Annotated in this window: 104 protein-coding genes, 3 pseudogenes and 4 riboswitches (2 of these 111 cut by a window edge); of the genes and pseudogenes, 29 read left to right on the plus strand and 78 right to left on the minus strand. The window is 38.4% G+C overall.

Features of this window, described 5'->3' with window-relative positions:
• Window positions 1–397: the 3' end of an MFS transporter gene (locus tag JFV29_RS05560; RefSeq protein WP_201181646.1), read on the plus strand. It extends 827 nt beyond the left edge of the window; the window shows 397 of its 1,224 coding nt (coding positions 828–1,224); its start codon lies off the left edge, out of view; it ends in the stop codon at window positions 395–397.
• Window positions 398–528: 131 nt separating this feature from the next.
• Complete coding sequence (locus tag JFV29_RS05565) at window positions 529–1,260, plus strand: ZIP family metal transporter (protein ID WP_201181648.1); 732 nt, start codon at window positions 529–531, stop codon at window positions 1,258–1,260.
• 645 nt (window positions 1,261–1,905) lie between these two features.
• On the opposite strand, the gene JFV29_RS05570 is transcribed toward JFV29_RS05565, so the two are convergent.
• Window positions 1,906–2,148, minus strand: coding sequence for an aspartyl-phosphate phosphatase Spo0E family protein (locus JFV29_RS05570; protein ID WP_201181650.1), 243 nt, complete (start codon window positions 2,146–2,148; stop codon window positions 1,906–1,908).
• Between the two features lie 645 nt (window positions 2,149–2,793).
• A complete protein-coding gene (locus JFV29_RS05575; protein ID WP_201181652.1) occupies window positions 2,794–4,956 on the minus strand; it encodes a PAS domain S-box protein in 2,163 nt (720 codons plus the stop codon).
• A gap of 284 nt (window positions 4,957–5,240) precedes the next feature.
• On the opposite strand from JFV29_RS05575, the gene JFV29_RS05580 reads away from it, so the two are divergent.
• Complete coding sequence (locus JFV29_RS05580) at window positions 5,241–6,266, plus strand: acyltransferase family protein (RefSeq protein WP_201181654.1); 1,026 nt, start codon at window positions 5,241–5,243, stop codon at window positions 6,264–6,266.
• 216 nt (window positions 6,267–6,482) lie between these two features.
• A complete protein-coding gene (locus JFV29_RS05585) occupies window positions 6,483–8,243 on the plus strand; it encodes a B12-binding domain-containing radical SAM protein (protein ID WP_201181656.1) in 1,761 nt (586 codons plus the stop codon).
• A gap of 41 nt (window positions 8,244–8,284) precedes the next feature.
• Here JFV29_RS05585 and JFV29_RS05590 read toward each other — a convergent pair whose 3' ends face one another.
• Entirely contained in the window at window positions 8,285–8,431 is a 147-nt protein-coding gene (locus tag JFV29_RS05590; RefSeq protein WP_169787512.1) for a hypothetical protein, read from the minus strand.
• Window positions 8,431–8,589 (minus strand): hypothetical protein, encoded by a 159-nt coding sequence (locus tag JFV29_RS05595; protein WP_056530653.1) that lies wholly within the window; start codon window positions 8,587–8,589, stop codon window positions 8,431–8,433. Before JFV29_RS05595 ends, JFV29_RS05590 begins: the two co-directional genes overlap by 1 nt.
• Before the next feature lie 122 nt (window positions 8,590–8,711).
• Between JFV29_RS05595 and JFV29_RS05600 the strand changes: the two genes are divergently transcribed.
• Window positions 8,712–9,047, plus strand: coding sequence for a DUF3905 domain-containing protein (locus JFV29_RS05600; protein WP_201181658.1), 336 nt, complete (start codon window positions 8,712–8,714; stop codon window positions 9,045–9,047).
• 88 nt (window positions 9,048–9,135) lie between these two features.
• Here the strand turns inward: JFV29_RS05600 and JFV29_RS05605 are convergent, their stop codons facing one another.
• The 14 genes from JFV29_RS05605 to JFV29_RS05670 all read right to left on the minus strand — a co-directional run bounded on the left by JFV29_RS05605 (window position 9,136) and on the right by JFV29_RS05670 (window position 22,974).
• On the minus strand, window positions 9,136–10,113 hold the full coding sequence (locus JFV29_RS05605; RefSeq protein WP_201181661.1) for a quinone oxidoreductase family protein: 978 nt from the start codon (window positions 10,111–10,113) through the stop codon (window positions 9,136–9,138).
• Window positions 10,114–10,128: 15 nt separating this feature from the next.
• Window positions 10,129–10,908: an enoyl-CoA hydratase/isomerase family protein gene (locus tag JFV29_RS05610; protein ID WP_201181663.1), complete on the minus strand. Its 780-nt coding sequence runs from the start codon at window positions 10,906–10,908 to the stop codon at window positions 10,129–10,131.
• Between the two features lie 16 nt (window positions 10,909–10,924).
• Window positions 10,925–11,704, minus strand: a complete 780-nt coding sequence (locus tag JFV29_RS05615; protein ID WP_201181664.1) for an SDR family NAD(P)-dependent oxidoreductase — start codon at window positions 11,702–11,704, stop codon at window positions 10,925–10,927.
• Window positions 11,705–11,740: 36 nt separating this feature from the next.
• Window positions 11,741–12,499, minus strand: a complete 759-nt coding sequence (locus JFV29_RS05620) for a 2-phosphosulfolactate phosphatase (protein ID WP_207205086.1) — start codon at window positions 12,497–12,499, stop codon at window positions 11,741–11,743.
• Window positions 12,500–12,503: 4 nt separating this feature from the next.
• The gene (locus tag JFV29_RS05625) at window positions 12,504–13,565 is read right to left on the minus strand and encodes a phosphotransferase family protein (protein ID WP_201181665.1); all 1,062 of its coding nucleotides are present in this window, start codon (window positions 13,563–13,565) and stop codon (window positions 12,504–12,506) included.
• Window positions 13,566–13,595: 30 nt separating this feature from the next.
• Window positions 13,596–13,997 (minus strand): acyl-CoA thioesterase, encoded by a 402-nt coding sequence (locus tag JFV29_RS05630; RefSeq protein WP_201181666.1) that lies wholly within the window; start codon window positions 13,995–13,997, stop codon window positions 13,596–13,598.
• A 16-nt stretch (window positions 13,998–14,013) separates the two neighbouring features.
• The gene (locus JFV29_RS05635; RefSeq protein ID WP_116821739.1) at window positions 14,014–14,793 is read right to left on the minus strand and encodes an enoyl-CoA hydratase/isomerase family protein; all 780 of its coding nucleotides are present in this window, start codon (window positions 14,791–14,793) and stop codon (window positions 14,014–14,016) included.
• Entirely contained in the window at window positions 14,790–15,674 is an 885-nt protein-coding gene (locus tag JFV29_RS05640) for a 3-hydroxyacyl-CoA dehydrogenase family protein (RefSeq protein ID WP_201181667.1), read from the minus strand. The genes JFV29_RS05635 and JFV29_RS05640 overlap by 4 nt, the downstream gene beginning before the upstream one ends.
• Before the next feature lie 39 nt (window positions 15,675–15,713).
• Window positions 15,714–16,283, minus strand: coding sequence for a TetR/AcrR family transcriptional regulator (locus JFV29_RS05645; protein WP_201181668.1), 570 nt, complete (start codon window positions 16,281–16,283; stop codon window positions 15,714–15,716).
• Between the two features lie 72 nt (window positions 16,284–16,355).
• Entirely contained in the window at window positions 16,356–17,966 is a 1,611-nt protein-coding gene (locus tag JFV29_RS05650) for a long-chain-fatty-acid--CoA ligase (RefSeq protein WP_274606932.1), read from the minus strand.
• A gap of 37 nt (window positions 17,967–18,003) precedes the next feature.
• Window positions 18,004–18,777 (minus strand): SDR family oxidoreductase, encoded by a 774-nt coding sequence (locus JFV29_RS05655; RefSeq protein ID WP_201181671.1) that lies wholly within the window; start codon window positions 18,775–18,777, stop codon window positions 18,004–18,006.
• Window positions 18,774–20,000 carry an acyl-CoA dehydrogenase gene (locus tag JFV29_RS05660; protein WP_057213375.1) on the minus strand — a complete coding sequence of 409 codons (1,227 nt, stop codon included), beginning with the start codon at window positions 19,998–20,000 and terminating at the stop codon, window positions 18,774–18,776. Before JFV29_RS05660 ends, JFV29_RS05655 begins: the two co-directional genes overlap by 4 nt.
• A gap of 96 nt (window positions 20,001–20,096) precedes the next feature.
• Window positions 20,097–21,350 (minus strand): ATP-binding protein, encoded by a 1,254-nt coding sequence (locus JFV29_RS05665; protein WP_201181673.1) that lies wholly within the window; start codon window positions 21,348–21,350, stop codon window positions 20,097–20,099.
• Between the two features lie 271 nt (window positions 21,351–21,621).
• A complete protein-coding gene (locus JFV29_RS05670; protein WP_201181675.1) occupies window positions 21,622–22,974 on the minus strand; it encodes a TrkH family potassium uptake protein in 1,353 nt (450 codons plus the stop codon).
• 233 nt (window positions 22,975–23,207) lie between these two features.
• Here JFV29_RS05670 and JFV29_RS05675 point away from each other — a divergent pair, with 233 nt between their 5' ends.
• On the plus strand, window positions 23,208–23,399 hold the full coding sequence (locus JFV29_RS05675) for an alpha/beta-type small acid-soluble spore protein (RefSeq protein WP_034314196.1): 192 nt from the start codon (window positions 23,208–23,210) through the stop codon (window positions 23,397–23,399).
• A 41-nt stretch (window positions 23,400–23,440) separates the two neighbouring features.
• Here JFV29_RS05675 and JFV29_RS05680 read toward each other — a convergent pair whose 3' ends face one another.
• From JFV29_RS05680 to JFV29_RS05700, 5 genes are all read right to left on the minus strand, one after another.
• Window positions 23,441–24,799, minus strand: coding sequence for an anti-sigma factor domain-containing protein (locus tag JFV29_RS05680; protein ID WP_201181677.1), 1,359 nt, complete (start codon window positions 24,797–24,799; stop codon window positions 23,441–23,443).
• Complete coding sequence (gene sigI / locus JFV29_RS05685; protein ID WP_201181679.1) at window positions 24,796–25,539, minus strand: RNA polymerase sigma factor SigI; 744 nt, start codon at window positions 25,537–25,539, stop codon at window positions 24,796–24,798. Before sigI ends, JFV29_RS05680 begins: the two co-directional genes overlap by 4 nt.
• A gap of 368 nt (window positions 25,540–25,907) precedes the next feature.
• Window positions 25,908–26,684 (minus strand): TerC family protein, encoded by a 777-nt coding sequence (locus JFV29_RS05690; RefSeq protein ID WP_201181680.1) that lies wholly within the window; start codon window positions 26,682–26,684, stop codon window positions 25,908–25,910.
• Between the two features lie 275 nt (window positions 26,685–26,959).
• Entirely contained in the window at window positions 26,960–28,519 is a 1,560-nt protein-coding gene (locus JFV29_RS05695; protein WP_201181681.1) for an aldehyde dehydrogenase family protein, read from the minus strand.
• 16 nt (window positions 28,520–28,535) lie between these two features.
• Window positions 28,536–29,636 carry an SDR family oxidoreductase gene (locus JFV29_RS05700; RefSeq protein ID WP_201181682.1) on the minus strand — a complete coding sequence of 367 codons (1,101 nt, stop codon included), beginning with the start codon at window positions 29,634–29,636 and terminating at the stop codon, window positions 28,536–28,538.
• A gap of 317 nt (window positions 29,637–29,953) precedes the next feature.
• On the opposite strand from JFV29_RS05700, the gene JFV29_RS05705 reads away from it, so the two are divergent.
• A complete protein-coding gene (locus tag JFV29_RS05705; RefSeq protein WP_313889033.1) occupies window positions 29,954–31,147 on the plus strand; it encodes an FtsW/RodA/SpoVE family cell cycle protein in 1,194 nt (397 codons plus the stop codon).
• A gap of 163 nt (window positions 31,148–31,310) precedes the next feature.
• On the opposite strand, the gene nhaC is transcribed toward JFV29_RS05705, so the two are convergent.
• Together nhaC and JFV29_RS05715 are read right to left on the minus strand one after the other, a co-directional pair.
• A complete protein-coding gene (gene nhaC, locus JFV29_RS05710) occupies window positions 31,311–32,711 on the minus strand; it encodes a Na+/H+ antiporter NhaC (RefSeq protein WP_242486791.1) in 1,401 nt (466 codons plus the stop codon).
• A 536-nt stretch (window positions 32,712–33,247) separates the two neighbouring features.
• Window positions 33,248–34,822, minus strand: a complete 1,575-nt coding sequence (locus tag JFV29_RS05715; RefSeq protein WP_053345100.1) for a peptide chain release factor 3 — start codon at window positions 34,820–34,822, stop codon at window positions 33,248–33,250.
• A gap of 966 nt (window positions 34,823–35,788) precedes the next feature.
• Here JFV29_RS05715 and JFV29_RS05720 point away from each other — a divergent pair.
• Window positions 35,789–35,992 (plus strand): cold-shock protein, encoded by a 204-nt coding sequence (locus JFV29_RS05720; RefSeq protein ID WP_201181683.1) that lies wholly within the window; start codon window positions 35,789–35,791, stop codon window positions 35,990–35,992.
• Window positions 35,993–36,049: 57 nt separating this feature from the next.
• On the opposite strand, the gene JFV29_RS05725 is transcribed toward JFV29_RS05720, so the two are convergent.
• Genes JFV29_RS05725 through JFV29_RS05740 form a run of 4 tightly spaced genes read right to left on the minus strand, consistent with a single transcriptional unit; the run spans window position 36,050 to window position 39,824 of the window.
• A complete protein-coding gene (locus JFV29_RS05725) occupies window positions 36,050–36,586 on the minus strand; it encodes an RNA polymerase sigma factor (protein ID WP_201181684.1) in 537 nt (178 codons plus the stop codon).
• A 19-nt stretch (window positions 36,587–36,605) separates the two neighbouring features.
• Window positions 36,606–38,570 (minus strand): DUF6449 domain-containing protein, encoded by a 1,965-nt coding sequence (locus tag JFV29_RS05730; RefSeq protein WP_201181685.1) that lies wholly within the window; start codon window positions 38,568–38,570, stop codon window positions 36,606–36,608.
• On the minus strand, window positions 38,545–39,444 hold the full coding sequence (locus JFV29_RS05735; RefSeq protein ID WP_053345096.1) for an ABC transporter ATP-binding protein: 900 nt from the start codon (window positions 39,442–39,444) through the stop codon (window positions 38,545–38,547). Before JFV29_RS05735 ends, JFV29_RS05730 begins: the two co-directional genes overlap by 26 nt.
• Window positions 39,441–39,824, minus strand: a complete 384-nt coding sequence (locus JFV29_RS05740; RefSeq protein WP_201181687.1) for a GntR family transcriptional regulator — start codon at window positions 39,822–39,824, stop codon at window positions 39,441–39,443. The genes JFV29_RS05735 and JFV29_RS05740 overlap by 4 nt, the downstream gene beginning before the upstream one ends.
• Before the next feature lie 200 nt (window positions 39,825–40,024).
• On the opposite strand from JFV29_RS05740, the gene JFV29_RS05745 reads away from it, so the two are divergent.
• The gene (locus JFV29_RS05745; protein ID WP_053345094.1) at window positions 40,025–40,441 is read left to right on the plus strand and encodes an organic hydroperoxide resistance protein; all 417 of its coding nucleotides are present in this window, start codon (window positions 40,025–40,027) and stop codon (window positions 40,439–40,441) included.
• 54 nt (window positions 40,442–40,495) lie between these two features.
• Here the strand turns inward: JFV29_RS05745 and JFV29_RS05750 are convergent, their stop codons facing one another.
• On the minus strand, window positions 40,496–41,812 hold the full coding sequence (locus tag JFV29_RS05750) for an MFS transporter (RefSeq protein ID WP_176527449.1): 1,317 nt from the start codon (window positions 41,810–41,812) through the stop codon (window positions 40,496–40,498).
• A gap of 243 nt (window positions 41,813–42,055) precedes the next feature.
• On the opposite strand from JFV29_RS05750, the gene JFV29_RS05755 reads away from it, so the two are divergent.
• Window positions 42,056–42,874, plus strand: coding sequence for a glycerophosphodiester phosphodiesterase family protein (locus tag JFV29_RS05755; RefSeq protein ID WP_201181691.1), 819 nt, complete (start codon window positions 42,056–42,058; stop codon window positions 42,872–42,874).
• Window positions 42,875–43,211: 337 nt separating this feature from the next.
• A pseudogene (locus JFV29_RS05760) lies at window positions 43,212–44,571 on the plus strand (IS1182 family transposase).
• Between the two features lie 137 nt (window positions 44,572–44,708).
• Here JFV29_RS05760 and JFV29_RS05765 read toward each other — a convergent pair.
• On the minus strand, window positions 44,709–45,314 hold the full coding sequence (locus tag JFV29_RS05765; protein WP_242485308.1) for a transporter: 606 nt from the start codon (window positions 45,312–45,314) through the stop codon (window positions 44,709–44,711).
• Between the two features lie 314 nt (window positions 45,315–45,628).
• On the opposite strand from JFV29_RS05765, the gene JFV29_RS05770 reads away from it, so the two are divergent.
• The 3 genes from JFV29_RS05770 to JFV29_RS05780 all read left to right on the plus strand — a co-directional run bounded on the left by JFV29_RS05770 (window position 45,629) and on the right by JFV29_RS05780 (window position 51,521).
• Window positions 45,629–45,916, plus strand: a complete 288-nt coding sequence (locus JFV29_RS05770; RefSeq protein WP_201181692.1) for a hypothetical protein — start codon at window positions 45,629–45,631, stop codon at window positions 45,914–45,916.
• Between the two features lie 28 nt (window positions 45,917–45,944).
• On the plus strand, window positions 45,945–46,730 hold the full coding sequence (yidC, locus tag JFV29_RS05775) for a membrane protein insertase YidC (protein ID WP_056530728.1): 786 nt from the start codon (window positions 45,945–45,947) through the stop codon (window positions 46,728–46,730).
• A 462-nt stretch (window positions 46,731–47,192) separates the two neighbouring features.
• Complete coding sequence (locus JFV29_RS05780; protein WP_201181693.1) at window positions 47,193–51,521, plus strand: S8 family peptidase; 4,329 nt, start codon at window positions 47,193–47,195, stop codon at window positions 51,519–51,521.
• A gap of 206 nt (window positions 51,522–51,727) precedes the next feature.
• Here the strand turns inward: JFV29_RS05780 and cphA are convergent, their stop codons facing one another.
• On the minus strand, window positions 51,728–54,349 hold the full coding sequence (gene cphA, locus JFV29_RS05785; protein WP_201181694.1) for a cyanophycin synthetase: 2,622 nt from the start codon (window positions 54,347–54,349) through the stop codon (window positions 51,728–51,730).
• On the minus strand, window positions 54,346–55,158 hold the full coding sequence (locus tag JFV29_RS05790; RefSeq protein ID WP_053345089.1) for a cyanophycinase: 813 nt from the start codon (window positions 55,156–55,158) through the stop codon (window positions 54,346–54,348). Before JFV29_RS05790 ends, cphA begins: the two co-directional genes overlap by 4 nt.
• A 183-nt stretch (window positions 55,159–55,341) precedes the next feature.
• Between JFV29_RS05790 and JFV29_RS05795 the strand changes: the two genes are divergently transcribed.
• Window positions 55,342–55,764 (plus strand): pyridoxamine 5'-phosphate oxidase family protein, encoded by a 423-nt coding sequence (locus JFV29_RS05795; RefSeq protein WP_201181695.1) that lies wholly within the window; start codon window positions 55,342–55,344, stop codon window positions 55,762–55,764.
• A 192-nt stretch (window positions 55,765–55,956) separates the two neighbouring features.
• Here JFV29_RS05795 and JFV29_RS05800 read toward each other — a convergent pair whose 3' ends face one another.
• The 8 genes from JFV29_RS05800 to JFV29_RS05835 all read right to left on the minus strand — a co-directional run bounded on the left by JFV29_RS05800 (window position 55,957) and on the right by JFV29_RS05835 (window position 63,174).
• On the minus strand, window positions 55,957–57,003 hold the full coding sequence (locus tag JFV29_RS05800) for a M42 family metallopeptidase (protein WP_201181696.1): 1,047 nt from the start codon (window positions 57,001–57,003) through the stop codon (window positions 55,957–55,959).
• Between the two features lie 91 nt (window positions 57,004–57,094).
• Complete coding sequence (locus tag JFV29_RS05805; RefSeq protein ID WP_201181697.1) at window positions 57,095–57,232, minus strand: hypothetical protein; 138 nt, start codon at window positions 57,230–57,232, stop codon at window positions 57,095–57,097.
• A gap of 30 nt (window positions 57,233–57,262) precedes the next feature.
• The gene (locus JFV29_RS05810) at window positions 57,263–57,451 is read right to left on the minus strand and encodes a hypothetical protein (protein WP_201181698.1); all 189 of its coding nucleotides are present in this window, start codon (window positions 57,449–57,451) and stop codon (window positions 57,263–57,265) included.
• 100 nt (window positions 57,452–57,551) lie between these two features.
• Window positions 57,552–59,324: an oligopeptide ABC transporter substrate-binding protein gene (gene opp4A / locus JFV29_RS05815; protein ID WP_201181700.1), complete on the minus strand. Its 1,773-nt coding sequence runs from the start codon at window positions 59,322–59,324 to the stop codon at window positions 57,552–57,554.
• A gap of 18 nt (window positions 59,325–59,342) precedes the next feature.
• The gene (locus JFV29_RS05820; RefSeq protein WP_201183392.1) at window positions 59,343–60,242 is read right to left on the minus strand and encodes an ABC transporter permease; all 900 of its coding nucleotides are present in this window, start codon (window positions 60,240–60,242) and stop codon (window positions 59,343–59,345) included.
• Between the two features lie 21 nt (window positions 60,243–60,263).
• Window positions 60,264–61,229 carry an oligopeptide ABC transporter permease gene (opp4B, locus tag JFV29_RS05825; RefSeq protein ID WP_201181702.1) on the minus strand — a complete coding sequence of 322 codons (966 nt, stop codon included), beginning with the start codon at window positions 61,227–61,229 and terminating at the stop codon, window positions 60,264–60,266.
• Window positions 61,230–61,244: 15 nt separating this feature from the next.
• Window positions 61,245–62,171 (minus strand): ABC transporter ATP-binding protein, encoded by a 927-nt coding sequence (locus JFV29_RS05830; protein WP_056530750.1) that lies wholly within the window; start codon window positions 62,169–62,171, stop codon window positions 61,245–61,247.
• Window positions 62,149–63,174, minus strand: a complete 1,026-nt coding sequence (locus tag JFV29_RS05835; protein WP_056530752.1) for an ABC transporter ATP-binding protein — start codon at window positions 63,172–63,174, stop codon at window positions 62,149–62,151. Before JFV29_RS05835 ends, JFV29_RS05830 begins: the two co-directional genes overlap by 23 nt.
• A gap of 507 nt (window positions 63,175–63,681) precedes the next feature.
• On the opposite strand from JFV29_RS05835, the gene JFV29_RS05840 reads away from it, so the two are divergent.
• Window positions 63,682–64,317, plus strand: a complete 636-nt coding sequence (locus JFV29_RS05840; RefSeq protein WP_053345082.1) for a Bax inhibitor-1/YccA family protein — start codon at window positions 63,682–63,684, stop codon at window positions 64,315–64,317.
• Window positions 64,318–64,345: 28 nt separating this feature from the next.
• On the opposite strand, the gene JFV29_RS05845 is transcribed toward JFV29_RS05840, so the two are convergent.
• The 3 genes from JFV29_RS05845 to JFV29_RS05855 form a co-directional block, all read right to left on the minus strand.
• Window positions 64,346–64,888 (minus strand): acyl-CoA thioesterase, encoded by a 543-nt coding sequence (locus JFV29_RS05845; RefSeq protein ID WP_201181704.1) that lies wholly within the window; start codon window positions 64,886–64,888, stop codon window positions 64,346–64,348.
• A gap of 127 nt (window positions 64,889–65,015) precedes the next feature.
• A complete protein-coding gene (locus tag JFV29_RS05850) occupies window positions 65,016–65,564 on the minus strand; it encodes a M15 family metallopeptidase (protein WP_397444157.1) in 549 nt (182 codons plus the stop codon).
• Between the two features lie 74 nt (window positions 65,565–65,638).
• Window positions 65,639–66,121, minus strand: coding sequence for a DinB family protein (locus JFV29_RS05855; RefSeq protein WP_201181706.1), 483 nt, complete (start codon window positions 66,119–66,121; stop codon window positions 65,639–65,641).
• A 213-nt stretch (window positions 66,122–66,334) separates the two neighbouring features.
• Between JFV29_RS05855 and JFV29_RS05860 the strand changes: the two genes are divergently transcribed.
• Window positions 66,335–68,149 (plus strand): ABC transporter ATP-binding protein, encoded by a 1,815-nt coding sequence (locus JFV29_RS05860; protein ID WP_201181709.1) that lies wholly within the window; start codon window positions 66,335–66,337, stop codon window positions 68,147–68,149.
• 92 nt (window positions 68,150–68,241) lie between these two features.
• Here the strand turns inward: JFV29_RS05860 and JFV29_RS05865 are convergent, their stop codons facing one another.
• The gene (locus JFV29_RS05865) at window positions 68,242–68,934 is read right to left on the minus strand and encodes a DUF459 domain-containing protein (protein ID WP_201181711.1); all 693 of its coding nucleotides are present in this window, start codon (window positions 68,932–68,934) and stop codon (window positions 68,242–68,244) included.
• Window positions 68,935–69,167: 233 nt separating this feature from the next.
• On the opposite strand from JFV29_RS05865, the gene JFV29_RS05870 reads away from it, so the two are divergent.
• On the plus strand, window positions 69,168–69,674 hold the full coding sequence (locus JFV29_RS05870) for a GNAT family N-acetyltransferase (protein WP_201181713.1): 507 nt from the start codon (window positions 69,168–69,170) through the stop codon (window positions 69,672–69,674).
• An 89-nt stretch (window positions 69,675–69,763) separates the two neighbouring features.
• On the opposite strand, the gene JFV29_RS05875 is transcribed toward JFV29_RS05870, so the two are convergent.
• Window positions 69,764–69,955, minus strand: a complete 192-nt coding sequence (locus tag JFV29_RS05875) for an aspartyl-phosphate phosphatase Spo0E family protein (protein WP_057216609.1) — start codon at window positions 69,953–69,955, stop codon at window positions 69,764–69,766.
• A 274-nt stretch (window positions 69,956–70,229) separates the two neighbouring features.
• Entirely contained in the window at window positions 70,230–70,445 is a 216-nt protein-coding gene (locus tag JFV29_RS05880) for a Fur-regulated basic protein FbpA (RefSeq protein ID WP_082527750.1), read from the minus strand.
• A gap of 146 nt (window positions 70,446–70,591) precedes the next feature.
• Window positions 70,592–70,696: riboswitch (SAM riboswitch) on the minus strand.
• Window positions 70,697–70,854: 158 nt separating this feature from the next.
• Window positions 70,855–70,958: riboswitch (TPP riboswitch) on the plus strand.
• Between the two features lie 79 nt (window positions 70,959–71,037).
• A riboswitch (TPP riboswitch) is annotated at window positions 71,038–71,127 on the plus strand.
• A gap of 118 nt (window positions 71,128–71,245) precedes the next feature.
• Here JFV29_RS05880 and tenA point away from each other — a divergent pair.
• From tenA to thiE, 5 genes are read left to right on the plus strand one after another with little or no spacing between them, the layout of a single operon-like run.
• Complete coding sequence (tenA, locus tag JFV29_RS05885) at window positions 71,246–71,935, plus strand: thiaminase II (protein ID WP_201181714.1); 690 nt, start codon at window positions 71,246–71,248, stop codon at window positions 71,933–71,935.
• 15 nt (window positions 71,936–71,950) lie between these two features.
• Window positions 71,951–72,472 carry an energy coupling factor transporter S component ThiW gene (thiW, locus tag JFV29_RS05890; RefSeq protein ID WP_053347998.1) on the plus strand — a complete coding sequence of 174 codons (522 nt, stop codon included), beginning with the start codon at window positions 71,951–71,953 and terminating at the stop codon, window positions 72,470–72,472.
• Window positions 72,441–73,247 carry a bifunctional hydroxymethylpyrimidine kinase/phosphomethylpyrimidine kinase gene (gene thiD / locus JFV29_RS05895; RefSeq protein ID WP_201181716.1) on the plus strand — a complete coding sequence of 269 codons (807 nt, stop codon included), beginning with the start codon at window positions 72,441–72,443 and terminating at the stop codon, window positions 73,245–73,247. Before thiW ends, thiD begins: the two co-directional genes overlap by 32 nt.
• Window positions 73,244–74,059, plus strand: coding sequence for a hydroxyethylthiazole kinase (gene thiM / locus JFV29_RS05900; RefSeq protein WP_201181718.1), 816 nt, complete (start codon window positions 73,244–73,246; stop codon window positions 74,057–74,059). The genes thiD and thiM overlap by 4 nt, the downstream gene beginning before the upstream one ends.
• Window positions 74,040–74,672, plus strand: a complete 633-nt coding sequence (gene thiE / locus JFV29_RS05905) for a thiamine phosphate synthase (protein ID WP_201181721.1) — start codon at window positions 74,040–74,042, stop codon at window positions 74,670–74,672. Before thiM ends, thiE begins: the two co-directional genes overlap by 20 nt.
• Window positions 74,673–74,711: 39 nt before the next feature.
• Here thiE and JFV29_RS05910 read toward each other — a convergent pair whose 3' ends face one another.
• A complete protein-coding gene (locus JFV29_RS05910; RefSeq protein WP_201181724.1) occupies window positions 74,712–75,917 on the minus strand; it encodes an MFS transporter in 1,206 nt (401 codons plus the stop codon).
• 298 nt (window positions 75,918–76,215) lie between these two features.
• Here JFV29_RS05910 and JFV29_RS05915 point away from each other — a divergent pair, with 298 nt between their 5' ends.
• Window positions 76,216–77,703, plus strand: coding sequence for an aldehyde dehydrogenase family protein (locus JFV29_RS05915; RefSeq protein ID WP_057216618.1), 1,488 nt, complete (start codon window positions 76,216–76,218; stop codon window positions 77,701–77,703).
• Between the two features lie 157 nt (window positions 77,704–77,860).
• On the opposite strand, the pseudogene JFV29_RS31575 reads toward JFV29_RS05915, so the two are convergent.
• Window positions 77,861–77,966, minus strand: a pseudogene (locus JFV29_RS31575) (pyridine nucleotide-disulfide oxidoreductase); the annotation flags it as partial.
• Window positions 77,967–78,149: 183 nt separating this feature from the next.
• Here JFV29_RS31575 and JFV29_RS05920 point away from each other — a divergent pair.
• Window positions 78,150–79,382, plus strand: coding sequence for an aminopeptidase (locus JFV29_RS05920; RefSeq protein WP_201181726.1), 1,233 nt, complete (start codon window positions 78,150–78,152; stop codon window positions 79,380–79,382).
• Between the two features lie 295 nt (window positions 79,383–79,677).
• Here the strand turns inward: JFV29_RS05920 and JFV29_RS05925 are convergent, their stop codons facing one another.
• Window positions 79,678–79,926, minus strand: a complete 249-nt coding sequence (locus tag JFV29_RS05925) for a hypothetical protein (RefSeq protein WP_053345068.1) — start codon at window positions 79,924–79,926, stop codon at window positions 79,678–79,680.
• 591 nt (window positions 79,927–80,517) lie between these two features.
• Between JFV29_RS05925 and JFV29_RS05930 the strand changes: the two genes are divergently transcribed.
• Window positions 80,518–80,685, plus strand: a complete 168-nt coding sequence (locus tag JFV29_RS05930; RefSeq protein WP_162878786.1) for a hypothetical protein — start codon at window positions 80,518–80,520, stop codon at window positions 80,683–80,685.
• A 133-nt stretch (window positions 80,686–80,818) separates the two neighbouring features.
• Here the strand turns inward: JFV29_RS05930 and cspC are convergent, their stop codons facing one another.
• A complete protein-coding gene (gene cspC, locus JFV29_RS05935; protein ID WP_010331195.1) occupies window positions 80,819–81,019 on the minus strand; it encodes a cold shock protein CspC in 201 nt (66 codons plus the stop codon).
• Between the two features lie 385 nt (window positions 81,020–81,404).
• Here cspC and JFV29_RS05940 point away from each other — a divergent pair, with 385 nt between their 5' ends.
• Window positions 81,405–81,569 (plus strand): hypothetical protein, encoded by a 165-nt coding sequence (locus tag JFV29_RS05940; protein ID WP_201249868.1) that lies wholly within the window; start codon window positions 81,405–81,407, stop codon window positions 81,567–81,569.
• 68 nt (window positions 81,570–81,637) lie between these two features.
• Here JFV29_RS05940 and JFV29_RS05945 read toward each other — a convergent pair whose 3' ends face one another.
• The 3 genes from JFV29_RS05945 to JFV29_RS05955 all read right to left on the minus strand — a co-directional run bounded on the left by JFV29_RS05945 (window position 81,638) and on the right by JFV29_RS05955 (window position 83,581).
• Window positions 81,638–82,216 (minus strand): YdcF family protein, encoded by a 579-nt coding sequence (locus tag JFV29_RS05945; RefSeq protein ID WP_242485310.1) that lies wholly within the window; start codon window positions 82,214–82,216, stop codon window positions 81,638–81,640.
• A 211-nt stretch (window positions 82,217–82,427) separates the two neighbouring features.
• Window positions 82,428–83,213, minus strand: a complete 786-nt coding sequence (locus tag JFV29_RS05950) for a serine hydrolase (RefSeq protein WP_056530792.1) — start codon at window positions 83,211–83,213, stop codon at window positions 82,428–82,430.
• Window positions 83,214–83,413: 200 nt separating this feature from the next.
• Window positions 83,414–83,581 (minus strand): YezD family protein, encoded by a 168-nt coding sequence (locus JFV29_RS05955; RefSeq protein WP_082612767.1) that lies wholly within the window; start codon window positions 83,579–83,581, stop codon window positions 83,414–83,416.
• A gap of 553 nt (window positions 83,582–84,134) precedes the next feature.
• On the opposite strand from JFV29_RS05955, the gene JFV29_RS05960 reads away from it, so the two are divergent.
• Complete coding sequence (locus JFV29_RS05960) at window positions 84,135–85,523, plus strand: amino acid permease (protein WP_201181730.1); 1,389 nt, start codon at window positions 84,135–84,137, stop codon at window positions 85,521–85,523.
• A 41-nt stretch (window positions 85,524–85,564) separates the two neighbouring features.
• Here the strand turns inward: JFV29_RS05960 and JFV29_RS05965 are convergent, their stop codons facing one another.
• The 24 genes and pseudogenes from JFV29_RS05965 to JFV29_RS06080 form a co-directional block, all read right to left on the minus strand.
• Window positions 85,565–86,536 (minus strand): aldose epimerase family protein, encoded by a 972-nt coding sequence (locus tag JFV29_RS05965; protein ID WP_201181732.1) that lies wholly within the window; start codon window positions 86,534–86,536, stop codon window positions 85,565–85,567.
• A gap of 162 nt (window positions 86,537–86,698) precedes the next feature.
• Complete coding sequence (locus tag JFV29_RS05970; RefSeq protein WP_053345063.1) at window positions 86,699–86,998, minus strand: YxcD family protein; 300 nt, start codon at window positions 86,996–86,998, stop codon at window positions 86,699–86,701.
• Window positions 86,986–87,432: a hypothetical protein gene (locus JFV29_RS05975; RefSeq protein ID WP_201183396.1), complete on the minus strand. Its 447-nt coding sequence runs from the start codon at window positions 87,430–87,432 to the stop codon at window positions 86,986–86,988. Before JFV29_RS05975 ends, JFV29_RS05970 begins: the two co-directional genes overlap by 13 nt.
• A 214-nt stretch (window positions 87,433–87,646) precedes the next feature.
• Window positions 87,647–89,029: a C40 family peptidase gene (locus JFV29_RS05980; protein WP_201181735.1), complete on the minus strand. Its 1,383-nt coding sequence runs from the start codon at window positions 89,027–89,029 to the stop codon at window positions 87,647–87,649.
• 580 nt (window positions 89,030–89,609) lie between these two features.
• A complete protein-coding gene (locus JFV29_RS05985; protein WP_201181743.1) occupies window positions 89,610–92,777 on the minus strand; it encodes a bifunctional cytochrome P450/NADPH--P450 reductase in 3,168 nt (1,055 codons plus the stop codon).
• A gap of 78 nt (window positions 92,778–92,855) precedes the next feature.
• A complete protein-coding gene (locus JFV29_RS05990) occupies window positions 92,856–93,431 on the minus strand; it encodes a TetR/AcrR family transcriptional regulator (protein WP_057216637.1) in 576 nt (191 codons plus the stop codon).
• A gap of 489 nt (window positions 93,432–93,920) precedes the next feature.
• Window positions 93,921–94,574 (minus strand): HAD family hydrolase, encoded by a 654-nt coding sequence (locus JFV29_RS05995; protein WP_201181745.1) that lies wholly within the window; start codon window positions 94,572–94,574, stop codon window positions 93,921–93,923.
• 704 nt (window positions 94,575–95,278) lie between these two features.
• Window positions 95,279–95,761 (minus strand): DUF2306 domain-containing protein, encoded by a 483-nt coding sequence (locus tag JFV29_RS06000; RefSeq protein ID WP_201181747.1) that lies wholly within the window; start codon window positions 95,759–95,761, stop codon window positions 95,279–95,281.
• Window positions 95,762–95,945: 184 nt separating this feature from the next.
• Window positions 95,946–97,304: a magnesium transporter gene (gene mgtE / locus JFV29_RS06005; protein ID WP_056530868.1), complete on the minus strand. Its 1,359-nt coding sequence runs from the start codon at window positions 97,302–97,304 to the stop codon at window positions 95,946–95,948.
• A gap of 285 nt (window positions 97,305–97,589) precedes the next feature.
• Window positions 97,590–97,755: riboswitch (M-box (ykoK) riboswitch) on the minus strand.
• Between the two features lie 137 nt (window positions 97,756–97,892).
• Window positions 97,893–98,957, minus strand: a complete 1,065-nt coding sequence (locus JFV29_RS06010; RefSeq protein WP_057216649.1) for a sulfate/molybdate ABC transporter ATP-binding protein — start codon at window positions 98,955–98,957, stop codon at window positions 97,893–97,895.
• 11 nt (window positions 98,958–98,968) lie between these two features.
• Window positions 98,969–99,835 carry a sulfate ABC transporter permease subunit CysW gene (gene cysW / locus JFV29_RS06015; protein ID WP_446728236.1) on the minus strand — a complete coding sequence of 289 codons (867 nt, stop codon included), beginning with the start codon at window positions 99,833–99,835 and terminating at the stop codon, window positions 98,969–98,971.
• A gap of 29 nt (window positions 99,836–99,864) precedes the next feature.
• On the minus strand, window positions 99,865–100,701 hold the full coding sequence (gene cysT, locus JFV29_RS06020) for a sulfate ABC transporter permease subunit CysT (protein WP_053345054.1): 837 nt from the start codon (window positions 100,699–100,701) through the stop codon (window positions 99,865–99,867).
• Window positions 100,702–100,772: 71 nt separating this feature from the next.
• Window positions 100,773–101,804 carry a sulfate ABC transporter substrate-binding protein gene (locus JFV29_RS06025; RefSeq protein WP_082527752.1) on the minus strand — a complete coding sequence of 344 codons (1,032 nt, stop codon included), beginning with the start codon at window positions 101,802–101,804 and terminating at the stop codon, window positions 100,773–100,775.
• 303 nt (window positions 101,805–102,107) lie between these two features.
• Complete coding sequence (gene nadD, locus JFV29_RS06030) at window positions 102,108–102,761, minus strand: nicotinate (nicotinamide) nucleotide adenylyltransferase (RefSeq protein WP_201181751.1); 654 nt, start codon at window positions 102,759–102,761, stop codon at window positions 102,108–102,110.
• A 17-nt stretch (window positions 102,762–102,778) separates the two neighbouring features.
• Window positions 102,779–103,404: pseudogene (gene kynB, locus JFV29_RS06035) on the minus strand (arylformamidase).
• Between the two features lie 22 nt (window positions 103,405–103,426).
• Window positions 103,427–104,272, minus strand: coding sequence for a tryptophan 2,3-dioxygenase (gene kynA / locus JFV29_RS06040; RefSeq protein WP_201181753.1), 846 nt, complete (start codon window positions 104,270–104,272; stop codon window positions 103,427–103,429).
• Window positions 104,273–104,286: 14 nt separating this feature from the next.
• On the minus strand, window positions 104,287–105,636 hold the full coding sequence (locus JFV29_RS06045) for an amino acid permease (protein ID WP_201181755.1): 1,350 nt from the start codon (window positions 105,634–105,636) through the stop codon (window positions 104,287–104,289).
• Between the two features lie 14 nt (window positions 105,637–105,650).
• Window positions 105,651–106,937 carry a kynureninase gene (gene kynU, locus JFV29_RS06050; protein ID WP_242486793.1) on the minus strand — a complete coding sequence of 429 codons (1,287 nt, stop codon included), beginning with the start codon at window positions 106,935–106,937 and terminating at the stop codon, window positions 105,651–105,653.
• Between the two features lie 32 nt (window positions 106,938–106,969).
• Window positions 106,970–108,484 (minus strand): carboxylesterase/lipase family protein, encoded by a 1,515-nt coding sequence (locus JFV29_RS06055; RefSeq protein ID WP_201181757.1) that lies wholly within the window; start codon window positions 108,482–108,484, stop codon window positions 106,970–106,972.
• 442 nt (window positions 108,485–108,926) lie between these two features.
• On the minus strand, window positions 108,927–109,340 hold the full coding sequence (locus JFV29_RS06060; RefSeq protein ID WP_309558773.1) for a MerR family transcriptional regulator: 414 nt from the start codon (window positions 109,338–109,340) through the stop codon (window positions 108,927–108,929).
• Window positions 109,341–109,424: 84 nt separating this feature from the next.
• Window positions 109,425–111,068, minus strand: coding sequence for a SulP family inorganic anion transporter (locus JFV29_RS06065; protein ID WP_201183403.1), 1,644 nt, complete (start codon window positions 111,066–111,068; stop codon window positions 109,425–109,427).
• A gap of 777 nt (window positions 111,069–111,845) precedes the next feature.
• A complete protein-coding gene (locus JFV29_RS06070) occupies window positions 111,846–112,967 on the minus strand; it encodes an NADH-dependent flavin oxidoreductase (RefSeq protein ID WP_201181759.1) in 1,122 nt (373 codons plus the stop codon).
• 20 nt (window positions 112,968–112,987) lie between these two features.
• Complete coding sequence (locus JFV29_RS06075) at window positions 112,988–113,296, minus strand: heme biosynthesis protein HemY (protein WP_053345048.1); 309 nt, start codon at window positions 113,294–113,296, stop codon at window positions 112,988–112,990.
• A gap of 113 nt (window positions 113,297–113,409) precedes the next feature.
• A complete protein-coding gene (locus tag JFV29_RS06080) occupies window positions 113,410–114,393 on the minus strand; it encodes a Gfo/Idh/MocA family protein (protein ID WP_201181761.1) in 984 nt (327 codons plus the stop codon).
• A 205-nt stretch (window positions 114,394–114,598) separates the two neighbouring features.
• On the opposite strand from JFV29_RS06080, the gene JFV29_RS06085 reads away from it, so the two are divergent.
• On the plus strand, window positions 114,599–115,343 hold the 5' portion of the coding sequence (locus JFV29_RS06085; protein ID WP_201183405.1) for an SDR family oxidoreductase. It continues 41 nt past the right edge of the window; the window shows 745 of its 786 coding nt (coding positions 1–745); its start codon is at window positions 114,599–114,601; its stop codon lies off the right edge, out of view.

Here is a 115,343-nt window from a genome sequence, read left to right on the forward strand (position 1 = left end):
TTTCGGCGGACCTCTTGCGGACCGGTTCGGCCGTAAAAACGTGATTTTGTTTTCTTTCGCTGCCAGTACGCCTATAACCGCTCTGTTGCCATTCGTCCCGCCTACAGCCGCCTTTATCCTATTATTGATCGCGGGATTTATTATTATGAGCAGCTTTTCAGTTACCGTAATCTACGCACAGGAACTAGTTCCAGGCAAAGTAGGAACAATGGCTGGCTTGACCGTCGGCCTAGCATTTGGAATGGGCGCCATAGGATCTGTTTCATTGGGGGCAATTGCAGATGTCATCGGAATCGCATCCATGATTAAACTTGTAGGATTCTTGCCTTTGTTAGGAATCATCAGTTTGTTGCTACCAACTGATCTCACTCTAAAAAAATGGTATGCCGAAGAATAAAACACATAAAGAATTACAGTACTACCAAATGAGTTTTTCCTGGAACCTATTTTTATCATCTCAATACAATATATTGTTTCACTCAGAAAACACACAAAAGTAACGATAAGTACCATACAAAGGAGAAATTTATGAGTGGAGTTTTATTAGGCAGCATCCTATCTGCTATGTCTACAGGGGCCGGTGCGTTACCCATCTTGTTCATTCAAGGTTCAATCACACATCGCTTTAGAGACACGCTTCTGGCATTTACTGCCGGTATTATGATGGCTGCTTCGTTACTGAGCCTGATTCCCGAGTCTTTAGCCACTGGGGGGTATATTCAGCTTGTTATTGGGGTTTTTCTCGGGGTCATGACATTAACAATTATGGAGAAAAACATTCCACATATCGATCTCGGTCATACGAAGAGTGGCATTCAATTCGACGAAAAGGCTTTGCTTATCATTACAGCCATTACACTGCATAATATCCCGGAAGGTCTTTCTGTTGGGGTCAGTTACGCCTCAGATGCAGCTGATACGGGCAATTTAATTGCTTTTGCTATCGGTCTGCAAAATGCTCCGGAAGGTTTGCTTGTCGCCTTGTTTTTAATCAATCAAAAAATCGGAAAGTTTACGGCGTTCATCATAGCCACATTAACCGGTACCATCGAAATAATCACAGGCCTAATAGGTTTTTATTTAACTTCTTACATTGGTTTTTTAGTTCCATACGGCCTCGCTTTCGCCGCTGGTGCTATGCTTTTCATCGTCTATAAAGAATTAATCCCTGAAAGCCATGGGGATGGAAATGAGCGCACATCCACCTATTCCTTCATTGTCGGCCTATTGTTTATGGTTATATTATTGGAAATTTTATAATTCTCGTGCATTCATGGCTGGCCCTTTAAAATGAGTCAGCCTTTAGTTTTTGCATCTCAGACTAATGATATATTTTTAAAGTTGTCATTTAAGCCAGATACACCTATGAAGCTGCCTTCATACAAGTAACCACCTGTGATTTTCTGTATATTTAGAAAGTGGTTTAGTTATTGAACCCCTCAATCATAAAAGAATACTATGTACCTCTGTTGAGTTAACTTACTCCGACATATAAACCTAACACTCTATTTTCCCAACTAATTGAACTTTTCTAGTTTTTTAACCAAATTGAACTTTTCCTGCAACACAAAGAATGTCCTCAGAGTCTTCCTCTGTTCACTCCTCTGCAAGTTGTCCAAACTAAGAGAAAAATAAATATAAACTATCCCCTTATTTTTAATGATCTTTGTATCAAATCTTTTGAAATCATATAGGCAGACAGCACATCACAACGTTCATCAATCTCTTAAAACAAAGCAGCCCGGCTTCTCTCTCCGCATATATATATTTATATTCCATCCTTGTTCTTACGTTTCCATAGTTCATTACTAACAGGATTGAAAAAAATATATACAACATATGAGAGTTTACTCCCTTTTATGTTTTTCCATTTCTAATTTACAAAGTCATTTCATTCAGATCCATTTAATATGTAAAATCATCATTAAAGGGCTTCTGTACAATAACAACCATTTCTTCTCGTTTATTTCTCACTTCAACTGACGAATGATGTTGAAGGATTAAATACTCATTTATCAGTTTATCAAGTTGCTCGCTTTGGCGAAGGGTATACTCATGACTCATCCCATACATTTTTGCCAACTCCATCATTTCCCAACGCTTCATTCGAATTTCAGAACAAATTTCCGTAGTACTCCTAGAATTCATAACAACACTCACTACTCCTGCCCTTTTAAAGTTACATTATAATAATGAAGTATTACAAAATATGCCTTATATGTAAATAGATTCGCAAAAAAAGACAAAACTTCTTAAATTGCGATAAAGCCTGACCCTTCAGCGGACATGATATGACGGGAATTTCTTATCATAATCTACTTGTTTTGATTTAGGATCCTAAGTCTTAAATCGTTTTTACATACTGCTAACTCTGGACCTTGAGCCAATATTATTCATATTTAATTTTCACTGTTTTGTTACTTGCTAAAATACTTCGACAGTTTACCACCTTAGCAAACTAGAACGAAATTATCAATAAGTAATAAGTTAATAGAGTGCATAAAGAGATTCATTCACTTCAAGGAAAATAGAATTTCATTAACAAAATGGCAAGCAATAACCGTTGGATTTTACATTAAACCTGTAAATCTCAATTAGATTCTAAATTTGAATCCTCCGTTAATTTCAATGAAATAAGCGTTGAGGTATGAAATTCAAAAAAGGAATCCATCGAAGAGGGATTCCTTCTTAACATTCAGACTTACTTATGCTTTCTGAAAAAATAACAAAATAGGGGAAGAAAATTCATCTGCTACTCTTCAAATTGCAAGCAACCTATCTTCATCCTCCTGTTTAACTCGCGAATGGTAAATATATATGAAAGCTAGTCCCCTTCTCAACTTTACTCTCCACTTCGATATAGCCCTTATGTTCCTCAATAATTTTATAGCTAACCATAAGCCCCAGCCCTGTCCCTCTATCCTTTGTCGTATAAAAAGGTTCACCCAACTTTTTCAGCATTTCCGTCGAGATTCCCATCCCTTGATCGATAATTGATATACAAACGTACTTCTCGGAAAATCTTCTCGTCTTAATACGAACAGAACCGCCATCCGGCATGACTTCCAATGCATTTTTAATAATATTAATAAATACTTGTTTTAGCTGATTTGCTTCGCAGAAAACAGTAAACTCTTCTTCTTCAAAGTTCGTCTCAAATTGAATATTTTCCAGTAGAGCTTGAGCGGCAAGCAACTCAAGCGTCTCCTCCAGAATTGTATGAACATCTTGTTTGAAAAATTTAAGTGCTTGAGGCTTTGCCAACACCAAAAATTCAGTGATTATGGTTTCAATCCGCTTAATTTCAGAGGTAATAACATGAAAATATGTAGAGAAATCACCCTTGACACCATCCTCAAGTAATTGGATGAATCCTTTTAAAGCCGTCATTGGATTCCTAATTTCATGGGCAATCCCTGCAGCCAGTTCACCAACAACATTTAAGGTATCTGATTTCCGAATTTGCTCCTGCATTTCAAGATTTTTACTCACATCACGAAAAATGGTTAAATGCACGCTCGAATATAAATTTTCTCTAGTTAAAAATTCAATATGCTTAACTCTTCCATTTTCAAACATTATCGGGATGATAGATGAGTAAACCCCATGTTTGTAGACTTTTTCAATATGAGCGTTCAGATCAGCTGCATTCCCAGGTATTTTTTCAATAAACTCCTTAACAGTTAAAGAAAGAAGTTTATCCTTCGAAATCCCCAAAATTCCCTGTCCCGCCTCATTAATGTCTGTAAACCCTTTATCATTCCATAAAATTAAGCCATCTAATGTTCCCTCAAAAATTTTCCTGAATTTCTTTTCACTATCCCGTAATTCTTTCTCAATCAGCCAGCGCTCGCTGACATTCCGAAAGATTGTCACATTATAACCATCACCTTCATGTTTTTTTGCAGTTAATTCAAGTAATTTAATTTGATGATTCGGCATTTTATAAATCAGTTCACCCCTGACCTGGGTGTCTCTTTCAAACGTATCCATCATCTGATTAAAATGTTGATTATTGCTGTAGACATATTTCCAAATATAACTGCCTATCAAGTCTTCTCTGCTAGACTCAAATATTTTACAGGCTGAATGATTTACTCGAAAAATGATACCGTCATCATTCCAAAATATTATCGCATCCATTGACTGGTCAAATAATTCTCCAAAAATCCTTTCGCTCGTCTCTAACTTCTTTTCCATTAAATTCGATTCAGTAAGCTTTCGAAACACCGACATATATAATTCATTTCCGACTGTCGAACTAAGTGAAAAAATAAATGGATGTGGCTCATCATGGACTAATAGCTCTACCTCTCCTCTGAAGTTCGACTCACTGAAGACTCTTCGGATACTTTCTCTCCAATATGACTTATATTTTTGGGAAATGAGATCCTTCATATTTTTTCCGACAATATCCTTTTTCGGAATGCCCAGAACATGGATAAATGCATGATTCACTTCTATGATTATTCCAGAGCTATCAAAAAGCACGATGCTCTCAATGGCTGTATCAAAAATGTCCAAAAACATCTGCCGTGACATTAATGTTTCCCGGGAGGATGAAACATCCAATGTCACATCCTCCAAACGATAAATTTGCTGTCCTTCGGAAGGCGCTCCAATACGCAAAAATTCAATTTGCTTTAGCGCTCCTGTATGAAGCTGAATCATTTTCTTTTCTCTTTCCTCGCCGCTATTACTTTGTGAGCCGAATTCTTCTTGAGTCAAAGTGATGACCTGAAGAAAATCAGTTAATTTCAGTAATTCCAGCTGCTCTCTCGGTGTTTCCAACAGAGTACAAGCTGCCTCATTCACATAAGTGAACCTTAGTTCCTCATCTACCCTAATATAGGGCTCTAACATAGAATTGAAAATTTCGTTATATCTTTCAATCTGTTTATTTAATTTTATAATTTTTTGTTTATATCCCGTTTCATTCTCATAACCTAAATTCATATTTACACCCCTTATTCAAAGACCAATACTTACCCAACTTTATTCGACAACTATCTTAAATCTCCTCGGTATTTTCAAAAATCAGTAAAATCATATCACTATTCAAAATCCAAAATTTTACTTTATTTTAAATTATAGTATGTTGAATCGACTAATACTTAGAGTTAAGCTTAATTTAAGAATGATTAAATAAAATTACTAATATGAGATTTAATTCTATGGATTAAGGGTATATAAATAACAATGCTTTCTAGCTACCTTAAAATTTATTAATGGAGGCAAATATGAAACAACGTGATTTTTTCTTTGATAACGCCAAGTTCATTCTCATGGCCTTTGTCGTCTTTGGACATTTACTAAATACGTATATACACGACAGTGAAACAATTTACGCTCTATATAAAACCATTTATTCCTTTCACATGCCTGCTTTTATCCTTGTTTCAGGGTTCTTTGCAAAAGGTTTTTATCAAAAAGGGTATTTAGCTAAAATTACAAAAAAATTAATTTTACCTTACATTATTTTCCAATTGATATATACCATTTACTATTATTTCTTATATGAACGTACTGCCATCACAGTAGACTTGCTTGATCCTCAATGGTCGCTTTGGTTCTTGATCAGTTTATTCTGTTGGAACATCATGCTACTTGGTTTTTCAAAGCTAAAGCCTTCAGTAGGCATAGGTTTATCTATTTTAATCGCTTTATTAATTGGGTATATTGACAATATCTCCAATTACCTTAGTCTCTCAAGGACATTCGTTTTTTTCCCGATGTTTTTAATCGGTTACCATTTAAGCAAAGATCATTTAAAAAAGTTATTCACACCCAAAGTTCGTTTGGCTTCACTTGGTGTCATGTTAGTGATTTTTATCGGCTTTTATTTAAATACCGATATAAATTATAAATGGCTGCTCGGTTCGAAACCCTATGCCGAGCTTGAAGATGCGACAATCGTGTCCATGTTTAAGCGACTAGGATTTTATGGATTGAGCGTAATTTCAGTGTTTAGCTTTCTATCCTTCATCCCACGCGGACAATATTTCTTTACCAATTGGGGTAAACAAACTTTATATGTGTATCTGCTGCACGGCTTCCTCATTCGTTTCTTCCGTGAAAGCACGATACAGGACTACTTCAGTAATACAGAGAGTTTTATCATGCTTGCCGGCCTCTCATTCTTGATCACTGTGTTATTGTCAAGCCAAATGATTGCTACAATGGCCCAGCCAATCATCGAATTGAAAGCAACCAAAACAAAACGTTTCATGACTAAAACAAAAGAGTATATTAAACAAGCATTTTGAAATAAAACGGATAAAGCAGTTTCTGCTTTATCCGTTTTTTCAAACATAATTCCATACCAACTTACAAGCCAAAAGCAAAGGCAATAGATTCCCCTTCATTAATAATAACGCATTTTTCAAATGGAGCAGGCTATGGTAAAATTACTCGTTAGTGCTTGTTGGCTTAAAAAGACATGTACACGAAAGGAGCCAGGCGTTTCTTTTACGCCCTTTAACATGAATATAATAATCAGTACTCTTAACGCAAAATACATCCATACATCGCTATCCATCCGATATTTAAAAGCTTATGCTCAGCCAGATTATGATGTAAAGCTGGCAGAATATACGATAAAAGACCCGATTATGAACATCGTAGGCGACCTTTATTCCAAAAAACCTGATGTCATCGGGTTCAGTTGCTATATTTGGAACATCGAGGAAACAATGAAAGTCGTGGCAATGCTGAAAAAAATCAATCCTGAATTGGTTATCATTCTCGGCGGACCTGAAGTCACATATGATGTTGGTGAATGGCTTGACCAGATTCCCGGAGCTGATTTTATCGTAATTGGCGAGGGGGAAGTTACTTTTAAAGCTCTTTTATCTGAAATTGAAGGTGCTAACGATTATAAAAAAGTTGGTGGGATTGCCTATCGACAGGATGGAAAAAAAGTTATTCAGCCACAGAATGGCAAGGTGGATTTGAAATCCCTCCCTACCCCTTATCGATTGGAAGAAGACCGCGACGAGCTATCCAAACGTGTCACCTATATCGAAACAAGCCGTGGTTGTCCGTTTAGCTGTCAATTTTGTCTTTCATCGATCGAAGTAGGTGTCCGGTATTTTGATCGGGAAAAGATCAAAGAAGATATTAGGTACCTTATGGAAAATGGTGCAAAAACTATTAAGTTCGTTGACCGTACCTTCAATATCAGCCGGAGCTACGCCATGGATATGTTTCAATTTTTAATTGACGAACATCATCCTGGAGTGGTTTTCCAATTCGAAATCACAGCGGACATCATGCGTCCGGAAGTTATCCAGTTTTTGAATGATCATGCACCAGCAGGGCTATTCCGATTTGAAATCGGCGTACAATCGACGAATGATCATACAAATGATTTGGTCATGAGAAGACAAAATTTCGAAAAACTAACACGGACAGTCACCATGGTCAAAGACGGTCAAAAAATTGATCAGCATCTTGACTTGATTGCTGGTTTGCCTGAGGAAGACTATCTTTCATTCAGGAAGACCTTCAATGATGTTTTCGAACTAAGGCCCGAAGAAATGCAGCTTGGTTTCTTAAAAATGCTGCGTGGTACAGGCCTACGGATACGTGCCAATGATCACGACTATATTTACAGTGATCATGCTCCTTATGAAATTCTTGGGAATAATGTTTTGTCCTTTGACGACATTGTCCGTATTAAACAAGTTGAAGATGTGCTTGAAAAATACTGGAACGATCACAGAATGGATCATACGACAGAGTTTCTGGTTGAATCGGTGTTTAATTCACCATTCGACTTTTTCCAAGAATTTGGTACCTTCTGGGATGAACAAGGCTGGTCACGAATCGGACATCAACTTGAAGACTTGTTCCGTCGATTACAGCAGTTTTTATCTTCCAGAGAATCAGCTGATTTAAAAACCATTATCGGACTCATGAAATTGGATTATTTCATGAATCAAAAATACAAACCACGTAAACCATGGTGGGATGCTTCTCTTGATAAACAAGGGCGCAAAGAGATTTATGAAGAAATTTTAAATAAACCTGAACATCTTGGATCTTCTTTCATTGCCTTGGGACTAAATGAAAAAGAAATTCACAAACACACATTACTTGAAGAACTTCCCTTTGATTTAGAAACATATTTAGCAGATGGAACAATTGTTAAAAAACCATCGATTATGCTTGCTTATTTTGATCCGAGCGGAAAAGGCTCATCCATTTTTTCTCTTTCAAAATCTGATAGCATCATTTTATAAGAATAAAGGACGGATCCCAAAAAGGGTCCGTCCTTTATTCTCTATTTATTTTCACGTTTTTTATTTTCTGTAGACAATATTTCATAGATCTTGGATGCATTCATATCACCACTGAATTCCATTCCGAATTCCGTTCGTACTATTTCTTCTACCCGTTTTTCTTGAGAGTTGCGTTTGTTTTTATCCATTAACTTCTACCTTTTCTGCCTTGCTTTGAATTACGGTTGGCACCTTTCATGGCGTTTTCTTCAACTGCGAATTCATTTGAATATTCCTCTACTGCTTGGTTTTTCTTTGGCGTCGTACTTGCTTTGATTGCTCCATCTACATTGGCTTTCCGTTTCATGTTCATTCCACCTTTTTTAAAAAGTTTTACTTTTTAGAATGGGGTAATTCCGCTAAAAATTATTCAGGGATAATATATGGGTAGTCGAGTAAAATAACCCTAAAACGAAAGGGAGATACTTTATGAAAAGGAAATTGGATAATCCAATAATGGATGATACCCAACCTCACCAAATTAACGCGCCGAGCTTTAAAGGTACCGGGATAAAACCGCAAGCTCCTTTTGTTAATGATTATGGAGTCGTCATTGGGGACAGCAAATATTCATCAGAAAACTCACCACTCGAAAATTGGAGCGAAGATACAGACCCAGAGATCATGGCTGGAGACGAATGGATACACCCAACTAATGATATTGGATGGAACTCAACTGAAAACCGCGAACTGTTAGAGGCAAAAAGAGCCCCACAAGCCCCTTTCATGCATCCTGATAAAGATGTGAGTATTAAAACGGATTAAATGACTCACAAGTCATATAGCCAAAATTCACTAGTAATACCCACATAAAATAAGGGTGTCACCGGTAAGTCCGGTACACCCTCCTTCCTTATTTAACCTGCAAAATCAGCTTTCCTTTTGTTTGGCGGGAGTTCATTTCTTCATGTACATCAGCAGCCTGTTCAAACGGATAAATACCTCCGATAGTCAGCGTTAGCTTACCTGACGCTACGTAAGAAAAGAGCTCTTTGATGCTTGGTAGCAGCAAATCTGGTTTTTTCATAATCTGCGGCAGGAAAAAACCTACCACAGATTGATTACGGCGCATTAAAACCTGTGGGTTCATCGTATATGCCTCACGGCTAGCATTACCAAAAACAACAAGTCGGCCAAATGGAGCCAAGCATTTCAGTGTTTTATTGAATATGTCTCCACCAACCATTTCCAGTGCGACGTCGACACCCTTTCCTCCAGTGGCCTCACGCACTTCCTGCTCCCAACCTTCTTTGGTGTAATTGATGAGAATATCGGCTCCCAGCTTTTTAGCTAGCGCCAGCTTTTCCTCAGTACTTGCGGTGGCAATTATTTTTCCAGCCCCGAAGATTTTGGCAAGCTGGACCGCAATCGTTCCAACGCCTCCTGCAGCTGCATGGACAAGTACCGTTTCACCCTGTTGCAGGCGTCCCATCGTTTTTATAATGTGATAGGCACTTAACCCTTGTAGCGGTAAGGCAACAGCCTCATGGAACTGAATCACATCAGGAAGAGGAATTGCAGAGAATTCATCCGATAAGGCATATTCGGCATATCCTCCCGCTTCAATCAGACTCACGACCCTTGTCCCCGGTTTGATTTTGGTTACTTCTTCACCAACCTCCACCACCACTCCAGCTATTTCCGCACCTGGTATGAAAGGTAGTGGTGTAGGAACCACGTATTGCCCTTCCCTTCTTGCTGTATCGGCATAATTAACGCCGACACAGTCAATTTCAATCAGCACTTCATGTCCAGTTGGCACCGGCTTTTCTTTATCAGTCATTTTCAGTACTTCCGGTCCACCGTATTCTTCAAATTGAATGGCTTTCATCACTGTTCCCCCTTGTTAGTTTCCAGTAAATTCAGGTTTACGCTTTTCTTTGAATGCCGCAACTCCTTCTAGATGATCTTCTGTAGACGCCATCAAGGTTTGGGTAATTCGTTCCTGTTCGAGCATTTCATCTAGTGTGGCCGTAAATGAATGACTAACGAGTTTTTTCATCATTCCAAATGCCTTTGTCGGTCCATTGGCAAGGTTGTCAGCAAGTTTCAACGTTTCTTCTTCTAGTTGATTTAGTGGAAATAAATAATTAATGACACCTAACTGATATAAGCGCTCGGCCGAAATCGGTTCAGCCGAAAAGAACAGCTGCTTTGCAAGATGAGGACCTACTAATTTTGGTAAAAAGTACGAACCTCCTCCGTCTGAAATCAAGCCCACCTGTGAAAAACTCATTGCAAATTGACTATCATCGGAAGCCACAATTAAATCGCATGCGAGTGCCAAATTGAAACCAGCTCCTGCCGCAAATCCATGAACTGCAGCAATAATAGGAACCTCAGAAGAATCCATCGCCAAAATGCAATCATTCATTTTACCAACATGATCATACAATTGTCCTGCCGAGGCTTGACCCATCGACTTAACGTCTCCTCCTGCAGTAAAAGAACGTCCAGCCCCTTTGATGACAACGGCCCTTATATGAGGCTTGTGCTTAACATCGGTAATCGTTTTCGTTAAGTTTGAGATCATATCTGGGCTAAAGGCATTCAAGCTTTCAGGACGATTCAAAGTCACGATTAATACATTATTATTTACTTCTGTTAATAAGTGTTCTTTTAACATTTACCCATCCCCTTTTCTACTTAATCAACCAGCCGCCGTCAACCAAAATATCGGTTCCTGTCATATAGGAAGCTTCCGGCGAAGCAGCAAACGTAATGACATTACTAATTTCCTCCGCTTTACCTACTCTTTCCAGGGCCGTGTTCCGTTGAATGGACTTTACGAATTTTTCATTCTGCAGACCATCCTCTGTTAAGGGTGTTTCAATAAACCCAGGTGAAACGGAATTGACACGTATGCCAACTCCAGCTAATTCCAGTGCTAGAGATTTAGTCAAACTGATTACTCCTGCTTTAGCGGAGCTGTAATGTGGGATAAATGCTCCAGCTTGATGTCCTGAGAGTGAAGCAACATTCACGATTGCCCGGTTTACGGAGTCACCATTCCCATTTCTAGCACCTTCTTCCATCACTTTTCCTAAGTACTTCGAAACAAGAAAGACACTTTTTAAATTGACATCTTGAATCATATCCCAATCATCTGTAGAGGTATCTAGAAGCTTCGAGGATTTCGATCCACCTGCGTTGTTGATTAAAATATGAAGATCCCGATATTGTTCTTTTACATACAGCGCCAACTCTTTTATATCTTCCTCTTCCGTCACATCTGCAGGAAAAATATCGGCCACGGGAATTGTGTGCCGGGCATTGATTTCAGCAGCTACTCCCTTCAGCTTTCCTTTCGTCCGGCCCACTAATAAAACCTTTGCTCCTTCGCCCGATAAGCGCATTGCTGTAGCCTTTCCAATTCCAGATCCTGCACCTGTTACCACCGCTATTGACTGTAAAAACCTCATTCCTTCACCTCTTCAACTGGATTTGATAACATGTTATTACGTTTCCTGCCTTTTCAATTCAGCTTCGATTCTCCCATCTATCAACTCAGGAACAAGATTTATCGAACCTTTTTGAGAAGCCAATTTCAAATCATCGATCAAGTCATGTTTATCAAACAGCTGCCCGACTTGTGATGATTGTAGAATATCAAATGTATTGTCGGTATTCGTCTGATAAAAAGTGCAAGCAGCAATTGCTGCATCATTCAGACTGAACGTTCCTTGTGCTCCAGTAATCAAGCACTCTATCAAATGACCTGCTCCGTAAAAGTCTTCCAAACTAAATTCACCCGAATTCCCCGAACAAACGATAATTATCGTTTCGGTCTGATGATCTTTTTTTATTTTTTCAGCAACAGAGGGATTATTTAACAAGGACGCTATATACACCTTTTTGGCTGCAGCAGAGTTTCTCAGTGCAACCGTCCCATTAGTCGTAGATAATACAAGCGTTTTATTGAGAACTAATTTACTCAAAAGCGTCGGACTCGGATACATGAATCCATCAACCGGCTTAGCCTTAAGTTCTCCTGCCAATAAATAATCCTCATGATCCAATTCCTTGCTTCTCAATAGGGCGTCTACAGGATTAAGGACAGGAATTACTTGTCGGGCTCCATTATGAAGAGATGAAATGATAGTTGTAGTCGCTAATAAAACATCCAGGATGATGGCCACTTTCTCTCCTTCTAAAAGCTTTTCCCTATCTATCTCTTCTTTTTTTAATAGCAAATGTATGTTTTGTATATGTCCCATATTCTCAAGCTTCCTTCGCCGCAACATGAGCTGCATGGATGATTAAGCTTTTGACCATTATTCCAAGTTTAGAAAAGCGGAGATCATTGGTCTGTCCTTTTTTATAACGGTAATAGATTTGCTGAAGGATGACAGCTAACTTAAAGTATCCAAAGGTTAAATAAAAATCGATGTTGGAAACATTCCTGCCACTTCTCACTGCATAGGCTTCAATAAATTCTTGTCGGGTCAGAAAACCATCCAAGGTTGTAACTGACGCTTGTCCCAAACCGAATTTAATCAATTCTGGGTCGCTGCTTTCAGTCCAATAGCTCAAAGCAACTCCTAAATCTGCCAGCGGATCGCCAACGGTGGACATTTCCCAATCAAATAATCCTACCATTTCGCTTAGGTTTTGGTTAAACATTGCATTATTAATCTTGTAGTCATAATGGATAATGGAAGTTTGGCTATACTGAGGTATATTCTTTTGCAAATAATCGATAAGTGGCCCTACTTCTTTGATTTCATCTGTCTTTGCCCGCTCATATCGGGAAATCCAACCGTGTACTTGTCGCTCGATAAACCCTTCAGGCTTGGAGATTTCCGCTAATCCCGTCTTCTCATATGGAATTGAATGGAGGTCAGCAAGCTGATTAACCATGACATAAGAAAGCTGACGACACCTCTCTGAAGTCGGTTCGACTCCTTCGGGAAACTTAGAATCTATTACAACTCCATGTTTTCTTTCCATTAGAAAAAAGGGAGATCCGACGATTGAATCATCATCCGAAAACAGTATAGGTTCAGGAGCTGCTTGAAAATACGGGTTGATTGATGAAAGAATATGGTGTTCCCGTTTCATATCATGTGCCTTTGGAGCAACAGGACCAAGCGGCGGTCTCCTTAATACAGCTTCCCACTCTCCCATCTTCAACTGATATGTCAAATTGGAATACCCTGTAGAAAACTGTTGCAGTTCTAACGGTTCATTTGGTAGGTCCAAAACATTTTTTCTCAGAAAATCTTCTAATGTACTTAAATTCAGTTCCTCACCGGAACGAACAGGAATCGTATCATCAACCAATTTCCTTCACTCCTTTACACTTTAGTGAATCTAGGTATGAACAAGATGTGAGATAAGCGTATCTTTTATCATTACAGGAATAGGTTCACTTTTCTGTTCAGTAAAATTGAAACAAACTAAGACCGCACTCCCCTTTGCAATGGCCTCTCCAGTTTGTGAACAATAGATGTCATGGACCATTTCACAGCTTTTCGTGCCTACCTTTGTCAAATATGTCCGAATAGTTAAAAGCTGGTTAAAGTACCCCTGAGAAATAAAATCGCATTTTGTGGAAGCAAGCAAAAAATTCCACTCTTCGACATTTGTCGCTAATCCCAACGCTTCAAAAAATTTCATGCGGGCTTCTTCGAGGTAAATAAAATAACTTGTGTTATTGATATGGCCCAAGGCATCCGTTTCTGAAAAGCGGACGTTAACTTTTAATTCATGCATTATGTCCCTCCTTGTTTTATCGATGTAAGAAAGCAGGTTTCCGCTTATCTAAGAATGCTGAAACTCCTTCTTTCACATCTTCAGTTTGGAAGATTTCTTCAAAAAGATTTGTTTCAATCTCTAATCCTTGTTCAAGTGTCGATTCGCTTCCTTCATTTATAGCCTTTTTAATTCTCGAAAGCGCCTGAAGTGAATGTCTCGTCATTCGTGAGGCTAAATTTTTTGCCTCTGTTAACCCGCATCCCTGCTCGACGACTTTATTGACGAGCCCTATCTTTTCTGCTTCTTTTGCATTAAGTGAATCACCGGTAAAAATAATTTCCTTTGCTTTTGCATTCCCAACAAGTCTAGACAAACGCTGTGTACCCCCAGCTCCTGGAAATAAGCCTAATTTCACTTCCGGCAGGCCGATTTGCACCTGTGCTTCGGCTACCCGCAAATCGCAGGCCAGAGCTAGTTCGCATCCGCCTCCTAAAGTCATACCGTTTAAGACAGCAATCGTCGGTTTAGGAAAATGATCAATTTTATTTAAGATTGCATGACTTTCCCTTACAGTTTCTTTCATATTCGGATTTCCCATCATTTGTGGAAATTCTTTTATATCCGCACCTGCAGCAAATGCAATATCGCCTGCACCAGTAATGAGTACTGCTACCGTTTCATTATCTTCTTCAAGCTCAGTAAATACTTCCAACAAACCCTTAAATACATTTTTACTGATTACGTTTAATGGAGGATTATCAATGGTTACAATAGCAAGCTTATTTTCCTTTTCCACTCTCACTAAATTTCTCATTTTTTCACTCCTTTGTTTGGATAGTCATACCAGCCCTTACCTGTTTTCCTTCCTAAATGTCCTTGTTTCACCTTTTCTTCAATACAAACATTTGGTTTATCTTCAGGATTTCCAGTTTCGTCATATCGCTGTTGCATGACGAAATAACTTACATCAATACCTGATAAGTCCATCAGTTCAAACGGGCCGATTGGATGGCTTAATGCTTTTCGACAAATTAAATCGATATCCTTGTAATCAACGATTCCTTCTTCATACAGAAATAATGCTTCACGCTGTAATGCACCTAAAATTCGATTGGCAACAAAACCTGATATTTCTTTCCGTAATAAAATGCCTGTCCTGTTCATTTTCTGAGTTACTTCCATTGCAAGCTTTGCTGTTTCTTCAGATGTTTGATCACTCATGACAACTTCAACACAATCCATTACTAAAGGTGGAAAAAAGAAATGCATATTAATAAACTTATCTGGACGATTTGTCACACCCGAAAGGAGACTATTGACGATAGTTGAACTATTAGTCGCAAAAATTGTTTCTGCTGGTGCCAGCACCTCTAGTTTGGCGAAGACTTCCTGTTTCACATCAAGTTTTTCTACAATCGCTTCGATGATAAGATCCGCCCGGCTTGCCGCCTTTTCCAAATTGGTAGTATATTGAAGGCGACTGAAGGCTGCCAGTTTACGATCTTCAGTCAATTTTCCTTTTTGGACCCACTTAGCCAAAATATCTTCCAATTTTTCCTTAGCTGTTATTAAAGCATTTTCTTGAACATCCTGGAGAACTGTCTCGAATCCTCCAAGTGCTGCAAGCATCGCAATCTGATGCCCCATCTGGCCGGCTCCAATTACGGTTATAGAATTAATTTGCTTGTTCGGCATAACGTCATTCTCCCTTCTACTAACTAGTTAGTATGTAATTTATCTTCCTTCTTCAATTCCCTGTAAAATCATTCCCATAAAAATCCTTGCCACTTCCTGATCTGTTTTTTCCCCATCTGGATCAAACCAATGATAGCTCCAATTGGCCACACCCAAAATCGCAAACGAGATGATAGATGTATCGAGATTGGAGCGAAACTCTCCACTCTCGATACCTTTTTTAAGCAACTGCTCAATTCTATTACGGAATTCATCACGCTTAGGAAGGATCTGAGCCAGTTTTTCTTCACTTAGATTTTTCATTTCACGAAAAAAGACCGTAGCGCTTGATTTTTTTGTTTTGATACTCTTTAAAAGCATATAAACCATTTCGAAAAGCTTATCTTTGCAGCTTTTTTCAAGAACCTGAATGATTTTTTCCTGCTCATTTAGGAGCTCATCTATGTAAGCCAGATGAATATCCATAAGCAACTGTTCTTTGCTCGTAAAGTAATAATAAAACGTTCCCTTCGTCACACCAATCGATTCAACAATATCCTGAATAGACGTCTCACTAAAGCCCTTCTTTTCGAATAAACGTATGCTATTTTCTGTCATTTTTTCTTTCATGTAAGCATCCTCGCATTCTGTTTAAAATTTCAGGTGAATTGATATCATACGCTTTCGTATTATCAAGCCATATTATTTTTTAGAAAATTCTTCTCTTAAAGCTCGCCTTAAAATCTTTCCGACGTTTGTTTTCGGAAGCACTTCACGAAATTCTACAAGTTGCGGGACCTTATAGGCCGATAGGTTTGCACGGCAATAATCGATGATATCCTGTTCGCTTGCCTTCTGATTACTTTTAAGAACAAGCACTGCTTTAACGGACTCTCCTCTATAGGTATCCGGAACTCCGATAACAACCGCTTCCTGAACAGCTGGATGTTCATAAAGCACTTCTTCTACATCACGCGGATAAATATTATAGCCACTTGCAATAATCAAATCTTTTTTCCTGTCGACAATATAGAGATACCCGCCTTCATCAACCTTGGCAATATCACCTGTATAAAGCCAGCCATCCTTCAGAGTCACCGCCGTTTCCTCAGGCATATTCCAATAACCTTTCATCACTTGCGGTCCTTTGATAATTAACTCTCCCATTTCACCCGTAGCTACTTCCTTTGTTCCGTCTCCTAGATCCACCACTTTATAATCAGTGGAAGGGAAACCAATCCCGACACTACCGGTCTTTCTTTCAGCAAATATAGGGTTACAATGCGTTGATGGGGAAGCTTCCGAAAGACCATAGCCTTCCATTATTTTCGCCCCTGATTTTCGTTCAAACTCACGAAGCAGTTCCATCGGCATCGGGGCACTCCCGCTGTTACAGACCCGAATCGAACCCATACCGTATTCTTCAGCCTTAGGGTGGTTCGTTAACGCGACGTACATAGTAGGTACACCAGGGAAAATGGTAGGCTGTTCACGCTTAATTGTTTCTAATACTTCCTCTATTTCAAACCGTGGCAGTATAATTGAATCACCCGCAATATACACCGATAAATTCATTGCAGACGTCATTCCAAACACATGAAAAAGTGGTATGACCGTCAGAGTTCGTTCACAACCTATTTTTAGTTCATGCTTGAAGAACTCATAAGATTGAACTACGTTTGCCAGAATATTGCTGTGTGTCAGCATTGCACCCTTCGAACGTCCCGTTGTGCCTCCTGTATACTGAAGTACGGCTATATCATTTCCCGGATCAATTGTTACTGGAGTAATGTTGCCATCGCCTGTTTTTATAAATTGATCAAATGAAATATCAGGTTGGAAATCTGCATCAGATGGTTGTAGGCTGACTACTATAATATTTTTCACATTTACATTCTGCTGCACACTTTTCACTTTTGGATATAGTCCGTCTAACACCACAATTGTTTCGGCACCAGAGTCCTGTAAAATATGCTGCAACTCTCTTTCAACCAACATTGGATTGATTTGTGTAATAATGGCACCTGTAGTCAATGAGCCATAGTAAGCTATGACGTATTGCGGACAGTTAGGGAGCATTATTGCTACACGATCACCCTTTTGGACACTCTTTTGTTGAAGAGCTGAAGCGAAAGCTTGTGATGCAAAGAAAAGCTCCTGATAAGAAATCTTTCGACCATAAAAAGTAATTGCTGTATTGTTTGGATAGGACTGAAATGTGTTTTTAAGGATCTGCTGCATCGGAAACTCAGGAACTTTTATTTCCTTAGGTATTGAATCAGGATACATTGACAGCCACTTTTTTTCATTCATCATTACATACCCTCCAGCCATATTTAATTACTTTTCATTACATTGCATGCGAACCCCCATCAACTATTAAGATATTCCCCGTCACATAATCGGAGGCTTTCGAGGCTAGGAAAATCGCAGCTCCTTTTAAATCATCATCACTCCCTAACCTTTTAAGCGGAGTGGATTCCAAGATAGGATTTTTTCCTTTCTCAAGAACGCCTTTGGTCATTTTTGTCGGAAAGAATCCAGGTGCTATCGCATTTACATTAATATTATGCTGGCCCCATTTAACGGCTAAATCCTTTGTTAAGGTAATTACTGCCCCTTTGCTCGTATTATAGCCGACTGTATCAAGGACCCTTGGGTCCGTCCCGCCAAGTCCCGCGACAGAAGCAATGTTTATGATTTTTCCATACCCCTGATCGATCATGATCCTACCTACAGTCTGACTCATGATGAAGGTTCCAGTCACATTGACATTCATTACCTTCTGCCAGGCTTCAAGGGGCATATCAACGGCAGGAGCTCCCCAGGATGCCCCGCTATTATTTACTAAAATATCTATAGATCCGAATGCTCTGTAAGTTACGTTCACTACTTCCTGTACATCTACCGGGTTGGTAATATCACATTTGATGGAAAGCGCCCTCACTCCCAGCTTCTCGATATGCGATGCAACTTCATCACATGCCTCCTTCTTTCTGGAACAAAGAACCACATTGGCCCCTGCTTCGGCAAAGCCAGTCGCTATTTGTTCTCCAAGCCCTCTTCCTCCACCTGTAATAATCGCTGTCTTTCCGGTTAAATCAAATAGATCAGTCGCTTTCATATTTTCACCTCATGCTTTTGGTGTTTGCGAAGTTCAATTTTAGCGATTTGCGAACGGTGTACCTCATCCGGACCATCGGCAAGCCTCAATGTCCTGGCATTTGCCCAATGAGCCGCAAAAGGGAAATCATCAGATATACCTGCTGCGCCAAACCCTTGGATGGCACGATCCAGCACTTTTAATGCCATGTTAGGTGCAACCACTTTTATCATGGCAATTTCCGCCTTCGCTTCCTTGTTTCCTACAGTATCCATCATATATGCAGCTTTTAAAGTCAAAAGCCTGGCTTGCTCAATTTCAATACGGGAATCTGCCACCCATTCCATAATCACACCTTGTCTCGCCAAAGGTTTTCCAAAAGCGACACGATTTTGAATACGCTTACATAATTCTTCAAGCGCTCTTTCTGCAGCTCCGATAAGCCTCATACAGTGATGTATTCTTCCAGGACCAAGCCTTCCTTGAGCAATAGCAAACCCTTTCCCTTCACCCAAAAGAATATTCTCGCTTGAGACCCTCACGTTTTCAAAAGTTATTTCAGCATGTCCATGAGGTGCATGATCATAACCGAAAACAGGGAGCATTCTCTCAATTTTGACTCCCGGTGTATCCAGCGGTACGAGAATCATAGATTGTTGTTCATGCTTAGAGGCGTCTGGATCGGTCTTACCCATAACAATAGCAATTTTACATCGTGGATCACCAGCTCCAGAAGACCACCATTTCCGACCGTTTATTACATATTCACTCCCGCTTTTTTCAATTCGGCACTCAATATTGGTTGCATCAGAAGATGCCACTTCTGGCTCTGTCATTGAAAAGCATGAGCGGATTTCCCCAGCAAGCAACGGCTTCAACCAGCGCTCTTTATGTTCATCAGTACCATAACGAACCAATACTTCCATATTCCCAGTGTCAGGCGCATTACAGTTAAAAATTTCGGGTCCTATCATCGATCTTCCCATAATTTCACAAAGCGGCGCATATTCAAGATTGGTTAAACCGGCTCCATAATTGCTTTCCGGTAAAAATAAATTCCAGAGTCCTTCTTCCTTTGCTTTTGCAGTTAATTCAGATAAAACCGGCGGTATTTCACTCCAGCGGCTTTTCTGTTTTTCGAGCTGCTTATGATACACCGATTCATTTGGGTATACGTATTTCTCCATAAATTCTGTTAACTTCTTTTCCAGATTTTTTACTTTTTGTGTATGTTCAAAGTTCAAATTAATTCCTCCCTTTCAACTCACTAACCGGTTAGTATGTTAACTTTCTTTTTACAGTATACAACTATTTTCCCTTTTTTTCAATTATTAAATAAATTAATTTCCTGTTAATCCACTTCCTTGCTTCAGAACATCCATATCTCTTGGTTCAACTATCGGAAAGACACAAACGATTTTCGTACCTTTTTTTAGTTCGCTAGTAATGAATACTTTACCACCATGTTTCTCAATGATTTTAAAACATACTGAAAGTCCTAATCCTGTTCCCGTTGATTTCGTAGTGAAGAATGGTTCACCAACTTTTTGAAGAGAGTTTTCTGGAATCCCCTCCCCCTCATCCAAAATGCTTATATAAACTTCATTGTCTTTTTCATATATATTCACAAAAATATTTCCGCCATCTGTCATCGATTCAATGGAGTTTTTTATAAGGTTTATTAGTACTTGTTTGATTTGATTTTCATCACAATATATATAAATCGACTGTTCATTATAATTTTTATGAATTTGAATATTATTAAGTACGGCATTGGTTTCCAACAAAGTAATCACATGATTGCAGGTTTTTTTTATATCTTTCTTAAGAAACTCCTCTTCACTTGGCTTTGAAAGCAGCAATAGTTCATTTAGGACTTGCTCGATCCGATTTATTTCCGAAAAAATAATGTCATAGTACTCCTGTTTATCGGCACCCCCGTCTCTGATCAGTTTTACAAAACCTAAAATCGCTGTCATGGGGTTTCTAACTTCATGAGCAATCCCTGCAGCAAGTTGGGCAGCCGTAGATAATTTACTGGAAGTAATCGCTAAATTTTCATTCAAACTTACAAGCTTTTCCTCTGCATGCTTCCGTTCATTAATTTCTGATAATATTCCTGCCGTTCCGATGAATTTCCCTGCCTCGTCATGAATTAATTTGACAAATGCTTCGACCCAGGTCGTCTCCTTTTTCGAATTATTCAATTTAATATCCACACGAAAATATTTTTTTCCTTGATGAAAGGATTCTGCAAACGTTTTCAAAACTTCTTGATACGATGTATTATCCATACTTTTAGAAAAGTGAAGCCCGAGAGTTTCGTTAACAGTAGTACCACTCATCAATTTCCAGGCAGGATTTAAATATAGCCATTTTCCTTTCTCATCTGTTTGGAATATAACTTCATTGAAGCTATTGACCAATTCTTTCGAGTACTTAGAGAAAATTCGATAACGCCCTTCACTATCCTTCAATAACTCAATCATTTTTCGGTTTTTATCATAGGTAGCGCCTAATAACCAAGCTATAGATACAATTGCGACTATATATATTCCTGCAAAGGTGGAAACTTTATGTACTTCAATATACATCCATCCTATAAATGGCAATATTAATATAAAAAATAGTGCAGGAACAAAAATCCTTCCAACGTATTTCTTTATTTCCTCCACCTCCTTACCAAAATAATTAAAAAAATAATCGATTAAATTCCAGCAAGTTAGGATTTGAATTTAGCATATACCTTACATTAAAATGGTAATTAATTATCTTATAGGTACATTTCAACATAATTACTTCGATTCCTGCAAACAACTCAAAAAACCTTTCCACAATGGAAAGGTCTCTGATATAGCTAAAACATTATCCAATAATGACGCGTTCTTTTGGATAATGGTAATTCTCCGTAACTTCTTTATGACCAATGATATAGAGAAGGGACGTAATCCCGACCCGGCCAATAAACATGATAATCATAATTACAATTTTACCGATATTACTGAGTTCGGGAGTGATACCCATTGAAAGACCCACAGAACCGAAAGCCGAACATACTTCAAAAATGATTTGCATCAAAGTAAAATTCTCAGTAATTGCTAAAATGAATACTGCCATAATGCATAATAGGGATCCCATGATCATAACTGCTGTCGCCTTACGAATATCATCAGGATGAATCTCGCGTTTGAATACTTTAATAGATCGCCTTCCCCTCATAAAATTCCATAAAAAGAGAATCATTATAGCCAGGGTTGTTGTCCGGATACCTCCTCCCACTGAGCTAGGAGATGCTCCAATAAACATCAATATGCTCATCAATAAAAGGGTTGGTTCCGAGAAATCGCTCACATTCATCGTTGTTAGGCCACCACTTCTCGTATTCGAAGACATAAATAGAGAGTAGAAAAATGATTCATGCCAGCTCTTATCTTTTAAAAACCCGTTCATCTCTAGCAGGAAGATAAGGATAGTTCCCCCAATTATAAGACACAAGAAAGTGACTGATGTCAGTTTTGTAAACAAAGAAAAATGAAACTTATAAGTACGTGCACTATTGGATACAAATTCTTTCAACTCAATTAAAACCGGAAATCCAATTGCTCCAAGGGTAAGTAGGATAATCGTGATAAACTGTACAAAATAATCGCCTTTAAATGGAATCATTGAAATACCGGTAATATCAAAACCAGCATTCGTGGTGGCACTTACAGCTAAAAATAAGCCATTTAAAAAGGCTTCTTTCCAGTTTGGATAATAATTCAGAAAGTAAATGCCTAAAACAAGAGCCCCAATCATTTCAATTACGACAAATATCTGAATGATTTGAATCAATAATTTAACAAGCCCCGATAGATTCGATTGGTTTTGATCGGTCATGATCAATTGTCTTTCCTTCAAGCCGATTTTCTTACCCAAAATCAACCAGAAAAAGGTTCCAAGTGTCATAATGCCAATACCACCAAATTGGAGAACAAACATTAGAATGAAATAGCCTACCTCATTAAACACTTCGGGCATACTAACAACTGTTAGACCTGTCACACTAACTGCACTTACGGCTGTGAATAAAGCATCCATGAATCCCCATTTTACGCCTGGCTTAAGAGCAACCGGCAGACTCAACAGTATGGTCGAGATACTGACAGCTAAAAAGTAATAACCGACGATAAGCTGTGCTGGTGTTAATTTTGCTAATAGTTTTTTGATAGCAAACATACAGAGTTTTCCTTTCTTACTCCTTTATAATTATGTGAATCACATAACCATTAAAAATCTAGTTTACCCTTTTTTCATTCTTTTTTCCATTCTCTTTTGAAACTGTCTTACTTGCAACAATAAGGCAGGTTTACCAATAAGTTTGATACTGCTTACATAAGTAAAACTCCTTTTTCTACTTATACTATCATTACAGCGGCAAAAGCCGTTGAAAACGTAAAGGGGAGATTCAAATGGCTAACAGCAGTAACAACCTTCTTGTTCCTGGAATCGAACAAGCACTTGAACAAATTAAATATGAAATAGCATCAGAATTTGGTGTACAATTAGGTTCCGATACATCCGCACGTGCCAATGGTTCAGTTGGTGGAGAAATTACAAAACGTCTTGTTCAGCAAGCTCAATCTCAACTTAAAGGTCAATAAATCCTATTACAATTGAATATCAATGGCTAAGAGTCCAGCTTTTAAGCTGGACTCTTTTTAATATTCCGTTCATTACCGTTTTCTTTATTATTCATTTCCCTCTTATTCCGTTCTGTCTTATTCCGTTCTGTCTTATTGCCCTTTTTAGTTTCGTGCTTTATACGATGGTCTTTACTTTTTTCACTTTCTTTTGCCTTTTCTTTGACTGATGGGTGTCTTTGCTTATCAATTCTCTGTTCAGTCTTTTCATTTGATTTGACCCACTTCCGCTCTTTCAATTGCTTGTCTTTTGAATGGTTGCTATGGTCTCTATTTGATTTTCCGTTCTGTTTTTTGTTTTTTTCTTGAAAGGTATTTTTCTTTTTGTTTTTTTCTTGAAAGGTATTTTTCTCTTTGTTTTTTTCTTGAAAGGTATTTTTCTCTTTGTTTTTTCCGTTATATGGTCTATATTGTCCATTTTTTTCTTTTTTATCTGATGTTTCCTTCTTTTGCTTATATTGTTTTTGCATTTCCCTTTTTTCGGTTAGTTCGTCTTTGATAACTGTTTTTTCCTTTTTCTCACTTGGAATGTTCACTTTTTCCTTTTTCTCACTTGGATTGTTCACTTTTTCATTTTCTTGATTCGACTTGTTTTTATTGCTCTGCGATTCTCTCTTCTCTTCCAAGGTTTCGGTATTACCCTCGACATTTTTATCCGTTGCAGGTTCCCTTGTGTTCACTTTAACTTTCTCTTTATCCTCATTCAACTTCTTTTCAACATATTTTCCGGTAGACATGCCTTGTTTCCTAGCCTGCTTCCGATCAGTTTTCGTTGCTTGAATAACTTTCATCTTTGTTTGTGAAACATTTCCCTGCTCTGAAATTTCTTTAATCTCTTCTTTTAAATTCTTATCCAGTTTTTTATCTTTATCCAATAACGTTGTAGAAACAACTATTTGTTTATTTCCTTTCAAATAACCGAGTTTCTTTGTTGTTTCAACAATTCGGTTTGTGACCGTCTTAATTTCTTTACCTTTCCAGTTCGTCAACTTATTAATAACAAGCTTACCATCTTCGTTTAAGCCGGTAAGTTTGAGAACCTCTAATTGATCATTCAGCTCTAGTTCAATACTTGGATTCACATCAATTGTCATATATGCAGAGACATGCTCAGAAGAATACGATGGCAGAATAGAAAAGAGAATCAGAAGGGCAGCTGTTACACTAAGCATCGCCTTTTTTTTGAAAGATAAATGAAAGCTAGAAAAAGATAAAGTTACTTTTGGTTTAAAAGGTGAAAAAGTGATTTCTTCGCCCACTTCATACGTTCTTTCCTGTCTTTTGGTTTTTAGAAACTCGCCTTCGGGGGTTAATAGGGTTACAAAACGCTTATTTATTGAAAGAATAACTCCTTTTTTCATCCATTAATAACCCCTTTTATATAATCATTCAAATACAAAAAATCCCCGTTTATTATTATTGCAACAGCAATGATGTACTTTCGATTCCGTTCGATTGTTTTTCTGCTTACATCTACCTTTCCCTCAAGCTGTTTTACTGGCAGCCGCTTTTTTGTAAACAGGATTTCTTTCAAGTCGTCATCGTCCATTAACAATTTAGCAATCATTATCGCTCCCTTCCTAGCATCTGCATGTTTTGGAGAGTTTTCAACGAGATCATCAAACGACAGACCAAAATCCTGTAGATGGCTTATATAAAGTTGAATTTCTTCTTTTCTTTTTTCTGATTCCTTTTGTATTTCATATTCCTGTATGGAATTTTCATTATCCAGATATATTTGGCTTTGATCATTTTCTTCGTTTTGAGAAAAATCCAGAATAATTTCTTTGCTTCTTGATTGGCTTCTTAAGTAATCAATAACCCTTCGCTTAACAAGGGTTTCGGCAAATGCCAACAAAGAACGGCCTTTTTCCGGGGAATATTTATCTATCGCCTCATTAAAAGCAATCAATCCAATACTGAATTCATCATCTGATTCGTATATGTAGCGTCTGCATACTGACGAGACGGCTTTGGCTATAAAAGGCTTAAATGATTCTATAATATCGTTACGAAGGCTAATATCGCCTTGTTGAATTTTCAAAACGGTTTCTTCTAAAGAACGCTTTTTTTTGAATGCTGTAAACAACAAACCAAGCATTTGCTCACCTCGCTCCTGTTGAACGGAAAAACGATCAACATATTTATCTTAAGCGGAGGGAGTCTAAAAGACAGTACCAAAAGAACTATTTTTCAATGATATCGAAATCACAAAATATATCCACATGAAAAAATACTTAGTTTTTTCTCGTTTATTACAGTGTAATTACAGTAAAATAACTTTTTTCTAGTTATTTCACAAATCAATGGGGCAATTGTCATTTTTTTTACCCAAATTTAATATTTACTTCTTTTAACATATCGTTCGTAAAAGCGTCTGAATTTTTGTGGGTCACACCCCAAAACCCATATAATGGATTTTGATTTACAAATAAAAAAACCAGGCGCGACTTGCACGCCTGATTTTTTTTATGCTTCTTGTATTTGTTTTTCTTTTTCTTTTTCTTTTTTGCTTGAAATGATCCATGCACTTATGACAATACCGATTAATACAACCCAGAAAATCGATTTCCAAAGTGTTGATTCCGGGAAATGGTGATCGATGACAGCTAACGAAGGGTGTGCAAGTGTGTATACCGCTAACTTTACCCCAACCCAACCTACAATTAAAAATGCTCCAGTTTCAAGTGAAGGACGCTGATGAAGCAATTTCACAAATCCATTAGCTGCAAATCGCATAATAATCAACCCGATCATACCACCGAGGAACATTACAGCGAATTGCCCCCCGTCAATTCCGCCAACTTTCATCCAACCTGTTGCAGGAAGTGTAACGGCCAGCGCAACAGCAGCCAACATGGAATCAATCGCAAATGCAATATCAGCAGCCTCTACCTTTACCACTGTCATCCAGAAGCCAGATTGTTTCTTAGGTTTAGTGACTTCCTTCTCACCTTTCCTAGCGTATTTTTTGTAAATATGCTGAAAAGCAATGAAAAGTAAGTAAATGGCACCGATTGCTTGAACTTGCCACACGTCGACAAGAAAGGAAATAAGGAATAAACTTGCAAAGCGGAAAACAAAAGCTCCCATCAGACCGTAAAACAAGGCTTTTCGTTGTTGTTCTTTTGGTAAATGTTTAACCATGACAGCCATAACGACTGCATTATCTGCAGCGAGTATTCCTTCTAATCCAACCAAGATAAGAAGGACCCAGCCATATTCCAATAATATTGATGCTTCCATGCATTCAACCTCCAATAGTTTGTATTTCCCTCGCTATCGGCATTGGCAAAATAAAAAGACCTCTGCCGTATAGGCAAAGGTCTTGCTGAACATGAAAACATGTCAACAAAGCCGATGAATGTCTCCACTCACGTAATGACGACTTTGTTTTAGGGCGAACCCTAACGCTACTCCCCTTTGTAAAAGGAAAATCAGTTATTAAGTATATTAATAGTATACGTGCTAATGGTGAAAATTACAATCTTTTTTTCTATAAGATAAAAATTCTAGAATTTCTATTTTCGTTTTTCCTTGGATATCTTAATTAATTGTAAATATTCTTTACCAAATTGAATCCAGTTGGTTTTTTCAGAAAAGTAGTGTTGGAACAGTGATAAAAACTTCGTATACTTCCCTTCATATGGATACCATTGAATTTCCGAATTCTTTTTTCCATTGTCTTTCATGATTGCTTTTTCATGACAAAAAATCCGCATTCCTTGTTCGCCATGATAACGGCCGATACCACTTTGCTTTGTACCACCAAAGGGTAAGTAATGATTAGCAACAGTAATCAGCACATCATTGATCGTTACCGCTCCTGTCACTAACTGGGATGCTACCCGATTTGCTTTTACCGTATCCATTGTCCAAACGCTCGAATTAAGTCCGTACTCAGTATCATTTGCTAGCCGGACGACTTCTTCCTCCGTATCGAATGGTACAACTGGCAGAACTGGACCGAACGTTTCTTCTTTCATAATTTTCATTGTATGATTGACATTGGACAATATCGTCGGCGGAATAAAATAGGTCTGACCCGTTTTCCAATCATTCGGTGAGGTTCCAGATTCAAGTATGGCACCCTTATTAAGCGCATCCTCTAGGTGTCCAGCAACAATATCAATCTGAGCCGGGAAGGTCATTGAACCAATATCATCCGTTAATCGTGTCCCCTGTTTTAAAGAATTAGCCTTTTCTTTAAGCAAAGACAGAAACTCCTTATAAACGGGACGTTCCACATATATTCGTTCAACACTCATACACACCTGCCCGCTATTTGTAAAAGCCCCCCAAAGCGCTCCATTAACAGCCCGTTCCAAGTTCGCATCACGCAGGACAATCATCGGATCCTTTCCACCAAGCTCCAAAGTACTTGGAATTAGCTGTTTTGCTGCAACTTCACCAATTATTTTTCCGGTCCTGACAGAACCAGTGAAAAAAATATAGTCCGGTTTCTGCTCAGTTAATGACGCACCTAAATCTTTCCCTCCATGAGCAAACTGAACGGTCCCCTCTGGAAAACCTGCTTCATGGAATAAATTTTCTATGCACATTCCCACTAAAGGTGTCACCTCTGAAGGTTTGGCAATAACGGTATTCCCACCGGCAAGAGCATTCAGGATCGGGACCATTGCTAGTTGAAGCGGATAATTCCAAGGTGAAATGACGAGAACAGTTCCACGGGGCATATAATCAATATAAGATTTTTTCCCAATTAACATTAATGGTGTGGGAACCTTCTGTCTAGAAAGAGCTTTCACTGCATGTTTTTCAATATGCTTAATTGCATCAATAGTTGGCATGATATCCGCGACAAGCGCTTCAATTTTAACTTTGCCTGTATCTTTTGAAATAACCTCAGCTATTTCATCCATTTTGTTAACCATCAGTAAACGAAGGCGCTTTAAATATTGCAGACGTTCTTTGATAGGAAGTTTTGACCAGGTCTGAAACACTTGTCTTGATTTCGTATATAAATGAGGAATAGACTCCAGTGGCGTTTCATCAAGTTCGGCAATCTTCTCACCTGTTGCCGGAGAATACACTTCCCACTTGGTATGTAATTCTTCCATAACTTCTCCCCTTGTTTTACCTTATTTTAATCTGATACTCTTTATCATTTTTATACCTTAAATAAAAATCAACCATAGCCGGAACACCTTTCCTGAAATTAGGGCAAACGATTCCAGAACCAGCTAAGTCTTTTTGGGCTTCCTTGCTATCAAACCGCCCCTTCCAAGTAAAATAATCCAAGGCTTCTTTTTCAACTCCTAAATACGCCCGCACCGGACGAATTGATAAAAACGCCTGACTCAATACCATTGGTACATAACCTTTTGGTTTTTTCTTATATAATTCTCCAACAAATAGTTCATAAACTTCAGTAGCCGTACATGGATTAGGATCGGTTAAATGATACGTTTTTCCAGCACTTTCTTTATATAATGCCAGATATGCAGTAGCCTGTATAATATAATCAATTGGAACCAGGTTCACGACTGTTTCCCTTTCTGAAGAAATATATGGAAATAAAGGGAGAAAGCTTAACCGATCAAGAAAATTAAGGATAAAATAGGGTCCATCAAATTTAATTGTTTGCCCTGTTTGAGAATGCCCCTTTACGATACCAGGTCGAATGATGGTAGTCGGAACCTCTTTTTTAAGCTCCTCGACCAATAATTCGGCGTCAAATTTAGTCCGTTCATAATGGTTCTTAAAGCTTTTTGGAAAGACCAATTCATGCTCGTACAGATTTCCTTCCCGGTTACCCGCAACATAAGCGGTGCTAAAATAGGTATATCGCTTAAGTTTAGTTAACCCTTTAACCCATTCGTTTACATGTTTCGTACCCACGACATTAACTAGCTGAGCAATTTTTTCAGGGACAGCTAAATCGTATATCGCTGCAAGATGAAAAACATGGGTAATTTCTTGTTGAAGATTATGAATTAAATCAAATGGAATATCCAGATTTTCTTTCGTTATATCGCCTATCACCATTTCAAATACTACTTTTGCTCCATCCAGTTCATTTTCTATAGATTGGATTTCTGCTTCTGCTTTTATCTTTTGTTCAGGCAAAACAAGCAGGTAGATTTTATTTAAGGCATCATCACGCCTTAAAAGCTCCATGATCAACTGATTACTGATGAAACCCGGAAATCCTGTGAATAAATAAACATGCTCCATAGATTATTCCCCCTCAGTTTACCTACCTTGATTGTAATTTACTTTACATATTATTACTATTTAAATGGAATATAATAGAAAAAACCCTTCCGTTTTGAAGGAGTATTTGCATTTTCTATCGAAGGTACCTAGTAGGATTCTTCTTTAAAGAGTAATCTAGTAGATTGTCTATAAATTTATCAGATTAGGGGTTTAATAATAAGATTTAGAGGGTAATTTCATATATTGAATAAAAATTATTATCTATATAGGCGATTTTCCGTTACTATATAAGAAGGCGATTTTTTCGCGCATACATATTTGAGGTGAGCGCACAAGTGAAAAGAATAATTAAAGCATACGACTTCCCTATTTTTATCGCTGTCGTATTACTCTGTCTATTTGGTTTAGTCATGATTTATAGTGCGAGCATGATTACTGCAGTTGCTCGATACGGCCAGTCCATGGATTTCTTCTTTGAGAAACAAAAAATGGCCTTTATCATTTCTTTCTTAGCAATGATTGTGACGATGATTCTTCCTTATAAGATGTACAAAAACAAAAACTTTTTAATGTTAATGATGTTTGGAATGGCAGGTATCCTTTTGATGCTCTTCATCTTTGGCCATACTGCAGGAAATGCCACAAGCTGGTTTAAATTAGGTTCAAAATCTATTCAGCCCGCAGAATTTTCAAAGCTAGTCATGATTATTTACCTGGCAGCCATTTACGGAAAAAGACAGGATCGAATCAATAGTATTGATAAAGCTGTTATTCCTCCGATTTTCTTTTTAGTATTTATTTGTTTTTTAATCGGGATACAACCGGACTATGGAACGGCAGCCGTCATTTTCCTAATTTCAAGTACCATGATCATTTCCTCTGGAATGTCTTTTAAAAGCATCTTCAAACTCTCTTTAATAACACTAGTGTTCGTAGCTATTTTTGCTTTAGGAGTTCTTGTGACAGGTAATTTCTCATCCGTTTTATCTGAAAATAAAGTGTCTCGTTTTACCGGCTTTGCAGACCCTTTTGGTACAGCAGGAGAAGACGGATATCAGCTCGTGAATTCATTGTTCGCAATAGGTTCAGGTGGTGTAACAGGTGTCGGACTTGGGGACAGTGTACAAAAATACGGGTACCTGCCTGAATCACATACAGATTTTATCATGGCCATAATTGCGGAAGAGCTCGGAATATTCGGAGTAGCTTTCGTTCTTTTGACACTCGGTTTTATCGTCTTGAGGGGTTTTGTGCTTTCTGCCAAATGTAAAGATCCATTCGGAAGCCTGCTATTAATCGGCATATCATCCATGATTGGCATTCAAGTAGGCATCAACGTTGGCGGAGTGACTGGGCTTATTCCAATTACCGGGATTACCCTTCCATTTATCAGCTATGGAGGTTCTTCCTTACTACTGCTTATGATTTCAATGGGAATCTTCCAAAATGTCGTAATGCGAATGAATATACTTGAACAGAAAGAAAAGATTACTACCATCCCAAAAGAAGAGATAGCCTCTTCAAAATAAAACTCTAGTTTTTTATCCCCTGGCATTCTGTTTATCAGTATGTTGGGGGTTTTTAATTTACAGCAATTTAACTAAATATAGAATACTGCTGTGTCTGTTTTTAATATAACCTGGAATCACATTCAACTAAAAAACAGGCGGTCGAAATCGACCGCCTGTTCTTTTACTTATAGTGTATCCCGATTTTCGTAAAGCCAGCAATTAAACTAAGTAAAGGACAAAGCAGACAGAAGAATGCAAATGGAGCATATTCCAAGGTTGAAACACCCAATACCTGTGTCAAGAATACACCGCAGACCCCCCAAGGAACCAAAGGATTCACAACTGTTCCCGCATCTTCAAGTACCCTCCCAAGCGTTTTTGGCTGCAAGCCTAAATCTTCATATTTCTGCTGAAAGGCTTTCCCAGGCAGTATAACTGATAAATACTGTTCCCCCACTAGGAAATTCACGCTGATTCCTGCAAATACGGTAGCTGAAATCACTTTCGCTACACTCGTCAATGAATCCTGAACCGCATTTAAAATAGAAGGGATGACCCCTAATTCAAACAATAGTCCGCCCATCGCCAATGCCAACAACACCATCGAAACGGAGAACATCATACTTTCAATGCCGCCCCGCGATAGGATTGAGTCAAGTTGATCCATTCCACTCTTCAGTACAAAACCGCCGTATAAGATATCCGCTAGCTTTGCAACGGTCAAACTTGGCGTTTGTATGAAAGCAATGACAGCCGCCGAAACAATTCCTGCTGACAATGTCGGAATCGCCGACACCTTTTTCAAAGCCATGACTAGAACGATGACAAACGGAATCAAACTCCATATGCTAATGTTCGTTTCCATTTCCAAGGCTTTTGTCATTGCTTCAATCTCCTCAACACGAGCCAGTTTGACATTCGGTGAAAGGAAATAAAAGATAATAAGTGATATTAAAAAACCTGGAATCGTTGTCCAGAGCATATTATTAATATGTTCAAATAATGGTACTCCAACCGTTCCCGAAGCAAGGTTGGTCGAGTCTGATAATGGAGACATTTTATCCCCAAGAAATGCACCGGAAATGATTGCACCGGCTGTAATCGCCAACGATAAATCCATCGCCGCCGCCATACCTATGAAAGCAACTCCGATCGTGGCTGATGTTGTAAGTGAACTCCCGATACAGAGCCCAATTAGCGAACACACCAGAAATGTGACCGCATAGAAATATTCACCAGAAATCCAGTCAAACCCATAGTACATGATGGTAGGGATTGTCCCGCTTGCCATCCAGATCGAAATTAGCATTCCAATGAAAAAGAATATATAGATTGCTCCCATACCAGAAACTGCACCTTTGACGATAGCCGCCTCCATAATCGAAAATGGCAACTTCTTGAACTTTCCATAAACAAATAGAAATAGGATAGCAGCTATTATTGGAATATGGGGGGCAAGTCCATAATGTATGATACCAGTTGCAATGATTAAGAAAAGAATTGCCAAAACCCCAATTGCTTCAGGTAAGGAGAGTTTTAGCTTTGCATCTTCCAGACGCATGATGTATTTCCCCGCTTTCATGTTGTGTATTCTCTGAGGTAAGGATGGACCTTTTAATTCCTCACAATTGCTGAAACGCTTTTAAGTACTAAAGCACTAGATAAATATAAATGAGTTTCTTAAGATTGTCAAAGGAATAATAATCTTTTTTAGTAGATTTTGATTCTTAATAAATTCGACATTCTTCTCATAAAACGAAAACCCATACTTCGATTAGTACAGATTCATAAATATCCTAAGATAACAAGGGAAATTACCCCACATTCCCAACGACTGACAGAATCAGCTTCCAAGTTCACCTTCACCAACCATTTCCATTCATTAAAGGCTCCTCTGATACAAAGAACTTTTCTCATAAAATTGAATATCAGTTCTCACGAGATACATAAATTATTGATCATGAAGTTCCTCCATTAATCTGCTCTTTAGGTGATTTCACATAAGAACAGGTAAATACAGCTATGGATACTTGGCTAAGCTACTATCAAAAAATCTTTCGATATTTAATAATGCTCCAGATAATAAAAAAAGCCCGCGTATATACACGGGCTTCTCCATTATTTCAAATCCATTGGATTATATAATTCCACGTCAGGATTTTTATCTTGGAACCAACGAAGTGCAAACTCATTTTCAAACAGGAATGCGTATTTTTCAAAACGGTCTTTAACTAGTATGCTTCTTGAGCTGTGAAGGTTTTCATCAAGCTTCTCGTCTTCGGCCCAGCGAGTGATTTTACTACCCATACGCTCCATCATGACCTCAACATTGTACTCATTTCTCATCCGATGCTCAAATACTTCAAATTGAAGCTGACCAACCGCACCAAGCAGATATTCTTCCATCCGAACTGTTTTGAAGAGCTGAATGGCCCCTTCTTGTACTAGTTGGTTAATTCCTTTATGGAAATGCTTCTGTTTCATAACGTTTTTAGCTGTTACCCGCATGAATAGTTCTGGGGTAAACTGAGGTAACCGTTCAAACTGAAACATATCTTTACTTGTCGTTATAGTATCACCAATTTGGTAGTTCCCGGTATCATACAAACCAATAATATCTCCGCTTACTGCTTCATTTACCGTATTCCGATCATCAGCCATGAATTGAGTTGAAGAAGAAAGATTAATTGGTTTACCTGTTCTGCTCAAGTTTACACTCATTCCACGCTCAAATTTACCAGAACAGATACGAAGAAAAGCAATCCGATCACGGTGTTTTGGGTTCATATTCGCTTGAATCTTGAAAATGAAACCAGAAAAATCATTGCTGACAGGACTCATTTCACCTGAAGTTGTCATACGGGCTTGAGGAGCAGGTGCAAACTGCAGATAAGCATCCAAAAACGTCTGAACCCCAAATGTTGTTAAAGCACTTCCGAAAAATACAGGGCTAAGTTTACCATTCGCAATGTTTTCTTCAGAGAATTGGTTCCCCGCTTCCGTCAACAGCATAATTTCTTCTAAAGTTTGCTCATACAACTGTGAATCTTTAAGTTCATGATCCACCTCGAGTTCACCCTCGTCATTCAATGGAAGGAAGCGCTCATCGCCTTCTGTTTTGAACTGTTCGATCCGATTATTAAACCTGTCGTAAATGCCGACAAAATCTTTTCCCATCCCAATTGGCCAGTTCATTGGGTATGTTTCAATGCCCAGTACTTCTTCAAGTTCAGCAAGCAATTCGAGCGGCATTTTCCCTTGGCGGTCCATTTTGTTGATAAATGTAAAAATCGGAATTCCTCTCATCCGGCACACTTTGAATAATTTAACCGTCTGATCCTCGATCCCTTTTGCCGAATCGATAATCATCACGGCGCTGTCAACAGCCATCAATGTACGATATGTGTCTTCACTGAAATCTTGGTGACCTGGTGTATCGAGGATATTCACACGGAAATCATCATAATCAAACTGCATGACTGAAGATGTAACGGAAATTCCCCGTTGCTTTTCAATCTCCATCCAATCACTTGTTGCATATTTCCCTGTTTTTCTAGCTTTAACTGTCCCGGCATCACGAATGGCGCCACCAAACAGTAATAATTTTTCTGTCAAAGTTGTTTTCCCGGCATCCGGGTGGGAGATAATTGCGAAGGTCCGTCGGGATTGAACCTCGTCTTTTAATGTAGTCATAAAATGTTCCTTTCATTATTGGAGTCATCACTAAATATATTTATAGGAAGGCTAATTAGATTTTTCACATTGGAATGTCAACCTTTCTTTGTATGTAAACCAACATACACAATTTATGTATGAAAAAATATATCATAAGGCTTAAGCCTTGGCTACTCAGCATTCATTTCAATCAACCTTACTATTTTAACACGATATGAAGGAAAGATGTAGAGGTGAATGAATCACCTTAAGGGATTTGATGTTATAGCAAAACAAAAGACGCTATATCAGCGCCTCTTATCCAAGTTCATATGGTTATCGTTCATTTACTCATAGTTTAACCAATTTATCTTGCTGTCTTCATTGCTTTTTGATTACGTTTGTTTTTCCAACGTTTCTTTACTTGTCTGAATATTATAGGAGCAGCAAAAACGAAAGCTCTTTTTAATAATTTCTTCATTATTGATCAGTCCTTTCTTTCTTATCCTATACCCGAATATCTTTATAAAAAACTTTGATTCCAAGAGGTATTTTTCTATTTTCAGCTTAAGTAAATCAATACTAGCTTTTGCTTACACCATTTTGACGTGAATTTTTTTACGCCAGGACTAAGGAAAGCTTAGATTCATCTCATTTTCAAGCACCTCATAGTTCAATATAATCCTCCTCATCATTAGGATTGGATCTCTCCCTCATAAAACAACCATAATATTAATTTCCCCAAATGAATATGTATAAATTACATCCTCTTGTTTTATCCTTTATAAAGGTGGGTATATACTAAAAAACTGGAAATTGTTCCAGAAGGTTCCGATACAGAACACCCCAGCTAAATACTTCCAGTAAAGATTCACATATTATCAAGTATCTTCGTATGATATTTCAACTTAAATGAGGGTATTTGATAATGTGTGAAATTGATTTTTCCTGTAAGGAAAAACAGTCACCATTAATATTTTTAAAATTATTAGGAGGATTCATCGAATGACAGTAACAGGTAAAGTAAAATGGTTTAACAGTGACAAAGGGTTTGGATTTATAGAAGTACCAAACGAAGATGATGTATTCGTACATTTTTCCGCTATTCAGGGCGATGGTTTCAAGACTCTTGATGAAGGTCAAGAAGTACAATTTGAAATTGAAGATGGAAATCGCGGACCTCAAGCTAAGAACGTCATTAAACTATAAAGAATAGAAACCATATGCAAATGGATGCCGCCCAACCTGGACGGCATCCATTCCTTTTTAAGCAACTGCCTGCATTTGTAATGCGTACTTCAACTGTTTTCTAGCTCGAAATAGATTAACTTTGACAGTTGCTTGATTTATCTCAAGTATAGCGGCAATTTCACGTTCTTTTAATCCTCCATTTACCTTCAGCAGCAATATCTCCCTTTGTTTTTGAGTCAATTTACATAAGAGATTGGAGACATCTTCTTTTAATGTCCAAATATCAATACCGTTCTCCTCTACCACTTGTCTGCATGCCTGGCTCTCTACCCAATCCACCATCTCCTGCTGAATTAATTGGCATCCCCTTTTTTGCTTACGGGAAAAATCAATTGCTGTTCTCGTAGCGATGCATGCTAGCCATGCTCCTATCTTCTCCCTATTGTTGATCGTATGAAGTTTATTATAGGCTTTTATATAGGTTTCTTGGGTAATATCCTCTGCCAGAAAAGGACATTTAATAATCGCTAAGGCTATATAATAAATCCGCTTATAAAAGGATTGATAAACCAAAGTGAAATCTTGCGTTTGGCAATAACGCTTTTCTTTCACACTCGTTCCTCCTCGCATCTCATTCGTTAAAGTGCTCCAAAATAAAGCCGGGAACATGATCACCAGAAAAGCTCTTGATATCAATATTTCTGCTATCTTTATAATAAAAGGCAGCTAAATAATCTCCTCCCCAATCGATTTGAGCGTTATCAATTGCCGACTCGATTTCCGAGGTCTGATCAAGCTTTAAGCGATTTGACTGCTTCTCAATTCGCTGTACAACTTCACTTTCAGAAATCGAATTAAAAATTTGTGGATCAGTCTTTGCTACTAGAATATAAGAGATTTCATCAGCCGTTAACCTAGCCTCTTTTGCTTGCCCAGTTTGTTCCATCCAATTCGAAAACTGAGTATAAGAAGAATCCCAATTCAAATAAATAATATTGTTATTCTTCAAAAGAATGTCAATCGACGCATAATCTCCAATAGAATTTGTCATTTGAGCCAGCGACTGATTTTTCAGGTCTTCCGATAATGCCTGTATCGCTTCTTTAAGCTCCTGACTGTCCGTAATGTTTACAGATTTGTCCAATTCTCCGCTCGCAGTTATATTGATTTTAGAAACATCCTCAGTTGACACATTTAATAACTCATTAACGTTTTTTTTATATTCACTAGACTCATAGATTTTCGCCAGTAGTGGCAGGTATGAATCGTAGTTTTGCAAATGATACTCTCTTGCTATTCGTTTTCCATCCTTAAGTTCATACATAAGAAATACAGAGTGATTTATATTTAAATCACCAATGGAAGCCTTTTTACCTTTTTCGATAATTTGCTGATGCAATAACCTCAGCGCTTCTATATTTTCTTTTTCTTTCAAATAATTGAACTCACCATTTGAAGAGTTATCTTCATAATAGAGTAGTGGATTGTTTCCAATATAAATTTGGTTAATCATCTTTATATCAGGAACCTTTGACTCATAATGAACAGGATCTAATTTTAGGATGACAGCAAGCAAAATAATAACCGCCGCAAATGATACAAATCCTTTCAAATTGACACGGATTCGCCATGTCTTTTGCAGGACGATTTCACCTAGATAATATCCAATCAATGATCCGACAATATAGCCGAAAAATATCCATCCTAGTTTCCCTGTAGTTTCGCTAAAATAAAATCCTGTAAACAACATCATGCTTATCGTCAAACCGAACTTAAATAGCGGTTTTATCATAGGAAAAACAAATGCCTGTGAGACATGCTCCAACTTTCTCCGCTCATAGAGAAACAGCGAAATCAGTAGAAAAAGCAAGATTAATAGTCCATAGATTAATATATTAACTGAAAAAAATTCCATTTTTTCCATCTCAGTTGCAGCTAATAATGGAGAAATGCTATTGATATTGGCACTTAAATAATAATCTGCAGAAAATCCCGCTAGCAATAACTTCACATTAGCAACAAACAAAACAAATAAGCCAACCGGTAAAGCAAGCAAGATATAAGTTAGTAGGCCTTGCAAGGCAGATAATCCCGTAACCATTCCTACTAAAACAGCCACAGAAAAGATCATTGCTTCCATGAAAAATGTAATTCCCATCCAGGACCAAATATCTGCAAGGGTATACAGCCGCTCTACATCTATTGCCGAGTGGAACAATATCAATATTAAGCCTGTAAGTAAAATAGGCAGTATAATAAAGCCAATTCCCGTTCCAATCATATGAAAATAAATGCTGCGTCTAGTAATCGGTAAACTATGTATAAAGTCCGAAGCTTGTTTTATCTGCAAAAACCGAAATAGGAAGATGGCAAGCAACACTGGGATAACTATGACTAAGACGAATTGTATCATCTGCTGACTGGAAAAAAGATTTTCGAATTTTACATATTCACTATTTTCATTTAAAACAATCGTCAAAATTTCTAAAGGCAACGCAAAGATGAGGCCGATAAAATAAAGGAAACCTATCCAGCCGGAACATCTGAAAATATAGATAATCAGTTCTCTATTAAACAAGGTTATTCTGGATGACATAACCTATATCCCCCATTTCATAAATGAATATTTCCTCTAAAGTAAGGGGTAGCATATCGAATATTTCTGGTTGAAACTGATTAAAGTGGGATTCAATCTCGGATTTCTTACCCTTAACAATGCATACAATCACGCTGCCTCGCCTCTCCTTATTAAGAACTTGAACTCCGCGATAAATCCCGTAAGGAATCTTATTTTTGAAGGCAATCTGTACTTTATGTACATCCGCTTTTAAATCGTCCAAATCTTTTTGGATAATAAGTTCCCCTTTGTGTAATATTCCCACATGATCGGCTAAATCTTCAATTTCCCGGAGGTTGTGGGACGAAATCAGAATTGTCATTTTCCGTTCAGATACATCCTGAATCAACAACTGTTTCACGTTTTTGCGCATAACCGGATCCAGCCCATCAAAGGGTTCATCAAGAATGAGAACTTCCGGCATGGTTGAGAGAGCCAACCAAAAAGCAACCTGTCTCTGCATCCCCTTTGACAATTTATGTATTTTATTTTGAAAGGGAATGGGAAACACTTCCTGTAATTGATAGAAACGTTCTTGATTCCAGTCACTATAAATATGACTATAAAAGCCTGCCATTTGCATAATAGTATAGTTAGCCAAGAAATAAGGTGTGTCAGGAAGGAAGAAACAACGATTTTTCACTTCTCGGTTTTCAAAGACATGGGATTGATCAATAAGTACCTCGCCGCAATCCTGAATTAAATTGCCCGAAAGCATTTTTAAAAGGGTCGTTTTTCCGGCACCATTAGATCCTAACAACCCAAAAATTGAGCCTTCATGAATAACCAAGGTTACATCCTTGATTGCTTCTTTTCCTTCATATAATTTACTCACCTGTTTTATTTCAATCATGACTCTCCCCCCTTGGCTAAAGTACTAATTTCTTTAACTAACTTGTAGATTTCATTTTTATCAATTCCAATATACAGTGCTTCAGCAAGAACCTTTGTAAGTTCGGATTTTATCTTCTCTTCTTTTAAGGAATTCTTCAAAGTTTTAGGAGGTGCCACAAAGTTTCCTTTGCCCGGCAATGTATAAATATATCCGTCCAATTCAAGCTGTTTGTAAGCTTTTTGAATCGTATTAGGATTGATGGTCAATTTCTGTGCCAATATTCTAACAGAAGGAAGTTGATTATGTTCTTGCAAAACTTCATTAATCATAAGTTCCTTTATCTTATCCATCAATTGCTCATAAATAGGTTTTCTACTTTGCACATCCAACTCGAACATCATCAACCCCCCCCTCTCTGCACTTAGTGTATTACTCTTCCTAATACAGTTCATTATAAAACATTTTCTTCCAATTTAAAACCATTTTTTTGGAAAGTATTACATAGTTCATATTCTTATCCTACCTCTCATTCTTTTGTTTAATAAGCCTTGTATTAGGGAACTAAAGAATTTAAGAATATAAAAAGGAGTTGTTTTCATTGAAACCATTATATACTGCAGTCGTTACTGTACACGGTGGTCGTGAAGGACATGTGAAATCAGAGGATGGTATTCTTGATTTTGATGTAAGATCACCGAAGGAATTAGGTGGATCCGGTGAGAAAGCAACCAACCCGGAACAGTTATTCGCCGCCGGATATGCTGCCTGTTTTGACAGTGCATTGAATCTTGTCCTGCAAAAAGCAAAAAAGAAAGTTGATACTTCTGTGACCGCAAATGTCACAATTGGGAAAGATGAAGAAGACGGTGGTTTCAAATTGGCTGTCAGGCTGGATATCTCCATCCCTGATCTTAGCCGGGAAGAAGCAGAAGACTTTGCAAAAAAAGCTCACATGACCTGTCCCTATTCAAAATCAATTCGTGGGAATCTCGACGTGACATTGAATTTGGTATAAAAATTCATTTTTTTTAAAAAGAATGGGCCCAGCCTTTGCTGAGCTCATTCTTTTTTATTTAACTCCTTCTAAATTCTTCATTTTCAATAGGAAGCATAGCCCGATTACTGTCATGATAATCAGTGAGCCTAATGCCATCCGGCTAGCCAGTGTGCCGAGGTCATGGAAAATTAACGTAATTGTTCCATACATAAGAGGACCTATTATTGAAGAAACTTTTCCTGAGAATGCAAAGAGTCCAAAAAACTGCCCCCTTTTCTCCACTGGTGTCAATTCAATAATGAATGTCCGGGATGTTACCCACATCGACCCGAGTGCAATGCCAAACATGCTCCCGGCAATCCAGAACCAAAGAGGCGTTTGGGCAAAGACCGCCACAAATAAGGCGACTAGGAGCAGAATACCCACATATGTAACTGCAAGCCGTGGGCCCTTTGCCTGAGTTATATACCCAAATAGAAACGAACCAATAATACTGGATACCGTTGAGACCAGATAAAGTAAAATGAATCCACCTGAAGAAAATCCAACAACGGTCTTCGCGTAAACGGCCATCATGCCAATTGTTGTCGCAATTGCATCATTTAAGAAAAAATACGCAATCATAAATGTGAATACTAATTGATAAGATCTCATCTCTTTAAATGTTGCTATAATTTCCTTATAACCTGAAAAAAAAGGTTGTTTTACCTTTTGCTGTTTTGGCGTTTCTTTTAGAAAAAAGAATAATGGAAGGGAAAAAATCAGAAATAAGATAGAGGTGGGGATAAAGGCTTCATGTGAACTCCCTTTACTAATAAATGGATAGATGGACAGGCCGACAAGCGTTCCGATGTAGCCTACAGCGACACCAAACCCTGATATTAGCGGCAATTGCTGCTTCGTGCCTAGATCACTCATCATCGTATCATAGAAAACAAGACTTGAATGATAGAAAAACTTTGCTACCACAAATAAAATAATGACAATCACTAAGGAAATTGGGATACCAAGAAGATTCCCTTCCAACGATAGACCACCAAAAATCCCCATTAAAAAGGTCGCTGCAACTGAAACCAATGTGAAAATTATGATATATTTCTTCATCTTTCCTGTTCGATCAATCATTACACCAAATAGTGGAGAAAACAGAACAAGAAATAAACTGGCAATCGCATTCGCATAAGAAATGAAGGTACTAGCAATCTGATCAAGAACAGCATTTTCTCCGATTTGTTCCTGAAGAAAGAAGGGAAAGAAAATTGTATTAATATTAGAAGAAAAAATCGTGTTGGCAAAATCGTAAAAGGCCCAAGAGAGAATTGGAAGGGAAAAATATAAACTTAGATTCCCCTTCCATTTTTTAGAATTCGGTTTCAATTGCAGTTGCATCTGCCTTCCCCCTTATCATAGACTTAATTTATAAGTATTCCATACATTCCTATAAAATCCTTTTAAGATAAAAAAACAATAATTAGCTGCATAATGAAAGCCAAATCCAATTCATGATTTCTTACCACTTAAAATACATGATTAAAAGAGGTTATCAGTATACAGAGGTCTTTTATTTTATTTATCATAGGGGTAAAGGATTGCAAAAAGTTTTGATTAATGTTGGCAAAGGGAGTGTGCAAGGTGATAGCATTTTTTCTTATCTTGGTAACTATACTGGTCCTGTTGGTGCTCTACTTAAAAAAAACGAAAAGTAACTTCCCAGACAACTTCACTATGCAGCATTCCCCCCTCAAGATTGGACATCGCGGGGCATCTGGATATTGCCCTGAGAATACGATGGCATCCTATTATAAAGCGATTGAATTGGGCGCTGATTTCCTAGAAGTCGATATTCATCTTAGTAAAGATGGTATCCTAGTGGTTCATCATGATTCTACACTCGATCGAACGACAAACGGAAAAGGAAACCTTCGAGATTACACAGTAGCTGAATTAAAGGAATTGGATGCTGGAAGCTGGTTTCATGCTCGTTTTAAGGACGAAAGAGTTCCTTTACTTAGCGAGATAATTGAAAATTTCCGGTCTGAGGTTGGAATATTAATAGAAATAAAGCATCCATCTCTTTACCCTGGAATTGAAAAGAAACTTGCAGAAGAATTAAGCAAAAGAGAGGATTATACATCAGATAAAAAAAGAATTCTGGTTCATTCGTTTGATATGGAATCCATGAAAAGGTTTCATCAATTAATGCCAGACATTCCAGTCGGGGTATTGATAAAGCGGCGTATTTCTGATCAAAAATTGAAAGAGATAGCAGAGTTTGCTTCGTTTTTAAATCCAAAACAAACCATTTTGAGTACCAAGCTGCAAATGCGAATCCAAGAGCAAGGGATGAAAGTATTTACATGGACCGTCAACAATAAAAAACAAATTCACATGTTAAAGAAGATGAAATTGGATGGAATCATATCCGATTTCCCAGATTATTTTATAGATTAAACCTCATAGGTAAATTAGTTTACAAAAAAACCAATCCACTTTTGTGGATTGGTCAGACTGTAGACAAACTCGATGAAAATCGAGTTTGTCTACAGTTTTTTTGAGGGGTTGTAAAAATTCGACGTTGATTTCCACTCCAGGCACTCGCTTTCCGCGGGCGGTCAGGGAGCCTCCTCGGCGCCTTTGCGCCTGTGGGGTCTCCCTTGGACACGCATTTCCCGCAGGAGTCTCGCACCTTCCGTTCCAATCAACTTTGTTTTAACAATTAGATATAACCACTTTTGCCTACAGTCCTTTTTGTTTTAATATAGAAGTATTAAAACTTGAGGTGATGACGATGCTTTCGAAACATAATTCTATTCAGCGAGATCAACTTGAAAAGATCACTTTGGATCAACTGGTGCCAGCGAACCATTTGGTTCGTAAAATTGAGGGAGCCATTGACTTCACTTTCATTTATGACTTGGTGAAAGATATGTATTCAGAGATAGGGCGCCCAAGTATTGATCCAGTTATTTTAGTTAAATTGACATTCATTCAATATACCTTCGGTATTCGTTCGATGCGTAAAACGATTGAAGAAGTTGAAACGAATATGGCTTACCGTTGGTTTTTAGGTTACGGTTTCCATGATAAAGTACCTCACTTCTCAACGTTCGGGAAAAATTATGAGCGTCGCTTTAAAGATACAGACCTGTTTGAACGGATTTTTTATCGTATCTTAATGACAGCTTCAGAAAGAAAGTTAATAAGTGCAGAGCACGTATTCGTTGATTCAACACATGTGAAAGCCAGTGCGAATAAGCGAAAATTCGAAAAGAAAATCGTTCGTAAGGAAACACGAGCATATCAAGGACGCCTTCAAGAAGAAATAAATCAAGATCGTGAAAACAATGGAAAGAAGCCTTTTCCACCGGATAAATTTGATAAAGAAGAAACCAAAGAAATTAAAGAAAGTACAACTGACCCTGAGAGTGGCTACTATGTAAAAGATGAACGAACAAAACAGTTTGCCTATTCATTTCATGCGGCTGCGGACCGCAACGGTTTTGTGCTGGGGACGATTGTAACACCGGGAAATACGCATGATAGTCATATCTTAGAGCCTCTTGTTGAACAAGTGATTGAGAAAGTTGGAAAACCTGAAGCTGTTGCCACAGATGCAGCTTACAAAACACCAGCCATTACAAGCTACCTTTTTGGGAAAGAAATCACACCAGCTTTACCCTATACACGTCCACGAACAAAAGAAGGGTTCTTTCGCAAGCATGACTATGTTTACGATGAACATTTTGATTGTTATCTCTGCCCATCGGGCGAGATTTTAAAGTACTCAACAACAAATAAAGAGGGCTATCGCGAGTACAAATCACCCAAACACACTTGTGCGACATGCTCATTTTTATCACAGTGTACAGTAAGCAAAGACCATCAAAAAGTGGTGACACGCCATATCTGGCAAAATTATATGGAAGAAGCAGATCATCTGCGTCATCACAAGGATGTAAAACCTATATATGCGAAACGTAAAGAAACAATAGAGTCGTGTATTCGCAGATGCAAAAGAAAAGCATGGTATGCGTTGGACTACTTTAAGGGGACTTAAAAAATTGTCGATGCAGGCGATGCTTACTTTCGCTGCCATGAATTTAAAGAAGATAGCCAATTGGACATGGCAAGGTCCAAGAATGGCTTAATAAAGTGGGCTCGTAGAGGCCCAATCTCTTAATCTTGAGCAAAATTCAAAGGGAATTTCAAAAGGGGTCCGGAATTAAAACATTCCGAACCCCTTTTGTCTACAAACTGACCAATCCACTTTTGTGGATTGGTTTTTTTAATAACATTGAAAAGAGCGTATTTCACTCGCGTCCGTTCCATAGTAGGCCCAACGTTGCTGACTTGGTCTCCATCGATATCCAGCCACAGAATTATAGCCAACATAGGTAGGGTAAAACCAAAATGAGCGGCCATTTATTAACCATACATACGTATTTTGGTATAAACATCCTTTCATTGAACCAGCGTCAATGGCCTTAATCATTCCACCAGGAAACTGTGGAATAAATAGCGGCGGCGCTTTGTGAGGAGGTCCTCCTCCTTGTGGTGGTCGAGGCGGTTGACCTCCTCCTCCTTGCGGTGGTCGCGGCGGCGGTTGACCTCCTCCCCCTTGTGGTGGCCGCGGCGGCGGTTGACCTCCTCCCCCTTGTGGTGGCCGCGGCGGCGGTTGACCTCCTCCCCCTTGTGGTGGTCGCGGCGGCGGTTGACCTCCTCCTTGCGGTGGTCCTGGTGGCCGCTGTCTTTCTCCTAAAACCTGATTTCCTAAATGATATGGGTCCGACAAGAAACCATTGTCAATATATGTGGTATATTCATTTGGATAAAGGTTATTTTCAATACCGTTATAGTCGTTTTGTTGATTAGATGGTTCGTATGATTTCATACCTTTTCACCTCATATTTGAACTTCATTTATCCATATGTAGACGAATGACCATGTGTGCTTTATTTACCTCTCTTAATGCAGCTTTCTAATGATGTATTAATGACCAGAATTATATATCAGAAAAAATTACCTGTTTATTTTTTGAAAAAATCCCTATATTTTTAGCATTCTTGGCCTAGAATTTGTTATAGTGTTACTAGTGATTTATATTTTGAAAAATTATATAGTCGCTATTTGGCTCTAAAGCGTTTCTCTTGTTAGCCGAGAACCAATCTTACAATTTTTTTATCTTAGAAAAAACGAGGGATTCCTATGTGGGAATTATTGTTAGAATTTGATTATCAAACCGTTCGCCATGCGGTATGGGCAGGATACTTGTTTACCTTTGTCTTTCCACTGGCAGCGTTTTACTTCTTAAATAAAAAGCAGTCACTCTTAAACGATAAATATCAAGCTTCTGTTCATTCAGGTCATGGTGAATCCGCTGTTTATACAGGTAGCATTTATGACTGGCGTGGAGCACAGCGCTTTTTCACTTATATTCGTCAAAAGGACTCGCCTGATGATTCAGATGAGCCAAGCCTCCTTTCCATTGTTTAATTAAAAACAATTCGAGGAGGAAATTATTTTGAAAAAGAAAAATATTTTACTTATTTCAGCTCTATTTTTATCAACCATCCTGTTGACAGGATGTTCGGCAGCTACAAGCGGCCCATTTCATACTGCATTGGTTAACCCAATGACAAAGATGCTTGAATTTAATGCTAATTTATTTAACGGGAACTATGGTCTAAGCATCATTATGATGACATTTTTCATACGTCTCGTTTTGCTTCCATTGACTGCCAAGCAATATAAAACACAGCTCAGTATGAAAACCAAAATGAATGGGCTAAAACCAGAAATGACAGCAATACAACAGAAAATTAAAGAAACAAAGGATCCAGCAAAACAAAAGGCTCTGCAACAGGAAATGATGCAGCTTTATCAAAAACATGGAGTCAATCCTTTAAATATGGGCTGTCTTCCACTTTTGATTCAAATGCCAATCTTAATGGGCTTTTATTATGCGATTCAAGGTTCTCATGAAATTGCGACACATAGCTTCCTGTGGTTCAGCCTTGGCCAACCGAATATCGCCATGGCAATCATCGCCGGCGTCATCTATTATTTCCAATCGGTCATTTCAATGAGACAAATGCCAGAGGAACAGCAGAAACAAATGAAAATGATGAGCCTGCTCTCACCAGCAATGATTTTATTCATTTCTTTCTCTGCGCCTGCTGCATTACCTCTTTATTGGTCAATAGGTGGATTATTTATGATTGTTCAGTCTATTGTACTTCAGCGAGTATATAAGAAAGATCAACCCGCTGTCACTGTCGTAAAAGAAACGATTATGAAAAAAAGCTAATCCAAATTGGATTAGCTTTTTTTTCGTTTATTTAACCATAATAAATACAAAAATTGTAGGTTCATTCTTTCTTTCCAAAAAAATAAAAAATAATAAACATGTCAATAAATTTCTGCAGCATGTATTTTTAATTCTTTATTACCATTTTTAATAATCTAATACAAAGAAAGTTCTTTTGACACTCGTATAATAGTATATTTTTTCTATAATTTACCATTATATTTATCACGAAGAAAGGTATAATTCCTTATTTTCCCAAAATATACATTCCTACAATATGTTCATTTTCGATAATCCGAGTTTTACATCCCAAAATATGACAATTTTCTTGTTTACCTGTTCGTTATCATTAAAGGAACATCAGTGTTCTACATACTGGCCATCTAGAAAGAATGGAGGTGCATTGTACCTGTAGACTGGTCGAATTTTTTGTTCTTTGAAAATAGAATAGGGGGAAAAAAATTGCAAAAAAAACGAAGAACGAAATGGTTAGCGTTAATATTCGCTATCATGCTTATTGGATCGCTGATAATTCCAACAAACTCTATCGCAGCAACTTCAAACAAAATCCATACCTCCGCTAAAGATGAATTAACGGGGAAGAATCAAAAGAAAGTCGCCTCAAAAGTACTTACTCAGTTTAAAAAAAATGATCAGGTAACGTTTCTCGTTAAATTCAAAGAGCAAGTAGACACCAAAGACGTATCCTCAAAGGCTGCAAAAACAGCAAAATCACAAAAGTTATCTGCGAGTAATTCAAAGTTACTTAAACGATCAAGTGTAGTATCTGAGCTTCGTGCTACAGCTCTTCAAACACAAGCGAATATTAAAAACTACTTAAATAAGCAAGAAAAAGCTGGTAAGGCGAAAGATTTTCAATCCTTTTATATTGTTAATGCGATTGCCGTGACAGCTACAAAGGATGTTATGGAGCAAATCGCTGCTTTTCCTGAAGTAGAAAAAATTATGCCAAATGAGACTAGGCAGCTAATTCAGCCGGCAAGTAAGACTGCAGCTGCAAAGACCCTTAAAGGCTCAGAAGCGAGCAAAACAAAAGCCGATACCTCTTCAATTGAGTGGAATATTGAAAAAATCGGTGCTCCTGCTGTATGGAACATGGGCATTGATGGAGCAGGAACGGTTATTGCTTCTATCGATACAGGTGTCCAATGGAACCACCCGGCCTTGAAAACAAAGTACCGCGGGTATAACCCTGCCAATCCAGATGTTCCAAATAATGAATATAACTGGTTTGATGCTGTAAGCGGACAAGCTTCACCATATGATGATTTAGATCATGGAACTCACACAATTGGTACGATGGTGGGCTCTGAACCAAATGGTGCAAATCAAATCGGAGTTGCTCCAGGTGCCACATTCATTTCAGTTAAAGCCTTTTCTAACGATGGCGGTTCAGACATAGATTTATTAGAAGCAGGCGAATGGGTTATCGCTCCAAAAGATGCTGCTGGTAATCCTCATCCTGAGAAAGCACCAGATGTTGTCAATAACTCTTGGGGCGGCGGAGCTGGACTCGACGAGTGGTATCGCCCAATGGTACAAGCATGGAAAGCTGCCGAGATATTTCCTGAATTCTCTGCTGGAAATACCACATTGTCTAATCCCGGCGGTGCTGGTTCAGTAGCAAATCCAGCAAACTATCCAGAGGCCTTTGCCACTGGAGCAACAGATCTTAACAACCAAGTTGGCAGTTTCTCTTTACGTGGTCCATCTCCATATGGAGAAATCAAACCTGACATCTCCGCACCAGGCGTTAACATTCGTTCTGCCATTCCTGGCGGTGCATATGAAGGCGGCTGGAATGGCACTTCAATGGCAGGTCCTCACATTTCAGCGGTTGCTGCTCTATTACGACAAGCAAATGCCAGCTTAACTGTTGACCAGCTTGAGGAAATCTTACTTACAACTGCCACTCCTTTGACAGACAATAATTATCCGACAAGTCCCAACCATGCTTACGGCTATGGCCTTGTTAATGCATTTGATGCAGTTTCCTCTGTTGTAAGCGGACTTGGGAAAATTGAGGGTAAAGTTACCAAAGCTGGAGATGACTCAGAAGCAGCTGTCATTTCCCATAAGGCACCAAAAAATTCGTATAAAAAAATGGATGTAACACTTCAAGCTGAAGTGTCAGATAATGTAAGTGTCACTACCGTTAAACTTAGCTACCAAAAAGCCGACGGAACTTGGGTTGAAGTCAAGGCTGAGAGAACGAGCGGTGACTATAAATCAGGAACGTATGAAGCCACGATTCCAGGGTCAGAGCTGACTGAAGATTCAGTCGCTTATAAATGGACCGCAACTGACTTCGGAGGCTCAGTAACAGCTACTGACTCTTATACCGTTGAGCTATTGCCAGGAATCAGTGTAGGTTATACAGAGGACTTTGAACAAGATCCTATTGGATGGACCTCTTCCGGCACAAACAATAACTGGGAATGGGGTATTCCGACAAGTGGACCTGGCTCTGCAGCATCAGGTCAAAAGGTTTATGCTACAAACCTGGCTGGAAACTATGCTAATAGTGCCATTATGAGCCTATCCATGCCTCCAGTCGATGTTCCTGAAGGCACAAGCTATTTACAATTTAAACATTGGTTCGAACTTGAAAAAAATTATGATTTCGGACATGTATTTATCTCTACAAACGGAACAAACTGGGTACAAGCGGCTCGTTTTAATGATAAGTCAAATAGTTGGATCGATGGTGAAGTTAACTTAAGCCAATATGCTGGAGAAAGAATCTATATTGCCTTTAATGTCACATCTGATGGTTCAGTCCAAAAACCTGGCTGGTATATTGATGATGTTAAATTGGCTGATACTTCCCTGCAGCCGGCTGCAAAAGCTAAAACAGGACTAGGCGTTATCAAGTCTGACTCTTCTGTTTCAGCTAAGCCAAAAGTTGACCCTGATAAAATTAAGCCAATTGCAGATAAAGTGAAAAAAGCACCTGAAAAAGACCAGCCTGCCCCAGTACTTCTTCCATTACAGGCACAGGTCAGTGTTTTAGAAACTGGAAGATCTGTTTATACAAACCCGCAAGATGGATCTTACCAACTTACGCATGCATCAGGTTCATACACATTGCAAGCAGAAACATACGGTTATCGATCACAAACAGCAACAGTCAACGTCGAACAAGATGCAACATCAACTGCTAACTTTACGCTTCAAGAAATTCCAAAAGGAACCATCAACGGTACAATCACCAACAAAATTACTGGCGAACCAGTCTCTGGTGCTACCGTATACTTTCTTGAGGATGCCGCTATTAAGCCAGTGACTACAAATTCGGACGGTGAATACACTCTATCCGCTTATGAAGGAAAATATACTTTGAAAGTCATGGCTCCTTCTTATTACGGCAGTGAAGCATCCGTAACGATTTCGGACGGTAACAGCTCTAGGAAAGATATTGAACTGAAACCGTTCATCGGGTACCCAGATGAGATTAAGTATGACGACGGAACAGCAGAAAACGCCCGAGCCTTTAATACGGCAGGCAATAGCTGGGCTGTGAAAATGTCGTTAGCTTCGGGAAATAAAACGGCAAATGTAACCGGCGCCCTTTTACGTTTCTGGGATACCACATGGCCTGCTCCAGGCGGGACTGAATTCCAAGTTTCGGTGTATGATGCATCGGGAACAGATGGGTCGCCAGGCAAAAAAATCGCAGGTCCTTTTAATGAGACTGCGTTGCGCGACGGTCAATGGACACATGTTGATTTGAGCGAACATGGAATCATGGTTGAAGGTGATTTCTTTATTGTTTATACCCAAACAAAGGCCAATCCGAATGCACCAGGATTAGCTACTGATGAAGATGGACCAAATGCAGGACGAAGCTGGCAGGGAGTCAGCGATTCATGGTCGCAATCCCCAACTGAGGAAGGAAATTATATGATTCGTGCCACTGTCGATTACGAAGTGAAGGAACCTGTAATTATCTCACCTAAAGACGGTGCTTATTCAAATCAAAAAGAAGTAACGGTTGAAGGTACATCTGCACCTACAACAAAAGTAGATATTTTTAACAAAGGGGAGAAAGTAGCAAGTACGGATTCTACTGATAAAGGAACCTTCGCTGTTCCGGTCACATTAAGCAACGGTGAAAATACTTTGACAGCAAAAGCTCGGACAAGCCAAGGTTCAACTGAGGCCTCTTTGCCTGTAAAGGTGATATTGGATACCGCTAATCCGGAACTAGCAATTACTTCACCTACAGATGGCAGCAAAGTAAATCGTGAAACAGTTACTGTTAAGGGAACAGTTTCGGATGATAATCTTAATTCGGTTAAAGTAAACGGACAGAAGGCCGATGTGAAAGATAACACCTTCTCCTATCGCCTTCTACTGGATAAAGGAATCAATAAAATTAAGGTGGTTGCTCAAGATAAGGCAGGCAATAAAGTCACTAAATCTGTCTCCATCGATGTAAAATATACCGCTCCAGAAATTTCCGATTTAGTGCCAAATGAGGATAAAATCTTAAAAAGCGGTGAATCGGTTAAAATCGAATTCGACAGTGAACCTGGCTTGGCAGCAAATTTCTCCATTTTGATGCCTCTGACAAATGCAGGAGGCATTGCGAATGCAACTGAATTACCAATGAAAGAAACATCTTCAGGACATTATGTCGGCTACTATACCGCCACAACGAATGTAAAGGCACCTGGTGCTGTTGTGGAAGTAAAAGCAGCAGATAGCTATGGTAATATTACAACACAAAGAGCGGCAGGTAAGCTTTGGATTAACGCTAAAAAGTAAAATGCAAAAGCCATGCTTTCTATGCCTAACGGCCGGAAGCATGGCTTTTTTAATACAAATATTAGTGCAATTTTCTTTGACTCTATAAAATGCCTCACATCTTCCCTGCTTTGAAAAGGACATTTATCTAATTCCATAGATAGAAAAAGGGAAGTTTATATAATTAAAAAGTAAATCCCCCTCAAGATTGAGCGGAATTTACTTTTTTATTTCTTCGGCAATAGATTTTTTGAAACTGTTTCGAAAAACTGATCTACATAGTCGAAATCCGTGTAAAAGAATAATAAAAGATCACCCGGTTGTGATACTTCCCACGCTTTTACGAATGCGTCTAATTCATTAGGTACGATATATGTCTTATCTTTATGTAATCCTTCTTCTATCGCAGCTTCCCGAAGCAGCTCGGCTACCTCCAACGGTACTCTTCCCCGTAAATCATCGTCTTCTTTAATGATGAACAGATCTGAATGTTTTGCTACGACCTCTGACAATCTGATGATTTCTTCGTCAATACGGTCTCCTGGTCCTGCCAAAACAGTGATAATGCGATTTCTGTTATAGGCACTAACCGTATCGAAAATGGCCTGCAACCCTGCTACGTTATGGGCGTAATCGATAATAACGGTTCGTTCTTTTAGTTTTTTTAAATTGAAACGTCCTTTAGACAATTTTTTATCAGGCATAAACGCAATAGCCTTCTTTCGTAATTCTTCCATTGAAATACCTTGCGTATGTGCCGCGGCTAACGCTTGAAGTAAATTAGCGATATTATGTCGCGCCATGCCAGAAATCGTTATTGGGATTTGAGTGCAATCCATAAATTGATGTATCACACCATCTGATGAATAACTGATTTTACCTTGTTCATCAACAAACCAAACCTTACGTCCTTCATTAATCGCGGCTTTCACCAATGGCTGAGTGGCATATGTAGAGGTGTATATAACCTCTCCATCAGTATACTCTGCCATAGCAGCTACATTCGGATCATCGGCATTCAAAACACAATAACCCGTTTTTTGAACGACCTCAGCTACTAGCCTCTTTAATTTAACGAGATCGTCTAGTGTTTCAATACCATCACAGCCAAGGTGATCTTCACTCACATTTGTAATAATACCAACATCACATTGACGAAAAGCTAGACCTTCACGAAGAATTCCTCCTCGTGCTGTTTCTAAAACAGCTACATCGACTTCAGGATGGGCCAATATCGTTCTTGCACTAATAGGGCCACTGCAGTCACCTTGTACCAATACCTCTTCGCCGATATACACTCCATCTGAATTCGTCATTCCAACCTTTGTTTTCACATCTGAAAGAAAATAATGAACCAATCGGGTTGTTGTTGTCTTTCCATTTGTTCCAGTTACTGCAATAATCGGGATAGCGGCCTCTTCTTGAGTTGGGAATAAATAATCTACGATGGCTTTGCCAACATCCCTTTTTTTTCCTTCACTTGGATAATGATGCATTCGAATCCCTGGTGCAGCATTCACTTCAATTATTGCCGTTTTTAAATGATTGAAAGGTTTTGATATATCCTGACAGATTAAATCTATTCCCGCAATATCCAATCCGATAGCTTTGGCAGCAGCTATCGCCATATTCCTAATAGTTGGATGAACCTGGTCCGTTACATCAATTGCCTTTCCACCAGTTGAAAGGTTCGCATTACCGACAACTTGGACCAGCTCACCTTGTTTCGGAATAGTATCAAGGTTCCGGTTCGATTTCTCCAAGTAACACGTTACCGTATGTGTAAGTGGAATTTTTGACATCGGCTTTTCATGTCCGTCTCCCCGCAACGAATTGAGGTTTTCCTTTTCTATCAATCTGCGTAACGTCTCTTTTCCATTCCCAATAACATAGGGAGGAAGCCGCAAACTTGTAGCTGTTAGCTCTCCGTTGACTATCAGTAACCGATAATCATGTCCTTCAAAATGACGTTCCACAATGTATTTTTCCACATGAGAATCCAAACAATGGATCACATTAAACAACTCATCCTTATTTTTGATATGGGTTATTACACCCTGGCCCTGTCTGCCGTTATACGGTTTTATAACAAGCGGGAAACCAAGCCTGTCGGCTGAGTCAAATATACCTTCTATTGAGTAGGCGATTTCTCCTTCTGGTACTGGGAGACTGCAACCTTTTAAAATAGCCTTGGTCAATGATTTATCACAGGAATTCTCAACGGCGATATTTGAAGTTTGGCTTGAAATTGTCGCCTGGACATACTTCTGCCTTGAACCAGTTCCTAAGCGCAGTAAACTCTCTTCGCCTATTCGTTCGACAGGGATTTTTTTTGAGTGAGCCGCCTGATAAATGGCTTCGGTACTAGGACCAAGTTTATTTTTATAATATAACTGTTCAATTTGGTTCACATATAATTGTACATTAATATGTTTTTCATCATTCAGGATAGCTTCTACGATTTCTTTTGCAGCTAAAAATGCTTGAAGACCTGACTTAGGCTCCTGATAGTCATAGGTAACATAATAAAGCCCTTGTTTTTTCATCATAATCGTTTTTCCACGAATGGCATTGATTCCAGCCATATTTTGGAGTTCAATCGTCATATGCTCCAAAATATGGCCCATCCAAGTACCCCGTTTCAGCCTCTCAGTGAATCCGCCTTGATATCCTTGTGAACAAGTATGGCTGCCAAGGTTAGGGAGAGTCTTTAACAACTTTTCATTAAACCCAGGAATAGCATCAGATGGCTGTTTTTCCAGTTCCTCTATATCTAATTCTATACAGATCGTTGGTGTATAAGAAAAATAATTTGGCCCTTTTAAAAAACGGACTCGATTGATTATCATGATTGGATCCCCTTTTTCATCAACAATTTTCTTGTATGCAAGTCAAAACGATAGCCTCTTGTAAGTGTATGAAGCTGAAACCCTGAGAGGGTCAACTCTTCACTGCCATTTTCAGAAGACGTGATATTGATATAATCACTTTTGCTTCCATCAAGCACTAAAACCTGATGTTGACCAAATACTTCAAATTGTCCATCTTTCACTAATATTGCTGTATTTTCATCAATACCTATACCAATAATTTCTTTATTTTCTGCTATCGCACTTAAAAGTCGATCAAAGCGACCACGCTGCGAAAAATGTTGATCAATAAGCAGGCCGTCTAGAAAGCCGAACCCTTTTCCAATCTCCACTTTTAATTTATCATCATTCAGCATCGTGTCAGCTGCGACAATCATTTGCTTACCCATAATTGAAGCACCCGCACTTGTCCCAGCTAGAACCATTCCATTATGCCAGGCCTTTGATAGAGTATTGTGAAATTTTGACTGCCCAATAAGCTCGGATAATCGGCTTTGGTTTCCTCCGGTTATAAAGATAGCTGAAAAAGAGGCCAGTTGTTCACAAATGGCCTGTTCCTCTGCATCCTTTCTGGAATTCAACTTGATAACTTCAACCTTGCTCACGCCTAAGTCTCTAAAAATCCTGATATACTCTTTACTCACTTCTTCAGGAATTTCACTCGCTGTAGGCAGGATGCCAATTCCACCTTTAGCGCGTATCGCGAGTTCGACAAATTTATTTAATACTTCACCTTCAAGGCACTTATCCTCAGCCCCACCGATGATAAGTAATTCACCACAATTCATTGCTCATACTCACCTTTACATATGGATTAAAATCATGAAGTTTTTCTAAACAGAACACATAATGAATAGTATGGCCTTTTGTCATAGTCTTCATTCATAAATTTAGCAAACTGTAGAATTTTGTTTAACTTAATGACATTAGAGGAAAAGTAATAGAGAAAATAATAAAAGGAGTGTGTAAAAATGAGCCAAAACCAATTAAAAGAACAAGTATTGAATATCATCGGCGATCATAAAATAGGTGTTCTATCATCAGTAGAAGATAACAAACCACATTCACGTTATATGACATTTTTCAACGACGAATTAACTTTTTATACACCAACAAGTGCATCCACAGAAAAAATAGATGAAATTGAAAAGAATCCTAATGTTCATATCCTAATCGGCTATGAAGATAAAGGATTCGGCGATTCTTACGTGGAAATCTCAGGGACCTCGAAAATAAACGACTCACAGGAACTAAAGAAAAAATTATGGGATACGTCATTTAAAAATTGGTTTGACGGACCAGAAGATCCAAACTATCTATTACTTCAAATTAAGCCTGAAAGCATCCGTTTGATGAATAACAATGGTGAACCTCCACAAGAATTACAATTATAAAAATTGTCGGGACGTAAGGTAATTTTAATTTACGAGTAAATCTCATGTACTTACGAGTAAATGATCAAAACTCACGAGTAAATGATTTAAAATCACGAGTAAAATTTGGATTATCGCTAAAATTTCAAAAAGGATTTGCTTCTGCCTAAAAAGCCCACACTCGGTACATAATGAGTGTGGGCTTTTTTTCAATCATACTAGCTCTGATTGTATATAATGCAAGATTAGATTGGCTGTATGCTTTAATGAAGAGATATGTGTTCTCTCAAAGGCGTGAGATGCGTCAATTCCCGGACCAATCAAGCCATGAACCAAATCGTATCCTGCTCGGATTGCTGCGGAAGCATCCGATCCATAATACGGATAAATATCGACGCGATAGTCAATACCGTTTGCTTTAGCAAGTGAGGCAAGATGCTGACGCAATTTATAGTGATACGGACCGGAAGAGTCTTTGGCGCAAATGGAAACGCTGTATTCATCCGTCGTTTGGCCATCACCGATCGCTCCCATATCAACGGCTAGATATTCAACTGTTTTCTCTGGGATATTAGAATTCCCACCATAGCCTATTTCTTCATTATTAGAAATCAAGAAATGAGTGGTATATGCCAATTTAATCTTTCCTGCAGAAATCAGGTCAATGATATGAAGAAGAATGCCAACGCTTGCCTTATCATCCAAGTGCCTTGATTTCAAAAAGCCAGTCTCTGTTACTTCTACCCTTGGTTCAAATGATACAAAGTCTCCAACAGAGATGCCAATTGCCTCTGTTTCCGCTTTTGATTTCACAACTGCGTCAATGCGGACTTCAATTGTCTCCTCATCACGTTTGGCATCACCGGCATTTTTATACACATGCACAGACGTTTGATTGATTAGAATCGTCCCAGTGACAAAAGCTCCGTCAGCAGTATGAATTTTGCAGTATTCCCCTTCCACTGAATTCCAGCGGAAACCTCCAATCATCGTCAATTTCAGACGGCCATTCGACTTAATTTCCTTTACCATCGCTCCTAGTGTATCGACATGGGCTGTCAGTAAACGATGTCTGGTTTCATCTTCACCTTTTAACGTAGCTAGCAATGCTCCTTTATTCGTGATTTGATAGGGTACCTGCTTGCTCTCCATGAATTTAGCCGCATACTTAATTGCTTGATCGGTATAACCAGATGGGCTTGGTATTGATACTAACTCTTTTATGTAAGTAACGATCTCTTTTTCTTTGATAACACTCATGCCTATCTCTCCTTTCCTCTTTGTTTATTATATCTTTTTATGCCAACTTTTAACATACAAAGGACCGCCCTGAGACAGTCCTTTGATTGATTTAACTCATTTGGGCCAGAACAGGCAAGATTGCCATAACCAATGTAGTAATACCATATATCGCGAAATTTTCCATATTCATTTTCCTTTTCCACTTATCACGCCATACTTTATATCTGCTCATATCTTCGTTATTCATGAAAAATCCTCCTCATGACGAAATTTCAATTTACCTTATCTGTCTTTGCTTGTTGGACATTTCCTTCATATATTCCAAGAAGGCAATTCTCTTTTCGTCTGGATAGGCTACAATGTCAGCAATGATTGCCTCTTCAAGAGGTTTCAGTAATCGACCAACCGATTCAGTAAACAATATTTCTAACTCTCTCTTTGTTTCATTAGGATTTCTCACTTCCATCAAAATCACCCTTCCAATTACTTACTAATTGTATATATCCTTTATTCACATAGTGAAACGTAAAAAACCGGCCACCTACACAGGCAGCCGATTGGATTTATTATTTTGTTTCTTTTTCAGTGACACCAACATTGAACCATTTATATTGGCGCTCCGCAAGATAATCATAACCAGAGACACGCTTATTTACTCCAGTCGTAGTGTAACGGAATAATGTTGGAATAATTGGAACTTCTTCATGAATCAGTTCTTGCCACTCATTGTAGGTATCAATACGATATTGATCATCAAACGCTTCCTCTGAGATTCCTTTCGCAAGAAGCTCATCATTTTTGTCGTTCACCCAGCGAGTATAGTTAAATGCTGCGGATTTTGACCAAAGACCAGATGGATCTGGATCGGAAGCAACACCCCATGCCGCTTGATAGATATCAACCTCTTCATTATCTTTTTTCAACAGATCATAGAATGAATTGAACTCATGCAGCCTTCCATCTAGCATTTGAACGTCTAGGCCTACTTCCTGCCATTGTTGAATGTAATAATTGGTAAGCGGTTCAGCAATATCTCCGCCGCTCATGGAAGCGAAGTTGATTTTGAACTCTTTTCCATCTGGGTCTTCACGAAGACCATCTTTATTTGTATCAACATATCCGGCTTCATCCAAAAGTTTTTTAGCTTTTTCAGGATCAAACTCATATGGCTTAACATCTTTATTGTTATACTTGAAGTTTGGTGTGATAACTGAGTTGGCAGGGAAACGAAGCCCTTTATACATCTTTTCGCCGACTTCTTCATTATTGATGGCATAAGCCATTGCCTGGCGAAGACGTTTGTCTTCGAATTTCGGGTTGTCCATAACATTTTCTGCTTTTTCCTTATCATAATGACCGAACTTGAAACCAATATAAGAATAAGCTAAATCGACTTTTCCTAATATTTCAACGTTTTCCAATGCTTTTGCCTGGTCATATTGATCAGCAGAAATACTAGCTACATCGATATCCCCATTTTCCAGTGACTTAACAGCAACGGACGGATTCACAACTTTTAAAGTAACGCTGTCCAACTTAGGCGCTCCACGGTGGTACCCTTCAAACGCTTCGAATTCAACTGCTTCACCTTGAACAATTTTCTTCACTTTAAATGGTCCATAACCAATCGGATTTTTACGAATTTTATCAGAAGATTCCAACTTTGAAATTGGAACATCACTTAAGTATTCTTTATGAAGCGGATATGTCCATAATCCAGTTGTTACAGATGGATTTGCTTTCTTAAAAGTAAAGGTGATTTTCTTACCATCTACTTTAATACCCGAAATACTATCCGCTTTTCCGGCATGATACTCTTCCATACCTTCAATTAAAGCCATTTGTTCATCATAGCGTACACCTTTGTAATCCTTGCTCCCCAAGACAAGGTATGCATACTCTAAATCAGCCCCAGTCACAGGCTTCCCATCTTGCCAATTAACATTGTCTTTAATTGTAAGTGTTACCGTTTTATTATCGTCTGAAATTTCATAAGAAGCAGCACCGTCATTTGTGAAAACATAGTTTTCGTCTGTATCCAGTAAATCTTCATCAAGGAATGTGATAACTTGGTTATCCGGATCTCCTTGATAGAAAACTTTGTTTAATATCCCTTCAAACGGGGTATCTGATACCAATCCGTAAGTCAGATGGCCGCCTTCAATCGGCTCTCCCTGATTTGTTGTTTTTGTCGGGAATAGCGATGTATCAACTTGTTCGACATCTTTCCCTTTTTTTTCTTTTGTTGACGATTTTTCCGTATCATTTGAACATGCGGCAAGCAGTAGAGACGATATAGCCAATGCACTTAATACCTTGCTATAACTTTTGATCTTCATGACATACACTCCCCTTTTTTATCCTCTTCTTTGTCTTGCATCTGCGGCGCGTTTTAACGCTTGACCAACAAAATTTATACTCAGCATCAACACTAAAATCATGAGCGATGCGGGTACCCATATCCACCATTTGTTTTCCAAAACATCTGGATTTCGAGCATAACTGATGAGCGTCCCTAGACTCGGGGTACTCTCTGGAAGACCGAATCCTAAGAAAGTCAAACTGGATTCTAGGCCAATATTACCTGCTAGATTCAAAATAAAATTAACTATAATCAGTGAACTGACATTAGGAAGAAGCTGAAAAAGGATGATTTTCCAATGTGGTGTACCAAGTGTTTGTGAGGCGTGAATATAGTCCAACTCACGCTCTGACAAAGCCTTTGAACGAATCAGCCGTGCCTTTCCTGTCCATAAAAACATCGTCATGATTAATATGAAAACATACACATTGAATACTGGTACAATCGTGACTACAACAATGATGAACATCAATTGCGGAAGGGCAATCACAAAATCGATTACACGCATGATCACATTGTCGGTGGCCCCGCCAAAATATCCAGCTAGAAGCCCGAAAGATAAACCAATGATAGCCGTAAATAAGGTAATGAACAAACTGATGGTAAATGAGTTTCTCGTACCGATGATCAGTTGTCCGAATACATCCCGTCCACCATAATCGGTTCCGAGCCAGTAGTCTGAAGATGGTTCCATATAAATGGAGAGGAAATCGACCTTAGCAATTTCCTTGGCATCCATAAAGAACGACGCGCCGTAAACGAAAACCAATATAGCTACTAATATAATCAATGAGCCCATAGCAAGTTTATCCTTTTTAATTTCCTGCCATATGATTTTCATACCTGATGGGCTCACATCTTTCGTTTGAATGATTTTTCCGGATTCTACTTTCATTTCCATACGCTCACCCCGCTCCTATTCTATCCGTATGCGCGGATCGACCGCACTTAGTATGATGTCTGAAAGAAGAGTGCCAAGCAGAGTGGCAAATCCCGTCATCATGACGATGGCCGTCACTACACTGAAATCCCGTAAACTGACGGAACTAAGGAAAAGCTGTCCAAGTCCTGGATAACTAAAAATAGTCTCTATTATGACAGCGCCGCCGATCAACCCAGTAATTTCATAGCCTAAGAATGCTGCAATTGGTAAAAAGGAGTTTCTTAGGATATGCCGTGAATATACGTTGGATTCAGGTACACCTTTTGAACGCGCAGTCCTTACGAAATCCTTTATTTTATTATCAATTATTTCATTTCGTAAATATTGAATTGTACTTGTTGTAGCTATTAAGGCCGTACTTAAAGCCGGTAAAATCAGGTGATTGATCTTACTTACAACATATGCGAATGTACCTTCATCCACTTTGGAATCGACACTGCCTCCAGACGGGAACCAATCCAGGGCAAATCCGAAAACAAATAACATAATTAACGCAAAGATAAATATCGGTGTGCCAAACCCTATATAACTATAACCCGTAACGGTCTTATCCACCCAGGTATCATTATATCTGCCGCTAAGTATACCTAATGGAATGGCAAGCATATATGTAAAGATAAGTGTTACCAACGCAAGGAAAACCGTGTTCCAAAGCCTGTCTTCTATAACATCCATAACCGGCGTTTTATGTGTATAGGAAATACCAAAGTCCCCTTGTACAGCATTAGATGCCCACCTTATATATTGTTGATACCAAGGATCATTCAAGCCCAATTCTTCTCTGAGTCTTTCAAGCTCAGCAGGATTAGCCCTAGGATTGATTTCTTGACCAGACAAGGCATCTCCCGGCATTGCTTTTGCCATCATGAAAACGATAATGCTCAATAAAAAGAGCTGCGGGATCATAACTAAAAAACGCCTGAGGATAAACTTCCACATATCCTTTCCACCTCCTTATTGTAATGCGACTCTATGTGTTGATGAGATTGGCTTCAAGTCGTAAGCACGTCCATTTTCATCGAAAAATTTTGAATAAGACGACTCATACTCTGCTGATAATTTTTTTCTAAGCTGTACTTTTTCCTCACGAACTTCCGGCTCTAAATCCGGAATGGCAGCAATCAGACGCTTTGTGTAAATATGTTGGGGATTTTCATAGATTTCATCGCTATTGCCTTCCTCTACTAATCTACCGCGATACATAACGCCCATCCGATCACACATATGCCGGATTACACCGAGGTCATGACCAACAAATAAATAAGTTAAATTGAACTCCTGTTGGAGATCCTGAAGAAAATTCAACACCTGCGCCTGAACCGATACATCGAGGGCTGATACCGGTTCATCAGCAATAATCAGTTTGGGTTTTAATGTTAATGATCTAGCAATTCCAATCCGCTGGCGCTGCCCCCCTGAAAATTCATGAGGATACTTGTGAATCGATTCCGGACTGAGTCCGACTTTGTCCAAGAAGTCCTGAACGATTTTCTTTTCCTCTGCAGGTGATAACCGTTCAAAGTTCCTCAGCGGTTCGGCAATGATGTCCAGCACCCTCTTCTTGGGATTCAATGATGAATATGGGTCTTGGAAAATCATTTGGATATCTTTTCTGAATGGTTTAATCTCTTTTCTACTTAAAGCTGCTAAATCCCTGCCTTCAAACAGGATTTGTCCGGATGTCACATTATTCAGCTTGACAACTGCCTTACCTGTCGTTGACTTGCCGCTTCCTGATTCTCCTACCAAACCATATGTTTCCCCTTGCTGCAGCTCAAAGGACACACCATCAACGGCTTTTACATGATCAACTACTCTTCGGAAAAAACCGCCTCTTATTGGAAAATGCACTTTTAAATTATCTACTTTGAGTAATGTCATGAGTCGATGCATCTCCTTCAGCTTGAAAATAAAATTCTTTATAGCAGGTGCACCGTACAAAGTGATCCTGACCTACCTCGTGAAGATGAGGCGACTCTTCATGAGCTTGTTTAGGAATCCATGGAATACGATCTTGGAACCGACATCCCTTCCTGTCCATTTTTGCTATCGATGGAACAATTCCCTCAATAACGTGCAAACGGTTTTTTTCATTGGTAGCCGAAGGGATTGAATTTAATAGCGACCTAGTATATGGATGAAGTGGATTGTTAAATATCTCTTTAACACTTCCCGTCTCTACTACTTGCCCAGCATACATGACAACAATCCGATCAGCTACCTCTGCTACAACGCTCAGATCATGGGTAATTAATATAATCCCCATTTTGGTTTTACTTTGAATATCTTTCAACAAATCAAGTATTTGCGCTTGAATGGTAACATCTAATGCTGTCGTTGGTTCATCAGCAATAACTAGTGCAGGATTGCAAGCAATGGCAATCGATATCATTGCTCTTTGACGCATTCCGCCTGATAGTTCATGCGGATATTGCTTGTACGTCCGTTCAGGATAAGGGATACCCACTTGTGTTAAGAGTTCGATTGTCCTGTTCTTTTTTTCATCTCTAGAAAGCTCAGTATGATAGTCAAGATTTTCCTCAATCTGTTTTCCGATTGTCATCAGCGGGTTCAATGCTGTCAAAGGTTCCTGAAATATCATCCCTAATTCCTTTCCGCGGACTTTATTCATTTGTGTATCATTCAGTGTAAGTAAATTTTGACCTTTATAATGTATTGTACCTTCTGACTTCGTTCTCTGTTTATTATGTAATTGCATGATAGAAAGGGCCAGTGCGCTCTTTCCACATCCTGATTCTCCAACCACCGCTACAATTTCATTTTCATTTACAGTAAACGAAACATCATCCACCGCTGCATGATATTTGCTCTGAATTCGAAATGAGGTAGTAAGGTTTTCAATTTGCAATATAGCTTTCTTCATCCCTGCTCCCCCTAAACTATTTTTTCGGGAAAATAATAAATCTTCTGATAATTATTTAAAATTTTAATCAATTTTAAACATTTATTCAATAGTTTTGTAGAAAATAATCACATTTTTTTCATATTTTATAACTTTAGGAATATTTTTCTGCAATATAAAAATAGTTTCCTTCATAACTTTTACACAGTAAAGTTATGAAGTCCTATTTATAGCATAGAATAAAACATTTTAATTTTCTTATTTTGAAATAATGATTAAATATTCCACTAAAAATATTAAATCACTTAATTTCACCTAGGGAAAAAGTTACTTATTTTGTTACAGTTTGAAAATTTTAATATTTCAGAAAAATTAGCTTAATTGTAAGAATATCATAAAATTGGTAATACTATCATGTATATTTCATATCTCTTTAAAAAACACCTAAAATATTATTTTTAAATGCACTGAAACCTTTTTAAAACTCTTTCGTAGAAACCGGTAGACAATAAATAATGAGGTGATTGAATGTATTCACAAACTGTAAACACATATATGCCATCTGTTATGCGTACCTTTGCTCTTTCTCTCGCAATCTCTGTATTAGGGATGGCTGTTGGAACTCTAGTTCCACCATCCTTATTTCTTCCCTTAGCGATTCTGGAAATTGCTATGCTAATTGGCGCTTTTATCATGCGGAAGAAAAAATCTATTGGCTACACATTCCTGTATAGTTTTACGTTAATTTCTGGGATTACCACCTATCCGATTATTGCACACTATCTTGCCACTGCAGGGGCGAATGTTGTGATGTTAGCCGGGGTGACGACAACAGTTGTATTTGGGGGACTAGCTATTTATGCTACAACAACCAAGAGGGACCTTTCTTTCTTAAGAGGAATGTTGTTTGCCGCCTTGTTAGCTTTAGTAGCCATTAGTATTTTTAACCTTTTCTCACCTTTAAGTTCTACAGCAATGCTAATCTTTTCATTTATTGGGATTCTTGTATTCAGTGGATATATTTTATATGATTTTAATCGAATGAAGCATTACGGGGTTACAGCAGAGGAAGTACCACTTATGGCCTTAAATCTGTATCTTGATTTCATTAACCTTTTTATTAACATCCTACGTTTCTTTGGTATTTTATCTAGCGAAGATTAAAAAAACGGGCATTATCTGCCCGGTTTTTTTATTTATATAGTCCAGACTCTGATTTTTCAGTCCACGGCTGTTTTACACCAAAGGTACTGGCAATGAACTGAGTATCTTCTCTTCTTTTTTTCCTTACTTGGGCCCGCTGTTTCGCTGATTCGTTTAAATTCATCTCCATTTCAGTCTCTGGAACCAAACGCGGAACCGGTATTGGTTTTCCATCTTCATTGATGGCAACAAAGGTCAAAAAGGAAATAACACATAAGTTCCGGTCTCCCGTAACTAAATCTTCCGCAATAACTTTTACAATGATTTCCATAGATGTTCTGCCCGTATAAGTTACGAAGCTTTCTAGACATACTGCATTTCCTTCGTGAATAGGGTGCAGAAAATCGACAGAATCAGTTGATGCCGTAACGACATTACTTCTCGCATGACGCATCGCAGATATAGCTGCAACATCATCAATGTAAGCCATCAATTTGCCTCCAAACATCGTACCAATATTATTTGTATCCGGCGGGAGAACAAGGCTCGTTTTTATGACCAAAGAGTCCCGGCAATGTTTTATTTCTTCCATGGTGACTGCACTCCTTTATGTCTAATTTCTCACTAGTTAACTTTATCGAATTCTTCACTGTAAAGCAACACACATGCTTATTTTCCTGCTTTTAGTTGGAATTATTCGACAAAAAATATTTCTACGTTTATTCACTTTTACTGTTCTGTAGGCTCTTTACCTGTTGTAGCTCTCGTAAGCTCAAGCCAAAGGTCATTTGTAGATGAGGATAATCTTTAAAACCTGACCAATCTCCTCCCCATTCAAATCCTAAATCTTTCGCGATAGAGACGACTTCCATCCAATCCGATTCCCCATTATCGTTGCCGTCATATTCCATATTCCAAATAGCCTCCCCTTGTTTGTTAAGGAGTGCAAAATCTATCGCCAATCCAAAATTATGAAGCGACTCCCCTCCTTTTGCATTAGTTACAATGCTTCCAGACTTTAAACGTCCTTTTTCATAGAGGTCATTTTGCTCTTCTAAAGTACGGAATCCAGCCGTTATGATTACCACGATACCTTTTTCATTAGCCTGTTGAATGAGCTTTTCTTTTTTTTCAGCGACTATCGGATGCAACTCGTCAGTCAGTTTAATTTTATCTAGATCGGGGGGGAGCAAATGCTTAAGCATGAACCCTAGCAGTAACCCGAAAAAGCCTATTATCAGACATGCCTTTACCCAGTTAACCTTCACTGAACAATCCTTCCTTTACGAATAACTGTCTGAATGAGAAAAACTCAACCAAAAGCGGATGAGTTTTTCTTCTATTATAACTTTGACTTCAATTCTTCTATTTGCAGTAAATGTCGTTTTTCATGCAAACCCACAAACGGAATCCATTGCTTCAAGCTTAATTCTTTAAACAATGGATGAGGGAATGACTTTTGTTCAAGATCTTTTTCATTTGCGCTGTCAACAACTTGTATAAATGCCTGGCGGGATTCGGACAATTTATTCTTAACCTCGTCCAAAGTTTGAAATGCTTCTGATGGAATGACAAATGGCGGCGCCGAGACCTTCACTTCACGATTTAGAGTATACTCTATCGGTTTATCTTCTGCAGGGATACTCTCATCGCTTTTTAACTTGTCGGCAATACTCTTTGTTATCACTCGCTCCATTAAATATAAATGATTCAATACCTGGATAATGCTCCAGCGGCCTTCTTCTGGATGGGCATTCAGCTGTTCATCCGATAAATTGTTAACCGCTTCTAATAGTTCTTCCCTAATTTTTTTGTTATCTTCCATTTTAGCATCTCCTCCCGAAAGCTTAGTTAAACTCCATCAATTATTCCATGTTCTGTATAAAGGTGTAAAATAAAAACACTTTTAGATAGGAAGAAAACCGATTTAAAGTTGTCTATTTTTAGAAAAGCTCTATGATAGTCATAAAGGTACTATTCACCTAATACAAATGACTTTCAAAATTCATCAAAGATAGTCAAAATAGGAGTGATCGTTATGAGCGGAGGACATATCCCATTCAGCCACAAAGGACGTAGCGTCATTAATGCAAAGCCTTCCAAAGGAAGCATTTGGACGATGCTCAGGCAAATGTTTAATCGTGTCCCATCTAAATGGAAATTTTCTTCCTTGATATTATGTATAATGTTGTTCATTTCTTTACTTGAGTTCTCCATCCCACAGTTGACTCAGTATACGATTGATGAAATCATTCCCGAAAAAAAATATGACTCCTTGATTTGGGTAGGCACAGGAATTCTTGGAGCTGCTATTTTATTAGCTTTACTAAACTACTTTAACAGCTATATCGTTTCCAAAGTCGGTCAAAAAGCGATTATGGATTTACGAAATAGCATGTATGAACATATTCAAAGGCTGGATATGAAATTCTTTGATAAAAACCGAACGGGTGACTTAATGTCACGGCTGACTAATGATGTCAATTTACTACAACAACTCATCTCTTCAAGCATGCTGCAAGTCGTAACAGACATGGTAACTTTTGTTGCAGTCGCTGTCTATATGCTTTTCATTAATTGGAAACTGACCATTGTCCTTCTTTTTACATTCCCGTTCATGTTCTATATCACAAGGGTATTTGGAAAACGTATTCGAATGTCGTTTAGGTCTGTTCAAAGTTCTGCAGGAGATGTCAGCAACCAGTTACAGGATTCTATCTCAGGAATGCGACTCATTCAATCTTTTACCAATGAAGAATTTGAATCGAAACGTTTCGCAGAACGTAATCATGAAAACATGGTAGCTAACATTAAATCGGTTCGCTTGCGATCCATGTTTGGTCCGGTTATCGATTTATTGAACAATATTGGTCTTGTTGCTGTTATTGTATTTGGGGCTTGGCAAGTGATGGAAGGTGCATTTACAGTGGGATTAATAGTAGCTTTCCTCGCCTATTTGAGATTACTGCAGAGTCCTGTTCGCAATTTCAGCCGAGTAATCAGCATTGTCCAGCAGTCAGCTGCAGCTTTTGAGCGTATTACAGAAATTATGGAAACACAACCTGAAATCAGAGACAAAGGAAATGCAATTGAGCTTCCTTCAATAAAAAAACAAATTGAATTTCAATCAGTTGATTTTGCTTATGATGAAAGTGTTCCGGTTCTTAGCAAACTAAACTTAACGATGAAAGCTGGTCAAATAACAGCTCTCGTCGGCTCTTCTGGTGCAGGGAAATCGACAATTACAAACCTTTTAATCCGATTTTATGATCCACAACAAGGAACAATCAAAATGGACGGTCTTGATATCCGTGATGTGTCGCTGAAATCTATACGTAGCCAAATGGGGATTGTTTCTCAGGATATCATTTTATTCAATGGTTCAATCCGCGATAACATCGTTTATGGAAAACTTGATGCAACAGACGATGAAATCACTGAATCGGCTAAAGCAGCCAATGCTCATGACTTTATCAGGGCCTTTCCGAATGGTTACGATTCTCAAATTGGAGAGCGAGGCGTCAAACTTTCAGGAGGACAAAAGCAGCGAATCGCCATTGCTAGGGCACTTTTGAAGAATCCACAAATCATCATTCTCGATGAAGCGACAGCAGCATTAGATACGGAATCCGAGCATTTAATCCAGGAAGCATTGTCACGTTTATTAGTAAATCGGACTTCAATTGTCATTGCACATAGATTATCAACCGTTCAAAATGCTGACCAAATAATCGTTCTTGAAAAAGGCAGTGTCCATGAAAAAGGAACGCATGAACAGTTATTGACAAGTAACGGCAGATATAGGCAGCTTCATGACTTGCAATTCCCTCAATTAAAGGCGGCTATTACATAACAACTGCACAACCGCCTTCAATGAAACAGGTCCGATTTATATATAATAAGCCATGTGTACAGAAGTATTACTTCTGTGCACTTTTATTGAATTTATTTGAAATCATAGCTCTCTAAAATACGATTGGTAATGAGCTGATACCCTTTTTCATTTGGATGAATTTTATCACTGAAATACTCTTTTTTCTTTTTATTTTCAAATAAATCATTAGTAGGGATAAATATCATTCTTTTATCCCCTTCTACTACCTCGTTTACTGATTGGTTATAATCATGAACGTGCTTTTCAAGTCGTTGATCATCTTTTTTTGGATTATACAGCCCAACTACAAGTATATCCGCTTTTTTGTTTTTCTTTAATAGTGTAGAAAGAATCTTATTTAGATGGTCGATATACTCTCGTTTACCATCATTTATTTTTTGATCACTTATTTTTTTCAAGTTACCTCCATTACTGTTAATCAAGTCGTTTGTTCCAATATAAACAATAAACGTGTCGGCTTTGTCCAATTTCGTGTTAATTTGATTATCTTCAAGCTGATCAATGACACCATCTGTTTCCTGGCCTTTAATACCGTAATTCCAAAAACGGACTTTTTTTTCAGAATCAGGGTTATTCAATTCATCCTCCAGACCTTCTACATAACCTTCCCCATCCTTATCACCTTTTCCATAGGTTAACGAATCTCCAAAAGCCATCACATCTTCCGACTCTGAAGCCTGAAACTTATATGCAGCAAAACAAATAACTAGTACAATTACAAATAAACCTACTATTTTTTTCATTTGTTTCTCCTTATGTAATGTATTTACTATGAAGTATTTTATCTTGTAATTACCCCAAAAATGAACATACTTAACATGCAAAAAATGAATTGTCAGATAAACTGTAAAAAGTGTATGATACAATAAAAGCATTCAATGGAACGGGTTTTCGTCAACCTCCTTTTATTCATAAATAGGGTGGGAATCCCATGTTTCTGGAGATTGTATACATAATAAGGATAGGAGTTAAAATGATGGATCAGTATATAGATTTTAGGGATGCAGAACTAACAGATTTACCAAGAGTAGTCGAAATATATAATTCGACTATTGCTTCAAGGATGGTCACTGCAGATACAGAACCTGTTTCAGTGCAATCGAGGCTTAAATGGTTTGAGGAACATCATTCAGAAAAACGACCGCTTTATATTATTACATTCGAAGGAAAAACTGCTGGATGGATGAGTTTTCAATCTTTCTATGGTAGGCCAGCTTATGATTCCACTGCCGAGATCAGCATATATATTGATGATTATTTCCGGGGAAAAGGAATTGGACAAATTTCGATTCAAAAGGCAATTGAAGTGAGTCCAAAATTAGGAGTTAAGACACTACTTGGTTTTATATTTGCTCACAATGCACCGAGCATAAGACTGTTTTCTAAATTTGGTTTTGAAGAATGGGCGCATTTACCTCAAGTTGCCGAGCTAGATGGTATTGAACGGGATTTAGTAATCCTTGGTAAGCGTGTTAATATTTGAATTTCATTACTTAAAAGCTATTGCCTTCATTCAGCAGTAGCCTTTTTTAGTTTAAATGAAGGAATCTATTTTAAAGTCACTGACGAAATTTAAAAATCACTATAAAATTTTTTAAGTAAAAAATATTCTGATTTTCTTTTATTTGTTATAGCATTTAACAGCGAATCCAATTCTTGACTTGCTTGAACAGTTAGAAGGCTTGTAAAACCATAATCAGCTGCCAATTTAATCATTTCCCGTCTCTTTTCTTCTATTCTTTCTACGGTTATCTTTGGGGGCATCTATAGTCACTTCCTATTTATTCAATTTTCTTACACCTTTTATGATAAAGAAATAAGTAGTTAAAATCAACCATATATGGAAATTAAAATGTGTTATTCCACAAAATAAATGTGACAAAAAGCCTATTCCATTCTCTGTTTGTGTCTTTTTTGTGACATTTTATATTCTAGACAAATATAAAAAAGCATTCACTCATGTACACTGCGAATGCTTTAATAATATTCATCAAATTAAATAATATTTTAAGATAGTAAAGTATTTTAAGAACTCTTACTATGTCATCCACTCTGAAGGAGACTCGATATTAGGTCTATTTATAACAATCTTATATTCATCTTCAAGCACTTTTAAAGGAACATCATAAAGATGTCTTTCATCAGAGGTTTTATAAACTCCATTCGCTAATAACTCTTCAATCAGCAATGCCTTCCTCTGTTCAATTCTCTTAAATAATTCTGCCATGTAAATGGCTCCTTTCCTTGTCTTCATCAGCCCGCCTTCATATGAGCTAAATTGTAGTAACAGGTATCATTTTCACCAAATTATATCTTTTCTATTATGTCACTAAACGTTATTTCACAAAAATAAAAGCCTCTTCTAATTCAAGAAGAGGCTTACAGTAGTCCGTTCGGCTCTTCTTATCTTCCAAGCGTATGCTTGTTGGATGTAGCACAGTTCCCAAAATGGGTCTGCTGCCGAGGTTTCTTTGGGCCAAGTCCCTCCACCTCTCTGGATAAGAATTCAATATATAAATGATGTAGACATGATTTTATCCCAATATTCTTCAAAAGTCAATCACATGGTTCTCCCTTTTTTTGATAGGTATTCTCTATAGACCCCATTCAAATTGGGTTGCAATTTCCTGGCTTTCTGATATGATGTCAGTAATTACATACATTCACACCACTAGGGGAGTCTTTTTAAGACTGAGATGGAATTTGTTCCGGACCCTTTGAACCTGAACCGGATCATACCGGCGGAGGGAAGTGGATGATATCGTCTTTAAACACATGACTTTATCCATCTGCCCCGCTCCGTATTTCAGGAGCGGTTTTTTTTTTCAGATGGAAAAGGTGAATAATTAGACTGCTAGGGGAGCACTTTTGCTGAGAATCAAACCCTTTGCACCTGATCTGGTCATACCAGCGGAGGGAAGCAGGCTGTAAGAAGGAATTTGCTTCTTCCTCGGTAACAGCCGCTTTCTTTCAGAGAGCGGTTTTTTTGTTGATCAGATAGTGTATGCACTATTTACAATTTTAGTAAATTTTAAATTTCAAGGAGGATGTACCATGGAGAATACAAAATTAGAAACCTTCAGTGATAGACTTCATGAACGGGCAAAAGGAATCTGGAAAAGGAACCATACACATCCCTTTGTTCAGGCGATTGGAGATGGGACGCTTTCAGAAAAGAAATTTGCCTATTACCTAAAGCAGGACTATATCTATCTTATGGATTATTCCAAACTCTTTGCGTTAGGAGTCATCAAAGCTCATAATCTCGAAACCATGGCTAAGTTTGCAAGTATTTTGAATGAAACCCTTCAAGTAGAAATGGATATCCATCGACATTATGCTTTGGAGTTCGGAATCAGCTCAATCGAATTGGAAAATACAGAACCTACTCCAACCACTCTAGCTTATACGGGTTACATGCTAAATGCAGCCCAAAATGGGACTTTGGCCGACCTGATAGCCTGCCTCCTTCCATGCGCCTGGGATTATTATGAGATCGGTTTGCTATTAAAAGAACAAAATGGTGAAGCATTAGAAAACAATCGCTATGCTGATTGGATTAAATCATATTCGTCTCCTGAATTCGGTGAAGCACACAAATGGCTGATTGCTTTGTTGGAAGAGTTAACAGAAGGCATGCCTGAAAAGGAACTTCTTAGATTAGAGAAGCATTTTTTGGTGACTTCCCGTTATGAATATTTATTCTGGGATATGGTTCAAAATGAGCAGGATTGGCCACTGTAGGATGTTGGCATGATGATGAATCCAATCAAGAAAATGACGTTGACTGCCATGATCACGGCCATTACTACCATAACTAGTTCATTCATTTTCATCCCGGCCGGATTTGCAAAAATCTTTCCGATTCAGCATCTGGCAAATGTCATGACAGCCGTTTTATTGGGACCGGCTTATGCGGTAACACAAGCTTTTTTAGTTTCCATCATTAGAAACATGTCTGGTACAGGTTCAATTTTCGCCTTTCCGGGCAGCATGATCGGTGCACTATTGGCTGCCGTCCTTTATCGAAAAACACAAAGCTTGAAATTCGCTTGTTTAGGGGAAGTGATAGGGACCGGCATTCTTGGATCCCTAGCTTGTTATCCCCTTGCTGTCCTCCTATTGGGAGAAAAAGCAGCTATTTTTGGTTTTTTACCAGCTTTTATGCTTAGTTCATTCGCAGGTGCCATTTTAGCTTTCATTTTACTGAAAATACTTTTAAAAAATAATTATATGAAGGGGTTTTTTTATGAAAACAGCGTTAACCATCGCAGGCTCTGACTCAGGGGGCGGTGCTGGAATACAAGCTGATTTAAAAACATTTTCTGCACATGGGGTTTTTGGAATGTCTGTCATTACAGCTGTAACGGCACAAAATACAATGGAGGTACGTTCAGTACAAGCTATAGATACAGGTATCATAACGGATCAAATTGCAGCTATTTTTGAAGATATACACGTCGATGCAGTAAAAATAGGTATGCTTGGATCAAAAGAAATAGTTGAAACAGTCGCCGCGTCTCTAAATACCTTCTTACCCGCAATCGTTATCCTTGATCCTGTCATGATTTCCAAAAGCGGCCATCATTTGCTCGATGAAAAAGCTGTCTCTGCTTTAAAAACAGAATTACTGCCGCTTGCAACACTTGTAACACCGAATGTTCCCGAAGCCGAAGTCCTTTCTGGCTTGTCGATTCGAACGAAGCAAGATTTTTACGAGGCTTGTATATCAATTAAAGAACTTGGGGCAAAAGCGGTTTTACTTAAAGGAGGCCATTCAGCAGGGAATCCAAATGATCTTTTTTATGACGGAACTGACTTTTTCTGGATTAAAGGAGAACGCATTCATACAAAAAACACCCATGGGACAGGCTGTACTCTGTCATCCGCCATTACATCCAATCTGGCAAACGGACTACCTTTAAGACAATCCATTGAACAAGCCAAGACATATATTTCTGAAGCCATACGAAATAGCTTTTCACTCGGTAAGGGGCACGGACCCGTCCATCATTTTTATTCATTTTCAAAAGAAGAAAGGAGTGATTTAATATGAATGTTTCCGTTTCAGACTTATTCTTTCAGGTCAGAGAAAGTAAACCGCTCGTTCACCAAATCACTAACTTTGTTACGGTCAATGACTGTGCCAATGCCACTCTTGCCATCGGTGGTTCACCTGTTATGACATCTAGCCCAAGAGAAGTCGAAGAGATGGTCAAATTGGCTGATGCTCTGGTCCTGAACTTCGGTACGATTGATGATAAAGCCTTGGAAGCAATGGAGATTGCCGGTAAGACAGCGAATTCCCTTAATATCCCAGTTATTTTGGACCCAGTGGGAGTTGGTGCAACTTCCTACCGTACAGAACAAGTGGCAGAGCTCCTGAAGAAAGTTACCTTCCAAATCATCCGCGGAAATGCGAGTGAAATCCATCGGTTAATGGGTGGGGATATCGTTACACGTGGAGTGGATTCAGGTGAACTTGCGATTAGCAATGCAGAACTGGCAGCACGTGCGGCTAATAAATTGCATTGTGTCGTCGTAGTGAGTGGCGCCAAAGATGCTGTTAGCGATGGTAAAAATACGTCCATTATCGATAATGGTAATCCTCTATTAACGAGTGTTACAGGTACTGGCTGTATGGCTACTGCTCTTATCGGAACTTTTTCCGGAGTCACAGACAATTTCTATGCTGCGGCAGTTGCCGGGATCTCAACAATGAGCATTTCCGGGGAACTTGCTGCTGCAAAACTTCAAAAAGATGAAGGAACTGGAACGTTTCGTGTGCGATTAATCGATGCGATATCAAGAATAGATAAGGAAATTTGGATAAATGAGGTGAAATTATATGAAGAAGTCTCAAATTGATTTAAGCCTATATTTAGTGACAGAAGAGTCCATAGCAATAGAAGATTTGACCAAAATCATAGCAGAGGCGGTTTCTGGAGGAGTCTCGATCGTACAACTTAGAGAGAAAAACAATTCCTCCCTCTCCTTTTATAAAAAAGCTTCTGCATTAAAACAGTTACTACACGAACTTTCTATTCCGCTGATCATTAATGACCGGGTAGATATAGCACTTGCTGTTGGAGCAGACGGAGTTCATATCGGACAGGATGACCTTCCACTTTCAGTCATCAAACAATTAGTGCCTGACAATATGATTATCGGTGTATCAGTCTCAACTCTAGAAGAAGCTATCGAAGCCGAACAAAATGGAGCGGACTATATCGGTGTTGGTTCTATTTTCCCTACGAAAACAAAGCAAGATGCAACCTTAATGGCAAACGGAGAACTTGAGAAAATTTGCCGCAGTATATCGATTCCTGCAGTAGCTATCGGAGGTATTACCGCCGAAAATATCTCATCTCTTTCAGAAAGTGGAGTATCTGGTACAGCGGTAGTTTCCGCAATCATGAATGCAAATAGTCCACAGAGTGCCGCTGAATTCCTTTTAAGCATAATAAAAGACTTTAAGTAATAAAAAGAGAGGGACTAAATTTAGTCCCTCTCTTTTATGTTATGTCAAAATAGTATTCTTTGTCTCTTTTCCAAAAGCTACGACAACTGCCCCCACTAAAATAGCAATTGTAAATATAGTGAAAATTGTTGAAATTGGTGTACCTGCAGCAACTAAATAACCGACAAGCAATGGTCCCAAGACACCGCCAATTCGACCAATTCCAGCAGCTAAACCAGTACCTGTACCTCGAACTGCCGTTGGATACTGTTCTGGAGTATACGCATAGAGCGCACCCCATGCACCTAAATTGAAGAATGATAGGAACATCCCGGATACGATTAAGAGTGCTAACTCTTCTGCTGAACCAAAGAAAAATGCACTGACAGCCGTTCCAATTAAGTATGTGATCAAAACGAATTTACGTCCTATCTTCTCAATCAACCATGCAGCTGAAAAGTATCCTGGAAGCTGAGCTAGCGTCATAATCAAGACATATTCAAAGCTTTGAATCATACTGAAGCCTTTTAAGACCATGACACTTGGCAGCCATAAAAACATTCCATAATAAGAGAAGACCACGCAAAACCATAGAATCCACAACACGAGGGTCTGACGTGAATATTCCTTTTTCCAAACGCTTTTCATATTATTGAGTACGGATGGCCTCTGCTTCTTTTCCAGTTCCGTATACTTAGGTGAATCTGGTAGTTTCAAACGCAGATAAAGCGCATATAAAGCTGGAACAGCACTTAATAATAATGCAACGCGCCAGCCATAGACCGGAATGATGAAAAAAGAAATAAGTGCTGCCAATATCCATCCAACAGCCCAAAAACTTTCAAGAAGCACGACAACTTGTCCCCTTTTACTCGCTTCAACACTTTCAGAGACAAGTGTCGAGGCAACCGGAAGTTCTCCTCCGAGCCCCATTCCAATCAAAAATCGCAAAATCAAGAACAAACTAAGTGTACTGACTGCTGCAGACAAACCGCTAGCAATAGAAAATAATAATAATGTAATAATAAAGACGTTCTTTCGTCCAACCCTATCTGCCATTGCTCCAAAAAAAACAGCCCCCACAGCCATACCAATGGAGTTAATACTGCCAATCCACCCAACCTGTTCACTGGTTAAGTTCCATTCCTGTTTCAACGCAACAATAATGAAAGAAAGCATACCCACATCAAGTGCATCAAACATCCATCCGAGACCCGCTACACCAAGTAATTTACGTTGCGATATAATTTTCGCATTATTTCCCATATGAATCCTCCTGAAAAACTTTAGAACTTCTATTTATTTTATCCCTTCTTAATTTTAACTATTAAATATCATTTTCGCTATAGTATTTACAGATGTCATGACAAAAAACACATATTTCTTTGTGAAATTAAGAAGAAACACTTATAACTAGTTGTTTATTGAGATAATTATTATGTCGAATAATAATGATTGAATATTCTTTTTTTTTCATTTATGATAAAAATTGGCATAAATCAAAGCGTTATCAATAAGTCAGCATGTTTTGCCCAATTAAACCATTATATTCAGGAGGGTAATTATGACAAATCTAACGTTAGAGGTAAGTGGAAAGTTGCAAAAATTTTTAACAGGACCTAAAAAGCTTTTTATTAATGGTCAATTTGTAGAAAGTGTTTCAAAGAAAACCTTCTCCACTCCAAATCCTGCCACAGGACAAAAACTTGCCGATGTATTTGAAGCAGATAAAGAAGATATTGACTTAGCCGTTAAAGCAGCACGCAAAGCATTCGATGAAGGTCCTTGGTCAAAGATGAGCGCAGCTGCCCGCAGTAGGCTAATGTATAAACTAGCAGATTTAATGGAAGAAAATAAAACAGAGCTTGCGCAGTTAGAAACATTGGATAATGGGAAACCCATCAGTGAAACAACCAATGCTGATATTCCATTAGCCATTGAACATATGAGATATTTTGCCGGCTGGTCGACTAAGATTGTTGGACAGACTATTCCGGTAAGCGGAAATTACTTTAACTACACAAAACACGAAGCTGTAGGTGTGGTAGGTCAAATCATCCCTTGGAACTTCCCACTCCTAATGGCGATGTGGAAACTCGGTGCAGCACTTGCTACAGGTTGTACAGTTATTCTAAAACCTGCTGAACAAACTCCATTATCTGCGCTTTATTTGGCTGAACTAATCGCTGAGGCTGGTTTCCCGGATGGAGTCGTCAATATCGTTCCTGGTTTTGGTGAAACAGCTGGACAAGCTCTTGTCGATCATCCACAGGTCAATAAAATTGCATTTACCGGTTCTACTGAAGTTGGAAAACTAATCATGCGCTCTGCCTCCTATTCATTGAAACGTGTCACGTTGGAACTTGGCGGAAAATCACCAAACATTATCCTTCCAGATGCAGATTTCTCGAAAGCTATTCCTGGTGCTTTGAATGGTGTTATGTTTAACCAAGGCCAGGTATGTTGTGCCGGATCTCGGGTTTATATTCAAAAGAAACACTATGATAATGTTGTTGCCGATATGGCTAGCCATGCTAAAAATATTAAACAAGGGGTAGGCTTAGATCCGAATACACAAATTGGACCGCTTGTTTCTCAGGAACAGCAAAACCGCGTTCTTGGCTATATTGAAAAAGGGAAAAATGAAGGTGCAGAAGTCCTTGTCGGTGGAAGTAAACCGGGTGAAGAAGGCTATTTTGTTTCTCCTACTATATTCGCTGGTGTAGAAGAGGAAATGACAATTGCCAAAGAAGAGATTTTCGGTCCGGTTATTGCGGCAATGCCTTATGAGGATTTAGACGATGTTATTAACCGTGCCAATGCCAGTGAATATGGATTAGCTGCCGGTTTATGGACAAGTGATTTAGCCAATGCCCATTATGTGGCAGGAAAACTTCGTGCAGGTACCGTTTGGGTGAACTGTTATAACGCATTTGATGCAGCTTCCCCATTCGGTGGTTACAAACAATCTGGAATCGGACGTGAAATGGGATCCTATGCACTTGATAACTATACTGAAGTAAAAAGCGTCTGGGTCAATCTAAGTAAGTAATTTTTTATGTGATTTTAAAGAGAGGGTCTCAAAGGGGACCCTCTTTCTTATAGTTCACACATTTTTATTTTTATTTGGATAATCACTTTAGAGTCTTTACCTATTTACAATAATAGTTATAAAAAGGAGGCATTTTTTCCTATGTATGAAATTGCTATTAATTTTTCAGTATATCATGGTCCACATAACGTTCTCCTATGATTTCACTGAGAAGATTAATGGCCAACTTTAGCTCCATCACCAGCTGTAATTAATATTCTTATGAAGCTGAGTCCAACCCACTGGGGTTTGAATTCAGCTTCTTCCTAATTAAGATATACTCCTCCTTTATTGAGTTACAATATATTCCGCACTGTTTTTTCTATACAATGGAGTAAAAAGTTTCTTTTTTAATAAACAATCAGTACAATTATAAATGTAGAAAATGGAAAAGGAGTTTATAAATGATGAGTGAATTTCAAACAAATTTAGAAAAATATGCAGAACTTGCTGTTAAAGTTGGCGTCAATATTCAAGAAGGACAAACTCTTGTGGTGAACACTACATTAGAGGGCGCTGATCTTGTCCGCATTATTGTAAAAAAAGCTTATGAAAGCGGCGCTCGTAATGTCATTGTTAATTGGAATGACGATATCGTCGGACGCACCAAATACGAGTTGGCACCGGATGAGGTGTTCAACGAGTATCCAGAGTGGCGTGCAAAAGAGACGATTGAACTTGCAGAAAACGGTGCTGCTTATCTATCTGTCATCTCCTCGAGCCCAGACTTATTAAAAAGTGTAAAACCTGAAAGGATTGCAAACTTCCAAAAGGCATCTGGTACTGCACTGAAAAAGTGGCGTCAATATATGCAATCCGATAAAGTGAGCTGGTCGATAGTCGCGGTGCCTTCAAAGGCTTGGGCTGATAAGGTGTTCTCTGATGAAGCAGAAGAAAAACGCATTGATAAACTGTGGGAAGCCATTTTCAAAGCTGTTCGTGTTGATGTGACGGACCCTGTAGAGGCATGGAAAAAGCACGACGACACGCTTCATGAAAAAGTTAATTATTTAAATGAAAAACATTACCAAAAATTGCATTACACGGCTCCTGGAACAGATTTAACAATTGAGTTACCTGACAAACATCTTTGGGTCGGAGCAGGCAGCATTAACGAAAAGGGGCATGAATTCATGGCTAACATGCCAACTGAAGAAGTGTTCACGGTTCCATTAAAAACGGGTGTAAACGGTACGGTTTTGAGTACCAAACCGCTTAGTTACGGAGGAAACATCATTGATAACTTCTCTGTGACCTTTAAGGATGGCCGCATCATTGAAGTAAAAGCTGAAGAAGGCGAAGAAATTCTAAAGCAATTAGTTGAAACCGATGAAGGCTCCCACTATCTAGGAGAGGTAGCACTTGTTCCTTTCAACTCTCCAATTTCTCAATCGAATGTGTTATTTTTCAATACTTTATTTGATGAAAATGCGTCTAACCATTTAGCGATTGGAAGCTCTTATGCTTTCTGTATTGAAGGCGGAAAAACCATGAGTCCAGAAGAGCTTGCAGAAAATGGACTTAACGAAAGCCTTGCACATGTAGATTTCATGATTGGTTCTGATAAAATGAACATTGAAGGAATCAAACAGGACGGCACAAGCGAACCTGTCTTCCGTAATGGGGATTGGGCGTTTTAAGAAGAGCATTGATATAGAAGGGTTTTGAACGTCAAGAACCTTGAGTGGTCACATTTCTTTACGAAACAAATTATCAAGTTCATCAGCCACGTGTTTCTGCCTACTAGGAAGCACGTGGCTATACTTGTCTAACGTAATTTGAATAGTCACTAAGATAATGTTCCGCGTCCTTCTTAGCATTCCTGTATTAGTAAAATGGATAAACCCCACCAATCTTAATGACTGGTGGGGTTTATGTATATATAAAAAGACAAAGTATTTTAAATCAAAAATACTTTGTCCTCAAATTAATATCCTAGCGTAAACGGATGAACACGGCAACTCCGGTTAGACCAGAGTCAAGGTTCAATACTTGTACAAATCCATTTCCAAGTAAACAAAGTACAGCAGCAATGTAACAATCACCAGGATTTAAAGTGTTATCGCAAGGTGCAGCACTTCCAATCACTGTAGCTTGTACAATTGTTTGCTGAGTTAAAGGTATTAACGAAGTTCTTTCCCAAAGAATCGTAACTACATCCACAGTAGTAGGAATAACAGACATATAATTCACCTCTTTTCGTTGTTAATATATTTAATGCAACTTCAGACAGCTTGGTTCATTCTTTTGTCATGCTACACAAAAAAGAGGCAGATTTATTATCTGATGATTATTCAAGAAAAACCTCAGCTACTTATTCAAAAGGAAACGAGCGAGAAACTGAAAATCCAAGAACGCCTTGAAACTGCCAAGTTGTTGAAACGAAAGCTCAAATTATCACGCATACCGCTGAAACTGAACTACTAATGAAGTTTGGGAGTACGACCTTTGTCACAATTTGCCGATTTCGGGGATAGCATTCATTTAAGAAGAACGGGAAGTTTAAGTATTGAGGTTTTTTGTAAGTGAACGATAGAATGGTTGACCATAAAGATTATCTCTCCTTTTCTGGTCACATTTGGTTACAATTATCTTTATTCAAATCAATAAGCTCCGTTCTAACAGTAATCTCACGCTTTTAAGCATGTTTATCAGCTTAAACCAGAACTTCATTTTTTTGTCAATACACATGAATCACATAATATCCCATGGAATATCTTGGACACATTTTTTATTGTGAAATATGTTATACTATTAGTAAAGAGGGTGCATATATTGAAAAGCAATAAGTATAATAGCGGTGAAACAGTAACTATTCAAGATACTGATGAATTAGTAACAATTAATAAATGGGCATATGTAAAAAACATGAAAAGATATTCTTATACTGTCAAAGAACATCCAACTACTTTTTTCTTTGAAGAAGAATTAAAAAAGGCGTAAGATTTTGATTTTACAATACGCACACAAAAAAACCCTACCATATTAGTAGGGTTTTTCTTTGTCTTTTTCCCACAATAAAGAACAGACTCCCATCGAGGAGTCTGTTCATATAGGTTACAATTTAATTTTAAAATTAAGCTTTTTGAACGTTAGCTGCTTGAGCTCCACGAGCACCTTGCTCAACGTCGAAAGTTACTTTTTGACCTTCGTCTAAAGATTTGAAGCCTTCGCTTTGGATAGCTGAGAAATGTACGAATACGTCGTCTCCATTTTCACGCTCGATAAATCCAAAACCTTTTTCTGCATTAAACCATTTAACTGTACCTTGTTCCATTTTTGTTGCCTCCTAGTGCTTAACACACAATGTATTACTATTTTTGATCGTTTGGTTAAGACAATAACTAGTATGCTCTCCCACAATCAAAAACAATTCTTTATTAGAGTAACATGAAATGATAAAGATAGCAAATTATCTGGTGATATTTTAAATTCGCAAGAGTTATTTCATTCATTCTATTTCTGCTTGTGACATCGCATTTTTTCATTTCCTTCCAATTATATGGTTCAGATAAGGATGAACGGGCCATATCAGTGTATAGGAAACAGTACTATTTACATTCAATAAGAGCAAATAACTAGGAGGTCTATCAATGAAATATGCGGTTTTGACAGTAAGGTAATCGTAGCATATAGCGGTTATGAAGCACTTGGATTTTTTTTTGAAGGAAATCGATGACCAAATTGGTTTTGTTGATAATATAGATATAGAAGAAGTTGATGCTGATGAAAGAGTCGAGGTTTCATATACTAGGCATTCCCTGTACAAGACACTTGAGCAAATCTATCAAGTGAAAGAATTTTGGGAAGTGCCTGATGTTGAATAACCTACAATTAAGAAGCCCCCCACCGTGCAGGGGAGGGATTTCGATTTAGAATTTATGTTCAGGAATAGTTAAATTCCAAACAGCTCTGTCAAATAGTATTTGGTAATGGCCAGATATTCACGAATATAAGATTTGACCAGGACCACTTTTGGTGTCTTTGCTGGTATCCCGGTCATGTCCAAGCCTACGCTTTTGGCCATTTCCACCGCACGATAGATATGGAAATCATTAGTAACAATCAATCCTGTAGCTGTTGGATTCGGAATAAGATCTTTTGAGTAAGCAATATTTTCAATAGTTGTTGTTGATTTGTCTTCCATAATGATCCTTGCCTCTTCAATTCCCTGATTGATTAACTCTTGCTGCATTGCCTGAGCTTCTGAAATATCTTCGCCAGGACCTTTGCCGCCCGATACAATGGCTATCGTATTTTTATTTGCTTTTAAATAATCAGCAGCCTTATCAATCCGGTATTGTAAAGATAATGATGGAACTGTTCCTTTAACCCTGGCCCCAAGGACAATAAGGTAACTGGCATCTTCAGGAATTGGCTGATGACTGCTCTCTTGAATTTTCATATGTAAAACCCCAAAATACACTAGTAAAGCAACAACACCAATTACAACAAATTTTACCGCCTTTTTCAAAACTACTTCCCCGTTTCATTTTCTATCCATTATATAACATGTTTTACCATAACTCACCACATAACTATAACCAAATGCTGTAGACGCACAATAGCGGGAAATCAACGTGACTTCCCGCGTTATTGCACTTAGAATGGCCTTAAGGACTAAGCTTACTAAACCCGATTCTATCGCAAAGACCACAAACATTCTAATACTAATAAAGGTTATTCTATTCAGCCATTATGTCATCATAAATCAATTTACCAATTTTACTGATGACTTGACGGCTTTCATCCTCTGATTTCATATCTTCGGTAAGGACGACAGCATAAACGGTTTGAAATTCTGAACGAATGATCGCACAATCATGTGCAACGCCCCGAATTGCGCCCGTTTTGCTTGCGACCTTTACCCCTTTCCCCATTAGTGATGGGAGTTTATCTCTTAATTGCTGATTGTCAAAAGCTCGTAAGATTTTTTCCTGGCTTTCTTTCGTTAAAAAGTCGCCTGTATGTATGGCTTTTAGGCAGGTAATCGTATCTTCAGCCGAGATTGTATTATCCCGCCCTTCCTTTAATGCTTTGAAATCCTGCATTCTGCGCCCGAGAATAGTATTTTTCAGACCAAGTTCTTTGATGCATTGATTAATTTCATCATGACCTAGCAAAGTCATCATCATATTCGTGGATGTATTATCAGATACAGTTATCATCAAAGTCAATAAATCCTCAACGGTTAAAAATACTTTATTCGATAAGACGTGCAGGACGCCCGATCCTCCAGTCACTTCATTAGGCGGAATGGTCACCGGCTGATTTAAGTAGATTTTCTTTTCTTCACTTTGACGATAGCCTTCGATTATCATTGGTATTTTGATCAAACTCGCTGATTGGAAGGATTCATCATCGTGATAGCTGATAGTATCTCCATCGGCATTTTCAATTTTATAAGCAATTCTTCCATCAAATGTTTCAACTAATGCTAAGATTTCGTGCTCTATAGTTTGTAAAGTCATCGATTCTTTTTCCCCCTTAAGATTTCAATAAATTAACTATTAAAAACTCCTCTTACTTATTCTATCATGCAAAAAGCAGTACAATCTTCTACAAATTCTATATTGATTAAATTTTCATTATAGAACAAATAAAAGGTTTTCACTTCCCAAAAACAAAAGGAGCCTTCGTATAGAAAGCTCCGTTGTGGTCTGGAATTAATTCATCTAGCTTTTGCAGGTCGTCCCTTTGCTAAGGGGAATCGTTTCTTTTCAGTGGTATCCACCTGTGTGATTTCCCCATCATGAACAGTTATAATAACCGATCCATATTGTAGATCTTCCAAGCTGGAAATGATATGTCTGATTTTTAACTCCTCTTTTTTTTCCATATTATCCTCCTCTTAATAATGGTAATTAAGCACCATTCATACCTAATAATAAAAAGAGATTGTACGAAAAATTCACACGTACTCTTCACACCTCTAAAACTTGCTTTAGGAAATTGGTTCATCTTCTGTTTTTTCTTCCTTTATCTCTCTGGATAAGAAATAATCAGTTCATATTAAACTCCATATTCTCCTCCCTTCAAATATTAAGAAAATAAAAGGCACCCTACATCTAACAGGATAGATGGAAGGGTGCCTTTAGTTGACTAATCGGCAATTTTTATGAGTCCAATAGTTACATAAAAAATCAATCATGCAAATTTTAACAATTCAATTTACACCGGTAAATTACACTATTCTTACCAACTAACTTGGTATTACCACTATAATCCAATAACCACTCTTTGTCAATTATCATTTAAATTTTCTGATTAATCTGCGTATTGCATTTTACCTAATTAGCACTTTACCAAACTAAACGATTCGAGATATACTATTTTAGTATAAGTTGTCGGTATATAAATTCAAACTGTATTTAAGAAAGGTTCGATTATAAATGGAAAATAAAAAATGGGGTTTATTGATTTTGACCACATTCGTAATTGGAAATATGGTCGGCGGTGGAATCTTCATGCTCCCTGCTCAATTGGCACAGGTTTCAAGTCCATTAGGTGCTACTTTGGCATGGATGGTTACTGGACTAGGAGTATTTTTAATAGCACTCGTATTTGGTAACTTAGCTGTACGGAAACCGGAGCTGAAAGCCGGTCCCCAAAGTTATGCTCAGTCATTATTTAAGTCTCCTACAAAAGGAAGGCTATCAGGATACAGTATGGCCTGGGGTTATTGGGCTGCAAACTGGGCTGCAACAGCCTCTGTCATCATTTCATTTGCTGGTTACTTATCGACGTTTTTCCCTGTCATGCATAGTACGAAAGTGATTTATACAACAGGTTCTTTCAATCTCGAACTCGGTAAAGCACTAACATTTGCAGTATGTACCATTGCTCTTTGGGGGATTCAGGCAATTTTAGTAAGAAGTTTTAACAGTGCAGGAAAACTAAACCTTGTTGCAACAGTTACAAAAGTGCTTGGATTCTTGTTTTTCATTATTGTTACGATTTTCATCTTTGATTCTTCTAATCTTGGAAACGGTGCAGAATTTTACGATACAGCTGGGACATCCATCTCCTTAGGTGCTCAAGTTAATGCTGCAGCGATATCAACATTATGGGCCTTCATCGGCATTGAAGCAGCTGTGATGCTCTCAAATCGCGCTAAGTCACAAAATGATGTAAAAAAAGCAACGATTCTTGGTTTGCTTATCGCTGTTGTCATTTATATTGGAATTACCTTATTGACAATGGGTGCTATTTCACAAGACGATTTAAAAGTTTCACAAAAGCCACTTGTTGATGCTTTACAAGCTGTGGTTGGTTCAAACGGTACGTATCTTATGGCCGCTCTTGCTGTCATTTCCTTGTTAGGCTCAACAATCGGCTGGATTGTCGTTGCATCTGAAGTTCCTTACCAGGCAGCGAAATTAGATTTATTCCCGACTTATTTTGCGAAAGCGAATAAAAACGGAACACCTGTTCGTTCTATGACAATTACAAATATCATGACACAAATATTCTTATTCTCCACTATCTCTGGAACGATTTTAGAAGCTTATAAATTCTCTATGATTGTCGCTACACTTGCATACCTGATTCCTTATCTCGTATCAACCTTATATCAATTGAAATTAGTCGTAACTGGGGAAACATACGATTTCATGAAAGGTTCAAGAAGTCGCGATGGTATTATCACTATCCTGGCATTAGTTTACTCCGTCTGGGTCATTAAGACAGGTACAGCTGACATGGATACGTTCAAACTAGGCATTGCCTTATATGTACTTGGAATCGTGCTATACCCACTCTGGATGAGAAAGAAAGCATAAACCTAAAACGCCTTGGCATTCAACTATGCCAAGGCGTTTCTTTATATCTGCTTCAAACTTAGTTTCGTCCTCAGCCGAACCCTTTCTCCTGGTCCTAATTCCCTCAATCCTGTTAATTCTGCTGACAAATCTAGATTAGGAGCATTCGTTACCCATGTATATGGTTCAGGACATACAAACCCCTTCTGATTGAATAATACCCAAAACTTAAAATGGTCATCACCATGATAGCAGACTTGTAGACCTGCTTCTTGATCGGTGAGTACGCACTCGTTTTCCAGATCCTCATCATAGCCAAATATATCATCAAACTGTCGCCCCTCAATGCTGAACCCATTTTGAATTTCCATCGTATTTGGAGTTGCTTGAATTTTTCCAGTTGGTAATGACCTGTCATTCAACTCCCATTGTTTATTTACAGGCAGTGAAATCCTGCAATCCATCAACTTACTGCTTGATAAAAATGGAAAATTGAATATCGTATGATAACCCACTCCCCACGGAAAGGGCTCCTGGCCATTGTTGATGATTTCTAGTTGTACATCCAATGCATTATCGTTTAAAGAAAAAGTCATATTTATAGTAAAATCATGTGGAAAATATCTTTTTAGAAAAGGAAAATCACTACTTAAAAACTCGGTTGTTATTACGATTTTTTCTCCGTTTACTTCTCTTTTAATAACTTGCCATGGCTTATCATACAATAAACCATGAATATGATTTGATTTTTCTATTTCATTAATCGGAAATTTATACGTGATCTGCTTATATGTAAATTGGCCACCTTCAATCCGATTAGGAGGAAACAAGATTGGCATGCCATATAATATCGGAACTTCTCTATAGTCTTCTAACGTTTTCGGTGTTCGCAGCAACTCAATATCATTCTGTTTGAACTTAAATGAGAGAAGATTACTTCCTAAGACTGGTACAAGTATTGCTTCTAATGTTTCATTGCCAAACTTTATTGCCTTTTCATTTAAAAAAATGATATCTTCTATATAACCTGTCACTTACTCTCCTCCTTTACCATGAGTATATATTCATCCTACTTCCATCAACCACTTTTTGCAACAAATGGAAATTAAACACAGTGAAAATAACATAACAAAAAAACTATCAATATAGTATTTAAACAACAAAAAGGATGCTCCCTTTAGGAACATCCTTTTTGTTTATCTATTACTTTCACTTACTAAGGCAACTATACCCTCTTCATCATCCAAAACAAGTTCAATACCTGAATATGGATCTATGTTCAAATATTCATCCAACCATAGGCGAAGAGCTTCAATCAAATTGATGGTAATTAACACTTGTTTCCGGCCGTCAACATACGTTTCAGCGGAAAAACCGTAATCATCATCAAACATCAACTCTACTTCTACCTCATTAGGTTGTACCTGCTTTTTACGAGCAATGTAAACACAAACTGCATTAATGATATCTTGTTCGGAAATTCTTAGCCTCTCCATGGGTTTGGATCCTCTTTTTTCTTCTTATCTTTGAAATATGTGAAAATTTTACGGATTACAACCACTAATGCAACAACCGCTAACACGTTAATTAACAGACCAAGTATAGAACCTAGCGCTCCCATATTGGCGAATAGACTACCAAATAGAAGACCTGCTAGTCCTCCTAGCATTATCCCTTTCATTAAGCCGCCTTTAGAAAACGAGCTTCCGCTTTTTGTATCTGTTTTTGCTTTGTTCGTAGTCGCATCAGATTTTTTCGTTTCTTTATTTTGGAAATTCGATTTATTACTATTAGTGTTGCTGTTAAAACTTCTTTTTCCAGACTTATAGCCCCTTGCATCTACTGATTCCGAGTGATCTTTGAATACGTAGGTGCCAACTGGCGAGAATGCTAATGTAATCGTGAGTAGAGCTGCCATAAATTTTTTCATCATGATTTTTTTCCTCCGTTTTTAATAGTATGGAATGTTGTTTCATTAAATATCTTTTCAGATTTACTGAAAGTCCACATCACCTATCTTTATTTTATCTTATAGTATTTACGTTGATAATCAAAATAAGTTTCACTTTTTTCTATATTTCTTCAAAAAAAAATTCCCAAAAAAAATAAGCAGGGTGTGCTCTCCCCTGCTTATTGATGAGCTATTAATTTACACGAACTACACGTCCATTGAATTTTTCTGCCCAATATCCGCTTCCCATATTAGCAATAGCAACACCTGTTGAACTTTGAGAACCGATAAATTTGCCGCCACCAACATAAATACCAACATGTCCATCCGTTTTATAGGTATTGAAAAACACTAAATCTCCAGGTTGCATCTGGCTTTTAGATACTTGGCGTCCTGCACTTGTCAAGGCACCTGTACTTGCTGGTAAATTCACACCGGCTTGTTTGTAAGCCCATGCAACAAATGCTGAACAATCGAATCGGCCATTAGCAATGTCCGATGCTGTTCTTCCGCCACCGAATACATACGTTGAGTTACCGATATATTTATAGCCTGCTGTAATTGCAGAGCCTGTATTTGCACTACTTGGCTTGCTTGATGTTTCAGTTTTACTAGCTGTAGGTTTATCAGTAGAACTGTTTTTAGATGAATTTGAAGATGATTCACCTTTAGAAGAACTTGATGCCGACGCCTCGCCTTTAGAAGAACTTGATGCCGATGCTTCGCCTTTAGACGAATTTGATGATTCTTTACTTGAAGCATTTGAAGAATTCACTTCTTCCGCGGCACGGTTAAGATCAGCTTTCTCTGATGCTTTAAGTTCTTCTTCTTTTTTGATGTTTTCACGGATGGATGCAATTTTAGCCTCTAAACCTGCATCTTTATTCTCTAAAGCCTGTTTAAGAGCTTTTGTTTCTGATTCTTTCTTTTCAAGCTTTGCCTTCATATTAACGGTTTCTGCTTGTTGTTCTTTAATTTGAGATTGCATACCTTTAAGCTCTACGTCCATATCCTTTAGGCTTTGCAATTTTTTCTCTACAGTCGCTTGTTTTTTTTCTAATTCAGCTTTATCTGCTTCCTGCTGACTAAGAATCTCCCGATCTGCTTCTACAATTGCAGCTACTGCTCCAACACGATCAACAAGTTCACGGAAACTACTAGAACCTAAAAGAACTTCAAGGTAGTTAACATCTCCACCGCTCTCTTGGAATGCAAGGGCACGCTCTTTCAAGACTTCCTCGCGTTTTGCGATTCTTTCTTCCAAAGCTTTAATTTCTTTCTTTAAAGAATCTATATCTTTTTCCGTGTCTTTAATTTCTTGTTTAGTATCTTTAATTTTTTCGTCATTTTCTTTCATTGCTGTTTCAATTTGTGCAATTTGGGAATTCATTTTCGATTGTTCTTTTTTCAATTCCTGAATAACTTGTTCTGCCGCTGAAATATCTGATTGGATTCCTGTGCGTTCTGATTGAATTTCCGAGATAGATTCAGCTTTTACTGATGGTATCGCAAAAGCGCTTCCTAAGCCGAGCATAATAGTCGTGTTTAATATAATTAGTTTTTTCTTCAAACTCATTTCCCCTGCTTTCCTCCCTGTGCATTTCAATTGACCTACTTCTTTCTTCTATGAAAATAGTAGCCAAAATAAATTACTAGGAACTCTTCTCTATTTTTTTACTCATTATGTAATCTTCTAAGGTTGTAACAATATAATAATAAATTCTGAAACTCTACTAAGTATTTCACCTAATTCGTAGTATAACATCAGATTTTGTCAAATAAGTAATAATAATATTACAATTACATTTCATTTTTAACATCAAACGTAAAATTTCGACTTTTTCACGATATAAAACGACCATATATTTACAAGTTCCTCCCTATCACTTTCTATCTAGCGTTTAGCACCAAAGAACTATATTCTGATAGTAAGATAAAAAGCTGCTATTTCCAAAATAAGTTCAGTCTTGTTATGGAAAATATCCGCTTAACTTTAATAGAAAGCAATAAAGCAAGAAACCTTCAACATTTGGCTTATATTAAATTATAGCTTTGTTATATCAAGCTATTGATTTTCACAATTTACTAGAAAGCCTACAGCAGAGCGAATATTAAAAAAGGCAGCGAATCCCCCCGGGATCGCTGCTCTCCTCCATTTATGCTCCTGCCCAAACATCCTTTGCATATCGACCATTCGCCTCTAATGATTGCAACCATTCTGTGGCTTCTTCTTTAGATGATTGATACAAATGCATATAGCTTTCGATTAACGTTTGTTCAACATCCGGTGCCATTTTGCTTCCGTCCCCGCAGATGTATAAGTGTCCGCCTTCTTTTAATAAAGAAAGAATGTCTTGAGCGTTTTCTGCTAACCGATGCTGGACATACATTTTTTCTTGACCAGGACATCTTGAGAAAGCGGTGTGCAGTGTTATAAGACCATCTTGTTCAGCTTGCACGAGTTCTTCTTGATATAGGAAATCGTGTTCGGGATTGCGGCATCCAAAGTAAAGATGGGCCGCCCCTAGTTTTTCAGCTTTTTCTGTTAGGGCGCGTCGAGCCTGAATAAATCCTCTGAACGGTGCAATTCCTGTTCCAGGGCCAATCATAATGATAGGTTTCCCTGTTTGCTCCGGAAGCTGGAAGTTGGATTGCGGTGTATTGATAAAGCAGGCTATCTTGTCTCCTTCGGAACGTTCTGCTAAATAATTTGATGCAATTCCTTTGTATTCTCCGTTGCCACTCCAGGCATCTCCACGGACGACACTAACAGTGATGCTTGCTTTTCCTTCCTTGTGAAGTGGAGAACTTGAAATAGAGTAGTATCTAGCCTTTAAAGGAGGCAGTAAAGCTAGAAATCCTTCAAATGGTATTTCACATGCAAGGTACTTTTCTGTCAGGTCAAGCATAGTAATGCGTTTGTTCAGAATTTCTTGTTTATAGGTACTGTCCTCAAGAAGCTTTTCAAGCTCTTTTACATGGGGAGGACATACCGTGTGAGTAGCAAGCGTCCGAATTTGAGAACGGGTAGCAGGTTCTTGTAACTCCACATAGTTAGATAGTAACTCCTGTAATTTTACAGGTTTCTCTGTAGGAAGATGGGCAGCTTTTCCCGAATCTCCAGTCAGTTTGACATAGTCTTGGCCGTTAAAATTGAATCGACTGAGCACTCGCTCAACGAGTTCCGATGGATTTTGAGGAAGAACCCCGACATGGTCGCCTTCTAGATAATGAATACCCTCTGGAAGAGTTAACTCTATATGCCGTGTACTTCTTCCGCTATCCTCATGTTGTAATTCGACACTCCTGTTCACAACAGCTGTAAAAGCATGATGAGTGCGGGCGAGCGGTGTGTCGCTCACATCACTTACAAAATTCATCATAATCGAGCTGTTTTTTCTATCATTTATATTTAGTTCAATGTTCAAGGTTTGGGCAAGCTTCGGCCAAAGGGCTTCTGTCCATTTCTCGTAATCCCCTTCAAAATCATCGCTTGCATCTCCATAACCTGTTTCTGACAGACGATTAGCTCCTTTTTGTTCCAGTTGTTCATCAATGAAGGTTGGAATACGTTGGTACGTATTGGCCCAATTGCGGTCTCCGCATCCAAAGATAGCATAGTGAACACCGTCCAATGTTCCATCCTGACTTTCCTTCAGCCATGAAACAAAGTCATTTGCATTGTCTGGTGGATTTCCATTATAAGATGCTGAGACAATGAGAACAGCTCCTTCTTGAGGAAGATGATTTGTGTAATCATTTAAAGGAGCAACCTCGGTATAGAAACCTTGTTGACTCCCCGTTTCAGCGAGATCACGAGCTATTCCTTCTGCGGTTCCCATGTTTGATCCAAACAGAACGAGTAATGGCGTGCCATGTGCAGATTCAATAGAAGCTTCCGTTGCTTCTAAATCCGCATACACTGGTTCTGGAGAAGCAACGGTAAATGACATCGCCGGCTTCCTAGGTGAAACACGCATGGTTAATCCATCCGGTTTAAGAGTCAAAGTTTCTTTAACATCCAATTGATAATCTTTATGATCTATCAGGTCAAAGTGTTGTAAAACCATTCCGAGCACCAGAGTTGCTTCATGAAGAGCAAACTGCTGCCCGATACAGGCACGCTGTCCGTTTCCAAACGGTTTATAAGCATGGTATGGAATTGAGACCGGATCCTCAAAACGTTCTGGAATAAAGGATTCTACGTCTTCTCCCCAAACGGATGGATCACGGTGAAGCTCTGGAATAAGAAGAGTGAACACCTCATCTTTCTTCACATTGTATTTTCCGTTTAATGTGGTGTCTTCTTTCGCATAAACAGAAAACGCCGGAGCAGTTGGCCACAGACGAAGCGCTTCATTTAACACCATCCGAACATATTTCAATTTCTTCACCTGTTTATAATCAGGAACCTCGTCACCCAGTACTTCATCGACTTCCTGCTGTGCTTTTTTTAACTTTTCCGGGTTATTCATAAGAAAATAGATGGCGAAAGAAAGGAGACCGCTCGTCGTTTCATGTCCAGCGATTAAAAAGGTAATGATTTGATAACGAATATTTTCATCATCAAGTGCTGCACCAGTTTCAGGATCAACCCCTTTTAACATATGGGAAAGAAGGTCATCTTCTCCCTGATCACCATTTAGTTTTCGTTCTGTAATCAATTCATCTACAAGTGAGAACATGTATTGAATGTCTTCTCTGAATTGTTTTTTAGACTTAATCATCAGTTTATCTTGAACACCGAGTCGCTGCGTTTGACTCATCGCTTCATCTAATGCACGCACCATACTGTCGACAAAGGGATGGGAGGTCTCTCGATAAAAACTGTTAAAGCGGTAATTAAATCCGCAGAGTCCAATCGTATCTAAGGTCAAGCGTGTCATATCTTCAGGAATATCAATCTCATCAGCGGGATTTAAGCGAGCCCATTTTTGGATGAGTTGGGTAGCAAGATCTACCATTTTTGCATGATAGCCCTTCATTGCCTGCTGGCTAAAGCTAGGCAGCAGAATGTTATGAGCCTTTTTCCAATTTGTCTCCGATGTTTCACTTGTGAAAAGGCCATCACCACCAAATGCTCTCACTTTTTGCAGGGCAGGACCGACTTTCTTATCAAATCTTGTTTCATCACAAATTTCTTTAGCAAGGGCAGCGCTGGATACAAAGGTACTAATACGACCCGGAAATTGAAACTGAAAAACCGGTCCAAGTTCCCTAGCCAGCTTCATGAATGACTGAAGTGGCTTATCTTTATCAATAACAGGCAGGCTTCCGAGGGGTCCATAAGTTTTTGGCTGTGGAAATTGAGTTATATTTGTCATTTTTTAGCACCTCTTTAAATAAATTAGCTAACGGAATGAACATTCATTCCGCTAAGTGAATGAAAAATCAAATTTTTCTCAAACGTGTAATCGTACAGCATCCCAAATGCTTTCTTCTACATCTGCTAAAAGTTTTGCTTCAGGTTCTAACTCCCCAATACGGACAAGTCGTTGAAGCTCAAGAAATGCTCCGTAAATAATGGCAATCAAAGCTGCAGAAGGAAGCTCCTTAATTTCTTTTTTTGCTTTTCCTGAATCAAAGAAACTTTTTAATATATTCAGTAGCCCTTGAAAGCTAGAATGACTTTCTTCATTTAAAAAGTGGGCACTACTATGTGTTTTTATAAAATAAAGCGCTTGACTGTGCTCGGTTGTAAAGTGAATCATTGATATAAAAATATGGTGGAACTGATTTCGAATCGATTCATCATAAGGAAATCCATTCTCAAGTGTTTCAGTAAAAATATTCAGGTACTCTTGAAAAATCTTGTTCCCGAGCACTTCCTTATTCTCAAAGTAACGATAGATGGTACCAGCTCCAACTCCTGCCGATGTAGCAATCATTGGAATCGTCGTCGCATCATATCCCCGCTCAGCAAATAGTACCAAAGCGCTGGATACTATGCTGTCTCGTTTATTTACTGCAGTTTGCATAATAATTCAGCCTTTCATTAATTAAATGCGGAATGAATGTTCATTCCTGTTAATTATATACCCCATAAAATTCCATCTCAACCACTCATTGGACCTATAATTTGTGAAGGTTTTGTTAACGGATGGGGGACAAAAGGCTGAGTAGTCGTCATTTGAGAGAAGGAGTTAAATAGATAATATCGTTAAAGATGGCATTTTTCTTTGTCTGCAAGGGGTTAGAGTGGGTATTTTAATAATTTTGAGGTTTAAGATAGTGTAAATAAGTTTTTTAAGTATCGTTAGGAGACATGGAAAAGAGCGCTATCCTTTTTCAGTAATAGCGCCCGATTGCGGAATATTGAAAAATGCGAAAGATCTGTAAAAATGGCTTCTCAGTTATTTTTACTAAAGCCACTTGTTTAATAGTGTTCCATTCTAATTGTACTGATTTATTATGAAAACCTCACCATAATCATATTAACAATAGGGCGAAGTAATTTTCCGAACACCTTATTGCTCAATAAGTTTTATAACATCAGTCAAGCTCTTTTCTACCATAGATTGAAGACGTAAAGAATGATTTTCAAAAGCTAAAGCTTCTGTAACGGGATTTGGTACGATTACACACTTTAATCCAGCATTTAGAGCCGATTGAAGTCCATTTAACGAATCTTCAAATGCTACGGATTCTGTGGAATGAATGTTCAAAACTTCGATTGCCTTTAAATACAAATCAGGCGCTGGTTTTACTTTTTCAACATCATCCCCTGTGATAATAACTTCAAAATAGTTTAGCAGTCCGAGTTCACCCAAATAATGAGTGACCCACTCTTTTGTTGAACTTGAAGCAAGGGCAATTTTATATCCAAATTTTTTTGCTTCTTCTAAATAATCCTTTACACCTTCACGTGCCTGGGATGTTTTCATCTTTACTTTATGTAAGCTTTTTGCTCTAGCTTCAATTTCTTCAATATTACAACTTTCCCCCAGTTTTTCTTGGAAAAACTTATAAAGTTCAGTATTATCTGTTCCGATACATTTAACAAAATGTTCGAGAGGCAAATCAGATTTATAAAAACCCATAGTTTCTTTATATGCCTCATACCAAGCCGTCTCCGTGTCTAAAATTAAACCATCAAAGTCGAAAATAACAGCTTTAATCATAATAATTTCCTCCTTTTTACTTATTAGAAGGTAACACTTTTTCCTGAAATACACATTGATTGAAAAGCACAAGTTTCATAGTGATTACTATCCTTAAATAAACGTACATTAGTGAATACCCTTGTTCAACTAAATTGTTCCATTTTTGAATAACTTAGAACTTCGATTCACCGTCTAATAATTTCTTCTCTTATTCAAGAATATGGCCCATTTGTTGAATAAAGATCAAACAGCACTCTCCAACAAATCTTGGTAAAACTCATGTTGGAATTCTAATGTCAGGTGGAACATCCAGGGTGTTATTTGATGATGTTAAAGTTATCGGTGCTAAAAAATAGATTATGAGGTTGATAATTTTAAACTTAACAGAACCTATATTGTAAAAAGTAATAAAAATAAAAGGTGGTACATATTATACATGACTAATATGTACCATTTCCTTATTTCATAATCTGGTCCAATTCATTAGGAAGGGCGCATTTCTTTATCCAGAAATGCGCCCGTTTGTTGAAGAACAATTAGACGATGTTGTTGTTCTTTTGTCTGAATAGTTCGGATGGTAAAGTAAGGGTTCAGCCGAGATACGTATAAAATGGGTCATAATCTAGAGAGTTTATTTCCAGTTATACTTCGTTTTTTTTGTAACAGAATCTTCTTTTCAATTCTCGATTCTCTAAAGATGAATAAAGATTTTTATGCAACTATTATTGTATAAACTCTTTTGGTTTAGTCCGACTGCTATAACGCCTACTTACTATAGTAATGAGTGGTGTTCCAATGATTGTAGGTATAAACCATAATAAGAGAGAAGGGATTTCATTCACTAATGGAATCTTTGAACCATTAACGACTAAAGTAGCCGTAATAATTCCAATATAAGACCCTAACATTCCTCCTATATGCATCTTCAACCAATTTCTCCAACGTAGTTTTCTTGCTAAGTATCCCAAAAGAACTAAGCTATAAGAAAAAATTGCAATATAGAAAAGATAAGCACTTTCTGACCAGTTCACGATTGCCATTACAAGGGAGGTTATGAAAATTACAAGATACCCACCATGATACACTTCTCCAATGGTAGTATGATTGCCTTTCTTTTTCTTTGCTATTGATGCTATCGCCCCTGTCAATAAACAAACACTGCCTGCAATAATGTGAATGACAAGCAGAACAGTAACAATGTCCATTCAGTTATCGCCCCTTGAGATAATTTGATTATTTCTATTACCATTTTTCTGCAAATAATTGGTTGAATATGTTAACATTCATTATTACTATTCTGCTATTTAGCGTAATATCCATTATTTCAAATTATTATAATTATTTATTTTTAAAGAATACCATGAAGAACAGAATTTAATCGTGGTTTTACTACATCAATTTTGAAATAAACATTGTTGCAATGCCAAAGTAGATAAGTAACGATAGTATATCATTTAGAGTTGTAATTAATGGACCAGAGGCCACTGCTGGATCGATGTTGAATTTATATAATATTAGAGGAATAATGGTCCCAGCTAAAGTCCCAATAATTAGGGTCATAACTAATGAACTTCCAACCACTAACCCTAGAACAGGATTTCCTTGCCAAACAAAAGCTATAATGGAAATTAATATTCCACAGGTAATGCCTATTATCAATCCAACTTTAAGTTCTCGGATAATAAGTCTAAAAACAACTCCTTTATCCGTATCAGTAGTAATTAGACCTCTTACAACAACAGCTAATGATTGAGTACCTGTATTTCCAGTCATCCCTGCTATCATCGGCATAAAGAAGGCAAGTGCAACAACTTTAGACAATGTTTCTTCAAAACCACTAATAATAGTTCCAGACACTAATCCGATAAATAAAAGTAAAATAAGCCAGGGAAGTCGGCGATACGCAGCCACATGTGCCTTCGTGTCAAAATCAATAGCTTTACCAGATGCCGAAAGTTTTTCAATATCTTCGTTTGCTTCCTTAATGACAACGTCAATAATATCATCAACGGTTACAATTCCTAATAACTCATTATTATTATCTACAACAGGAATTGATAAAAAATCATAACGCTCAATAACATGTGCTACCTCTTCTTGGTCTTCATAAGCGAATACGGAGATAACTCTACTGTACATAATATCTTGTATTTTTTCATTCTCATCATTTATTATTAAATCTCGATATGAGACTACACCTACTAATTTTTTATCGTTATCAATTACATACAGATAGTTAATCGTTCCCGAGAACTCCGCAAATATTTTAAGTTTTTCAACTGATTCACGAACCGTATAGTGTTGAGGGATCCACACAAAACGGTTTGTCATTATTCGTCCTGCCGTTTCAGGGGGATAATTCATGATATTTTGAACGATTTTAGATTCTTCTTGTTTCATACCTGAAAGAAGTTCTTCAATTTTATCCGGAGATAGGTTCTCTAACAATGAAGCTAAATCATCATTATCCATTAGATCCATTACTTGACCTGATTTTTCAATTCCTAATTTAGTAAGAATTTTTAATTGATGTACTTTTTCAAGTTCCTGTATTAGTTCCGCGATTTGTTCTGGAGTAAGAAACAATAAGAAACGTGTATGATGTTTTTCTGGAAGCCCCTCAAAAATTCGAGCAATATCATAAGGTTGGAGTTCTTCTAATATTGCTTGAAATTCTTTCTTTTTTCCTTCTTTTAATGCTTTTATGATTTGAAGAGTTATTTGGTCTTCAGTCATGTCTTTTATCATCTTCACCACTCCTTTTTTGAGGAGCAAAAAATATTTCCCCTTAACGATATATTAAAAGTAAGAAAAATATTTTATAATTCCCCTTCCTTAATCTTTGTATTTATTTGATATTTATTATGCTTCGAGTATAAGGTCGTGAATAGTTATCCACTATCCTCACCTCCCAGAAAAAAATAAAAACACCTCCATTACAAATGGAGGTGTTCACACGGTACATTTACGTACATTTCTGAATGACAAATACACATACGTACATTGTCTGAATGACAAATACATAGCAGAAATCCTGTTCCTCCATTCGTAGAGCTTTAGCACTGTGTGGCATAGGACAACGCCAGCTACATTAAAAACCACCTTATGTCGATGGTTTCTGTTGACCCATTGGCGTCTTTCGACATTTTTGGGCAGTAGCATATCTCCTACACAGGAGCCTCACCTAACGAGGATATTTAGTTTACCAATCCACTCTAAAAGAGTTTCTTTTAGAAGTCAATGTTTTTTTATTAATAAAATTAGATATTGACGCTAGTTAATGATAATAAAAAAACCGCTAATTAGCGGTTTTTTGGTTAACTTATCGACTTCCTGTTAGATTCCAGCCATATAGTCAACAAAGACCTTCAATTCTTTGGGCCGGACAAACACTATTTCTCCTTTTTTTAATTCAAGATTATTATATTGTTCTTTAGTAAGTTCGATTTCAAGCGGTTCATTTATATCCTGACGAATCACTTCAATACGGACAATAGGTCCAATTGTATGAATATGGTCAATAACAGATGCAATCGAATCCGTTTCTAATGATTCTCTTTCTATGATAAAGTTATGAGCTCTTACATAACCAGTACTCTCTCCATCCTCACTGTCTGGAACATGTATTTCCACATTTCCTGTTGCCAATTTCCCTTGATGAACCTTGCCCTTGAAAAGATTGACACTACCGAGAAAATCGTAAACAAATGGATTCTTGGGTTGATCATATACTTCTTCCGGAGTTCCAATCTGTTCAATTTTCCCTTCATTCATGATTACAACTCGATCAGCAACATCCATCGCTTCTTCCTGATCATGTGTTACAAAGACACTCGTAACATTGAATTCATCATGAAGTCTTCTTAGCCAACGCCTAAGTTCCTTACGCACTTTAGCATCCAGTGCCCCGAATGGTTCATCAAGCAAAAGAATATTCGGCTCTACAGCAAGAGCCCTTGCCAATGCCACACGCTGACGCTGGCCGCCTGATAATTGAGAAGGATAACGGTCCTTATATCCTTCCAACTTAACTAGCTGAAGCAATTCTGTAACCTTTTGTTCAATCGCTGTTTTACTAGGTCTTATTTTTCTTGGACGAACCTTTAAACCGTAGGCAACATTATCAAAAATGGTCATGTTGCGAAAAAGAGCATAATGCTGAAAGACAAAGCCCACATTCCGATCTTTCACATGCTTATTGGTGTAATTCTCTTCATTAAATAAGATATTTCCGTTCTCTGCCTGTTCAAGTCCAGCAATGATACGTAGCAATGATGTTTTTCCCGAACCAGAGGGGCCAAGTAGCGCTACAAGCTCCCCGCTTTTTATTTCCAGATTGATATTTTGGAGGGCTTGATAAGACCCATAATATTTTGTAACATTTTCGATGACGATACTCATTACTTTCCCTCCTAACTTGCTTTTGATGATTTAAAGTCTGTTTTCCATTCTATGAAACTTTTAATAACCAACGTTATGATTGCAAAAATGGACATCAGTGATGCCACGGCAAAGGCCGCTGAAAATTGATATTCATTGTATAAGATTTCAATATGAAGTGGCATCGTGTTCGTCATCCCGCGTATATGGCCTGATACGACCGATACGGCCCCAAATTCTCCGATTGTCCTCGCATTACATAAAATGACTCCATATAAAAGGCCCCATTTAATATTAGGAAGCGTTACATACCAAAACGTCTTGAATCCTCCTGCTCCTAGTGTGAGCGATGCCTCTTCTTCAGACGTTCCCTGGCTTTGCATGAGCGGAATTAATTCACGTGCAATGAATGGGAAGGTAATGAAAATAGAGGCGATGACAATCCCTGGTATCGAAAAGATCACTTTAATATCATAGTTTTGCAACAATGGACCAAGGGCCCCATGTAAGCCAAATAAAAGTACAAAAATCAATCCAGCAATGACTGGTGAAACCGAAAAGGGTAGATCAATCAAAGTTATTAAAAAGTTTTTTCCTTTAAATTCATATTTTGTAATCGTCCATGCCGCCACTACCCCAAATATAGCATTAAGCGGTAACGTGATTAGGACAACGATTAATGTTAATTTAATGGCAGACATAGAATCAGGATGGGCTATGGCCGCAAAATAAGCATCAGCCCCCTTTTCAAAGGCTTTTACAAAGATTGCGATTAATGGAACAACTAAAAATAAAGTAAGAAATAGCAACACAATGGAAATAAGAATCCACTGTATAGATTTAGGCTCTTTCGTTGCGTTTCTCGTTAAAATGACTGGTTTGTTCGTCTCTGCAGCCACTGAATTGTGATTTGCCAACATGTCCCCTCCTATTTCCCGGTATATCTTTTGCTAGTCCACCATTGTAAGATATTGATGGTGAACAAAATTAGAAATGTAATAATAAGCATGACGGTGGCCACAGCAGTTGCACCCTGATAATCATACTGTTCGAGTTTTGTCATGATGATAAGCGGTGAAATCTCTGTTTTAAAAGGCATATTTCCTGCAATGAACACAACGGATCCATACTCTCCAAGCGCCCTTGCAAAAGAAAGTGCAAAACCCGTCAAAATCGCTGGTATCAATTCAGGAAAGATAATTTTAATAAACGTCTGCATTCGATTCGCCCCTAGCGAAGCAGATGCTTCTTCCATTCCTTTTTCTATATTTTCAAGCACCGGTTGGACCATGCGGACAACGAAAGGCAGACCGATAAATATCAGGGCAATGATAATCCCGATGGGAGTGAAGGCAATTTTAAAGCTGAAAAATTGGCCAATCCACCCATTCGGTGAGTACAAAGTGGTCAATGTAATCCCCGCTACAGCAGTCGGCAGGGCAAAAGGCAAATCAACTAGACCATCGATGATTCGTTTGCCAGGAAATTCATAACGAGTCAGCACCCAGGCAATTAAAACGCCAAAAACTGCGTTCACAAAGGCCGCAGTTAAAGCTGTCAGAAAGCTTAGTTTATAGGAAGCAACGACCCTCGGTTCGGTAATAGTCGCCCAAAAATCCTGAAACCCCATTGTAAATGTGTTTAAAAAAACCATGGATAATGGAATCAAAACGATGATGGATAGATACAGCAATGTAAACCCCATCGTTAGTCCAAAACCAGGTATGGTTCTTTTTTTCTTTTGTTTAACTTCCGCTATATTCATCGATTCGCCCCAGCTCTTTCTGATTGATTAGTGAAGGAGAAAATGTGAATTTACATCTTCTCCTCCAACGCTTATTGTGGTTGATAAATTTCGTCAAATGTACCACCATCATTGAAATGTGTTTCCTGGGCTTTTTTCCACCCGCCGAACTTTTCATCAACAGTCACCATATCAATATTTGCAAACTGATCCTTGTATTTAGCAAGAACCTTCTCATCCCTCGGACGATAGAAGTTCTTTGCTGCAATTTCTTGACCGGCATCTGTATAAAGGTATTCCAGATAGGCCTCAGCTACTTCCTTCGTTCCTTTTTTCTCAACCACTTTATCAACAATAGCTACTGGAGGTTCAGCTAGAATACTAATCGACGGATTCACAATTTCATATTTATCATCACCGAATTCTTCTAGTGTTAAATAAGCTTCATTCTCCCAAGCAATTAGTACGTCACCAATTTCCCTTTCCACAAATGTGGTCGTTGCACCTCGTGCTCCTGAATCCAAAACTTCAACATTTTGATAAAGCTTTTTCATAAAGTCCTTCACTTTGGTTTCATCATTATTAAAACTCTTTTCTGCATAAGCCCATGCAGCCAGGTAATTCCACCTTGCTCCACCACTTGTCTTTGGATTTGGCGTAATTACGGAAACATCCTTTTTGATTAAATCATTCCAATCTTTTATACCTTTCGGATTATCTTTTTTTACTAAAAACACAATAGTTGATGTGTACGGTGTCGAGTTTTCAGGTAAACGTTTTTGCCAATCTTCCGCTAATAAGTTACTAGCTTCATAAATGGCATCAATATCATAAGCCAATGCCAGTGTCACGACATCTGCTTCCAACCCATCAATAACCGCTCTACCTTGTTTACCAGAACCGCCATGAGATTGCTGAATCGTTACATCCTGACCTGACTCTTCTTTCCAATGTTTCACAAACGCATCATTAAATTCTTGATACAGTTCACGCGTCGGATCATATGACACATTCAAAAGCTCCACAGACTTAGAGTTCCCTTCTCCTTCTGTTTTTTCTGAATTACATCCTGCTAGTACTCCAAAGGCTAAAATCAAACTTGAAAATACCATCAACTTTTTCATAAACTTCCCCCGTTTTTCACTTTTTCCAACAAAAAAGACATACTATTTCCTTCAATTAATATATAAGGAGATAGTATGCCTTCAGTTTTCTGATCAGCAAATATTCTGTTTTTATGTATCACTACCATAAAACAAAGTATACCAAGTTGTCAACTATGTTTTTTCTTTTTATCTTTTCCGCGACGCTTATTTAGATTAAAATAATATAGTCTGTATTAATGGAATTATATAACCAATGCAAATGAGCTCAATCTCATTAGATTGAGCTCTTTTGCATTCTTTGTTCTCGCTTATACTAAAAACTCAAGATTTTGATTCTTTCTGATACAACTTATTGTCCACAATATACTGATAACATTGACCAGGCAGTAAATATCTCGGTTCTCCACCCATCGCGAACTCATCTCTTATATATGTCGAACTGATTTCCATGGAGAGACCTTTATCAATAAGGTGAAATGTATTGCCATCATCATAATTTCTCAGCAACGGACTTTTGGAAATGATTTTCAGCATATCTATTCCATCCCGGGCCATGACGATAAATTTATGATTGGCAATCAACTTTTCCCTGAATTTCCAGCGTAAGTGTACCGGTAATTCCTGATTATCAATATCTTCAAGAAGATCGGCACCCATAATGAAATAAACATCATCCTTCGGGTACTGTTGTTTAAAGTATTCCATCGTATACCAAGTATACTGTTTACTCGTCCCAGCCCGTTCATTAATTTCATAATCACTAACTTTGAACAGCTGGTTGTCCTCGATAGCTAGCCCAAGCATATCCCAGCGATGTTCATTACTCGTTTTCATCTGTTTATCAATCCGATTATCGGCGCAAGGTAAAAAAATAACTTTGTCCAACTTAGCACGATGTGCAATGGTAGATGCTGTCCATAAATGGACATTCGTAACTGGATCGAAGGAAGATCCGTAAACTCCAATTTTGCCCATCTCTTATTCCCCCTCGTTTAACCCTTCCTTTTCAGCACAGCCCTGACCGGACTGCCGTCTCCCTCTTCTAACGCAAGCGGCAGTGCTGCCAAATCATACAGTCCCGGCTCCACGCTTTCTAGGACTAGACCTTCCAAGATATGAATACCACAACCTGACAGAGCATGGTGGGCAGGCAATTCTTTGCTGTCGAGATAGTCAACGGAAGGCAAATCAAGTCCAAGCAACTTCACTCCTTTATCAGCAAGATAAGGTGCTAATTCAGGATCAATTGTAGGAATCCATTCAGGAAAACGGCTGAGATCCTTCCACTGTCCTGTTGCCAGTAATAACCGTTCGATGCCTGTAAAGTCGATACCTGTAAAAGCCTCAACTCCAATACTTTTAGTAGCATCTATCTTTACTAAAAGTGCTGGGCCAATATATAAATCCAAATCGAGCTCAATGATTTTTTTTCGTTTTCATCAAAATGGAAAGGAGCATCAATATGTGTTCCTAAATGTGTACTCATCCTAATTTCCCCAACATTGACTGATGATCCCTTTGCTATTGAAGAATTCAGACGATATGAATACGGTGTATCTCCTGGCCAATATGGCGTATTTTCGTTCAGTCGCTGAGAAATATCTCTCCATAGATTCATCTATTTTCCCCTCCAGTCTTGCTTACAGCTTTGTTCGCAGTGTCCAGAGTTCAGGGAAAAATGGCTGGTCGACCACTTTCTTTAGGTAGCTCACTCCCGACGAACCACCTGTGCCCATTCTTTGGCCGATGATTCTTTCTACCGTACTCATATGATGGAATCTCCAAAATTGTTGCTGACTACCAATATCAACAAGCTTTTCGGCCAGCTCATATAAGTCCCAATATTTATGAACATCACGGTAGACCGTCAGCCAGGCACTCTCCACACTGGCATTTATTCGATATGTTTCAGACCAATCCCTTTTCAAAACGGATGCATCAACCGGAAGACCTCTTGCAGCCAAGGCCCCAATCGCAGCATCATAAATACTAGGTTTATTTAAATTAACCATCATCGTTTCATAAAGTTCAGGCTGATGTCGAAAAACGGTCAATATTTGCGTATTCTTTTGGCCCATTGCAAATTCAATCAACCGGTTTTGAAATGATTGAAAGCCAGAAGAGTTTCCGAGTTTCTCACGGAATTCCATATAATCCGATGGCGTCAAGGTCGAGAGAACATTCCACGATTGAACAAGTTGTTGTTGAATCCTTGATACCCTAGATAGCATCTTAAAGGAAGGCTCCAAACGTCCTGCCTTGATATTGTCTGTTGCTGCTGTTAATTCATGAAGAATCAGTTTCATCCATAATTCACTTGTTTGATGAATGATAATAAACAACATCTCATCATGATGACCGGAAAGCAGGTGCTGACTCGATAGAATTTGATTTAAATGTAGATAGTCCCCATAGGACATATCCTTTTCAAAATCAGTAACCATTCCTTCTTCTAAACGATTCTTATCAGTCGGTCCCTTATCCATACTCTCTCTCCCTTTTACGTTCTTTTTATTTTCATCATTAACAAATAAGCGATGCAAAGAAAGATCAGCCAAGGAACACCGAACTGGAGAACGATTTTAAATGGACCAGTGAACCAAGTCGATACCGTCAAAGCAAACAGCAGAAATGCACCTAGTATCGTTAAATATGGAAAGCCATACATTTTCACCGGCAACTTCCGCCCTCCAGATTTTTCCCAATTCCTTCTAAAATACAAATGTGAGATAAACACCATAAACCAGGTGAAAATAGCTCCGAACATCGAAATCCCCATCATGAACGCATATGAAGTATCCGGAAGCAGAACTTTTACACCAGCAGCTAGAAAAATGCCCAGTGTAGAGATGAGTAGGGCACGTAATGGAACACCTTTTCGGCTCACCTTTTGAAATAATGCAGGAGCCTGCTTTTGCTCGGATAATGAAAATATCATTCTTGTAGAAGCATATAACTGGCTATTCATCGCAGATAGAGCGGCTGTTAGCACAATAAAATTCATTATTCCTGATGCTCCTGGAATATTCAAAATTTCCATTACCTTTACAAATGGGCTTTTATCGATTCCAGCAGATTGCCATGGTACAATCATCAACATAAGACCGATTGTCAGTACATAAAAAGTAGCAAGTCTGAAAACAGTTGCCTTTAAAGCTTTGGGCACGGCAATATCGGGGTCTTTTGCTTCTCCCGCTGTCACTGCAATTAATTCCGTCCCTAAAAAGCTGAAGAGAGAAATAAATATTGCAACCCAAAGCCCCCAAAACCCGAATGGCATAAACCCTCCGTCATTGACATAATTCTCTACCCCAATACCACTTGAGGGTTCGGCGCCAATCACCACGTATGCTCCAAGTAAAATAAAAATAACAATAGCGCTAATTTTAATCATTGAAAATACATATTCAAAATTTCCGAATGTATTGACACTCGTTGCATTTACATAGATAAGCAGTGCAGCAAAAAGAAAAATCCACACACTTCCAGCTACATCAGGGAACCAATATTTCATGTACACGGCGATTGCACTCACTTCGACTCCAATAGCAAGGACATTCGCTATCCAATATGAATATCGCACAACAAAGCCTGCAAATGGACTGATATATTTTTCAGCAATCGTTCCAAATGACCCTGATGTTGGATAGGCTATAGTCATTTCTGCCAAACAGCCCATCAATAGGAGGACAATGAATGCACCTGCTGCATAGCTGATTAATACACTTGGGCCTGCGGTCGAAATCGCAAGGCCGCTGCCCAAAAATAAACCGGTACCAATTGCACAACCCATGGCAATCATTGTGATTTGATTTGACGATAACTTACGATGCAACTTATTTTTCTCCATACGGTTCTCCCATCCTAGGCAATGATTCCCCGTTTATTTTCATAGTTTTCATATAACCTTCCGTCCATGATTTTTTTAAGGACCTGTACCGTTTCAAAGACTTCCTGAAAAGAGGTATAAAGAGCAACAGGTGCTAGTCGGATCATATTAGGTTCACGGTAATCGGGTATGATAGCCTCTTTTTTCAATGCTTTACATATTCTTGCCGCTTCCTTATGTTCAAGGATGATATGACCGCCCCTTTTTGATTCATCCCTTGGGCTACCAATTTTAAATCCGTAATCAGTAAGTTCCGAGTCGATTAAATCCATTAGATATTTCGTCAGCCTCAAAGATTTTGACCGAACCTGCTCTATTCCCACTTCTGCAAACATTTCAAGTGAACCTAAAAGAGGGGCCATGCTTAATATATGGGGAGTTCCAATTTGAAAAGCACCTGCAGAATTTGCCTGGGTAAAGGAATGTTCCATATCGAACTGCTTATCCTTCCTCGATCCAAACCAGCCTGCCAATCCCGGCTTCCTGTCAAAATGCTTACGGTTCACATACAACCCAGCTACACAACCTGGCCCACCATTCAAATGCTTATAATTACACCAAAATGCAAAATCCACTTCCCACTTGTCAAACCAATGCGGAACAGCACCTATAGAATGACAGCCATCGAACCCAATAATGATCCCACGTGCATGGGCTTCCTTGGTTAACCTTTCAATATCAAGGATCTGACCGCTCCGATACAAGACCGTCGGCAGTACAATCAAGGCTATTTCCTCGTTCATCGCTGCAATGATGTCATCTTCCTTAAGGAATTTCCCATCTCGGCTTTTCACCTGAACTAAATGTGTCGCAGGATCAAGTCCATGTAATAGCAGCTGGCTTTGGAGCGCATAAATATCACTGGGAAACGTTAGCTCATCCGCCATGATTTTGTTCCTACCAGCTTTCGGTTCAAAAAAAGTTGCCGCAAGCTGATGTAAATTAGCTGTCGTTGACCCGCTCATTATCACTTCATCCCCTGCAGCCCCTACCAATTGGGCACTCAATTCTCCCAATCTCTCAGAAAAGTAAAACCAAGGCTCAGCGCCCTCCGTCCACCCATTTATCCCAAACCTTTTCCAGTCTTCCAATGACCTCATTAAGCTTTTTTCCGCCCGCTTCGATAAAAGTCCCAATGAGTTCCCATCCAAATAAATCATTCCGGGATTCAAATAGAATTCCTCTCTGTATGAAACTAAGGCATCTTGCTGATCCAAAGTTCTCGCATACTCTTTCGTAGACATAAAATTTTTTATATCCATGTTGTCCGTCCTTTCTTCCTATCCACTATATTTCACTTGTAAATCCCTACTCCCTCCCAGGCCAACCTTATCATTCTGTTAGGATCTTTTTCAATATAATCCTTTTTATCAAAAATCATAGTGTAGTGGTTGTTTTCATCATATTTCGGCCAGATTTCCCCTTCTGCGGGATTTGGGTTTCCATATTTCGCAAAGTTAATCCAATGACCTTGAATCCTTTGGGAAACCTTAAGCGCTGCTGTCTTGGATCCATAAGAAGTAATCCGTTTGCCCAATGCCGAGTCGAATGTCTGGAAGGCAAATAGAATTTCCATTCCATGGGTCGCCCCTAATTTGCTTAAACGCAGTGCCGGCGTTTTATAATCAAAACGATACATCCACGTTTTTTCAAAACGACTGTACGCCTCCGCATACCAAACGGAAGGAATATGGAAAGTCGCATCGCGGCCAATGCCAAGCGCCGCTTCCTTTTTAGGGAAGTTCATATAAGCATTCGTAATTCGCTCTTTCGCCTCTGGATCAGTATTTTCGAACATTTTATGAATCATCTCTCCATTAGTTGGGATTAAAGGGGGATCCATTTGTTCAAATAATGTCGCTTCGTCTCTATTTGTTCCTATAAGCAAGGGTATCCCCTTGGCTTTTCCGGACCGAATCGAATCTAGTGGATAATCAGGCAGGAAGTCACCATCAACGACAGGTCCAAAAGATAGGGAACCAGGCATAGCTTGTGAGTTTTCCTGTAAGAGTTGGTAAGAGGCGGCGACAATTTCTTGAACTGGAAGTGTTTTTAATCGATGGATTTCATTCTTGCCAATTCCCAAGATATCCAGGAATTTTTCACTGAATTGTCGTGCAAATGCTTTTCCGTAAACAGATGTTGGAGCAGAACTTTCTGCAATAGCCTGTTTAAAAAGACCTCTCGCTGAAGGTACAGTAAGTAAGGTTGTTACGGCATTTCCTCCAGCTGATTCGCCAAATATCGTAACATTCTCAGGGTCGCCGCCAAAGGCTTCAATATTCTCTTTCACCCATTTCAAAGAAGCCACTTGATCACGTAAGCCTAAGTTGGTTTCAAATGTTTCTCCATCATCTGTCAACTCAGTAAAATCCAAATATCCAAGTGCACCTAACCTATAGTTGATGCTTACTACGACTACGTCTCCATTCTTAGCCAACAAATGTCCATTGTACATATCAATAGATCCAGCTCCCGTTATATATGCCCCACCAGGAATCCATACCATGACCGGGCGCTTCTTATCATCAGCTCTTGGTGACCAAATATTCAGGAACAAGCAATCCTCATCCATTTTTTCATTGCCAGCCATTCCTGTTCTTACAGCCCGATCCATCGGCTGTGGAGGAACGGCACCAAAATCCACTGCATCCAAGACACCGCTCCATTTTTCAACTGGCTCCGGCGAGTGGAAACGCAAAGCATCAATTGGCGCTTTCGCATACCTGACTCCACGCCAAACGCATACATCGTTTTCCATAGTACCTTGAAGATGTCCTTTTGCCGTCGTTACGATTGATCCAATCATACACTCTCACCTCTTCTTATATTTATAGATACTTAAGTTCTTCTTTTTCCATTCCCTTATATCCTTCATCTTTATCGAAAAAAGATTTATAAGGCTATTTCAACCAAAAATAATTCAAATAAATGTTCTACTCATAGTCAACTTCATATTCCGGTGTTCCAATCATCCTTAAGGATTAGAAACGCAATTGTGTGGACATTCCTATTAGTGGGCATACGACCACGAATATTACTCCAGCCAAAATTATTAGTGGACAACCACTGTTCATGGATAAGACTTTTAACCAAATATTATAAACAAGTTAAATCAGTTATCCACTCATATAACGATAGATGAAAATGGACAAATCTATTCAAAATGATGATTCCCCTGATGTGAAATTTATTAAATCAAAACAAAAAAAGACCAATTCAGGTCTTTTTTGTTGATCGAGGCAAAATATTTAGGTGAGCATAGTAATGATGCTTAATAAAGACCCTCCTCGAACGGACAGCTGTTTTGCAGCAAATTTTAATTGCTGATCATCGAGCTGATCCAATAGCGGTTTTAATTCAAGCAGTTCTTTTTCCAGTTCTTTGATATCTGATGATATCTTGTCCACTTTCACGAGCACCTGCCCAGAAACCACAGTGGTTTTTGACCAGACATGTAACCGTTCCTTAATTTCAGTCAATGGCATATTTTGTTCTTTGTACCGATTAATCATTTGAAGACGATTGAGAGCATCTTCTGTATAATATCGATATCTTGACCCATTTTTTTCATAGTTCAGCATTCCTAATTGTGTGTAATAGTCGATGGTTCTCTTCGAAACATTCGCAAGTTCAGCAAGCTGGCCAATCCGATATATATTCACCCAGATAGTCACCTTCTTTTAAAATCTACTGTTAACGTTACTATAACATAACAATCCAAAAAGGTGACTTCGAGGATGAAACTATTAGACTACTTTATCCGAATTAACATACAACTGCTTCTTGGCAAAATAAAGGGCATCTTCCTTCGATTTAAAAAAATGTTGTTTTTCTATTTTATGGTATAATCCAGTGCTGATCAGCAATTCCTTTGGTTGCTGCTGAATTCCAGAAATGATTAATTTCCCCTTATATTTTCCTAAACGATTAACAATAGCCAGAAGTGCAGCCTCTGCAGACGTATCCATATATGTTACCCTCCGCATACTTAATACCAAAACTTTCGTTTTATTATCCAAGTTTGCTAAAATGGATGACTCCAGGACATCAATCGAACCAAAGAATAATGGCCCCTCCAAATTATACACATTGATCTTTGAATCCAAATTATCGCTTGGAACAATTTCATGATGAACTTCATGATTTCTTTCTCTAATTTTTAATGTGTGGCTCATTTTTTTAATAAAGGTGGCAAATGCAATCAATAAGCCAATTCCGACTCCCATGATTAAATCAGTGAAAACAGTAACAAGAAAGGTAACTAGCAAAACGACCGAATCTGCTGTTTTCGTTTTTAAAACATGAGCGAATTCCTTTCTTTCACTCATATTCCATGCAACAAACATCAAAATGGGTGCCATGCTTGCCAAAGGTATATGCGCTGCATATGGAGAAAGTACAAGCAAAACCAACAAAACGACAATTCCGTGAATGATTCCGGACATTGGAGAGACTGCACCACTTTTGATATTGGTAGCCGTCCTGGCAATAGCACCTGTAGCCGGTATCCCCCCAAAGAATGGAGTAGCAATGTTTGCAATCCCTTGTCCAACCAATTCCTTATTACTATCATGTTTGGAACCGCCCATATTATCTGCCACGGTAGCGGATAACAAAGACTCAACGCCTCCTAATAAGGCAATCGTAAAAGAAACGGGAAGAAGTGTGATAATGATTTCCATTGAAAGCTCTGGCACTTTAAATTCAGGAAATCCTCTTGGAATCGCTCCATACGTAGAACCGATTGTAGCAACCTTATTGGGAAATAAATAGTAGGCTGCTATTGTGGAAATGAGTAGACCCAGTAGCGGTCCTGGCACTCGTGGCAGAATCCTCGGTGAAAGCAAGATAACGATAAAACATATAGCCGCAACACTCACACTATAAACATTAATCGTATCTGCTTTAACCACCAGTTCCCTCATGTTGTCCATAAACGTTTCATGTTTTTCCACCCTCATACCGAAGAAGCTGGCGATCTGCCCAGAAAAGATAATTATCGCAATTCCTGTTGTAAACCCAATGATGACAGGGCGGGGAATGAACTTCATCAAATTACCTAATTTAAGAAGTCCCATCACAACTAGTATCAATCCAGCTAAAAATCCCGCAATTAGCAGACTATCATATCCATATTGCATAACAATACCAAATAACAAAGGCACAAAAGCTCCAGTCGGTCCACCAATTTGATACTTGGATCCTCCCAAAATGGAAATGAGGATTCCAGCGATGATCGTAGTATATAACCCGTATATTGGCTCAACTCCTGACGCAATTGCAAAAGCTAATCCCAAAGGAATGGCAACAATACCTACAACCAATCCTGCCGTAACGTCTTTTTGAAAACCTCTCATGTTATATCCTTGGAATCTCGTATCTTTTATCATTCTCTTCATTTTCACATCCTTAGTTGTTTTTAAGATTGAACTTTACAATTATCGGAATATATTCTTGCTTTTTAGAGGAGTTACTCGTTCAAATACGTATAATTGTATACGCTAAGTAAATATATAGAGGGAACGTAACTTCTTCCAACGGACATATTTTCTGTTTACAACAAACATGCGGGGGGCAAATAAAACCGAAGAAATAATCGTCATCTGTATTCTCCTTTGTAAAGTTATTTGACATGGTTATCAACTACGGTTCAACATTATACAGTAAAACGTAGAACTGTACATTACTAGTAAAGTTAACATTTGTTTACATATTTTTACGTTTATATTACAAACTGGGACGATACGTCCAGACTAGTTATTTTGAAGCCGGAAGTAATGACTACTATGCAGGGAATTGGAATGTTCGACTAATTGCCTATTCTTCGGCATATATTAAATTGATTTATCCAATAGAGAGATATTTTCCGTTTGAACGGAATAAGTCTGATTATCTGTAACTCTAGGGATACTGATTGTTGGGTTAATTCACAAAATGAGCTACGGATGCCCGTATCATTTGTTTAGGCAAGTTCAAATGTAGCCGAAATACTATTTTAATTGCCTTCCTCAACATATATCTTATTGGAATGCTCATTTTCCAGGAAAAGGAATCTGAACATTTCAATCCATTGAGACCATCTATGCATAAGTTGCCCATACAAAAACCCGTCCTCAATAAAGAGAGGACGGGTTTAAGGTATTATATATTTCTAATGCTTTTTACACTTACTCTACTACCGGAAGCCAACCTTTTATATTAATCAACTTCTCCCAAAGTGGATCTGGAATGACAAGTTCATCCTGATCTTTCTTGGAAAGAGTCGTACGTATTTCATTTTCTTTTCCTGCCCTGATTTTTTCAATCCAATGCGGTTCCATAAGCAGTTCTCGACCGAGGGCGATAAATGGCACGCCGGTTTCCATAGCTTCTGCTACTTCCTCCGGTGTGTGCAGAGAGCCTACTCCGACTATCGGGATACGATTACCAACCTTTTCATGAATTTTAACGATTCGGGATTTTGTCCTATCACTCTCACGGAATGACCCATTCCAGAAATGACCTACCGATATATGCAGATAATCTAAGTTTTGATTAGCTAGTCTATCGACGAACTGGAGCGTGTCATTCAAAGTGATTCCAGGATTGTTGCCTTCTTCAGGAGAAATGCGGTAGCCGATAATAAATGGCTTTTTCGCATGCTCAGCCACTGTTTTTTCCACTTCGTTTACAAGGGTAAGCGGAAAAATCAATCGTTTTCCTAGAGTTCCTCCCCATTTATCTGTACGACGGTTCGAGTGTGGTGAAAAGAATTGTTGAAGCAAATACGTATTGGCCCCATGAATTTCTACGCCATCAAATCCTGCTTCGATGGCTCTTCTAGCCGCTTCTCCAAATGCCATAATAACGTCCTGAATTTCGTTTTCCGACATTTCCCGTGGTACCGGTGCATCTTGTTTGGAAGCAATCGCACTCGCGGAAACAGGTTGGTTATCAGGTACTAATTCGGGTGGACTTTGCCGACCACCATGATATATTTGTAAAATTGCTTTTGACCCTTTAGCTTGAATCGTCTCAGCCAATTTTCTCAAAGAAGGGATAAATAAATCGTCATCTACACTAAATTGACCTGGAAACCCTTTTCCTCCAGCTATTACATAAGCACAAGCCGTAATCACCGCACCAACACCTGCCGAGCGTTCCGCATAATAAGCCAGTTCATCTTCGGTTATAAAGCCATGATCATCCGAAGAATAAGTTGTCATCGGAGCCATCATGATACGGTTTTTCACTTCTACCCCTGAAGAAAATTTATATGGTTGAAAGATCTTTTCGTATTTTTGATTCATGCCATTCTCCCCTTTTTTTCTTAATGGTGGTGATGCCCGTGAGGTTCTTTCGAAGGATTAGTAATTTCAAAACCTTCTTCCGGAACATAAAAATATTTAATCCATACCCCATCAAGAAATTCCTCACGTGAATCAAGCAAAATATCTATATCTTTATCTGTTTTGACAATTTCGTCATGTTCTGTCGGCGTATCAAGTTTCATCTCATAGTGAGCATGATCACCATGCATATGCGTGATATATACTCGAATCATTTTGCCTTCGGCTTCTTCACTGCTCAACATATTTTGTAAAACTTTTGCTGCATTACGGTTAATTTTGCATTTCATATCCATTCCTCCAACATAAATATTATCTATGTACTAAAATTCTACCCAATTAAAGGATATCTGTAACATCCATTTATACTCTTCTTCCAAGACCGTGTCTATTTAAATGCTTATCAACGGTCAGCAGGAAAAACGATGCCAATTTGCTTTCTTGCTTCATCCATGATTTCTATAGTCAATAGTGAATTCGCGAATGAATTTTTATCCGATTCTATTTTACCCTGATGAATCAATTCAACAAACTCTTTAACTTCATAATACATGGAAGGCATGTCCTGCTTAACCGAAATACTTTCCCTAGAACCATCCCGATAATGGATATCCACTGCTTCGGGTCCGGAAATCTTATTAATGAGAATGCTGCCATGTTCGCCTTGTATTTCGGATGGCTGGTTGGACTCCGTAATTTTCGAATACATTACGACCGCTTCCATTTCGTCATAGGAAAGTAATATGGTTCCCTGTCCATCTGCCCCTGATTCAAGCAATGTTCCTGTTGCCTGAATCTTATTTGGTTTACCGAACAGTACAACAAGTGGGTAAATGACGTAAATCCCTAAATCCATTAATGCGCCGCTTGAAAATTCCGGATTGAACGCATTCAAAACTGTGCCCTTTTTATACGCGTCATAGCGTGATGAATATTGACAATAGCTTCCTGAAAATCGCCGTATGGTACCTATTTTACTAATATTTTTCTCGAAACTTTCAAAGTTAGGCATTACTGTTGATTTCATTGCTTCCATTAATAGCACTTCATTTTTTTGGGCAGCGTCAATCATCTTCTTAACTTCCATTGCATTCGAAGCTAATGGTTTTTCACATAACACATGCTTTTTATTATCTAAAAATAACACTGCCTGCCTGCTGTGATGAGAGTTAGGACTTGCAATATATACAGCATCAATCTCATCGCTTGCGGCCATTTCCTCTAAATTTGTAAATATCGTAGAAACTCCATATTTTCCGGCAAATTCCTTAGCCTTCTCTTCTGTACGTGAATAAACAGCGGTTAAAGAAAACTCCTCCACAAGCTTTGCTGCCTCTAAAAATCGCTCAGTGATCCAGTTTGTTCCTATTACTCCTAAACGTATCAACATCATATCCCCTTTCAAGCTAACTTATTATGTCCTCAATATACAGACAATTCACTAAAAAACAAAGGAAAATGACGACCAACGACGGTTTAAATTGGATTTTTCAGGTAATTTTCCTTTATAATCTTTCTATATTACTACTGCCATGATGTTTCTACATACTACCTATTCGGGAAAGAAAACTAAAAAGGAGCGTGTGAAGTTTATGACAGATTTAATGAAAAATAAAGTCGCAATAATTACGGGTGGCGGATCAGGAATTGGCCGTGGAGCTGCACTAAAGCTAGCTGAAAACGGTGCAAATATTGTCTTTTTTGATCGGACAGTTGAAAATGCCGAAAAGGTGAAGGAAGAAGTAGAATCCCTTGGTAGAGAGGCTTTAATCGTCAAAACCGATGTTTCTAAAGCCGATCAAGTTGAAAAGGCATACCAGGTAGCCTTTGACCATTTCGGGAAAATTGATTTCGTATTCGCCAACGCAGGCATCAACGGTGTGATAGCCCCCATCGAAGACATAAAGCCAGAGGACTGGGATCAAACACATACCATCAACCTAAAGGGCACCTTCCTCACTGTCAAATACGCCATTCCATATATGAAGGAAACAGGTGGCAGCATCGTCATCAACAGCTCCATCAATGGAAACCGATTTTTCAAGAATTTTGGTTTTTCCGCCTACAGCTCATCAAAAGCTGGTCAAGTTGCTTTCGGTAAAATGGCGGCACTCGAATTGGCAAAATATAAAATCCGAGTCAACATCATTTGTCCCGGCTCCATCGATACGAACATTCACGACAACACTTTCCCAGAAGATGAAAACTTAAAAAAAATCAGAATCCCAATTGAATACCCGGAAGGTTCACAGCCCCTTGCAAAAAAAGCCGGCACTACCGAGCAAGCAGGGGACCTTGTCTTGTTCCTAGCTTCAGCTATGTCCTCCCATGTAACAG

The sequence above is a fragment of the Peribacillus sp. TH16 genome (assembly GCF_016651095.1).
Taxonomy (GTDB): Bacteria; Bacillota; Bacilli; order Bacillales; family DSM-1321; genus Peribacillus; species Peribacillus butanolivorans.

What these genes read in the sequence shown, in the direction of transcription:
- JFV29_RS05565 (WP_201181648.1), top strand. Translation starts at nt 529, where the DNA reads ATGAGTGGAGTTTTATTAGGCAGCATCCTATCTGCTATGTCTACAGGG.
- JFV29_RS05570 (WP_201181650.1), bottom strand. Translation starts at nt 2,148, where the DNA reads ATGAATTCTAGGAGTACTACGGAAATTTGTTCTGAAATTCGAATGAAG.
- JFV29_RS05575 (WP_201181652.1), bottom strand. Translation starts at nt 4,956, where the DNA reads ATGAATTTAGGTTATGAGAATGAAACGGGATATAAACAAAAAATTATA.
- JFV29_RS05580 (WP_201181654.1), top strand. Translation starts at nt 5,241, where the DNA reads ATGAAACAACGTGATTTTTTCTTTGATAACGCCAAGTTCATTCTCATG.
- JFV29_RS05585 (WP_201181656.1), top strand. Translation starts at nt 6,483, where the DNA reads ATGAATATAATAATCAGTACTCTTAACGCAAAATACATCCATACATCG.
- JFV29_RS05590 (WP_169787512.1), bottom strand. Translation starts at nt 8,431, where the DNA reads ATGGATAAAAACAAACGCAACTCTCAAGAAAAACGGGTAGAAGAAATA.
- JFV29_RS05595 (WP_056530653.1), bottom strand. Translation starts at nt 8,589, where the DNA reads ATGAAACGGAAAGCCAATGTAGATGGAGCAATCAAAGCAAGTACGACG.
- JFV29_RS05600 (WP_201181658.1), top strand. Translation starts at nt 8,712, where the DNA reads ATGAAAAGGAAATTGGATAATCCAATAATGGATGATACCCAACCTCAC.
- JFV29_RS05605 (WP_201181661.1), bottom strand. Translation starts at nt 10,113, where the DNA reads ATGAAAGCCATTCAATTTGAAGAATACGGTGGACCGGAAGTACTGAAA.
- JFV29_RS05610 (WP_201181663.1), bottom strand. Translation starts at nt 10,908, where the DNA reads ATGTTAAAAGAACACTTATTAACAGAAGTAAATAATAATGTATTAATC.
- JFV29_RS05615 (WP_201181664.1), bottom strand. Translation starts at nt 11,704, where the DNA reads ATGAGGTTTTTACAGTCAATAGCGGTGGTAACAGGTGCAGGATCTGGA.
- JFV29_RS05620 (WP_207205086.1), bottom strand. Translation starts at nt 12,499, where the DNA reads ATGGGACATATACAAAACATACATTTGCTATTAAAAAAAGAAGAGATA.
- JFV29_RS05630 (WP_201181666.1), bottom strand. Translation starts at nt 13,997, where the DNA reads ATGCATGAATTAAAAGTTAACGTCCGCTTTTCAGAAACGGATGCCTTG.
- JFV29_RS05635 (WP_116821739.1), bottom strand. Translation starts at nt 14,793, where the DNA reads ATGAGAAATTTAGTGAGAGTGGAAAAGGAAAATAAGCTTGCTATTGTA.
- JFV29_RS05640 (WP_201181667.1), bottom strand. Translation starts at nt 15,674, where the DNA reads ATGCCGAACAAGCAAATTAATTCTATAACCGTAATTGGAGCCGGCCAG.
- JFV29_RS05645 (WP_201181668.1), bottom strand. Translation starts at nt 16,283, where the DNA reads ATGAAAGAAAAAATGACAGAAAATAGCATACGTTTATTCGAAAAGAAG.
- JFV29_RS05650 (WP_274606932.1), bottom strand. Translation starts at nt 17,966, where the DNA reads ATGAATGAAAAAAAGTGGCTGTCAATGTATCCTGATTCAATACCTAAG.
- JFV29_RS05655 (WP_201181671.1), bottom strand. Translation starts at nt 18,777, where the DNA reads ATGAAAGCGACTGATCTATTTGATTTAACCGGAAAGACAGCGATTATT.
- JFV29_RS05665 (WP_201181673.1), bottom strand. Translation starts at nt 21,350, where the DNA reads ATGTATATTGAAGTACATAAAGTTTCCACCTTTGCAGGAATATATATA.
- JFV29_RS05670 (WP_201181675.1), bottom strand. Translation starts at nt 22,974, where the DNA reads ATGTTTGCTATCAAAAAACTATTAGCAAAATTAACACCAGCACAGCTT.
- JFV29_RS05675 (WP_034314196.1), top strand. Translation starts at nt 23,208, where the DNA reads ATGGCTAACAGCAGTAACAACCTTCTTGTTCCTGGAATCGAACAAGCA.
- JFV29_RS05680 (WP_201181677.1), bottom strand. Translation starts at nt 24,799, where the DNA reads ATGAAAAAAGGAGTTATTCTTTCAATAAATAAGCGTTTTGTAACCCTA.
- sigI (WP_201181679.1), bottom strand. Translation starts at nt 25,539, where the DNA reads ATGCTTGGTTTGTTGTTTACAGCATTCAAAAAAAAGCGTTCTTTAGAA.
- JFV29_RS05690 (WP_201181680.1), bottom strand. Translation starts at nt 26,684, where the DNA reads ATGGAAGCATCAATATTATTGGAATATGGCTGGGTCCTTCTTATCTTG.
- JFV29_RS05695 (WP_201181681.1), bottom strand. Translation starts at nt 28,519, where the DNA reads ATGGAAGAATTACATACCAAGTGGGAAGTGTATTCTCCGGCAACAGGT.
- JFV29_RS05700 (WP_201181682.1), bottom strand. Translation starts at nt 29,636, where the DNA reads ATGGAGCATGTTTATTTATTCACAGGATTTCCGGGTTTCATCAGTAAT.
- nhaC (WP_242486791.1), bottom strand. Translation starts at nt 32,711, where the DNA reads ATGAAAGCGGGGAAATACATCATGCGTCTGGAAGATGCAAAGCTAAAA.
- JFV29_RS05715 (WP_053345100.1), bottom strand. Translation starts at nt 34,822, where the DNA reads ATGACTACATTAAAAGACGAGGTTCAATCCCGACGGACCTTCGCAATT.
- JFV29_RS05720 (WP_201181683.1), top strand. Translation starts at nt 35,789, where the DNA reads ATGACAGTAACAGGTAAAGTAAAATGGTTTAACAGTGACAAAGGGTTT.
- JFV29_RS05730 (WP_201181685.1), bottom strand. Translation starts at nt 38,570, where the DNA reads ATGTCATCCAGAATAACCTTGTTTAATAGAGAACTGATTATCTATATT.
- JFV29_RS05735 (WP_053345096.1), bottom strand. Translation starts at nt 39,444, where the DNA reads ATGATTGAAATAAAACAGGTGAGTAAATTATATGAAGGAAAAGAAGCA.
- JFV29_RS05740 (WP_201181687.1), bottom strand. Translation starts at nt 39,824, where the DNA reads ATGTTCGAGTTGGATGTGCAAAGTAGAAAACCTATTTATGAGCAATTG.
- JFV29_RS05750 (WP_176527449.1), bottom strand. Translation starts at nt 41,812, where the DNA reads ATGCAACTGCAATTGAAACCGAATTCTAAAAAATGGAAGGGGAATCTA.
- JFV29_RS05765 (WP_242485308.1), bottom strand. Translation starts at nt 45,314, where the DNA reads ATGAAATCATACGAACCATCTAATCAACAAAACGACTATAACGGTATT.
- JFV29_RS05770 (WP_201181692.1), top strand. Translation starts at nt 45,629, where the DNA reads ATGTGGGAATTATTGTTAGAATTTGATTATCAAACCGTTCGCCATGCG.
- cphA (WP_201181694.1), bottom strand. Translation starts at nt 54,349, where the DNA reads ATGATAATCAATCGAGTCCGTTTTTTAAAAGGGCCAAATTATTTTTCT.
- JFV29_RS05790 (WP_053345089.1), bottom strand. Translation starts at nt 55,158, where the DNA reads ATGAATTGTGGTGAATTACTTATCATCGGTGGGGCTGAGGATAAGTGC.
- JFV29_RS05795 (WP_201181695.1), top strand. Translation starts at nt 55,342, where the DNA reads ATGAGCCAAAACCAATTAAAAGAACAAGTATTGAATATCATCGGCGAT.
- JFV29_RS05800 (WP_201181696.1), bottom strand. Translation starts at nt 57,003, where the DNA reads ATGAGTGTTATCAAAGAAAAAGAGATCGTTACTTACATAAAAGAGTTA.
- JFV29_RS05805 (WP_201181697.1), bottom strand. Translation starts at nt 57,232, where the DNA reads ATGAATAACGAAGATATGAGCAGATATAAAGTATGGCGTGATAAGTGG.
- JFV29_RS05810 (WP_201181698.1), bottom strand. Translation starts at nt 57,451, where the DNA reads ATGGAAGTGAGAAATCCTAATGAAACAAAGAGAGAGTTAGAAATATTG.
- opp4A (WP_201181700.1), bottom strand. Translation starts at nt 59,324, where the DNA reads ATGAAGATCAAAAGTTATAGCAAGGTATTAAGTGCATTGGCTATATCG.
- JFV29_RS05820 (WP_201183392.1), bottom strand. Translation starts at nt 60,242, where the DNA reads ATGAAAGTAGAATCCGGAAAAATCATTCAAACGAAAGATGTGAGCCCA.
- opp4B (WP_201181702.1), bottom strand. Translation starts at nt 61,229, where the DNA reads ATGTGGAAGTTTATCCTCAGGCGTTTTTTAGTTATGATCCCGCAGCTC.
- JFV29_RS05830 (WP_056530750.1), bottom strand. Translation starts at nt 62,171, where the DNA reads ATGACATTACTCAAAGTAGATAATTTAAAAGTGCATTTTCCAATAAGA.
- JFV29_RS05835 (WP_056530752.1), bottom strand. Translation starts at nt 63,174, where the DNA reads ATGAAGAAAGCTATATTGCAAATTGAAAACCTTACTACCTCATTTCGA.
- JFV29_RS05840 (WP_053345082.1), top strand. Translation starts at nt 63,682, where the DNA reads ATGTATTCACAAACTGTAAACACATATATGCCATCTGTTATGCGTACC.
- JFV29_RS05845 (WP_201181704.1), bottom strand. Translation starts at nt 64,888, where the DNA reads ATGGAAGAAATAAAACATTGCCGGGACTCTTTGGTCATAAAAACGAGC.
- JFV29_RS05855 (WP_201181706.1), bottom strand. Translation starts at nt 66,121, where the DNA reads ATGGAAGATAACAAAAAAATTAGGGAAGAACTATTAGAAGCGGTTAAC.
- JFV29_RS05860 (WP_201181709.1), top strand. Translation starts at nt 66,335, where the DNA reads ATGAGCGGAGGACATATCCCATTCAGCCACAAAGGACGTAGCGTCATT.
- JFV29_RS05865 (WP_201181711.1), bottom strand. Translation starts at nt 68,934, where the DNA reads ATGAAAAAAATAGTAGGTTTATTTGTAATTGTACTAGTTATTTGTTTT.
- JFV29_RS05870 (WP_201181713.1), top strand. Translation starts at nt 69,168, where the DNA reads ATGGATCAGTATATAGATTTTAGGGATGCAGAACTAACAGATTTACCA.
- JFV29_RS05875 (WP_057216609.1), bottom strand. Translation starts at nt 69,955, where the DNA reads ATGCCCCCAAAGATAACCGTAGAAAGAATAGAAGAAAAGAGACGGGAA.
- JFV29_RS05880 (WP_082527750.1), bottom strand. Translation starts at nt 70,445, where the DNA reads ATGAAGACAAGGAAAGGAGCCATTTACATGGCAGAATTATTTAAGAGA.
- tenA (WP_201181714.1), top strand. Translation starts at nt 71,246, where the DNA reads ATGGAGAATACAAAATTAGAAACCTTCAGTGATAGACTTCATGAACGG.
- thiW (WP_053347998.1), top strand. Translation starts at nt 71,951, where the DNA reads ATGAATCCAATCAAGAAAATGACGTTGACTGCCATGATCACGGCCATT.
- thiD (WP_201181716.1), top strand. Translation starts at nt 72,441, where the DNA reads ATGAAAACAGCGTTAACCATCGCAGGCTCTGACTCAGGGGGCGGTGCT.
- thiM (WP_201181718.1), top strand. Translation starts at nt 73,244, where the DNA reads ATGAATGTTTCCGTTTCAGACTTATTCTTTCAGGTCAGAGAAAGTAAA.
- thiE (WP_201181721.1), top strand. Translation starts at nt 74,040, where the DNA reads ATGAAGAAGTCTCAAATTGATTTAAGCCTATATTTAGTGACAGAAGAG.
- JFV29_RS05910 (WP_201181724.1), bottom strand. Translation starts at nt 75,917, where the DNA reads ATGGGAAATAATGCGAAAATTATATCGCAACGTAAATTACTTGGTGTA.
- JFV29_RS05915 (WP_057216618.1), top strand. Translation starts at nt 76,216, where the DNA reads ATGACAAATCTAACGTTAGAGGTAAGTGGAAAGTTGCAAAAATTTTTA.
- JFV29_RS05920 (WP_201181726.1), top strand. Translation starts at nt 78,150, where the DNA reads ATGAGTGAATTTCAAACAAATTTAGAAAAATATGCAGAACTTGCTGTT.
- JFV29_RS05925 (WP_053345068.1), bottom strand. Translation starts at nt 79,926, where the DNA reads ATGTCTGTTATTCCTACTACTGTGGATGTAGTTACGATTCTTTGGGAA.
- cspC (WP_010331195.1), bottom strand. Translation starts at nt 81,019, where the DNA reads ATGGAACAAGGTACAGTTAAATGGTTTAATGCAGAAAAAGGTTTTGGA.
- JFV29_RS05950 (WP_056530792.1), bottom strand. Translation starts at nt 83,213, where the DNA reads ATGACTTTACAAACTATAGAGCACGAAATCTTAGCATTAGTTGAAACA.
- JFV29_RS05955 (WP_082612767.1), bottom strand. Translation starts at nt 83,581, where the DNA reads ATGGAAAAAAAAGAGGAGTTAAAAATCAGACATATCATTTCCAGCTTG.
- JFV29_RS05960 (WP_201181730.1), top strand. Translation starts at nt 84,135, where the DNA reads ATGGAAAATAAAAAATGGGGTTTATTGATTTTGACCACATTCGTAATT.
- JFV29_RS05970 (WP_053345063.1), bottom strand. Translation starts at nt 86,998, where the DNA reads ATGGAGAGGCTAAGAATTTCCGAACAAGATATCATTAATGCAGTTTGT.
- JFV29_RS05975 (WP_201183396.1), bottom strand. Translation starts at nt 87,432, where the DNA reads ATGAAAAAATTTATGGCAGCTCTACTCACGATTACATTAGCATTCTCG.
- JFV29_RS05980 (WP_201181735.1), bottom strand. Translation starts at nt 89,029, where the DNA reads ATGAGTTTGAAGAAAAAACTAATTATATTAAACACGACTATTATGCTC.
- JFV29_RS05985 (WP_201181743.1), bottom strand. Translation starts at nt 92,777, where the DNA reads ATGACAAATATAACTCAATTTCCACAGCCAAAAACTTATGGACCCCTC.
- JFV29_RS05990 (WP_057216637.1), bottom strand. Translation starts at nt 93,431, where the DNA reads ATGCAAACTGCAGTAAATAAACGAGACAGCATAGTATCCAGCGCTTTG.
- JFV29_RS05995 (WP_201181745.1), bottom strand. Translation starts at nt 94,574, where the DNA reads ATGATTAAAGCTGTTATTTTCGACTTTGATGGTTTAATTTTAGACACG.
- JFV29_RS06000 (WP_201181747.1), bottom strand. Translation starts at nt 95,761, where the DNA reads ATGGACATTGTTACTGTTCTGCTTGTCATTCACATTATTGCAGGCAGT.
- mgtE (WP_056530868.1), bottom strand. Translation starts at nt 97,304, where the DNA reads ATGATAAAAGACATGACTGAAGACCAAATAACTCTTCAAATCATAAAA.
- JFV29_RS06010 (WP_057216649.1), bottom strand. Translation starts at nt 98,957, where the DNA reads ATGAGTATCGTCATCGAAAATGTTACAAAATATTATGGGTCTTATCAA.
- cysT (WP_053345054.1), bottom strand. Translation starts at nt 100,701, where the DNA reads ATGAATATAGCGGAAGTTAAACAAAAGAAAAAAAGAACCATACCTGGT.
- JFV29_RS06025 (WP_082527752.1), bottom strand. Translation starts at nt 101,804, where the DNA reads ATGAAAAAGTTGATGGTATTTTCAAGTTTGATTTTAGCCTTTGGAGTA.
- nadD (WP_201181751.1), bottom strand. Translation starts at nt 102,761, where the DNA reads ATGGGCAAAATTGGAGTTTACGGATCTTCCTTCGATCCAGTTACGAAT.
- kynA (WP_201181753.1), bottom strand. Translation starts at nt 104,272, where the DNA reads ATGGATAAGGGACCGACTGATAAGAATCGTTTAGAAGAAGGAATGGTT.
- JFV29_RS06045 (WP_201181755.1), bottom strand. Translation starts at nt 105,636, where the DNA reads ATGGAGAAAAATAAGTTGCATCGTAAGTTATCGTCAAATCAAATCACA.
- kynU (WP_242486793.1), bottom strand. Translation starts at nt 106,937, where the DNA reads ATGGATATAAAAAATTTTATGTCTACGAAAGAGTATGCGAGAACTTTG.
- JFV29_RS06055 (WP_201181757.1), bottom strand. Translation starts at nt 108,484, where the DNA reads ATGATTGGATCAATCGTAACGACGGCAAAAGGACATCTTCAAGGTACT.
- JFV29_RS06065 (WP_201183403.1), bottom strand. Translation starts at nt 111,068, where the DNA reads ATGATAAAAGATACGAGATTCCAAGGATATAACATGAGAGGTTTTCAA.
- JFV29_RS06070 (WP_201181759.1), bottom strand. Translation starts at nt 112,967, where the DNA reads ATGAATCAAAAATACGAAAAGATCTTTCAACCATATAAATTTTCTTCA.
- JFV29_RS06075 (WP_053345048.1), bottom strand. Translation starts at nt 113,296, where the DNA reads ATGAAATGCAAAATTAACCGTAATGCAGCAAAAGTTTTACAAAATATG.